This window comes from Achromobacter sp. FW305-C-28 (genome assembly GCF_058783235.1).
Genome location: NZ_JBYSYL010000008.1, coordinates 55,528 through 168,712, shown reverse-complemented (window position 1 = coordinate 168,712; position 113,185 = coordinate 55,528). Strand labels below are relative to the sequence as shown.

Here is a 113,185-nt window from a genome sequence, read left to right as displayed (position 1 = left end):
CACCCGCGGGCCCGGTGGCAACAACGACGCCCACGCCGTCCGAGCCGCCGGCCAAGCGGTATGCGGTAGTGGTCGCGTCGACGCCGATTCCGGCCGGCACGCGTATCGACGGCGCCAAGATGCTCAAGGTGGATGAATGGCAAGTGGCATTGTCGGGCAGCTACAGTTCGCCCACGCCGCTGGAAGGCGCCTATGCGCGCATCGACATCGCGGCTGGCGATCCGGTGCTGCCCAGCATGCTGGCGCAGGGGCTGGGCCGCCAGCTCAAACCGGGCGAACGCGCGGTGGCGATCGCCGTGGATGAAGTCGTGGGCGGCGGCAACCGTATTGTGCCGGGTGACCTGGTGGACGTGTTCTTCATGCTGGAGAAGGGCATCGAGATCCAGGGCGGCCAGGCCCGGCTGCTGCAATCGCAGGTCCGCGTGCTGGCCTACGGCGCCGCGTCGGTGGATGGCCCTGAAGAAAAATCGGCCATGCCCGGTCCGCCCGGGCAGCCGGCCAAGACCGCCGTGCTGGCCGTGCCGGTCGAACAGGTCAGCGAGCTGATGCTGGCCAGCCGCACCGGGCGTTTGCAGCTGGCCCTGCGGCCGGTGGGCGACGACGCCGTGCCCGATACGCAACTGTTCGCGCAGCGCAGCGCCGTACTGCCCGCCCGCACCGACCTGACACCCGAACAGCGCGCACTGCTGCAATCCGGCCCCAACCGTGCCTATGCCGGCGAAAGCCTGGCGCAGCTGGAAGGCACGTCGCCCGCCGCGAAACCCGCGCCGGTCCGTGCGTCCAGCGGCGGTGGTGGCGGTCGTTCCGTCGAAATATTGCGAGGAGACAAATCCGAGCGCGTGCGCTATTGAAACGCGGCTGCGCGTGGCCAGATGCCGCCCGTAGCTGGACCCGACCCGTCAACTTGATCCAGCACAATGAAGAGAACTCAGCGCACCCCTTTGATCTGCGTCCTGTCGGCCGCAGCGGCGATGACCTACGGCGCGATGAGCCTGGCGCAGAACGCTTTGCCCACCGCGTCCAGCCTGAATGCGCCTGCCCGCGATATCGCGGTGGCCGTCAAAGGCCAGCAGACGCTCATGCTGGATGGTGCGCCCGCGCGCATCGCCATCGGCGATCCCGATGTGGCCGACGTGAAGGTGCTGTCCGCCTCGGGCAAGCGCCAGGCGTCGGTGCTGTTGTACGGCAAGAAGGCGGGCACCACCACGCTGCAGATCTGGACGGGCGCCAATGCCGCGCCGCAGCTCTGGACGGTGCGGGTGGCCGGCACGGTGCAGCAGGTATTGGCCGGGCGTGGGGTGGCCGGCGGCGCCAATATCGATGTGGCGGGCGACCGCGCCGTGGTGTCCGGCCAGGCCGAGTCGCCGCAGTCGCACCAGGCCTCGGTGGCCGCCGCAGGCGCCGCCGTTGGCGACAAGAACGTGGTCGATGTGTCCACCGCGGGCACCGGCGGCGTGGTGCAGGTGGAAGTCAAGGTGGTCGAGGTGTCGCGCTCGGTCATGAAGCAGGCGGGCATCAGTTTTGCCGGCCGCAGCGGCCCCTGGGGCGGCACCAATTCCATCACGCCCGACAGCTTCCCCGCGCCGCTGGGCTTCAGCAAGAGCGCGGCGCTGGCGTCCGGGTTTTCGCTGTTCTATGACTCCAACGATTTCAGCGCACGCCTGCGCCTGCTGCAGAACAACGGCATGGCGCGCGTGCTGGCCGAACCCACGCTGGTGGCCCTGACCGGGCAAAGCGCCAGCTTCCTGGCGGGCGGAGAGCTGCCGATCCCCGAGGCGGGCGGCCTGGGCACGACCACGGTGACGTTCAAGCCGTTCGGCATCGGCCTGACGGTGACGCCGACCGTGCTGTCGCGCGACCGCATCGCACTGAAAGTGGCGCCCGAGGCCAGCGAGCTGGACTACAGCAATGCCATCGCGGTATCGAACGGCACCAATTCGACCACGCTGATCCCGGCGCTGCGCACCCGCCGTGCCGACACCACGGTCGAGCTGGGCGATGGCGAGAGCTTCGTGGTCAGCGGCCTGGTATCGCGGCAAACCAAGGCGCTGGTCAATAAAGTGCCGATGCTGGGTGACCTGCCCATCATCGGGTCGTTCTTCCGCAGTGTGGACTACACCCAGGAGGATACCGAGCTGGTCATCGTGGTGACGCCGCGTCTGGTGCGGCCCATTGCACGCGGCGTGACATTGCCGCTGCCCGGGGCCAAGCAGGAAGCGACCGACACCGCGTTCAATGCTTGGGGCTACTACCTGATGGGTCCCATGGGCGGGCAGCAAATGCCGGGCTTTTCACGGTGAGCAATATGAAGACACATGCCAGGGAGTGGGTTGGCTTGCAAAACGGCAACCGGTTTCTGTTTTGTTCAAAGGGCGACGGCGTGGCCGCACAGCTCGGGCAGGCGCTGGGTGACATGGGCATGTTGACCCAGGAAGTGCCCGGCGTCGAAGAGCTGGGCCGACGCTTGACCGAGATCGAGCCCCAGGTGGTGTTCCTGGATTTCACGTTGAGCGAGGACGAGCCGGGCAAGCTGTTCAAGTCAGCCGAATTGGCGCGCCTGCTGGCGCGCATCGCACCGACGATTCCGCGCGTGGCCGTGGGCCTGCTGAGCCAGCCCGAGGGTGCCATTGCCGCCTTGCGTGCGGGCGTCAGCGATTTCGTCGATCCCACCGTGGCCCCGCAGGAGGTCAAGGATGTGGTGCAGCGCCTGCTGGACGTGCCGGCCGGTGGCGCGCGGATGGATGGCTCGCGCCGCAGCGTGCTGCTGCTGGGCGCGCGTCCGGGCGTGGGCACGAGTACCCTGGCCGTGCACTTGGCGGGCATGGTGCAGGACCGCCTGAAGCACATGCACGGGGTGCGGGCGACGGCGTCTGGCGCCAAGGCTGCCAAGCCGGCCGCGGATACCGGCAGCAACCTGCCCCTGAGCAGCCGCGTGGCCTTGATGGACCTGGGCTGGCCGGTGGGCGACTGCCAGCTGTACCTGAACATCGGCAGCGACTTCGATTTTGCCGAGGCCGCGCGCAACCTGCGCCGCCTGGATTCCACCTTGCTCAGTTCGGCCATGGCGCACACCGCCAGCGGCCTGAGCGTGCTGGCCCTGCCGCGCGACCTCGGCCAGATGCGCGACGTATCGCAGTCCGACTCGCTGTTGGTGTTCGAACGCATGCGCCAGCATTTCGGCGTGGTGGTGGCGGACTCCGGCGGCTTTACCAACCCTGAATTCGTCGCGGGCCTGGCGCGCGCCTCGCAACAGAACTGGATCGTCACTGACCAGAGCGTGGGCGCGCTGGTGTCGCTGGCCGGTCTCTTGCAGGAACTGGAACAGCTGCACGTGGATCGTCGCAGCCTGGGCCTGATCGTGAACCGCTACGACGAACGCTACGGCATGACGGCCCAGCAGATCGCCGAACGCTTCCAGCTGGAACTGGTCGGCACGCTGCCGGACCGCACGCTGGCGCTGATGGTGTGCACCAACCAGGGCCATCTGCTGCATGAGGAAGCCGAGCGCGACGTCTACGTCCGCGCGGTCCAGGCGCTGGCCGAGAAGCTGAGCGCGGAAGAAAACACACCGGGCGGCCGGGCAAGCTGGTTGGCCACGTGGCTGCCCGGCGTGCACCGCCGCATGGTGGTCGAATAACGGACGGCGGCGGAATCCGACATGATCATGACAGCGACCATAGAGTTCGGCGGCGATGGCGACAAGGGCTTTGCGTCGTCCAACCGCTTCCAGGAAGTGAAGACGGCGGCCTACGAGCACCTGCTTTCCCGTATCGAAGAACTGGGGGCGGAGTTCGGCAGGTGGGCACGCTCGGCCATCCAGGAGTTCGTGGATATCGAGGTGGCCAGCTTCGTGCGCTTGCGCCGGGTGCCCATCAACGAAGGGGAAATGCGGCAGATCGCCGAGGCCCTGACCAAGGAATTGGCCGGGCTGGGGCCGCTGGAAGACCTGCTGGCCGATCCGGCCGTCGAAGACATCCTGATCAACGGCTACGACAACGTGTTCGTCTCGCGCCGCGGCGTGCTGGCGCGCGAGACCCTGCGCTTTACCGACAACCAGCACGTGCTGCGGATCGTGCGGCGCATTCTGGCGCCCATCGGCCGCCGGCTGGATGAATCCAGCCCCATGGTCGATGCGCGGCTGCCCGACGGCGGCCGCCTGAACGTGGTGATCGAGCCGCTGGCCGTGGACGGACCGATGGTCTCGATCCGCAAATTCCGCCAGGACCCGCTCAAGCCGGCCGACCTCTTGACGCTGGGCACCTTCGACGAAGAGATCTATCGCCTGCTGCACGAAGCGGTGAAGAACCGCTGCAACATCCTGGTGTCGGGCGGCACCAGCTCGGGCAAGACCTCGCTGCTGAATGCGATGGCGTTCTTCATTTCCGAGACCGAACGCGTGGTGACGGTGGAAGACACGGCGGAACTGTCGCTGAACCACCCGCACGTGGTGCGCCTTGAATCGCGCCAGGGCGGCTTTGACGGCAGCGGCGCCGTCAGCATCCGCGAACTGATCCGCAACAGCCTGCGCATGCGGCCGGACCGCGTGGTGGTGGGCGAAGTGCGCGGCGCCGAGGTCATGGACATGCTGCAGGCCATGAACACCGGCCACGAAGGGTCGATGGCCACCATCCACGCCAACTCGCCGCGCGAATGCCTGTACCGGATCGAGATGCTGGCTGGCTTTGCGGGCTTCCAGGGCAGCGAGGACAGCCTGCGGCGCCAGATCGCCAGCGCGCTGGATTTCATCGTGCAGATCGGCCGCCTGTCCAACGGCAAGCGCCGGGTGCTGTCGGTCACCGAAGTCACCGGCATGGGCGACAGCGTGATCTCGACCCAGGAACTGTATCGCCACGAAACCTTCGCCACGCCGGAAGGCGAGGAGAAGGACCGCTGGAATTGGCTGGGCATCCATCCGCACACGCCCAAGCTGGCCAAGATGCGCAATGAGCAGCGGCCCAGCGAGCCGTCGCCGGGTGAGCCGGACGGCGGGGGCGGGGGCTTCTGGAGCAGGAGGCGCTGATGCTGCAAGCGGCCGTCATCGGGGGCTTGGCGCTGCTGTTCGCGTTGGCGGCGGTGCTGCTGTGGCGTCATGCCAATAGCGGCGCGCGCCGGGCGGCCAGTTCCGCCTTCCTGGAAGACCAGCTGCGGCGCAGCCGCGGCGCGCCCGTCACGGGGAAAATGCCGTTCGCACAAGGCGCGCGCGCCTTGCGAAGCGGCTTTTCGCGCTGGGACATGCTGCTGTTGCAAGGCGGGGTGCGCCAGAGCCCGGGCTTCTACGCCAAGCTGATCCTGCCCATCGTGGTGGGGGCGCTCCTGGCCTGGCTGTTCCTGGGCTGGCTGTCGGGCGTGGTGGCGTTGGTGCTGCTGTCGGTGTTCGCGTATTTCCTGCTGTGGCTGCGCGCCGACCGGCGCCAGCGGCGTCGCGTGTCGCAACTGCCGGCCTTCCTGGACAACATCGTGCGCCTGGTCACCATCGGCAACAGCATGGCGTCGGCGTTCCAGACGGCGGCGGCCACGACTGACGAGCCGCTGCGCGAAGTGGTCGAGACCGCGGCCGCCCTGAGCCGTTCGGCCAAGGAGCTGGACGCGGCGCTGGTGCAGGTATCGCGCCAGTACGACATGAAGGAACTCTACATGGTGGCGGCGGTGGTGTCGGTGGCACTGCGCTTTGGCGGCCGCAGCGACCAGGTGCTGGAACGCATGGCCGCGTTCATGCGCGACATCGGCCAGGCGCGCGCCGAGTTGACGGCCAGTTCGGCCGAGATCCGCCTGTCGGCCTGGATCCTGGCGTTGCTGCCCTTGGGCATCGCCGGCTTCATCATGGTGGCCAATAACGATCTGTTCATGGGGTTGTGGGTGGACCCCCTGGGCTTCAAGATGCTGATGACCGCGGTGGGCCTGCAGTTGGCCGGCTCGTACATCCTGTATCGCATGGCCAAGGCCATTTGAGGACGGCGCGGATGCAAGCCCTTCAATCCTGGAATGTCTCGACCGTGCTGGCAGTGGCGCTGATGCTGGTGGCCGCCGCCATGCTGATCCTGGGCCTGAGCATGACGCGGCGCCTGCGCGGTCAGGATCGCAGCCGTCAGGTGGTGGACCAGGCGCTGGCCACGCGTGAAGGCCGCGCCAAGGCGACGGCCGCGGTGGCCGCCGAGGGCGGCCAGGGCCGGCTGGCCGCGGCGACGCGCGCCGCCGATTCGTTCGGCAAGCGCCTGAGCGAAGGCCGCTTCGCCGAAGCCCTGCTGGCCGGCGAGGACCGCAAGCTGGTGGATATGGCGGGTTACGAGAATCCCGCCACGGCCCGGCTGCGTTTCATCGTGGCGCGCTTCACGCTGGCGCTGCTGTTGCCGGCGGCCGCGGTGGGCTGGGACCTGGGACGCAAGGTCAGCGATTCGTCGCTGGGCCTGTTCGTGGCGGCCTTCTTCGGCTTTGCCATCGGCTACATGTTGCCCAAGTGGTTCGTGCGTCGGCGCCTGTCGCGACGCCGCAAGCAGGCTGCCAACGAGCTGCCGCTGCTGATCGACCTGCTGCGGCTGTTGCAGGGCGTGGGCCTGTCGATCGACCAGAGCCTGCAAGTGCTGATCAAGGAGTTCGACCAGGTGATGCCGGTGCTGGCCTACGAATTGCGCCTGGCGTCCGAACTGTATGTGCGCGGGCGCACCCGCGAGCAATCGCTGGCGCGCCTGGCGGGGGGCTTTGACAACGACGACCTGTCGGCCATCTGCCGCCTGATCGCGCAGGTGGACCAGCACGGCGGCGCGGTGCAGGAGCCGCTGAATCGTTTCGGTGAACGGCTGCGCGAGAAGCGGCGGCTGGAATTGAAGGAAAAAGTGGGCAAGACCACCGTCAAGATGACGGCGGTCATGATCGTGACCTTGTTGCCGGCGCTGTTGATCGTGACGGGCGGGGCGGGGTTTGTTGCGGTATTGCGCGGCTTGTCGCGCATGGGGGGCATGTGATGGCAGGCGGTATCGAAAGCGCGGGACGCGCATGGCGCTGGACCCTGGCAGCGGCCGTTGTCGTGGGCGCAGGGGGCCTGGCCGGATGCCAGAGCAACAACGCGGAAACCGCCTGGCAACTGATCCAGCAACAGCAGCAGGAACAGGCCCTGATGCGCCAGCGCGAGGACGAGGCCGAGAACCGGCGCAAACCCGCCGAGCCGGAGATGATGCTGTCCATGATCGCCGAGTCGCAGCGCCAGGAGCGCTATTTCGCGTCATTGGCCTATATCGAGGCGTTCCAGCAGAAATTCGGCAACGATCCGCGCGTGGCGGTCATGCGCGCCGAAGCCTTGCGCCAGACCGGGCAGGCGGCATCCAGCGAACAGGCCTACCGCGCGTTGCTGGGCACCGCGCAGGCCGCCGACGGCTGGCATGGCCTGGGGCTGATTGCCGGGTCGCGCGGCCAGTTCGAGCAGGCGGCCGACGACTTCGCGCGCGCCGCCAAGCTGTCGCCGATGGACCCGCGCATCCTGGGCGACCTGGGTTATGCGCGCTTGCGCGCCGGGGATCCGGCCGGCGCCCGCGTGCCCCTGGGGCAGGCGGCCGAACTGGCGCCCGACAGCGGCAAGGTGCTGGCCAACCTGGCCTTGCTGCTGCTGGTGGAAGGCGAGCCGGTGCGGGCCAAGAACGTGATGGATCGCGCCCAGCTCAGTGACGAGGCGCGCGGCCAGGTGCTGCGCCTGGCGTCCGAGATCCGCAGCCAGACGGCCGCGCCGATGGCCGCCGCGCCGGCAGGCAGCGGCTCTGTCGCGGGGGCCGATACGCAGGCGACCCGGGTGTCCCGTGGCGAAGGCATCGTGATGCCGGTCATGAGCCCCTTGATGGACAGATTGGGCAACGGGCCCATCATGCGTTAACCGACTCCAGGAATCCCAGCCATGTCTCGAACCGTTGCTTTCGCTCCGTTTTCCCTGGCGCTGGTCCTGGCGGCGCTTGTGCCGTCGGCCGGCCACGGGCAATCGAATGCCCCCCTGACCGGCAGCATGACCGGCGGCGGGGTGGCCCAGGCCACGCCCGTGCCCGCTACCCCGCCTGCGGCGGCGCCCGCCGCGCCCGCCGCGCAGATGCCGTCGCGCCCGGTGGTGCAGCAGGTGCAGACCCCGATGTCGCAGCCGCAGCCCACCCCCCAGGCCGCTCCGCAAGCCGCCGAGGCGCCAGAGGCGTTCGGCGACATCACGCGCGGCCTGCTGGCCGCCCAGGCCGACGGCCGCCGCGCGGGCGCGGCGTTGCCCGTGCTGGGGCCGGTGTCGACCGCCGCCTGGAACCGCTACGTGGACAGCTTCACCCGGCCGATCCCCGAGTGGTTCACCAAGCGCGTGCAGACCAACAACACCAATTAGCGTTCTTCCGTCCCGGAGTCGCGATCATGCCAGCCCCTTCTTCTTGTCCTGCGTTTCCCCTGCGGCAGCGTGGCAGCATGACGGTGGCCATCGTGTTCGCGGTCATCGTCGGCCTGGTGCTGCTGGGCGTTGCCCAGCTGGGCTATGCCTATTACATGAAGCGGGAAATGCAGAAGGCCTCGGACCTGGCGGCCCTGTCGGCGGTGCAGGTGCTGGGCATGGGCGCGCCCGCCGATTGCACGCGGGCGCAGGCGGCCGGCCAGACGGCCGTGCTGGCCAACGTGCCCAATATCCTGGATACGTTTTCCGCGGGCGACGTGACGGTGGAGTGCAAAGTGTGGGACAACACCCGCGCCGATCCCTCCGGCATGTACGTGTTCGATCCGGCCAGCGGGCAGGTGCCGAACGCGTTGCGCATCACCATCAACAAGACCCTGACCAGCCTGATCCCCAGTTTCTCGGGCGGCACGTCCGGCGGCACGGCGGTGAAGGTGGTGTCGGTGGCGGCCAGCACGCAGCCGGTGGCGGTCTTCACCGTCGGCTCGCGTCTCTTGCGTTTGCAGAAGGGCGGCCTGCTGTCGCAACTGCTGTCCACCGTGGGCGCGTCGCCCGCACAGCTGGACATCCTGGACGCGGCGGGCCTGGCCACCGTCAACATCACCCCGTCCGGCCTGCTGGAAGCGCTGGGCTTGCCGGTGTCGGTAGCCACCGGCGTGGGCACACCGTCGCAACTGGCGGCGCTGAACAACCTGACGCTGGGCCAGTTGCTGCAAGCCACGCTGACGGTCATGAACAAGGCCGGCAACACCGCCGGCGCCAGCCTGGGGCTGCTGAGCAACGCCATCAACGTGGTGCTGAACGTGATGCCCGTGAATCTGCCGGTCAAGCTGTTCGGCGACGGCGGCGTCCTGGACCTGAACGTGGTGGGCGGCGACGTCAACTCGGCCCTGCAGGCCAACATCAATGCCCTGAACGTGCTGGAGACCGCGCTGGTCATCGCCAACGGCCAGAACCTGGTCAACCTGGGCCTGAACGTGCCGTTGCTGGGGGTGCAGTCGCAAGTACGCATCGTCGAACCGCCGACCATCGGCGTGGGCGGCGTGGGCACGCAGGCCACCAGCGCGGGCATTCGTGTGTACTTGCGCGCCAACACCAGCAACATCCCGCTGCTGGGGCCGCTGCTGGCCAACACGCTGGGCACCAAGGTCGACCTGCCGGTCATCATCGATGTGGCGCAATCCACCGGCACCGTGTCCAAGCTGTGCCAGGCGCCCTTGACCCAGCAGCAGGCCACCATCGATGTCACCTCGTCGGTGGCCAACATCTGCCTGGGCAAGTTCCCGGGCATGTCGTCCGCTGTCGACAACGTGCAGGCCAATTTCCTGTCGATCACCAACAGCTGCCAGCCCAGTTCCTTCGCGGCGATCCAGCGCTACCAGGTGCTGAACGTGCTGGGCATCCTGCCGCTGACCGCCAAGGTGACATTGCCGATCTTCAATTCGACGGCGCCGGTGCCCGTCACGCTGACCCAGCCGCCTTCGCCCAATTCCACGGCCACCGTCAACGCCACGTCCATCAACCTGGGCGCGCTGGCCTCGAACCTGGCCGACGCGCTGATCGGCGGCATCCTGGGCGACCTGGTCGGGACCGGCACGCCGCTGACACCAGACCAACGCACTGGCCTGGCCACCGACCTGGTGGGCGGGGGCGGCAACAACCCCGGCAAGTCGATCTCGCAGGTCGTCAATGACATGCAGTGGTCCACCACCGCGCTGAATCAGCTGAGCCAGCGCCTGTCCACCGGCGGCCTGACCGGCGTGCTGGGCGGCACCTTGCAACTGGTGGGCAACATCCTGAATTCGCTGTTGCTGGCGCCCTTGAGCGACCTGACCTGCTCGCTGGCGATCGTGCCCGATGCCATCCGCCAATGCCGCGTCAACGCGGTGGCCTCGCTGGCGCTCAGCGGCGGCAACCAGATCGGTGGTGTGCTGTCGATCGTGGTGGCATTGCTGCAGCCGCTGCTGGGCATGCTGTCGACCCTGCTGCAGCAACTGCTTGACATGCTTGGCCTGAGCGTCGGCCAAACCGATGTATCGCTGCTGTCCGTGGACTGCGGCAAGCCCCGTCTGGTGTATTGATGATGAAGCCCTTGAACCCTGTCACGCCCTGGCCGGCCCGGTGGTCGCCATGACCCAGAAATTCTCGCGCGAGGAATTCGACGTCTACGTCTGGGAGGGCACGTCCGACATCGCCAGCCGCGCCGAGCGCTGCCTGGTGGGCATGGACGTGTCGCTGGTGCGTGCGGATGCCGGCACGGCGTTTCCGCCGCCGCGAGATCCGACCCGGCCCGCCGTCGCGCTGGTGTCGGTGTCGGTCATGGGCGATAACCGTTTCAGCGGCTATGACTGGCTGTCGGTGCAGGCCATGCCCGTCATCTGGGTGGCCGCCGAGGCCCGCGGCCGCGATCCCCGTTACTACCCGCCCGAATATTCCTACACGCTGCCGCTGGCGTTCACCACCACCGACCTGCGCAAGCTGCTGTTCGAGCTGCTGGGCACGCTGGACCAGGTCAACCGGTCGGCGCCGCGACGCGAGCAGCCGCTGATCGCGGTATCCGAGCCGATGCGGGCGCTGTTGGCCGAGGCCGACATGTTTGCCGACTGCCGCAGCAATGCGCTGATTCACGGCGAGACCGGCGTCGGCAAAGAACGCATCGCACGGCTGCTGCACGACCATGCGGCCTGGTCCGACGGGCCGTTCGTGGCCGTCAATTGCGGCGCCATTCCCGAAGGCCTGTTCGAGGCGCATTTCTTCGGCCACGCCAAGGGCGCCTTCACCGGCGCGGTGGGGGCGCACAAGGGTTACTTCGAACAGGCCAGCGGCGGCACGCTGTTCCTGGATGAGATCGGCGACCTGCCGCTGTACCAGCAGGTCAAGCTGTTGCGGGTGCTTGAGCAGAGCGCCGTGACCCGGTTGGGGTCGACTGTGGAGATTCCGGTCGATTTCCGCCTGGTGGCCGCCACCAACAAGGACCTGCGGGTGCTGGTGGGGCAGGACGAATTCAGGGCCGACCTGTATTACCGGCTGGCCGTCATTGAATTGCGTATTCCCAACCTGGAGCAGCGCGGCCCGGAGGAAAAGGCGGCCATTTTCCGCGGTCTGCTCGAACGCATGGGCTGCGAAGGCGAACCGCCGCCCTGGCTGATCGAACGGGTGGCGCGCACGCGCTATGCGGGCAATGTGCGCGAACTGTCAAACGTCGCCGAGCGCGTGGCGATCGTGCGGCGTCAGTTCAAGGCCTGGGACCAACCGCGTATCGAACGTATTTTCGACCAATTGGCCGAACCGCTGCGGGGCGCGGGGGCGTTGAGCGGGGCGGGCGCCAATACGCAGTGCGAGCCGCCGGTCTTCACCGATGCCGAGCGCGCCGAACGCGCCCGCATCCTGGCCGCGCTGGATGTGAATGGCTGGCGGCGGCAGGACACCGCCAATACCCTGGGCATCAGCCGCAAGGTGCTTTGGGAGAAAATGCGCAAACTGCATTTGGGCGGCGGCCAGGGGGAAACCGCCGACGGCATTATCGAAGCGTCCTGATGGGTATGGGGCGCGCAGTATGCCGGTATTTTCAACGCGGGTTTTTGGGCGGCCATATAACGCGCAATAGGGAATCCCCCTTAGCGCACGACATTATCTGGGCGTGCTATGTAAGTGCGTCTGCTTCAAGCGAAATAAATTGCTATAGTTCCGCAACGATTTTTTTGGGGAAGGCATGAACGTCCACTTTATCCGTGCCGCTGCGCGCATGGCGCTGCTGGGTACGGCCCTGTCCGGCCTGGCCGCATGCGCCAGTGCGCAATCCGAACCCCCGCGGCCTACGGTCCAGCAGGTCGAGGACAAGCAGGCCGCGTCCACGCCGGTCACCCCGCCCGCGCCGGCGCCTGCCGCGCGCCCGTCATCCACGGTGGCCGAGTTGCAGGGGTTGATCCAGAACCGCCAGGTTTCCGAGCTGCGGACGAGCTATAACGGCACGTACGGCGCCAGCCTGCTGTTCAAACCGGACGATCTGACCTATTACGTGGCCCTGTTCCAGCAGAAGGATTTCTGGCGGGTGCTCAAGACCCAATCCGACAAGCAGGCTGAAGCCACGTACCGGGCCTTTGCCGCCCAGTCCGTCGACCTGGCGGAAGTGGACATCAAGCGCATCAAGCTGCAGGCCGAATACACCCACGCCGAAAAGCTCTTGGCCAGCCGCAACGCCGAACTGAGCACGCTGCAGGCTGACCGCACGCTGCGCATGCAGCAGGAAGAGCAGGTTGCCGCCCGCCAGGAACAGTCGCGCCAGGAAGCCACCGCGCTGGCCGACCAGCAAAAGGACGTGCGCCAGCAACTGCGTGACCTGCAACGCCAGATCGACGCCTTGCAAGCCCAGCAGGCGCAGATCGGCCAATCTGCCGCGGCCCCCAAGCGCGGCAAGTAAGCCAGGACACGTCAGCGCCTTGGCGCAGGCGAAAGCGGGCCTACGGGTCCGCTTTTTCTTTGAATCGGCCAAAACCCCGTCGGCGGCATGGCCGTAAGGCCCGCGCCAGGGCTTTCTTGTATTCTGGCTGCCAATCCCCATATTCCATCCATGGCTCTCAAAGTTTTCGACCTCCAGTGCGAGCACGGCCACATTTTCGAAGGCTGGTTCGGTTCGCACGAAGACTATGACGCGCAGCAGGCGCGAGGCCTGGTGTCGTGCCCCGTCTGTGCGTCGGCCACCATTACCAAGCGCCTGTCGGCGCCGCGGCTGAACGTGGCGCACCTGCACGCGCCCGCCACGCCGCCGGCACCGCCGGCCGGGGCGTCGGAGGCCGAAAAGATGTCGGCCTTGCAAGCCGTGGTCATGCGCCAGGTCAGGGCGTTGCTGCGCAACACCGAAAACGTGGGGCCGCGCTTTGCCGAAGAAGCGCGCCGCATGCACGAGGGGGATGCCGATGAGCGTCCGATCCGCGGCACGGCAACGCCCGAAGAGCGCGAGGCGCTGGCCGAAGACGGCATCGACGTGATGGCCGTGCCGGATTTCCTGGACGACGACCGCCTGCAATAAAAGGGTGTGGACCCCCACGCTGCGCGCGTTGCGCTTGCTGCCCCCCGTGGGGGCTGCCCGGCCTTCGGGCGGCAGGGCCTCCGGGCATAAAAAAGCGCCAGACCCGTGAGGGCTGGCGCTTTTTCGTACCTGCTGCCGGCTTAGTTGTTCACGCGGCTGCGGTATTCGTTCGTGCGGGTGTCGATTTCGATCTTGTCGCCGATGGCGCAGAACAGCGGCACGTTCAGTTCGTAGCCGGTGTTGATCTTGGCCGGCTTGGTCACCTTGCCCGACGTGTCGCCGCGGACGGCCGGTTCGGTGTAGGTGATTTCGCGGACGATGGTCGTGGGCAGTTCCACCGAGATGGCGCGACCGTCGTAGAAGACCACTTCCACGGGCATCGCTTCTTCCAGGTAGTTCAGGGCATCGCCCATGCTTTCGGCTTCGATTTCGTACTGGTTGTACTCTTCGTCCATGAAGACGTACATCGGGTCGCCGAAGTAGGAGTAGGTGCACTCCTTGCGATCCAGTTGGACGACTTCGAACTTTTCGTCGGCCTTGTAGACCGATTCGCTGGCCGACGCGGTCAAGAGGTTCTTGAACTTCAGTTTCACAACAGCGGCGTTACGGCCGGACTTGTTGTATTCGGCCTTCTGGACCACGAGGGGGTCCTTGCCGACCATGACCACGTTGCCGACTCGCAATTCCTGAGCGGTTTTCATCGATAAAACTCCGGGGGGATGGGTGCACTCGCCGTGCTAGCAAAAAGCCGCAACGCCCGCCTGCAGGGCCCGCGAGTCAATCACGTTGATAACGTGTCAACGGCTGCCTGACCTGGCCAGCGTTCTCGGCTTCATGCACACCCCGGGAGGCGACATAGTTGAGGCCCGGTAATTCCTGGGCGACTCAGAAAACTCTCTATTCTAACGTTTCTTGGCTAACTCTGCGCAAAAACCGGCCAGATTTTCCGCCAGATCCGGTTGTGCGGCCTGTGCGCTGTCCCAGTCGCGGGCGCTTTGCGTCCAGGCCCGCCAGGCGGCGGGCGCCAGGACGTCGGTCAGGGCGCGCGCCGTGGCTTCAGGGTTGGCGGGCAGATTCCAGGCGCGAATCAGGGCCGCAGCTGTATCCGGGGCCGGATAGCGCGCCAGCCAGGCCTCGAGTTTTTCCAGGTGGATGTTTTCTTCCTGCGGGTAGATCTGCCAGACCAGCGGGCGGGCGGCCCAGGCGGCGCGTACGAAGGAATCTTCGCCGCGCACGAAATTCAGGTCGGCGCACCACAGCACGCGGTCGTAGTCGGGCTGGGCCACGAAGGGCAGCCGCGCCACGGACGGACCGCCGGGCCGCGCGGCGCAGGCGGCTTCCAGGCCTGGCGCCACGCCCTGGGGCGCCAGCAGCAGGGTGGGGACGGGATCGTCGGCCAGGGCCCGGACCAGGCCGTCCAGCGGGGCGCTGGGGTAGCAAAACAGGGACACCGTGCGGGCGCCTGTGCGCCGTGGCGACAGCAGCGCGTCCGACACGCCCAGGTTGCGCAGAAAGGCGTCCTGCGCGTCGGGATCGGCCTGGAAAGCGTTGCGTTCAGCCGACAAGGCCGGCTCGCGCAGCAGGCCGCCGGTGGCGGGCGTGAACCCGGGAAAGAAGAAATGCTTCACCAGGCCGTCGGGCCGCTGCGACGGCAGGCCGTGACAGCTTTCGACCCAGGCCTCGGCGCTGAGGTATTCCAGGTTGATCCAGACCGGATGGGTGCGCCGCATGCTGTCCAGGAACCCGGCCGGGGGATCGCAGGCAAAGGCCTCGATCACCACGTCGCGGGCTGCCAGCGTCGGGTCGGGAGCATCGGACCAATGCACGATGTCGATGCCCTGGCAGGCCTGGCGTGCCAGGGCGGCAGCAATGCCGGGCTGGATGCGGGCAAAGCTGGCCAGGTCGTCGACCCACAGGCGGACGTCCCAGCCGCAGCCGTGCGCCAGGCGGCGCGCCAGCCGCCAGCAGACGCCGATGTCGCCGTAGTTGTCGACGACCCGGCAGAAGATGTCCGCTTGCATGGCCGGCCTTCAGTGGAACTTGGCGGGGGCGGCCTCGGCGTCTTCGGGCAGTTCGGCGTGCACCAGTTCGCCCAGGGGGTTGGGGAAGTAGGGCGCGCCGCAGTCTTCGCAGTATTCCGGCGGCAGCACGCCCGGAATGCGGCGCACGTCGTTCACGCCATATTCCTTGAGCAGGGCCGCGATTTCGTCGACCACGTCGGGCTGGCCTTCGTCGCCGGGCAGGTCTTCTTCGCGGCCGTACAGCGGCCAGACGCAGCCGTAGTAGACGTCGTTGCTGTTGCGCGCCGTGAAGCTGATGCGGTATTCGTCGACCCGGTTTTCACCGCAGCCGGCCACCACCGCGCGCAGTTGCGAGGCTTCGAGGCTGACCGCGCCTTCGAGCCAGCTGATGGCGGCGCGCAGCGACAGCGGCCGTACGCGACGGTCGGCTTCGCGGTTGCTGACGTAGTAGGCATCGGGCAGCAGCGATTCAAAGCCGCAGCCCGGCAGCAAGGCGGCCAGCGTGGGCTGGGCCTGGGCGGCCCATTGTTCCTGGCAGGCGTCGCGGCTGGCGTCGGCCTCGCCGATCTGCTCCTGCCAGCGGAAGACGGGCGCGAATTCCGGCACCGCCACCGCCGCCACGATGTAGCGCGTGTCGGCCAGCATGTTGGCAGTTTCGGCCTCGGTGTTCAGCGTGGGCTTGGTGGTTTCGGCGCCGAGTGCCTGCGAACCCAGGCGTTGCAGCCATTGCCAGGTTTCGGAGAAGGTGCGCGGCATCTGGTCGACGCTGACCAGCCACGGCATCAGCGCCGTGCGGGCCTGGCTGGACAGCACATGGCCGTGCAACTGGGCCAGCAGCGCCTGCTGGGCGCTGGCGGACACGGCGCCGGTGGGAATGGCGTAGCGGGTCCAGGCCACGATGGGCGCGACGATCAGCAGCACGTCGTAGCGCACGCCGTTTTTCTCGATCTTCATCGATTCGGACAGGGTTTCGGCCTGTTCGATCAGGACTTCGTAGGCGCCCACGTCGCTTTGGGCGAGATGGTCCAGGGCGGCCTCCAACGGGGCGTCCTGGCTTGCCTTGAGCAGCTTCGGAATCGCTTCGCCAAGCTGGTTCTCCCAGAACACGTCTTCAACGCGGCTGCCCGAACGGTTGAGCGACTGGGCAAGCGTGACCAGGCGGGTGGCATCGCGGTTCATGCGGGGAGCGGATTGGCTGCGGGATCGGGCCATAACTTCGGAGGCGTCCAGTAAGTGTGTAACGACGTAGTTTAACGCCCGCCACGGTCGCGGGCAGCACGGGCGCGCGGCAAGGCCGGCAGCGCGCGGGGCGGGCACGGCAGCGAGGCGGCTCCCGCCATGGCGGACGGGTCGCGCGGTGCGGCATTGATGCTGAACGGGCAACAGATTATCCCTTTGGCGGGGGTTTATTGCCGAATGGAAACGACCGAAAATGCTTCCATCGACATGATTTCCTGGAGTCACCGCCATGCGCTGGCCTACGCTTTTCGTTTCCCATGGTTCCCCCATGCTGGCCGTGGAGCCCGGTTCGACCGGCCCCGCGCTGGTCGCCTGGAGCCAGGCCCAGGGCCGCAAACCGCGCGGCATCCTGGTGATTTCGCCGCACTGGATGGGCCAGGGCCTGGCCCTGTCCACGCGTGACCAGCAGGTGGCCTGGCACGACTTCGGCGGGTTTCCGCCCGAGCTTTACACGCTGCAATACGCCGCGCCCGGGTCACCGGAGCTGGCCGAGCGGGTGCAAAGCCTGCTGGCCGAATCCGGCATCGCCGCCGACCGCGATCCGCGCAGGCCGCTGGATCACGGCGCCTGGGTGCCGCTGCGCTATCTGTATCCCGAGGTCGACGTGCCGGTGGTGCAGCTGTCGCTGGACATGGGGCGCGACGCGGCGGCGCAGTTCGAGCTGGGCCGTGCCCTGGCGCCGCTGCGCGACGAAGACATCCTGATCATCGGGTCGGGTTCGCTGACGCACAACCTGCGTCACGTGCGCATGCCGCAGGACGCGCCGCCGGTGCCGTATGTGCCGGCATTCCAGGACTGGTACGCCCGCCACCTGGCGGCCCACGACGTGCCGGCGCTGCTGGACTGGCAGGCGCAGGCGCCGGGCGCGACGCAGGCGCATCCGCACGACGACCACCTGATGCCGCTGTACGTGGCGCTGGGGGCGGGCGGTGCGCAGGCCACGCGGCTGACCGACGAGATCTCGTACGGCGCGCTGGCGATGGACGCCTACGCGTTCGACTAGGGTGTAGCGTGCGCCGAGCCGCTGAGTGGCGCAGCGGCTCGGCGCCTCTACGCCTTGTTACGCCCCGCGGGTTGGAAACGGCAGAGCGACTATGCATAATGGCTGCCGCCCGCGCCTCGCGGGCGTTTCCTTGTGTTGGACGCATGCCGGCGCCGCCGGCGGGGAGATCAAGATCGTGAAAGCGCCTATCGTGGCATCCGCATGCCTGGCCATCGCCGCCCTGTGCCTGGGCGCCTTGCAGCCCGCCTGGGCCGAAGACGTGCCCGGGTCGAGCGACCATCCTGCGCTGACGCGTTTCAAGGGCGCCGAGATCCGTGCCTACGAACGCAAGGACTACGACGAAGCCTTCATGCCCAACCAGCCGATCGCCCAGGAATCGGCCGCCAAGGGGTTGCAACTGGAGGGCAAGGTCACGCGCATTTCGTATCGCATCGGCGGCGGCAAGTCGGCGCTCGAGGTGTACCGCAACTACCAGGGCGCGTTGCAGTCGGGCGGCTTCAAGACCGTATTCGAGTGCAAGGGCGACGATCAATGCGGCAGCGACTTCCAGTCGTTCGTCATCAACGGCGGCAAGGTCAGCCCGCCCGGGCAGGGCGATGCTGCGTTCGGTGGCAAGTACTACGTGGTGCTGGCCAGGAAAGAAGCGCCGTCGGGCGACCTGTATGTGTTCCTGGACGTGATGGAAGACAGCGCCAACCAGATCACGCCGGTCTACGTGCAGGTGGTCGAGACCAAACCCATGCAGACCGGGCAGGTCCAGGTGCTGGACATGGCCGCCATGCAGAAGTCGCTGGCCGAATCGGGGCGCGTGGCCGTCTACGGCGTGTACTTCGATACCGACAAGGCCGAGGTCAAGCCGGAATCCAAGGCCGCGCTGGAAGAAATGGGCAAGCTGCTCAAGGCCAACCCCAACCTGAAGGTCTACGTGGTGGGCCATACCGACAACCAGGGCACTCTGGCGCGCAACCTGGATTTGTCGCAAAAGCGCGCGGACGCCGTGGTCAAGGCGCTGGAGGCCGACTACAAGATTCCCGCCGCGCGCCTGTCGCCGCGCGGCGTGGCGTCGCTGGCGCCGGTGGCGGCCAACGATGCCGAGGCGGGTCGCGCCAAGAATCGCCGCGTCGAGCTGGTCAGCCAGTAGTGCGGCGCCTGGCCTGAACCTCGCGCCGGCGGGCGTTCGCAAGCCATGAAAAAAGCCCCTGGAACCTTGCGGTTCCAGGGGCTTTGTCTTGCCTGCGAGGGGCAGGTGCGTGTGTGGGCGCTTAAGCGGCCAGCAACTGGCGCAGCACGAAGGGCAGGATGCCGCCGTGCTGGTAGTAGTCGACTTCGATCGGGGTGTCGATGCGCAGCAGCACGGTGACGTCCTGCTTGGAGCCATCCTTGCGGGTGATGGTCAGCGTCACGTCCTGCATCGGCTTGATGCCGTTTTCCAGGCCGGAGATGTCGTAGGTCTCTTCGCCGGTGATGCCCAGCGACTGCACGCTGTCGCCGCCCTTGAACTGCAGGGGCAGCACGCCCATGCCGACCAGGTTGCTGCGGTGGATGCGTTCGAAGCTGCGGGTGATGACGGCCTTCACGCCCAGCAGCTGGGTGCCCTTGGCCGCCCAGTCGCGCGACGAGCCGGTGCCGTATTCTTCGCCGCCGAACACCACGGTGGGCGTGCCGGCTGCGACATACTTCATGGCCGCGTCGTAGATCGACATCTGTTCGCCGCTGGGCTGGAACAGCGTTTCGCCGCCTTCGAAGCGGCTGCCGTCGGCCGCCGCGGGAATCATGAGGTTCTTGATGCGCACGTTGGCGAAGGTGCCGCGCATCATGATTTCATGGTTGCCCCGGCGCGAGCCGTAGCTGTTGAAATCGGCCTTCATGACGCCGTGTTCCTTGAGCCACTTGCCCGCGGGCGAGGTTTCCTTGATGGAGCCGGCCGGCGAGATGTGGTCGGTGGTGACCGAGTCGCCGAACACGCCCAGTGCGCGGGCGTTCTTGACGGTGGGCATCGCGCCCGGGGTCATGCCGAAGCCATCGAAGAACGGCGGTTCGGCGATGTAGGTGGAATCAGGCCAGTTGTAGGTGTCGCCGTTGACGCCCTTGATGTTTTCCCAGAGTTTGCCCGGGTTGCTCTTGACCTGGCCGTAGTTGGCCTCGAACGCCTTGGGGTCCAGGGCGTACTTGAGCAGCGATTCGACTTCTTCGGTGGTGGGCCAGATGTCGCCCAGCCAGATGTCGCCGTTCTTGCCGCGGCCGACGGGTTCGGTCATCAGGTCGCGCGTGACCGTGCCGGCTAGGGCGTAGGCCACCACCAGCGGGGGCGAGGCCAGGAAGTTGGCCTTGATGTTCGGGTGGATGCGCGCTTCGAAGTTGCGGTTGCCGGACAGCACGGCCGAGCAGACCAGGTCGTTGCTGGTGATGACGTCGTTCAGGTCGGGCGTCAGGTCGCCGGCGTTGCCGATGCAGGTGGTGCAGCCGTAGGCGGCCACGTCGAAGCCCAGCTTTTCCAGGTAGGGCAAGAGGCCCGTCTTGGTCAGGTATTCGGTGACCACGCGCGAGCCAGGGGCCAGCGAGGTCTTGATGTGCTTGGGCACTTTCAGGCCGGCTTCGACGGCCTTCTTGGCCAACAGGCCGGCGGCCAGCAGCACGCTGGGGTTGGATGTGTTGGTGCACGAGGTGATGGCGGCAATGAGGATGTCGCCGTTCTTGACCTTGGTGCCCGTGCTGGTGGTGAAGGTCTGCTGCAGCTTGTCGGCGGGCTGGTTGAAGCCGTTTTCGGCCACCGGCTTGGAGAACAGGTCGATGAAGGTGTTCTTGACGTTGCCGATCTCGATGCGGTCCTGCGGGCGCTTGGGGCCAGCCAGCGACGGGGCGACGGTGGACAGGTCCAGCGTCAGCAGCTTGGTGAAGTTGATGTCCTTGGCGGCGGGCACGCCGAACATGTTCTGGGCCTTGAAGTAGGCTTCGAACGCGGCGATTTCGTCTTCGGTGCGGCCAGTGCCGCGGAAGTAGTCGATGGTGCGGCCATCGACCGGGAAAAAGCCCATCGTGGCGCCGTATTCGGGGGCCATGTTGCCGATGGTGGCGCGTTCGGCCACCGACAGGCTGGCCGTGCCTTCGCCACAGAATTCCACGAACTTGCCGACCACTTTTTCACGGCGCAGCATTTCGGTGATGGTCAGGACCAGGTCGGTGGCGGTGACGCCGCCGCGCAGCTTGCCCTTGAGTTCCACGCCGACCACGTCGGGGGTCAGGAAGTACACCGGCTGGCCCAGCATGCCGGCTTCGGCTTCGATGCCGCCCACGCCCCAGCCGACCACGCCGATGCCGTTGATCATGGTGGTGTGGCTGTCGGTGCCGACGAGCGAGTCGGGGTAGTAGACGTTGTTCTTCTTGTCCTGGTGCACGCCGCGCGCCAGGTATTCCAGGTTCACCTGGTGGACGATGCCGAAGCCCGGGGGCACCACGCCGAAGGTGTCAAAGGCCTGCATGCCCCACTTCATGAACTGGTAGCGCTCCTGGTTGCGCTTGAATTCCAGCTTCATGTTCAGGTCCAGCGCGTTCTTCGTGCCGAAGTAGTCGATCATGACCGAGTGGTCGACCACCAGGTCGACCGGCACCAGGGGTTCGATGCTCTTGGGGCTCTTGCCCATCTTGTCGGCCACCGAGCGCATGGCGGCGATGTCGGCCAGCAGCGGCACGCCGGTGAAGTCCTGCAGCACCACCCGGGCGACCACGAAGGGAATTTCGTCTTCGCGCTTGGCGTTGGCCTGCCAGGCGGCCAGTTGGCGCACGTGTTCTTCCGTGACCTTCTTGCCGTCGCAGTTGCGCAGCACCGATTCCAGCACGATACGAATGGAGACCGGCAAGCGCTGCACGTCGATGCCCAGGGACTTGCCCAGCGCCGGCAGCGAATAGAACTGACAGGACTTGTTGCCGATCTTGAAATTCTTGAGTGTGTCTAGGGTGTTGTGCGGCATGATGGACTCCGTGGTTTCGCCCGCGTAAAGCCGGCATTTTCAGGCGTTTCGACGCGTTTGTCATTGTAGGCGACAGCGGCGCGGTCTGGCTTGTGTCTTATATCTTATATAAGACTTGAAGGGCACGTCAAAGTTCCTTGGCGGCGTCTGGTCCTGGCCATGCCCGGCAATCCGGGTCCGGCCTGGGGCGCCCAAGGATCTGGCGCCTGCCCAGGGCTGCATGCCCAAACCGCTACTTTGGAGCAGGCGCGCCGTCCCTGCAAGTCCCCTTTTTTTAACAAAGAAGTCCTACAAGTGCATGGCGGCCGGTCAGGCCAGGAAATCGCGCAGCAGGGGTTCCAGTTCTGTTTTCAGGAAGTCCACCAGGGCGCGCTGGGCGGTCGATGGATAGGGAGTGGGCGAGGTCAGGATATAGAGGCGCTCGCCCGGCCCTTCGGCCTGGTAGGCCTGCAGCACCGGCACCAGCCGGCCGGCCCGCAGATCGGGCTGCACGATATAGGCGGGCAGCAGCGCCACGCCGGCCCCCTCCCGGGCGGCCTGGGCCAGGAAGGGGAAATACTCGGATTGCAGCCGTGTGGCCAGCTTGACGTCATAGGCCTGGCCCTTGCGGTGCAGCCGCAGGGTCACCTGGGGCCGGGGGGCGGGCGGCGCCAGAAAGTCCAGGCGGGCCAGGTCGCGCGGGTGGCTGGGAGTGCCCATGCGTTCCAGGTAGCCCTTCGCGGCGCAAAGATGCCATTTGATGCGGCCCAGGTCGCGGGCCACGTAGTCTTGCGGCGGGGTCGAGATGACCCGCAGCGCCACGTCGATCTCGGACGAAATGAGGTCGCTCACCCGGTTCGAAAACAGCACTCGCAGGCTTAGACTGGGATGGTCCAGCGCGAAGCGCACCAGCAGCGGGCGCAGGGCTTCCAGTTCGCCCAGGCCGGTGGGCAGGCTCAGGCGTACGTGGCCGGTGGGCTCGGTGCCCAGTTTTTGCAAGGCGTGGCGGGCCGATTCCACCTCGCGCGCCATGCGGGCGCCGTGGTCGTACAGCACGGTGCCTTCATGGGTCAGTTCCAGCCGGCGGGTGGTGCGCCGGATCAATTGGGCGCCAAAGGCGCGTTCCAGCTTCTGCAAGTTGCGGCTTACGTGCGACCGCGTCACGCCCTGGCGCAGCGCGGCTTCGCTCAGCGTGCCGGCTTCCACGATGGTCACGAACAGCTGGATCAGGTTCAGGTCCAGGGCGGCCATGGCTTGCCTCATTGTTGCCTGTGAGGAAACAGAGTTTAGTCATATCAAGGCATTGTCGCGAATCAAGGCCATTGATATTCTCAAACCAAACACAAGGAGACACCCCATGCGGCAAACCATGTTCCGCGCCGACCTGTACCAGGGCCAGCGCATTCTCGTCACCGGCGGCGGCACCGGGCTGGGCTATGCCATGGCCCGGCAGTTGGCGGCGCTGGGCGCCACGGTGCATCTCTGCGGCCGCCGCCTGGCGGTGCTGGAGCAGGCGGCCGAGGCGCTGCGGCGCGATTTCGGCGGCCAGGCCCATGCCCACGCCGTGGATATCCGTGACGCCAGCGCGGTGGACGCCATGGTGGCCGGCATCTGGGCCGACCACGGCGGGCTGGATGCCCTGGTCAACAATGCCGCCGGCAACTTCATCAGCCCCACCGAAAAACTGTCCGAGCGTGGCTTCAACGCCATCGCCGACACGGTCTTTCGCGGCACGTTCTACATGACGCAGGCCGTGGGCAAGCGCTGGATCGCCACGGGCGCGTCGGGTGCGGTGGTGTCCATCGTGGTCACCTGGGTCTGGACCGGCTCGCCGTTCGTGGTGCCGTCGGCCATGTCCAAGGCCGGCATCGACGCCATGACCAAGTCGCTGGCCGTGGAATGGGGCCGCCGCGGCATCCGCCTGAACGCCATTGCGCCCGGGGTCATTCCCACCGAGGGCGCGTCGGCCCGGCTGCGGCCCAACGACACCGGCACCGATGCCCTGGTCAAGCAGAACCCCATGCAGCGCCTGGGCCAGGACCAGGACATCGGCGAACTCGCCGCCTTTTTGCTGGCGCCGGGCAACGACTGGATCAACGGCCAGACCATCGCGCTGGACGGCGGCGACTACCTGGCCAACGGCGCCTACTTCAAGCAGTACTTCGAATGGACCGACGACGACTGGGCCGCGGCCCGCGCCGCCATCGAGGCGCGCAATGCCGAAGACAAGGCGCAGCGTTCGGCGGGCCGGGCATGAGGGCGTCGGATCATCGCGCCACGGCGCCCACCGCATCCTTGGGCGCCGGGCAGATCATCGTCGGCGATTGCGTGCTGGACCGCGCCACGCTGGCGCTGCGCGGCGAACAGGTCGCGGCCGGGCTGGCGGCGATGGGCGTGGGCGAAGGCGACGTGGTGGCGGTGCTGCTGCGCAACGGCATGCCCTACCTGGAAATCATCCAGGCCTGCAAGCGGCTGGGCTGCTATTACTGCCCCATCAACTGGCACTACACGCCTTCCGAGGTGGCCTTTCTGGTGACCGACAGCGGCGCCCGGCTGCTGATCGCCGAAGCCGACCTGTGGCCGGCGGTGCAGGGCGCGTTGCCCGCTGACCTGCCCGCCCTGCGGGTGGGGGCGGCGGGCGCGGCCGACGACTACGCCGGCTGGCGCGACGCGCATGCGCCCTACGACGGCCCCGTGGTGGCCCCGCGTGGCCACATGGCCTATACGTCGGGCACCACCGGGCGGCCCAAGGGCGTCGTGCGCGAACCGTTTCCGCTGGACCAACTGCCGCAGCGCCTGGCGGCCGTCGAAGCCGTGGTCGAACAGGCCTACGGTTTGCGCGCCGGTTGCCGGGCGCTGCTGCCCGCGCCCATCTACCACAGCGCGCCCAGCGTTTTCGCGCAGGTGGCGCTGCGGGTCTGCGACACCCTGGTGGTGACGCCGCGCTTCGATCCCGTCGACGTGCTGCGCCTGATCGAACGGCACCGCATCGACACGATCTACCTGGTGCCCATCATGTATGTGCGCCTCTTGAAACTGGACCCGGCGGTGCGCGCGTCGTTCGACCTGTCGTCGCTGCGCTTCGTGGCATCCACCGGCGCGCCGTGCGCACCGGCGCTCAAGCGCGCCATGATCGATTGGCTGGGGCCCGTCATCCATGAAACCTACGCGTCCAGCGAGGCCGGCATGGTAACCGCCATCGACTCGCAAGAGGCCCTGGTACGGCCCGGCAGCGCCGGCCGGCCCATCGGCGGCGCGCAGGTGCGCATCGTCGGCGACGACGGCGCCGCGTGCGCCCCGGGGCAGGTCGGCCGCATTTTCGTGCGCCAGCCGGCCTATGCCGATTTCACCTACCGCAACCACCCCGAGGCCCGCCGCCGCGTCGAACTCGACGGCCTGATCGGCCTGGGCGACCTGGGCTACGTGGACAACGACGGCTACCTGTTCGTGTGCGACCGGGAATCCGACCTGGTCATTTCGGGCGGCGTGAACATCTACCCCGCCGAAATCGAACACCACCTGATGCAGTATCCCGGCGTGGCCGATTGCGCGGTGTTCGGCGTGCCCGACGACGAGTTCGGCGAACGCCTGCTGGCGCTGGTGCAGCCGGCGGCCGATGCCCACGTGCGGCCCGAAGACGCATTGCAGTGGCTGGCGGGGCGCATCGCGCGGTTCAAGGTGCCGCGCGAACTGCGCCTGCAGGCGGCCTTGCCGCGCGACGACAACGGCAAGATCGCCAAGCGCCGCCTGCGCGATACCTTCTGGGCCGGCCTGGAAAGGAAGGTGTAGCGGGCGATCCACGCATCACCACAAGCGCAAGCCCATATTGCGCATCGAACAATGACACTGGGGAGACAACCATGTCGAGGATGATTCACGCGTTCGGCCGCTGCGCGGCTGCCTTGTTGCTGTGTGCCGCTGGCACGTCGACCGCGTTGGCGGCGTTTCCGGACCACCCGGTCAAGCTGGTGGTGCCGTATACGCCGGGCGGGTCGGCCGACCAGTTGGCGCGGGTGCTGGCCGAAAGGCTCTCGCAGGAACTGGGGCAGCCCGTGGTGGTGGAAAACAAGCCGGGCGCCAACACCATGATCGCCGCCACCCAGGTCGCGCGGGCCCAACCCGACGGCTATACCGTGTTCCTGGCCAGCAACGCCAGCATGGTGCTCAACCCCATGCTCTACCAAAAGATCTCGTATGACGCCGCGCGCGATTTCCGCGTGCTGTCGGTGGTGGCGGAATTGCCGCAGGTGGTGGTGGCCAACAACGACGTGCCGGCCGCCACGCTGGCGCAATTCGTCGATTACGCGCGCGCCCGGCCGGGCAAGCTGAACTACGCATCGGTCGGCATCGGCAACCCCTTGCAACTGGCCACGGAATTGTTGAAGTCGCGCACCGGCATCGACGCCGCGCACATTCCGTACAACGGCAGCGCGCCCGCGCTCAGTTCCCTGATGAGCAACGACACGCAGTTGATGGTCGACGTCATCAGCACGTCGCTGCCGCTGGTGCGCGACAAGAAGATCAAGGCGCTGGCGGTGACCACCAGCGAACGCCTGCCCGTGCTGCCGGACGTGCCCACGGTGGCCGAAAGCGGGTTTCCGGGGTTTCGCGCGGCCACCTGGTTCGGCCTGGCCGTGCCCAAGGCAACGCCGTCGGCCGAAGCCGCGCGCCTGCAAGAGGCCGTGGCGGAGGTGATGCGGCAGCCCGACTTTCGCGACCGTTTCCAGGTGCAGGGGCTGGTGATCCAGGCGCCGCGCGGCCAGGCCGAGATCGATGCCTACGTGGCTGAAGACCGCGAGCGCTGGGGCGCCGTGATCCAGGCCAACCACATCAAGCTGGATTGACGGCGGGCCCGCGTGGCGCTGCGTCAGGCCACCAGCGCTGGCAGTTCCGCCACCGCGAATTCCAGGAAGCGCCGCAGCGCCAGCGGCGCCCCGCGGCGGGCGGGCATGACCGCATAGATGCGGGCCGGCGCCGTCTGCCAGGCGGGCAGGATCTGCACCAGGTCGCCCTTGGCCAGCGCCCCGGCGCACAGGTAATGCGGCAAGAGCGCCACGCCCAGGCCGGCGCGCGCCATTTCGCGCAGCGCCGCCAGGTTGCTGCTCAGGCAGCGCGGCAGGTATTCAACCGATTCGGCTTCGCCTGCCGGGCCGACGAAGTGCCAGCTTTGCGGGCTGTCCTGCGTGGCGTGGGCGAGCAAGGGCAAGGTGTTCAGGTCGCGCGGGTGCCGCGGCGCGGCCAGGGCCACGCCGGGGGCGCACACCAGGATCAACGGCACCGGGGCCAGTTCGCGCGCGACCAGCCGCGAATCCGTCAGCGACGCGCCCTGGGCCCGAAAGGCCAGGTCGTAGCCTTCGCCCACCAAGTCAATGATCTGGTCGCGGGTATCGAGCAGCACCCGCACGCCCGGATGCTTCAGGCAGAAGCGCGCCACCAGGTCGCCCACCAGGGTCACCGCCAACGCCGACGGTGCGGTCATGCGCAGCAGGCCGCTGGGCGTGTCGCCTATCGAGGCGGCCAGGTCGAAGGCGCTGCGGGCCTCGCGCGCCATGGCCAGGGCGTGCACGTAGATCTGTTCGCCCATGGGGGTGAGCGACACCCGGCGGGTGTTGCGCTGGAGCAACCGCATGCCCAGGCGCGCCTCCAGTTCGGCCACGCGCCGGCTCAGTTTCGAGCGCTGCATGTTCAGCACGCGGGCCGCGGCGGAAAAGCCGCCTTTCTCCACCACCTCGCTGAAAAGCAGAAGATCGTCGAGGTGATGAATGTAGGTGTTCATGGGGGTTTACGCGAAGGATTGTCCTACTTAACAGGACAATTATTCCTGAAATCCGACTCTACTGTGCGCAGGGCAGAACCCATAAGCTTGGCGCCAGGTAATAAAACCAGGCAGCACATCCTTGACCCTCCGTCTCAGCCCTCCCGTCACCCCCTCGTTTGAACCCGTGGGTGACGCCTGTTCCATCCGCCAATTCCGCTACACCGATTTCCCGCAGGGTATGTCGCCCCTGGTGCTGGTGGACCACTTCGTCATGACCGGCCCGACATTCGCGCCGCATCCCCATGCCGGCATGTCGGCGGTGACCCTGCTGCTGGAAGACACACGGGGCGCCATGCGCAGCCGCGACAGCGTGCACAACGACCACGAAATTCGTGCCGGCGACCTGCACTGGACGCTGGCCGGCCGCGGCATCGTGCACACGCAGCAGCCGGTGGGCGAGGCACGCCTGAACGGCCTGCAGATGTTCGTGAACCTGCCCGAAAAACTGAAATCACTGGCGCCGGACACCGCGCTGCTGCGCGCCTGGGAAATGCCGGTGATCCAGAACGACGCGGGCCGGGTGCGCGTGGCCTCGGGCAGCTACGGCGGTTGGGACGCGCCGCTGGCCACGCCCGAGCCCTTGCTGGTGCTGGACGGCTGGCTGCGGCCGGGCGCCTCGCGCCTGGTGCCGCTGCCGGCGGGCTGGAATGCCTGGCTGTATGCGGTGCAGGGCGAATTGGGGGTGCGCGCGCGGCACCAGACCACGCCAGTCGCGCCGGGCGCGCCCATGGCGCCTGCCTCGGGCGGGACGTCGGCGCCGTCCGCCACGGTCGGCAAACGGCCGGCGCCTGTCGTCAAGAGCGTGGTCGATCCCGACTTCGCCATCCTGCCCGCGGGGGCGGCCCTGGCCGCCTCGGCGGACAGCGACGGCATGCTGTTGCTGATCGCGGGCAGCGCGCCATCGCATTTCGTGCTGGTGGCGGGGCGGGACATCAATGAGCCGGTGATACAGCGCGGCCCCTTCGTGATGTCGAATTCACGCGCGCTGTCGCAGGCGATGGCCGCCTACGAAGCGGGGGAATTCGGCCAGCTTCGCCAAGAGGCAAGCGTGCGGGGCTGAGCGCGGGCGGGTCTGACAAGGTGCTGAATAGAAAGCGGAAATCCTGTCCGCGGCCGTTGTGCGGCTGCAACAATTAGAGATTTCTATATAAGGGACGCAATGAGAATGATTCCGTTTTATCTAGAATCTAGCTCGCACTTGCGATTCCCTGCTTCTTGCGAAGCGCCCGCTTATTGATATCCCGATATGAAACTACGAACTCTTGCGTGCGTGGTTGCGGCCTTGCCGTACGCCGTCGCCCATGCCCAATCCGCCGCGCCCGCCGCCGACGCCAACAGTCCGGTCGTGTCGATGGAAGCGATCAAGGTGGAGGCCAGCGCCGACGCCTCGGCCGGCGGCCTGGCCCAGCCTTATGCGGGCGGGCAGGTGGCGCGTGGCGGCCGTATCGGCGTGCTGGGCACGCAAGACATCATGAGCACCCCGTTCAGCGTCACCAGCTATACCAATGAACTGATCCAGGACAAGCAGGCGCGCAGCGTCGGCGAAGTGTTGCAGAACGACCCGGGCGTGCGCGTGGCGCGCGGCTTCGGCAACTTCCAGGAATCGTATTTCATCCGCGGCTTCATCCTGAGCTCGGACGACGTGGCCTACAACGGGCTGTACAGCCTGCTGCCGCGCCAGTACATCGCCACCGAACTGTTCGAACGCGTGGAAGTGCTGCGCGGCGCGACCGCCTTCCTGACGGGCGCGGCGCCCAACGGCGGCGGCATCGGCGGCGTGATCAACCTGGTGCCCAAGCGCGCGCCGAACGATCCGCTGACCCGCATCACCACCGGCGTGTCCAGCGGCGGCCAGTTCCAGGTGTCCACCGACATCGCGCGCCGCTTCGGCCCGGACGACAGCACCGGCATCCGCATCAACGCGGCGCAGCGCAGCGGCGACACGGCCATCGACGACGAACACTCCCGCACCAGCCTGGTGTCGCTGGGCCTGGATTGGCGTTCGGCCGATACGCGCCTGTCGGCCGACATCGGCTTTCAGGAAAACAAGCTCAAGCGGGCGCGGCCGAACATCAGCGTGGTGGGCCTGAAGGATCACGTGCCGGCGCCGCCCGATGCCAGCTCGAACTATGCGCAGCCCTGGTCGTATTCCAATGAACGCGACTGGTTCGGCACGGTGCGGGCCGAGCACGACTTCAGCGACAAGCTGACTGGCTGGGCAGCCTTTGGCATGCGCCGCAGCGACGAAGCGAATTCGCTGGGCAACGTCACGTTGACCAACGCGTCCACGGGCGCGGGCAATTTCTACCGCTTCGACAACACCCGCAAGGACAGCGTCAACACGGGTGAAGTCGGGCTGCGCGCCAAGGTGCGCACCGGCCCGGTGGGGCATGAATTCGTGGTGTCGGCGTCTTTCTTCGATCTGAAGAAAAAGAACGCCTACATCATGGACTACGCCAATACCTTCCCGACCAATATCTACGACCCGCAGTCGTATTCGCAGCCGGCGTTCAGCGCCAAGGCGCTGCGCGGCAACGATATCGATGATCCGGCGCTGCAAGGCCGCACGCGCACCAGCAGCTACGCGTTCGGCGACACCCTGTCGTTCCTGGACGACAAGGTGCTGCTGACCCTGGGCATCCGTCATCAGCGCCTGTCCTCGCGCAGCTATGCCTACAACACCGGCAAGGAAAACGGCGCCTACGACCAGAGCCGCAATTCGCCGGCCGCGGGCCTCGTGTTCAAGGTGGCGCCCAGCGTGTCGCTGTATGCCAACTACATCGAGGCGCTGGTGGCCGGCGATACGGCGCCCAGCGTGGCCAACGGCAAGCCCGTGCCCAACCAGGGCGAAAGCCTGGCGCCGTACGTTTCCAAGCAGAAGGAAATCGGCGTCAAGTACGACGGCGACGGCCTGGGCGCGGGCCTGGCGCTGTTCTCGACCGACAAGCCGCGCGCTTCCTACGATGCGTCGAACAAGTTCACGGCCTCCGGCAAAGATCGCCACCAGGGCGTGGAGCTGACCGTGTTCGGCGAACCGATCAAGACCGTGCGCGTGCTGGGCGGCCTGACCTTCCTGGATGCCAAGCAGCGGTCCACCGGCAACACGGCCATCGACGGCAACCGCGTGATCGGCGTGCCGCGCTTCCAGGCCAACCTGGGCGCGGAATGGGACATTCCCGGCGTGCAGGGCCTGGCTGTGGACGGCCGCGTGGTCTACACCGGCGCGTCCTATGCGGATGATGCCAACACGCTCAAGGTGCCCGGCTGGACGCGTTTCGACGCCGGCCTGCGTTACATGATGGACGTGGACGGCCACGTGGTGACGCTGCGCGCCCGGGTCGACAACATCGCCAACCGCAATTACTGGTCGTCGGTGGGCGGCTACCCCGGCAACGGCTACCTGGTGCTGGGCGGCCCGCGCACGTTCTCGCTGAGCGCCAGCATGGACTTCTGATCGGTCCTGGTGTTCACTGGATCGCCGGTCTGTCTGAGGCGGACCGGCAAAAAAGCCCTGCTGGATCATTGAACCCGCGGGGCTTTTGCTTTCTACGTCATTAACCAGCCACCCGCCACATCGAGCACCTGCCCGGTCACGAAGCGCGCCTGGTCGGATGCGAAAAAGAGGCAGGCATCGGCCACTTCTTCCGGCGTGCCCAGGCGGCGCAGGGCGGTGACGTCGGCCACGGCGTCATTGATTTCCTTGGGCACGCTCTTGAGCAGCGGCGTGCTGATGCGCCCCGGGGCCAGGCCGTTGACGGTGACGTCGTACTCGCCCAGTTCCGCGGCCCAGTGGCGCGTCAGGCCCAGCAGCGCCGCCTTGGTGGCGGCATAGTGCGCGGCGACGATGTCGCAGTAAGCCTTGCCGGCCACCGACGACATGTTGATGACGCGCCCCTGGCGCTGCTTGACCATGTGCGGCGCGGCCAGGTGCGTCATGTAGAAGACGCTGTTCAGGTTGACCGCCACCACCTTGTCCCATTCGCCGGGCGTCATCTCCCAGACCTTCAGCGCGCGGCCGTCGGTCTTGGGCGAGATGCCCACGTTGTTGACCAGGATGGTGGCCGGGCCCAGCTCGCGGGTGATGCGGTCATACGCCGCCTGGCACTGGTCGAAATGGGCCACGTCGGCCGGCACGAAGGCCACCGCGTGGCCGCGTTGCTTGAGCGCCTGCTCGCAGGCCTGGCCTGCCTGGGCGTTGAAGTCGATCAGCCCGACCTTCGCGCCTTCGGCCAGGAAGCCTTCGACGATGGCCGAGCCGATGCCGCCCACGGCGCCGGTGACGATGACGACCTGATCGGTGAAGCGCGCGCTCATGCCTGCACCTGCAGCATGATCTTGCCGATGTGTGCGCTGCTCTCCATCAGGGCGTGGGCCTCGTTGGCGCGCGCCAGCGGAAACACGGCGTGGATGCGCGGCAGGCACTGGCCTTGTTCCATCAGCGGCAGCACCTTGTCGGCCAGCGACTGGGCAATGGCGCCCTTGTCCTCGTCCGACCGCGGGCGCAGGGTGGACCCGGTGAACGACAGCCGCTTGGTCATGATGGGCAGGGCGTCGATTTCGGCCTTGCTGCCTTCCAGGAAGGCGATCTGCACCAGGCGGCCATTCACGGCCAGCAGGCGGATGTTCTTGTTGATGTAGCGGCCGCCCACCATGTCCAGGATGACGTCGACGCCGGCGCCTTGCGTCGCTTCGCGAATGTCGGCTTCGAAGTCGGTATCGCGGTAGTTCAGCGCGTGGTGGGCGCCGGCCGCCAGGCAGGCCTGGGCCTTTTCGGCGTTGCCGACGGTGGTCCAGACCTGGGCGCCGAAGGCGCGCGCCAGCTGGATGGCCGTGAGACCGATGCCGCTGGAGCCGCCGTGCACCAGGAATTTCTCGCCGGCCGCAAGGCGGGCGCGATCGAACACGTTGGTCCAGACCGTGAAATAGTTTTCGGGAATGGCGGCGGCCGCCAGCAGGTCCAGGCCGCGCGGCACGGGCAGGCAGTGGCGTTCGTCGGCCAGGCAGTATTGGGCGTAGCCGCCGCCGGGCGTCAGCGCGCAGACCTTGTCACCCACCTTCCAGCGCGTAGCCTGGGGGCCCGCGGCGATGATGGTGCCCGACACTTCCAGGCCCAGGTAGGGTGACGCGCCGGGCGGGGGCGGGTACGAGCCGGAGCGTTGCAGCACGTCGGGGCGGTTGACCCCGGCGTAGGCGACTTCGATCAGCACCTGGCGGCCGGAGGGCGATTCCATGTCGCGTTCGGCCGGGCGCAGGCAGTCGGGCGGGCCGCCCTTGCCGTGGTCGATGAATGTGCAGCGTAAAGACATACAGGACAGGTCCTTGAAGAATCAGTGGCCCAGGTAGGCCTTCTTGACGTGGGGGTCGGCCAGCAGCTCGGCGCCGGTGCCGGTGCGCACGATGGCGCCGTTTTCCAGCACGTAGCCGCGATCGGCCAGGCGCAGGGTGCGGAATACGTTTTGCTCGACCAGCAGCACGGTGACGCCGTGCGCGGTGACGTCGCGGATGATGTCGAACATCTGCTGCACCAGCAGCGGCGACAGGCCTAGTGAGGGCTCGTCGAACACCAGCAGCTTGGGGTCGGCCATCATGCCGCGCGCAATGGCCACCATCTGCTGCTCGCCGCCCGACAGCGAGCCGGCATACTGGCCCAGGCGTTCGCGCACGCGCGGAAAGATCTGCAGCACTTCTTCCAGCTTGCGCTGCACGATGGGGCGGGCGGCGCGCTTGTACGAGCCCATCAGCAGGTTGTCCTTCACGGTGAAGTGCGGAAACAGCTGGCGGCCTTCGGGAATCATGGTGATGCCCGCGTCGACGATGTCGAAGGGCGGGCGGTTGGTCAGGTCCTGGCCTTCGAATTCCACGCGGCCCGTGGTGGCGCCGATGACGCCGCACAGGGTCTTGAGCGTGGTGGTCTTGCCGGCGCCGTTAGCGCCGATCAGCGTGACGATCTCGCCGGCGCGCACCTCGAAGTTCAGGCCGTTGAGCACCTGGCTCTTACCGTAGCCCGACGAAAGATCCGAAACCTTAAGCATCCTGGTACTCCTTGCCCAAATAGGCTTCGATGACGGCGGGGTTCTCGACCACGTCCCTGGGCGCCCCGCTGACCAGCACCGCGCCTTCGTTCAGCACGATGATGCGGTCAGACAGCGCCATGGTGGCCTGCATCATGTGTTCGATCAGCAGCACCGACACGCCCGAGTCGCGGATGCGGCGGATCATCTGGATGGATTTCTCGATGTCGGTGGGGTTCAGGCCCGCCATCACTTCGTCCAGCAGCAGGATGCGCGGCCGGATGGCCAGGGCGCGGGCGATCTCCAGCCGCTTCATGCCGCCCACCGTCAGGCTGCGGGCTTCGGTGTTCAGGGACTTGAGCAGGTCGGTTTCCTCGGCCACCTTCAGGGCGATCTGCTCGGCTTCCTCGCGGTCAGAGGTGCGGATGAAGGCGCCCAGCATGATGTTTTCCAGCACCGTCAGGCCAGTGAAGGGCTTGGCGATCTGGAAGGTGCGGCCCAGCCCCTGGTGCGCGAATTCATCCGGCGTGCTGCAAGCGACCCAGTTGCCCTGCGCATCGCGCATCGACACCGCGCCCTTGTCCGGCGACAGAAAGCCGGACAGCAGGTTGAACACCGTGGTCTTGCCGGCGCCGTTGGGGCCGATCATGCCCAGGATCTCGTGCTGGTTCAGCGTCAGCGACACGTCGTTGGTGGCGCGCAGGCCGCCGAAGCTCTTGAACAGCTTGTCGGCCTTGAGCACGGGCTGGTCGTTGCGCACGGCATCGTGCAGCCGGGCCGGCTCGTTGAGCTTGCGTTGGGTCCGCGGCGTGCCCAGGTAGGGCAGCCGCGCCAGCGCGCGTTCGATGGCGGGGCCGAAGGCGCCCGCCAGACCGCGGGGGATGGTCAGCACCACCGCCACCAGGATCAGGCCGTAGATCAGCCCGTGCATGCCGTTGCCCACGCTGGACAGCCAGCCGCGCGCCAGCTCGGCGATGGGCAGCACCAGGAAGGTGCCGGCGATGGGGCCGGCCACCGTGCCCAGGCCGCCGATCAGGGCGAACATGGCGACCTGGATCGACAGCTCCAGCGAAAACGCGGAGCTGGGGTCTACGAAGGTCAGGTAGGTGATGTGGAAAGTGCCGATCACGCTGGTCAGCATGGCCGAGACCACCGCGGCGATGATCTTCACGCGCACGGTGGGAATGCCCACCGCCAGCGCCGCATCTTCGCGTTCACGGATGGCGATCAGGTAGTGGCCGATGCGCGATTTGCGGATGTACCACGATACCCAGGTCACCACGAGGAACAGGCCGAACGCGATGATCACGTAGTTGATCTTTTCGCGGAACACGATCCAGGCCCAGCCGATGTTCAGCGGCAGGCTGATGCCGCTGGAGCCGCCGGTCCAGCTTTCTTCGTGGATGACCAGCAGCCGCACCACTTCCAGGATGGCGATGGTGGCCAGCGCGAAGAACGGCCCGCGCAGCCGCAGCGTGGGGTAGCTGATCAGGATGGCCACGGCCGCGGAAATGGCCGCGCCCGCCAGCATGCCGAACCAGGGCGAGATGCCGAAGTTCTGCGTCAGCAGCGTGGCGGTGTAGCCGCCGATGCCGTAGAACACCGCGTGGCCCAGCGACAGTTGGCCGGCGTAGCCGCCGACGATGTTCCAGGCCACCGACAGGGCGGAAAAGACGAACAGCAGGACGAACAGGTTGGTCCAGAAGGGCGTGCCCAGAACGACGGGCACGATGAACATGACGATCAGCAGGATAAGGCTGACGTAGGCTTTGGGGCTTCGAAAGTCGGGAAACACGTCTCGCTCCTTGTGGCTCTGATCACTCTGTGCCGACGCCGAACAGGCCGGTCGGTCGCAGGACAAGGATCAAGAGGAAGATCCCGAAATAGACGACCTCTTTCAGGTCGGGGGCGATGTAGTAGCCGGCCAGCGTATCGACGATGCCGATGATCATGGATCCGGCCACCGCGCCGTACAGGCTGCCCAGGCCGCCCAGCACCACGATCACGAAGGCGGTCAGCACGAAGTAGGTGCCCACCGTCGGGAACACGGGGTACTGCGGCGCCAGCAGGCCGGCCGCGATGCCGACGAAGGCGGTGCCCAGGCCGAAGGCGATGGCGTAGACGTTGTTGACGTTCACGCCCATCAACGTGGCGGCGTAGCGGTGCTGCGCCACCGCGCGCAGCGCGCGGCCCAGGTAGGTGCGGTGCATGAACAGGTGCAGCAGCACGGCCAGGCTGATGCCCACCACGAAGGTGATGAGCTGGCCCGTCACCATGGAATAGGCGCCCACGTCGATGGCGTTGGTGCCCAGCTCGACCGGCGCGCGGTAGACGTTGGCGCCGAAGATCACCAGGGCCAGGTTCAGCAGGATGGTGGACACGCCCACCGTGGCAAAGATCTGGATGTGCTGGTCGGCGTTCAGCAGCGGCTGGATGATGCCCTTCTGCGTCAGCGCGCCCAGCGCGAACAGGATGACCGCCACCGGCACCAGGCCGATGTACGGATGCACGCCGAACTGCGCGGCGATCAGATAGACCAGGTACATGCCGATCATCAGGAACTCGCCGTGGGCGAAGTTCACGACGCGCACGACGCCGAAGATCAGCGTCAGCCCCAGGCTGATGATGGTGTATGCGCCGCCCAGCAACAGGCCATTGATGACCAGTTGAATGAAGATATCCATGGTGCAACCTCTTGGAAAGGGGAGCGCCCCGGCCCGGCGGCCGCGCCGGCCGGGCCGGGGCCTGCTGGCCCCGGTGTTACGCCAGGCGCCCCCGAGCGCCTGGTTGCTGGCAAGTTGTCGTGCTTGTTATTTCTTGAAGACAGGCTTGCCCAGCGCGAGGTTGCTCGGCGCGATGGTGACCAGCTTGCCGTCCTGCCACTGCATCACGTAGAACGTGGACGCATTGTTCTGGCCGTCTTCGCCGAAGTCGAAGGCCCAGCCGTTGGCGGTCTGGCCGGCGGGCTTCTTGTAGGCCAGCACGGCGGCGCGGATCTTGTCCTTGTCGGTGGACTTGGCCGCGGCGATGGCTTCGAAGAAGGCCTTGGCGCCGACGTAGTTGGTCAGGCTGTGGCCGGATTGCGGATCGCTCTTGTAGGTGGACGTGTAGGCTTGCAGGAACTTGTCCAGGCCGGGCGCGCCGGCCGGGTTGATGGACGATTGCGGGAAGTCCAGGTCGAACACGCCGTTCATGTCGGCGCCCACGGCCTTGGCGGTGTCGGCCAGCGAATAGCCGCCGCCCGCGCCGATCACGACCTTGGGCTTGAAGCCCGCGGCGCGCGCCTGGCTGAAGAACAGGATGGCGTCGTTCTGGTAGGCGGTCTGCAGCACGACGTCGACCTTGGCGCCCTTCAGGCGCAGGATCAGCGACGACAGGTCGACCGTCTTGGCGGAGTAGGGCAGCACTTCGGCCACGGTGTAGCCCAGTTCCTGGGCGCGCTTTTTCTCGGTGGCGGCCACGTCGGTGCCGTAGGGCCCGTCTTCGTGGATGATGCCGATCTTGATGTCCTTGGGGTTCAGGCCCATGCCGGGCGCGATGGTGTCGTGCAGCGCGTTCACCACCGATACGCCGTACAGCGCGGTGTTGGGGTTGCTGCGGAACAGGTACTTGTAGCCTCGCGTGGTGATCTTGTGGGCGGTGGCGCCCAGTTCGAAGTAGGGCACGCCGGCCAGTTCGGTGACGGGCGAGGCGGCATACGAGACGCCCGAGGCGTAGCTGCCGAACACCCCGACCACGTTGGACGAGATCAGCCGCTTGGTCTCGGACACGGCCTGGGTGGGGTCGACGGCGTCGGCCTTGATGATCTGGATCTTCTCGCCGTTGATCCCGCCGGCGGCATTGATTTCATTGACGGCCAGTTCCAGGCCGCGGTAGCTCTCTTGGCCCAGCAACGCCAGGGCGCCGCTGAACGGGAAGAGGGCGCCTACTTTCATGTCGGCCGCTGCGGTGCCGCTGACCACGACGCCGCACAGGCCCAGCGCGATGGCGAATTTATTGAACTTGAACACTGTCTACGCTCCTTTGTTGGTATGGGATGCGGACTGTCTGCTGCTGCATCCGTCTTTTTTAAATATATGATATATGTGCCGGCGGGGTGTGGGAACCTCGTCCTGGATTCTAGTGCCGGACTTGCAAGGCTGAATCGGGGATTTCCCTCAAGCCGCATGAATAAAGCGTTTGCGGGCAATTGGCTCCTAGGGAGAGGCGTAAATTCCGCCCTTCGGACGAGGCTTATAGGACCATTTCCCGACAATGCCTTCAGCAAGAAATTGGCCGTTTTGATCATATATCCTATATGATCAAAAGGCGTTTCACGAAAAGAATCCAGGAGACATACGCATGTTCGAGGAAGTGGATTTCGCCGGAAAAAGAGTGCTGATCACGGCCGGCGCCGATGGGCTGGGCCTGGAAATGGCGCAGGTGTTCCACCGCGCCGGGGCGTCGGTGCTGGTGTGCGACGTCAACCGCGACCGGCTGGCCGCGCTGTCGGGTGAGTTGCCCGGCGTGCAGGCGGTGTACGCCGACGTGTCGGACGAAGACAGCGTCGCCGCGCTGTTTGCCGCCGTGCGCCAGACGCTGGGCGGGCTGGACATCCTGGTCAACAACGCCGGCGTGGCCGGCCCCACGGGCTTTGTCGAAACCCTGTCCAAGGCCGACTGGGATCGCACCCTGGCGGTCAACATCACGGGTCAATTCCTGTGCGCGCGCCAGGCCATCCCGCTGCTCAAGGAATCGCGGGCGGGCGTGATGATCAATCTGTCGTCGGCCGCGGGGCACCTGGGGTTCGCCGGGCGTTCGGTGTATTCGGCGTCCAAGTGGGCGGTCATCGGCTTCACCAAATCGTTGGCCATCGAGCTGGGCGGCCACGGTATCCGCGTCAACGCGATCCTGCCGGGCGCCGTCGAAGGGCCGCGCATCCGCGCCGTCATCGCCGCCAAGGCCAAGACGCTGGACAAGCCGGTGGACGAGATCGCCGCGCTGTACGAAAACCAGGCCGCGCTGGGCCGCATGGTCACGGCGCGCGATATCGCCAACATGGTGCTGTTCAATGCCAGCGAGGCAGCCCGCAGCGTGACGGGCCAGGCCATCGTGGTGGACGGCTTCACGCAGAAGCTCTACTGATGGCGGCCGCCATCGACCCGCGCGACGGGGCAGATCGTTGCGGTACCGACGCTGAGTTTGCCGGCCGCCGCTGCGCGGCCATCATCGGCACCGGGCTGATCGGCCAGGGCTGGGCCATCGTGTTCGCCCGCAAAGGCTGGGACGTGCGCCTGTACGACGTCAACGCGGCCATGCTGGGCGAGGCCAGCGCCCTGATCCGCCGCCAGCTGGACCAGCTGCAGGCGCACGGGCTGCTGCAGGACGCCGCGGCGGCCGCTGCGCGCATCCATGTCGCCGACAGCCTGCAGGATGCGCTCAAGGGCGCGAGCTACATCCAGGAAAACTCGCCCGAGACGCGCGAGATCAAGCGCAGCCTGTTTCCGCTGCTGGATGCGGCGGCCGAACCCGACGCCATCATTGGCAGTTCCACGTCCAGCATCCCGGCCAGCGAATTCACCGAGGACCTGCCCGGGCGCCACCGCTGCCTGGTGTCGCATCCGGTCAACCCGCCCTACCTGATCCCGGTGGTGGAACTGTGCCCGGCGCCCTGGACCAGCCCGGACACGATGGCGCGCGCCCGCGACATCATGCTGGACATCGGCCAGAAGCCCGTGTCGATGACGCGCGAAATCGAAGGCTTCATCCTGAACCGCCTGCAAGGCGCCTTGCTGCACGAGGCCTTCCGGCTGGCGGCGGCCGGCATCGCCAGCGCCGCGGACATCGACGCCACCGTGAAGGACGGCCTGGGCCTGCGCTGGTCGTTCATGGGGCCGTTTGAAACCATCGACTTGAATGCCCCCGGCGGCATCGCCGACTACTGCGGCCGCTATGGCGGCCTGTACCAATCCATCGGCGCCACCCAGGCCGAAAGCGTGGCCTGGGAGGGCGCGCTGGTCGATGCCCTGTCGGCCGAACGGCGGCGCCTGCTACCCGACGAAGACCTGACGGCGCGCCGCTATTGGCGCGACGAGCAACTGATGCGCCTGATGCGCCACAAACAAAGCAACGGAGACGAAATTGGCTAAACCCAAACAGAAAGTCGTGATCACCTGCGCCGTCACGGGCGCGATCCACACGCCTAGTATGTCGCCGCACCTGCCGGTCACCGCCGACGAAATCGCCGAAGCCGCCATCGGCGCGGCGCGCGCGGGCGCGGCGGTGCTGCATTTGCACGCGCGCGACCCCGAAACCGGCAAGCCGTCGCAAGACCCGGAGTTGTTCAAGCCTTTCCTTGAGCGCATCAAGGCCGAAACTGACGCCATCATCAACATCACCACCGGCGGCAGCCCGCACATGACGGTGCAGGAACGCATGCGCCCGGCCACCACGTTCAAGCCCGAGCTGGCGTCGCTGAACATGGGCTCGATGAATTTCGGCCTGTTCCCGATGCTGGGCCGCTTCCAGGACTTCAAGCACGACTGGGAACGCGAGCACCTTGAGAACAGCCGTTCGCTGATCTTTCGCAACACGTATCAGGACATCGAATCGATTCTTGAACTGGGCAACGCCAACGGCACCCGCTTCGAATTCGAGTGCTACGACATCAGCCACCTGTACAACCTGGCGCACTTCGTGGACCGCGGCCTGGTCAAGTCGCCGCCGTTCATCCAGTCGGTGTTCGGCATCCTGGGCGGCATCGGCCCGCACCCCGAAGACCTGATGCACATGAAGCGCACGGCCGACCGCCTGTTCGGCAATGAATACGAATGGTCGATCCTGGGCGCCGGCCGCAACCAGATGCCGCTTGCCACCATCGGCGCGGCCATGGGGTCGAACGTGCGGGTGGGGCTGGAAGATTCGCTGTGGATCGGGCCGGGCCAGCTGGCCGAGTCGAACCGGGTGCAGGTCGAGCGCATCCGCACCATTCTGGAGGCGCTGAATCTTGAAGTGGCCACGCCGGAGGAAACCCGCGCCAAGCTGGGACTGAAGGGCGGTGACAACGTGGCGTTCTGAAGCGATCACGCCCGGCGTGGGAGAGTCTTCACGCCGGGTGTCTGTGCTAATCGCCGCCCCAAGGCATTGCTCCTTGGGGCTCCCCGCGGGGCCATTTCAGGCGTGGCGGCGCAACGCGTCTGCGAGCGTCTTGATGTCCAGCGTGCGATCGAAATTGGCGGCGTGGCGGGCCTTCAGCGTCAGGTCGGCCGCCAGCGTGAGTTCGGCGTCGGTCGGACTGGCGGCGCCCAGCGCGCGCAGCGTGGTCGGCAGGCCCACCTGGTCGTACCACTGGGTCAGCGTGGCCAGCATGCCGTCCTGGCGGTCTTCCAGGTCCAGTTGCACCAGCAGGCCCACGGCCACTTGCAGGCCGTGCAGCGCGGTGGCGACGCCCGTGATCTTGGGCAGGCCGCGCGTAAGCGCGTGGGCGATGGACAGGCCACCGCTTTCGAAACCCAGGCCGCTCATCAGGATCATGGCTTCCACCACGCGTTCGAACGCCGGCGTGGGGGCGCCGCTGCCGGCGACGGCCAGCGCGTCGGCGCCGTCGGCCAGCAGCGTGCGCAGGCAACCGTCGGCGATCAACTGGGCCGACAGCAGCGGGGCGCCGTCATACATGTTCTTGCCGCCGTTGCGGGCGCATTGCTCGGCTTCGAATTTCTTGGATATGGCATCGCCCAGGCCGGCGCGAAAGAAGTGCGCGGGGGCGGTGGCGATGATGGCGGTGTCCACCAGCACGATGGTGGGGTTGAACAGCATGTGCTCGACCGCCAGGAGGTTGTGATGGGCGTCGTACAGCACGTAGTTCTTGCTGGTGGGCGCGTCGTTCGAGGCCACCGTGGGCACGGTGACCAGGTGGCAGTGCGCGGCCTTGGCCACGGCCTTGCCGGCGTCCAGCGACTTGCCGCCGCCCACCGCGATGACCATGTCGATGCCCGCGGCCGTGGCCTGGGCGCGCAGCGCCGCAATGACCTCGGGCGTCAGGTCGCCTTCCACCAGCAGGGGCGTCAGCGCCACGTGGCGCGCCGCGCACAGCGCTTCGATTCTTGGGCCCAGCACGCCATGGACGTAGCGGTCGATGACCAGGGCGGCATGGCGGCCGAACAGGGTGGCGTAGTCGCCCAGGGTGTCCAGTGCGCCCGCTCCCTGGATATAACGGCCGGGAGCGCCAAAAATCTTCAGCATGGGGTCTTCCTATTTGCGGGGCCCGGGCGGGCGGTAGTCGAGTTCTTTTTCGCGTTCGACCAGCCAGTCGATCATGATTTTTCCGCCCCAGACCAGGTCGGCCTGGATGGCCTTGGCGGCGGCGTCGGAATCACGCGCTTCCAGGGCTTGCAGCACGGCCTCGTGGCGATGCTCGTTTTCGGAATAGTCGAGCCCGGCCGTCTTCACATGGAACACCTTGAGGATGGGGCCGGTGATGACCCAGAACGATTCCACGGTGTTGCGCAGGATGGGCTTGTTGCTGGCTTCGAGGATGCCGAAGTGGAACTTGCGGTTCAGGTAGCTGGCGCGCTTGGGATCGGTGGACGTGCAGGAAATGAAGTCCTTCTGCAGGGCGATCAGGTTGTCCAGCTGCTTGCGGGTGATGTTCTTGGCGGCTTCGGCCGCGCCCATGCCTTCCAGGTGGAAGCGGATCTGCTGGATTTCGCGCAGTTTTTCGGAATTGACGTAGGGCACGTACACCGCGGTGGCGGCCTGCATTTCCAGGCCCTGTTCGCTGATGAGGCGGAAGATGGCCTCGCGCACGGGCGTGATCGAGACGCCCATTTCCTGGGCCAGCTCGCCAATGATCAGACGTTCTCCGGGTTCGTACTGCCCATTGATGAGGGCATTGCGGATTTCGTTGTAGACCTTGACGGAGAGGTTCTCTTTCTTTACCGGTTTAAGGCTGGGCATGACGGTTGGGGCTTGCGGGTTCGAGGGAATGGGCCGGGGCCGGAAAACAGCGCCCGGCTGAATTCTAGCCCGGCCTAGCCAATTCGAGCGCGATGGGTATATTATATATCATATATTCTAACGACGTAAGGGAACGTCATGCGCCAGGACCGGGGAGCCCCAACCGAAGGGGAAATCCGCATGCTGCGGGAAAAGGCCCGCTACATACGGCTGGAGACAATCAGGCTGATCGAAATCGCCAAGGTCGGGCACTACAGCTCGGTCTTTTCGTGCGCCGAGATCTTTGCCGCGCTGTACTACGACGTGATGCGGCTGCGCCCGGGCGAGGCGGCCTGGCCGGACCGCGACCGCTTCCTGATGGGCAAGGGCCACGCGGCGGTAGGGTTGTTTCCCGTGCTGGCCGACCATGGCTTCATTGCCCGCGAACTGCTTGACGGCTATACCCGCCTGGGCAGCCCGCTGGGCGACCACCCCGACATGACCAAGGTGCCGGGCGTGGATTTCAGCTCGGGGTCCATCGGCCACGCGCTGTCCAACGGCGCCGGCATGGCGGTGGGCGGGCGCATGAACGGGCGCGATTACAACGTCTTCGTGATGCTGGGTGATGGCGAGATGCAGGAGGGGCAGGTCTGGGAAGCCGCGCTGTTCGCCGCCCACCAGCGGCTGTCGCGCCTGGTCGCCATCGTCGACCGCAACGGCTATCAGCTGGATGGCAAGGTCGACGACGTGATCGGCGTGGAATCGCTGAAAGACAAGTGGCAGGCCTTTGGCTGGGACGTGCACGAGGTGGACGGCCATGACCTGGCGGCCCTGACCACGCTGCTGCGCCGCCTGCGCGCCGACGAGACGCGCGACAGGCCGGCCTGCGTCATCGCCAAGACGATCAAGGGCAAGGGCGTGGGCTACATGGAAACCGAACCCGGCTGGCATCTGGGCTACCTGGCGCCCCAAGACGCGCAGGCCGCCATCGACGAAATCATGACCCGCGAGATCTGAATGGCACAGGCACAGATAACTTCCCCCGATTCCTGGCAGTACCGCGCGCTGAACGCGGTGAACCCCGGCCTGTCGTATCTTTCCGACGCGCTGATCGACCTGGCGCAGGCCGGGCACCCGGTGGTGGCCGGCTCGGCCGACCTGCAGTATTCCAATGGCCTGAACCGCTTTGCGTCGGCCTATCCCGACCGCTACGTGCAGTTCGGCATTTCCGAACAGAACATGGTGTCGGCGGCGGCCGGGCTGGCCACGACCGGGCTGATGCCCTTCGTGGCCACGTTCGCCTCGTTCCTGGGCCTGCTGTGTTGCGAGCAGATCCGCATGGACGTGGCCTATACCCGGCTGCCCGTGCGTCTGATCGGCCACCACACGGGCATCAGCCTGGGGTTCTACGGCACCTCGCACCACGCCACCGAAGACATTTCCACCATGCGCGCCATTGCCGGCCTGACGGTGGTGTCGCCAGCCGACGGCCCGCAACTGGCCGCCGCCATCAAAGCGTCGGTGGGCTGGCCCGAGCCGATCTACTTCCGCATCGGCCGGGGCCGCGACCCGCAGGTGTACGAAGACGGCACGCCGTTCACGTTCGGCCGCGCCATCACCCATAGCACTGGCACCGACCTGAACATCATCGCCTGCGGCATCACGCTGCATGCGGCGCTGGAGGCCGCCGCGCGGCTGCGCGAAGACGGCCTGTCGGTCGGCGTGATCGACATGCCCACCGTGAAGCCGCTGGACCGCGAGGCCGTGCTGGCCGCCGCCGGCCAGGCGCGCGCGCTGCTGACGGTGGAAGAACACAACGTGATGGGCGGGCTGGGGTCGGCGGTGGCCGAAGTGCTGGCGGACGCCGGCACCGGCACGCGGCTGCGACGCCATGGCATCTACGATGAATACAGCCTGATCGCCCCGCCCACCACCCTGTATGCCCATTACCGGCTGGACGGCGCCGGCATCGAGGCCGTGGCGCGTGAATGCATCCAGCGCTAAGGCATGAAGACAAATACCTGGAGACAGCAATGAAGGAAATCAGCGGCAATACGCGCTTGTTCGGCATCCTGGCCGACCCCATCTACCACGTGAAGACGCCGCAGCGCATGAACGAGCACTTCGCGCGCATCGGCTTTGACGGCGTGTGCGTGCCGTTCCATGCGCGGCCCGACAACCTGGCCGAGGTAGTGGCGGGCCTGCGCCGCCTGGAAAACCTGGGCGGCCTGATCGTCACCATGCCGCACAAGGCGGCGATTCTGGCGCTGGCCGACGAGGCCACCCCGGTGGCGCGCAAGATCGGCGCGGCCAACGTGGTGCGGCGCGAGGCCGATGGCCGCCTGGTGGCCCACATGCTGGACGGCGAAGGTTTCGTGCGCGGCCTGCGCACGGCGGGCGTGTCGCCCGAGGGCAAGAGCGCCTACCTGGCCGGCGCCGGCGGCGCGGCCAACGCCATCGGCTTTGCGCTGGTGCAGGCGGGCGTGTCGCGCCTGACCATCGCCAACCGCACGCCGGCCAAGGCCGAAGACCTGAAAGCCCGCATCCTGTCGCTGCATCCGCAGGCCCGCATCGATGTTGGCACGGCCGACCCGTCGGGCCACGACCTGGTGGTCAACGGCACCTCGCTGGGCATGAAGGATGACGATGCGCTGCCGCTGGACGCGCAGCGCCTGACGCCGGACCAGCTGGTGTGCGAGGTCATCATGCAGCCCAAGGACACGCCGCTGCTGCGGGCCGCGCAGGCGCGCGGCTGCAAAGTGCACTACGGCGCGCCGATGCTGGCCGGGCAGATCGAGCTGATGGCGGAAATGATGGGCGTGGCGCCCGCCGCCCAAGCCTGACCCCGCGGAACCTGACGATGGGCGATTACGACTTCATTATCGCGGGCGGCGGCACCGCCGGCTGCATCCTGGCCAACCGGCTGTCGGCCGACGGCCGCCACCGGGTGCTGATGCTGGAAGCGGGCCATGAAGCCCGCAGCATGTGGATCGGCATTCCGGCGGGCTTTTCCAAGCTGCTGGTCAACCCGGACTACAACTGGCGCTTTGCCACCGAACCCGAAGACAACGTCCAGGGCCGCACCATCGCCGTGCCCCGCGGCAAAGGCGTGGGCGGTTCGACGCTGATCAACGGCATGATCTACGTGCGCGGCCAGCCGGCCGACTACGACGGCTGGGAAGCCGCGGGCGCCACCGGCTGGGGCTACGGCCAGGCCGAGCGGGTATTTCGCAAGATTGAACAGTATGAACCCGGCGACGCCACCCGGGGCAAGAACGGGCCGATGCATCTGGAAGAAGTGGCCGAGCGCTTTCCGGTGTCCGACGCGTTCGTGCGCGCGGCCCAGGAAGACGGCCTGCCGCTGAACCCGGACTACAACGGCGGCAAGCAGGACGGCGTGGGCTATTACCAGGTGCTGCAGCACCGCGGCCGCCGCTGGAGCGTGGTGGACGGCTACCTGAAGCCCGCCGCCGGGCGCAAGAACCTGACGGTGGAATGCGGCGCGCACGTGACCCGGCTGCTGTTCGAGGGCCAGCGCTGCGTGGGCGTGGCCTACCGCCAGCATGGCCGCGAATTCACCGTGCGGGCCCGCCGCGAGACGCTGGTGTGCCTGGGGGCGGTGCAGTCGCCGCAACTGCTGGAATTGTCCGGCATCGGCAACCCGGCGCTGTTGCAGTCCTTTGGCATCCCGCTGGTGCATGCGCAACCGCAGGTGGGCGAAAACTACATCGACCACTTCGCCACCCGCATGAACTGGCGGGTCAGGAATACGGTGACGCTGAACGAGATGTCGCGCGGCTGGCGTCTGGCGCAGCAGGTGGCGCGCTACTACACGCAGCGCAAGGGCATCCTGACGCTGGGCACGGGCCTCGTGCACGGCTTCATCAAGAGCACGCCGGACCTGCCCGCGCCCGACGTGCAGTATTTTTTCGTGCATGCCAGCTACGCCAACGCGGCCGAGCGCATCCTGGACCGGCATCCGGGCATGACGCTGGGCGTGGCGCAGTTGCGGCCCGAATCGGTGGGTACCATCCACATCAAGTCGGCCGATCCGCTGGCGGCGCCGGCCATCCGGCCGAATTTCCTGTCGGCCCAGGTTGACCGCGACAGCCTCGTGGGCGGCATGCGAGTGGCGCGACGCATCGTGCAGCGGCCTGCGTTGCAGCACTATGTCGAGGCTGAACTCAGCCCGGGGCCGGCAGTGGAAACCGACGCGCAGTGGCTGGACTTCGCCCGCCGCAACGGCCAGACCATCTATCACCCCATCGGCACCTGCCGCATGGGGTCGGACGCCGCCGCCGTGACCGACGTGCGGTTGCGGGTCAATGGGGTGTCCGGGTTGCGGGTGGTGGATGCCTCGGTCATGCCGAAGATGGTGTCCGGCAATACCCAGGCGGCGGTGATGATGGTGGCCGAGCGCGGCGCCGAGATGATCCTGGAGGACGCCGCGGCCGCCGGTTAGCCGTGGCGGCTTTGGTGCAGCGTCAGCTTGCCGATGCGGTCCCAGTCCCAGGCGATGCCCAGGCCGGGTTCGTCCGACGGAATGGCGCGGCCATTGTCGATGCGCATGCCGCATTCGGTCACCATGTCCAGCTGCGGGATGTATTCCAGCCAGCGGCTGTTGGGCACGGCGCAGCACAGCGCCACGTGGATTTCCATCAGGAAGTGCGGGCACACCGGCACGTTGTAGGCCTCGGCCATATGCGCCACTTTCAGCCAGGGCGTGATGCCGCCGATGCGGCCCACGTCCACCTGCACGATCGAGCAGGCGTCGCTTTGCAGGTAGTCCTTGAACTGCGACAGGCTGTAGAGCGATTCGCCGACGGCGATCGGCAGGGTGGTGGACGCGCTCAGGCGGCGGTGCGCCTGCACGTCGTCGGCGTGGATGGGTTCTTCGAACCAGGCCAGGTCCAGCGATTCGAAGCAGCGGGCGCGGCGGATGGCTTCGGGCAGGGAAAAGCCCTGGTTGGCGTCCGTCATGATGTCCCAGTCCGGGCCGACGGCGGCGCGCACCGCGGCCAGCCGCGCGACGTCTTCGGCCACGTGGGGCTTGCCGACCTTGAGCTTGGCGCCGCCAAAGCCGGCTTCGCGCGCCTTCAGGGCTTCTTCCACCAGCTGCGTCTCGGTCAGGTGCAGCCAGCCGCCTTCGGTGGAATACAGCGGAATTTCCGCCTTGGCGCCGCCCGCCAGCTGGTGCAGCGGCAGCTTGGCGCGGCGGGCACGCAGGTCCCACAAGGCGGTGTCGATGGCGGCCAGCGCGATGGAGGTCAGCGCGCCGACGGTGGTGGCGTGGACCCGGTACATCAGGTCGCGCCAGAGTTGCTCGATGTGGTCGGCGTCGCGCCCCAGCAGCAGCGGCGCCAGGTGATCGTCCAGCAGGCGCACCACCGAGGAGCCGCCGGTGCCGATGGTGTAGCTGTAGCCGGTGCCGGTGACGCCGTCGGCGTCCGTGATGCGCACGATGGGGGTTTCCTGGCGCTCGAAGCTTTGCACGGCGTCGGTGCGCCTGACCTTGGGCTGCAGATCCACCTGCAGGATATCGACGGAAACGATGCGGGCCATTCTGGATTCTCCTGGGCGAGGTGTCAGCTGCCGGCCTTGGCGACTTCCTGCGGCAGGTCGACGCCATGGAATTGCTTGTAGATGGTGTTGAGTTCGCCGTTCTTCAGGTTGGCGCGCACCCAGTCATCCAGCTTGGCCTTGAGCGCCGGCTCGTTCTTGCGCATGCCGATGGCCAGCATGTTCAGGCGCATCACGAACTTCGATTCCATCTGCTTGGCGGGCGCCTTTTCATTGATGGTGCGCAAGAGGGCGGGGGCGGTGGCGAAGATGTCGGCCTGGCCGCTGACCACGGCCGTGATCGAGGTGGCGTCGTCGTCGAAGCGGATGATCTGCGCGTCCTTGGGGGCGATCTTGGTCAGTTCGGTGTCGTTGGTGGTGCCGCGGGTGGCAATGACCTTCTTGCTGGACAGGTCGGCCGCGCTGGTCAGCGTCATGCTCTTGGGGGCGCCCACCACGGCCAGGATGGCGGCGTAGGGCACCGAGAAGTCGATGACCTTCTGGCGCTCGGGCGTGACGGACATGCTGGAGATGACGATGTCGGCCTTGTTCGTCTGCAGGAAAGGCACGCGGTTGGCGCCGGTGGTGGGCACGATTTCCAGTTCCACGCCGAGGCCCTTGGCCAAGAGGCGTGCGGTTTCCACGTCGGATCCGGTGGAGTTCAGCGCGGCGTCTTTCATGCCGTAGGGCGGCACGCCCAGGTCGATGGCCACGCGCAGCTTCTTGGCCTTCATGATGTCGTCGAGCTGGTCGGCGTGGGCGGCGCCGGTGGCGGCCAGCGCGCCGGTCAACGCCAGGCCGAGGAAGGCGGCGCGCAGGCGCGGGAATACGGGCTTGTTCATGCAGGTGTCTCCAGTGTCTTGGTGTTGTGGTTATTGCTGCGAGAGGGCGGCGGCGTTACAGGCCGCTGCCCAGGAACTGCCGCAGTTCCGGCGTGGCGGGGGCCGACAGCATGCTGGACGGCCCCTGTTCCCAGACCTGCCCCTGGTGCATGAAGATGACCTTGTCGGCCACTTCGCGCGCAAACGCCATCTCGTGCGTGACCAGGATCATGGTCATGCCGTCGGCGGCCAGGTTTTCCATCACCTTCAGCACTTCGCCGGTCAGTTCCGGGTCCAGCGCCGAGGTCACTTCGTCGAACAGCATCACCTTGGGCTGCATCGCCAGCGACCGGGCGATGGCGACGCGCTGCTGCTGCCCGCCCGACAACTGCTCGGGATAGGCGTCGGCCTTGTCGGCCAGGCCGACGTGTTCCAGCGCCTGCATCGCCTGTTCGCGCGCCTGGGCGGGCTTCACGCCCTTGACCGAGCGCGGCGCCAGCGTGATGTTCTGCAAGGCCGTCATGTGCGGGAACAGGTTGTAGCTCTGGAACACGATGCCCACGTCCTTGCGTAGCGCCCGCAGATCCAGCTTGTCGCTGTCGTGCAGCGCATGGCCGCAGACGTGGATGGTGCCGCCGTCGGTGGTTTCCAGGCGGTCCATGCAGCGCAGCGCGGTGCTCTTGCCCGAGCCGCTCTTGCCGATGATGGCCGCGACCTCGCCGCGGTTGACGGAAAACGACACGCCGCGCAGCACGTGGGTGCCGCCAAAGCGTTTGTGGACCTGGTCCAGTTCAACGACGGGTTGCATTCAGTCTCCTTTCCAGGGAACGGCTCCAGCGCGACAGCGGGTAGCACATGAGGAAGTACAGGACGGCCGCACAGCCGAAATACACGAAGGGCTGGAAGGTCGAGTTGTTCAGGATCTTGGCGTTGTAGGCCAGCTCGGCGTAGCCGATCACCAGCGAGGCGATCGAGGTGTTCTTGATGATCTGCACCAGAAAGCCGACGGTGGGCGGCGTGGCAATGCGCAGGGCCTGCGGCAGCACCACTTTGGCCATGCGCTGCAGCCGCGACAGGCCCAGGCATTCGGCCGCTTCCCATTGATTCTTCGGCACGGCCTGGATGCAGCCGCGCCAGATTTCGCCCAGGAAGGCGCTGGCGTACACGGACATGGCCAGCGCGGCGGCGGCCAGCGCCGACAGCTCGCCCAGGCCGAACAGGCCGGGCCCGAAAAAGCACAGGCCCATCAGCACCAATAGCGGCGTGCCCTGGATGACCTGGATATAGCCGGCGGCCGCCAGGCGCAGCAGCTTGCGCGGCGCCACCCGGGCCAGCGCCAGCAGCAGGCCGGCCGCGCCGCCGCCTGCGAAAGTCCAGGCCGACAGCTTGATCGTGCCCCAGGCGCCTTGCAGCAGGTACAGGGCGTGTTCGTCGGGAATGAAGAAAGCCATGGCGCGGGTCCTTACAGCGACGTGCCGAGCTTGCGCCGGCGCGGAAACACGATCTGCGCCAGCAGCCAGAAACCCAGGCGCATCAGCCACGACAGCGTCAGGTACACGCCCCACAGCACGATGAAGACTTCGAAGTTGCGGTAGGTGTCGGACTGGATGCGGTTGGCCACGCCCAGCAGTTCCTCGGCGCCCACCGCCGACATGATGCTGGAGGCCAGCATCAGCAGGACGAACTGGCTGGTCAGCGACGGGTACACGCGTTCGACGGCCGGACGCAGCACCACGTGCCAGAACACCTGCGGGCGCGACAGCGCCAGGCATTCGCCGGCTTCGAGCTGGTCCTTGGGAATGGATTCGATGCCGGCCCGCATGATTTCGCAGGTATAGGCGCCGATGTTGATGACCAGCGCCAGCACCGCGCCGGTCATGATGGACATCGTCAGTCCGGCGCTGGACAGGCCGAAGATAAGGAAATAGGCCTGGATCAGGAGCGGCGTGTTGCGGATCAGCTCGACGTAGCCGCCGGCCAGCGCCCGCAGCCAGCCCAGTCGGCTGTTGCGCGCCAGGGCGCACAAGGTGCCCAGCACGAAGCCCAGCACCGTCGCCAGGAAAGACAGCTTGACCGTGACCCAGGCGCCTTGCGCCAGCAAGGGCCATTGTTCGAGCACGGATGCGAAATCAAACGTGTAGTTCACTACATCACTCCTTGGGCCGGCTGGCTGCGCGGGCCGGTCAGGCCGCGCGGGTCAGCGGCAGGCAGGACGGACCGATGGGCTCGAACGCCTTGTAGGTCAGGATGAATTCGCGGTGCCCCAGGTCTTCGGACTTGCTGGGCGCGCCGTTGGCCACTGCCGCGACCTGGGCGTGGATTTCCTCGGCCACTTCCTGCAGCGTGCCGCGGCCTTCCAGGATGCGGCCGGCGTCCACGTCCATGTCTTCGCCCAGCGCTCGGTAGGTGTCGGGGTTGGCGCAGACCTTGATGACGGGCGACACCGCCGACCCGACCACCGAGCCGCGTCCGGTGGTGAACAGGATCACGTGCGATCCACAGGCGATCAGCTCGACGATTTCGGCGTTGTCGCTGATGTTGGGAAAGCCGAAGCGCGGTTCGCCATCGGGCACCACGTCCAGCAGATACAGGCCGCCAAAGGGCGGCACGTCGCCCGGCTTGATGATGCCGTCGATGGGCGAGGCGCCGCTCTTGGCGTAGGCGCCCAGCGATTTTTCTTCGATGGTGGACAGGCCGCCGTCGGCGTTGCCGGGGGCGAAGCTGCCGTGGCCCATGATGCTGTAGTAGCGCGCGGCCTTGTTGACGCACGCCACGATTTCCTCGCCCAGTTCGGGCGTGGCGGCGCGGCGGCGCATGTGGAATTCGCAGCCGACCAGTTCGCCGGTTTCTTCGAAGATACAGGTGGCGTCCTGGGCGATCAGCATGTCGAAGGCGCGGCCCACCGCCGGATTGGCGGTGATGCCGCTGGTGCCGTCCGAGCCGCCGCAGATGGTGCCCACCACCAGTTCGTTCCAGCCCATCGGCACGCGCGTCTGCTGAGCCAGCTGTTGCGCGGTGGCGCGGACCCAGTCGCGGCCCGCCGCCACGGTGCTGCGGGTGCCGCCGCGCTGCTGGATGGTCAGCGTGTGCACCGGCCGGCCGGAATCGGCAATGGCGGCTTCCAGCTTGCGCTTGTTCATGCTTTCGCAGCCCAGCGACACGAGCAGCGCCGCGCCCACGTTGGGGTGCGTGGCGATGGCCGTCATCATCTGCTCGGCATAGGCATTGGGATAGCAGCCGGGAAAGCCCACCAGGTGCACCTGCACGTCGCCGGTCAGGTCGCGGAAATCCAGCGCGATCTCGCGGGCCACGTGGTGGGCGCATTCCACCAGGTAGGCCACGACGACCACGTTGCGTATGCCTTTGCGGCCGTCGGCGCGCGGGTAGCCCTGCAAGGGCGGGGTCAGATCCGTCATGGGAAAACCTCAGTGCCGGTCGGTGAAGGCGTGGCCTTCTTCCAACGTGTAGGTGGGGGTGTAGTCGCTGTTCAGATTGTGGGTATGGATATGTTCACCGGCGGCGACGGCGGTGGTCAGGCTGCCGATGACGGCGCCGTACTTCAGGATCTTTTCGCCGGCCGGCATGGCGTGGCGCGCCAGCTTGTGGCCCAGGCCCAGCGGCGCAGGGATGACGGCGGTGCCGGCTTCCAGTTGCACATGGGCGCCGGCAGGCAGGGCGCTGCGCACGATCAGGCAGTTGTCTTCGGGGGAAATCAGCAATAGCTGAGGATCCAGGGTGGCTTGTCTCGTCATGATTTTTTAGGAATGATTGTTTTGCATATAAAAGCAATTTTCATATCCTTGGTCAACATTGGTTTTCCCGAATCTTGGATTATTTGAAGGAAATTCGGGTAATTACCGATGGGTTCAGGCTTGCGCAGGCTTGCTGCATGCTAAATTTCCCGTGTATTGTGTTTTACAAATGAAATTTAGTTTTCATTAGATAAATCCGGCGATGGCCCGTTAGGCGACGCCGGGCCGCCTTACCCACCCAAGAGAAGAGACATGACCCTACGTTTGCAAGACAAGCGCGCGCTGGTCACCGCTGCCGGCAACGGCATCGGCCGCGCCAGCGCCCTGGCCCTGGCCCGCGAAGGCGCCCAGGTCTGGGCCACCGACATCAGCGAAGCGGCGCTGGCCGACCTGGCGCGCGAGGCCCGCGAGGGCGGCCTGACCGGCCTGCGCACCCGCGTGCTGAACGTGCGCGACAGCGCGGCGGTGGCCGACTGCGCCCGCGAGACCGGCGCGGTGGACGTGCTGTTCAACTGCGCGGGCTTCGTGCACGCCGGCAGCATCCTGGAATGCGAGGAAGCCGACTGGGACTTCAGCATGGACCTGAACGCCAAGGCCATGTACCGCACCATTCGCGCCTACCTGCCGCTGATGCTCGAGCGCGGTGGCTCGATCATCAACATGGCCTCGGCCGCATCCAGCGTCAAGGGCGTGCCCAACCGCTTCGTCTACGGCGCGTCCAAGGCCGCCGTGATCGGCCTGACCAAGGCGGTGGCCGCCGACTTCGTGGCGCGCGGCATCCGCTGCAACGCCATCTGCCCCGGCACCATCGAATCGCCGTCGCTGCGCGACCGCATCGCGGCGCAGGCCCGCCTGCAAGGCAACGACGAGGCCGCGGTGCGCGCCGCCTTCGTGGCACGCCAGCCCATCGGCCGCGTCGGCCGCGTGGAAGAAGTGGCTGCGCTGGTGGTTTACCTGGGCAGCGACGAATCCGGCTTTACCACCGGTACCATTCAGGTTATCGACGGCGGCTGGTCCAACTGACCCGCCGGCAGCTTTCATTCCATTCCAAGGATTACGCATGAAACTCGTACGCTACGGCCAACCCGGCCAGGAAAAACCCGGCCTGATCGATGCCCAGGGCGCCTTGCGCGACCTGTCCGGCGTGGTCGGCGACATCGATGCGGGCGCCATCGCCCCGGCCTCGCTGGCCAAGCTGGCCAAGCTTGACGCGGCCTCGCTGCCGCGCGTGGACGGCGCGGTGCGCTACGGCTGCCCCGTGAACGGGGTGGGCAAGATCGTCTGCGTGGGCCTGAACTACGCCGACCACGCGGCCGAATCCGGCCTGCCGGTGCCCGCCGAACCGGTGCTGTTCCTCAAACCCAGCTCGTCCATCACCGGGCCCAACGATCCGGTGATCATCCCGCGCAACTCGGTCAAGACCGACTGGGAAGTCGAGCTGGGCATCGTCATCGGCAAAAAGGCGTCCTACGTCGAAGAGAGCGACGCCCTGGACTACGTGGCCGGCTACGCCGTGGTCAACGACGTGTCCGAGCGTGAATACCAGATCGAACGCGGCGGCCAGTGGGACAAGGGCAAGGGCTGCGACACCTTCGCCCCGATCGGCCCCTGGCTGGTCACCCGCGACGAAATCGCCGACCCGCAGAACCTGGACATGTGGCTGGAGGTCAACGGCCACCGCTACCAGAACGGCAGCACCCGCACGATGGTGTTCGGCGTGGCCACGCTGGTCAGCTACATCAGCCAGTTCATGACGCTGCTGCCCGGCGATGTCATCAGCACCGGCACGCCGCCGGGCGTGGGCCTGGGCCAGAAGCCGCCGGTCTACCTGAAGGCAGGCGACGTGATGCGCCTGTCCATCGCGGGCCTGGGCGAGCAGCGCCAGGTTCTGCAGGCCTGGTCCCGGGTCGAATAAAATCCGGTTCCAACCCTGAGCCCGCCATGACCGCAACCAAGAAATCCGCTTCCGCCCGCGCGACCCCCAAGGCCGATTTGCCGGCCGACGTCTCGGCAGACCTGTCGGCCGACCCGTCCGCCGACGCGCCGGGCGCGCAACGCTACGCGGCGCCCGCCCTGGAAAAGGGGCTGGATATCCTGGAAGCGCTGGCGGCCAGCCCGGCCGGCTACACGCTGGCCGAGCTGGCCCAGAAGATCGGCCGCAGCGTCAGCGAGATCTTCCGCATGGCGGTGACGCTGCAGCGGCGCGGTTTCGTGCAGGTCGACGAAAACGACCGCTATTCGCTCACGCTCAAGATGTTCGAGCTGGCGCACCGCCAGCAGCCGCTCAAGTCGCTGGTCAGCGTGGCCCTGCCGCTTTTGCGCGAGCTGGCCAATCGCGCCCGCCAGTCGTGCCACCTGGCCGTCTACCAGGGCGGCAGGGTGGTGGTCATTGCCCAGGTCGACAGCCCCGAGCGCTGGTCGTTCGGCCTGAAGGTGGGCGTGATGATGGGCCTGACGGACACCTCGTCCGGCCACGTCCTGCTGGCGTTTCGCGACGAAGTCGAGCGCACCCGCATGCTGGCCGCGCACATCAAGGTCGAAGGCGAACTGGAGTCCGATCCGGGCGAACTGTTTTCCATCCTGGCCGACGTGCGCAAGGACGGCTGCGCCTGCATGGCCAGCCGCCAGATCCGCGGCATCACCAACGTGGCGTTTCCGGTGATGGGCGTGGGCAACCACGTCATCGCCGCGATCAACGTGCCGCACATCGAACGCATCGACCAGAAGGAATCGCCCAGCATCGCCCAGGTGCAGGACATTGTGGGCAACGTGGCCAAGCGGCTGTCGACGCTGATGGGGTACAGCGGGTATCTGCCGGAACAGGCGTAGGCCCCGGGCGGCCCGGCTACACCGCGTACACCACGCGGTGCGCCTCGGTCGGCAGCGGCAGGTCCCAGCGGTGCAGCATGGCCGTCAAGGTCTTGTTGGGCAGGGACGTGTCGCGCTTCGTATTGCGCCGCAGGAGTTCCGCGCGGGGTTGCTCCAGATACACCAGGTCCACCTCGGCGTGGTAGCTGTACAGCAGATCCAGCGTCTTCTTGCGCATCAGTTCGCTGAGGTTGGTGGCGTTCCACACGAACGGCTGGCGGCGGCGCAGCAGGTCTTTGGCGCGATCCACCGCCAGGTGCGCGACCTTGCCTTCGTTCTTGCCATGGGCCAGGCCCAGGGCTTCGCGGGCGTCGTCGAACGACACCACCGGCAGGTCGGGATGATGCCTGGCCACCCAGCTGTTCTTGCCGCTGGCCGGCAGGCCCGACATCACGATGACCCGTGAACCCGGCTCCTGGAACAAGGCATAGTCCGGGTGCACCTGCGCACCGCGAAAATAGCTGACGGCGGTGTGCGCGTCGGCAAAGCGGCGGGGTTGGCCGAAACAGGCTTCGTCGCGGGCCACCTCGCAGAACAATGCAATGTTGTCCAGCACCTTGCCCTGGTCGGCGCAGACTCGGCCGCGCATGTCGGCTTCGGCCAGCATCGCCAGCAAGCGAATGTCCAGTTGCCACGACAGTTCGCGCACGATGAATTCCGCCGACTTGCCGCGGCGCGATCCGGCCAATGCGTAGAACGGCACCTGGTGCACGCTGATCAGCCGGCAGATCGCTTCGCGCACGGCGAACGGCACGCCCGCGTCCCACAAGGCGATGCGGGCGTCGATGGCGCCCTTGCGCGAATGGCCCGGCTGGCCGATGGCGCCCGTGACCGGGTCTATCACGGTGGTGCTGTGCTTGGCCATGTCGTGCAGCAGCGCGGCCAGGAAGACGATTTCCTGGTCGCCGCGGCTGGCCTCGCGATACTGCGGCAGCGCCAGCAAGGCCTCGACCACCATCTGCGTATGGGTCCATACATCACCTTCGCCGTGGTAACGCGGGTCTTGCGGCGTGGTCTTGGCCAGTTCCAGCGCCGGAAACGCCGCCAGGCAGGCCGCGAAGTCCGGCTGTTGGCCGGGGGCGGGCGCCAGGGCCCGCAGGTGTTCGTAGTTCATGATGCCTCCGACGAGGGTTGGGCGGCCGTGCGCAGGGTGTCCCAGTCGACGGCCGGCTGGCTGGCGTACAGGTCCACGCCCGGTGCGAGCAGGTTGGGCACGTAGGGCTGTTCGGAATGGTGCTTGTCGGATTCCAGGATGGCCTGTACGAAATCCGCGCGCACCCACTTGTAGCGGGCGACGGTTCGGTCGCCGGTCTCCACCTTGATGTACAAGCCTTCGGACAGATCCGACTTGTCGCATTGCTTCCAGGCCATCGGCAGGTCAAGGCCTTCGCGCCGCAGCGTTTCTTCGAAGGCGTCGCGCCACTGCGCGGTCTTGGCCCGCGACGGCCGCAGCAGCGCCTTCAGGTCGGCCAGCCGCTGCGGTGCGACGCCTTCGAACAGCACCGGCACCGACAGCACCGGGCCGCCGGCCAGCAGGTCGCGGCGGGCCCGCGTCGACAGGAATTCACCGGTCTGGCGGTCCAGCACGTCGAATTCGAAGAAGTGATGCGGCAAGGCGTCGTAGAACACCGAGTGTTTCTTGGACATCGTTTCGCCGTACATCACGTAACGGTCTTCCAGGCGGTGCAGCAGCCAGTCGGCATGGGCCTGCGCCCACGCCTTGATGAAATTGAACTGGCGTTCGCGGCCACCGCCCACCAGGTAGTGGCCGCGCGACTGCAGCAGCAGTTCACCGGCCGGGCTGAAGCTGATGCCGGTGTTGGCACCGTCCAGCTTTTCTTCCACCACCAGGAACTGGCCTTGCAGGTGGCGGTAGGGCACGTGGTCGTGGCCCTCGTCGCCGTCCTGCAGGCGCGAGCCTTCCAGGTGCGGAGTGCGGGGGTAGCGATAGAGGTCGAAGGATTGCGCGTGCGCGCGGGGATCGGGCGTCATGGAACTTCTCCAGGCAAATTGGAAAAGCCGACGACGCGGTCTTACGGAGGAGGGGAAGCGAGTGTGTGTTGCGCTTTCCGGAACCGCGCCTGCCGTGCGAGGGGCTCAAGACGTAGTTGTCGAGCCGCGAAGACGGACAGGCAGACCGCGATTACCCGGAAAGGGAAGTCGTCGGCGTTCAGGCGAATTGACGGATGGCAGACACGGTTGCACTCGGAAAGAAAGGGGTTGAACAGCAGGGCGCAATCCTAAGGCTGTGCGGGACCGGGTGTCAATGCCGCGAGACGGCGCTGTTGTCCGCCAGACACGAAGCGGCCAAGGATCATGCATGAGTTCAGACCATCCCGGCTTGCATGCGAAGGTCGATGAGCGGACAGGCCGCCATGCTGGCAGGCACATCGACGCATTTGCCCGCGACAGATGAAATCAAGCTGGATGGCTCGTTGACGTTCACGTTGCAATATCTTTGACCGCCGATGCAGGACGATGCCACGTCGTGACGTGGCATCGTCCTGTCGTCGCGAGCCGTCTAGAACCGGTAGCGTGCCGAGAGCACCGCCGAGCGGCCATCCCCATATTCAATGGCCGACGATCGCGAATCGTTGCCCAGCGTCTGGCGCACCCGTTCGACATAGGCCTTGTTGGTCAGGTTGTCGACGTTCAGCTGCAGCTTGAGATTGCGGTTCACGTCATACGAAGCCATGACGCCATGCACCCAGTAGGGGTCCAGCTTGCCATCGCCCTGCGAGGTGACGTTGCGTGACCCCACGTAGCGCGCGCCGTAGCCGACCGTCCAGCCCGCGGGCAGGGTGTAGCTGGTCCACAGGCTGAACGAATGCCGCGGCGTATTGCCCAGGGCCTGGCCCTCGCGGGCGGGCTGCGAAACCGATGTGCGTGTTTCGCTGTCCAGCAGGGTGTAGTTGGCGAACACATCCCATTGCGGCGTGACCTTGCCCGAGGCGTTCAGCTCCAGGCCTTTGACGCGTTGGGCGCCGGCGAGGACGTAGCTGCCATCGGCCAAGGATTCACGCGCGTTGGTCTTGTCGACCTGGAACAGCGCCCCGCCCAGGGCCAGTCGCTGATCCAGCACTTCCCATTTGGTGCCCAATTCCACGGTGCGATTCTTTTCCGGCGCCAGGCTGCTGGTGGCCTGGTTGAAACCATTGCCGGTCGACACCAGATATTCGGCCGACGGGTTGAAGGACGTGCCATAGGCAAGGTAGATGCGGCCGTGCTGGGTGGGCTTGAAGGTCAGGCCCGCGCGCGTGCTGAGCTTGCGGTCAGTGCTGCTGTTGTCGACGCGGGCCCCATTGACGGGTCGATTCGAGGCTTCGCCGTCGATCCAGTCATACCGCAACCCCACGTTGACATCGAACATCGAGCCCAGCGCGATGGTGTCCATGGCATAGAGTGCGCGGGTTTCCAGGCTGGTCAGGGTTCTGGCCGAGGTCCGCTTGTCGGTGGGGCCGTCCCAATGGCCGGGCGGGTTTGCCAGGGAATAGCCCTTGGCCGGAAAGCGCGACGTGATGTTGTAGGAATAGGTGGTGCGATCGTAGGTTTCGCGGGACAGCTCCAGGCCCGTGACCAGGGTATGGCCCAGCCCGAAGGTATCGAACTTGCTGGTGAGGTTGGTCTGGTTGATCCACATGTCGGTGACCGAATCGCGGCCATACGCCTGCGGCCCGGCCGGTTTGTAGCGGCCAGGGGGCAGGCCGCGCAGGTTCGCGTGCGACGCCGACACGACGGTGTCGCGGTCCAGGCGGGAGTAGCGCGTCAGGTTCTCGATCTTCAGGTTGGACGAGAAGTCGTGTTCCAGCCGGGCGGTGATGGCATCGGATTGGATCTTGTCCTGGTCCAGATTGCGCCAGCCGAAGTAGGCCGAGCGCGAGACGCCGTCCAGCTTCCTGCCGTTGAGCGCCGGCACGCCGTAGTCGGGCAGGTTGTCGTCGGCTTGATGCAGATAGCTCAGGGTCAGCCGGGTCGGTCCGTTCATGCCCAGGGTCAGCGACGGCGCCACGCCCCAGCGCCGCTTGTCGATCCGGTCGCGGCCGGGCACGTCGTTGCCATGGCCCATCAGGTTCAGGCGGAACGCGCCGAACCCTTCGGTGCCCAGGGTCTGGTTCGTATCCAGCGTCAGCCGCTTGTAGCGGTCGGTGCCCAGGGCCGCGTCGACCTGGGTGAAGCTTGAGGCCTGCGGCCGCTTGGTCACCATGTTGATGCTGCCGCCGGTGGTGCCGGCGCCGCCGAAGACGGAATTCGGGCCCTTGATGACTTCGACCGATTCCAGGTTGAACAGGTCGCTGCGGCTGGTCTGGGCGCTGTCGCGCAGGCCATCGAGCTGCATGTTGGCGTTGGCGCTGAAGCCGCGGATATTGATCGAATCGCCGGAGCCGCCGCCGCCTTCGCCGGCGTTGAAGGTGATGCCCGAGACGTTGGACAGCGCCTGGCGCAGGCTCAGCGCGTTCTGTTCGTCCAATACCTGGCGCGGCACCACGGTGATGGTCTGCGGCACGTCCAGCAGCGGTACGGCATATTTGGCCGAACTGGCGTTGTCTGTCTTGGAGCTGTTGATGGCCTGGCCGGTGACGGTGACGGGCGCCAGCTGCACGCTGGGCTGGGCGTCTTCCGCCATGGCCTGCGCGGGCGCGGCGAGCGTGGCGGTGGTTGCCAAGGCGGAGACAAAGCAGAACCGGGGGGCCAGCGTGCTTGTCTTGATGTCAGGCGAACTCATGAAGCGATCCTTTAAATAATAACAATTTGCATTCGCGTTGTTATTAACGGATCAATCAAGTGGGCGGGCAATCAGAACATTCTGATTTTTCTGGAGCGTCGGCAAAAAGTACTCAGTTTGCAGACTGATCCTATGTTCTGTGCCCATGCCGAGGGGGGCGCCCGCTCGTTCCTGAGCGCGGGTTCGGGGCAAGGAGGCAGCGCATTCCGATTCCTGAACGCGGCTGCCGCTTGGGCATGCAGGCAGGCCGCCGCTACAGCCGCGTCACCTGCAACACCGCATCGGCGAACGCCTTGGGCGCTTCCTGCGGCAGGTTGTGGCCGATGCCGCCGGTGATGTCGCGATGCTGGTATTTGCCGGTGAACTGCCTGGCGTACGCCGAGGGGGGCGGATGCGGCGCGCCGTTGGCGTCGCTTTCCAGGGTGATGGTGGGCAGGGTGATCCTGGGCGCCACGGCCAGGCGGCGTTCCAGCTCGTCGTAGCGCGCTTCGCCCTGGGCCAGGCCCAGGCGCCAGCGGTAGTTGTGGATCACGATGGCGACGTGGTCGGGGTTGGCGAAGGCCTTGGCGCTGCGCGCGTAGGTGGCATCGTCGAAATCCCATTTGGGCGAGGCCAGTTTCCAGATCAGCCTGTTGAAGGCGTCCAGGTTGGCGGCGTAGCCGGCCGCGCCGCGTTCGGTGGCGAAGTAGAACTGATACCACCATTGGAATTCGGCTTCGGGCGGCAGGGGTTTGCGGTTGCCTTCCTGGCTGCCGATCAGGTAGCCGCTGACCGACACCAGCGCCTGGCAGCGCTCGGGCCAGAGCGCGGCCATGATGTTGGCGGTGCGCGCGCCCCAGTCGAAGCCGGCGATGACGGCCTTGGGGATCTTCAAGGCGTCCATCAGCGCGATGATGTCGACGGCCACCACGGCCTGTTCGCCGTTGCGGGCGGTGTCGGCCGATACGAAGCGGGTCGAACCGTAGCCGCGCAGGTGCGGCACGATGACGCGATAGCCGGCGGCGGTCAGTTGCGGCACGACATCGATGAAGCTGTGGATGTCGTAGGGCCAGCCGTGCAGCAGGATGGCGACCGGGCCGCCCGCCGGACCGGCATCGACGTAGCCGATGTCCAGGTCGCCGGCGCGGATCTGGCGGATGGCGCTGAACGTGGTTGCGCCCGGGGAACGGGCGCCGTTGTCGGCGGCGGGCTGAGCCACGGCGTCGGCGTTCAGTCCCAGGTTCAACAGGCTGGCGCCGGCCAGCGCCGAGGTGGTGCCGAGCAGGCGGCGGCGTTGGGGGTCGATAAGGTCCGGCATGACGATTCTCCAAGAGGGGGATGGGGTCGGGCTGCAGCCGTGTTGTAGCCAGCCTGGGGCCGGGTTGGGTGTCGCAATGTATGAGCGGAGGGGGCGGATACAAAACGACGTGAATCTCGCGGGATGGGAGGCATCGCCGGGGGCGCGAGCCGCAAAGCGGGACACGCGCGGCCGGGCCGCGAGGCATCCCGGGGTTGGTTTCGGGTTGTGTATTGCGCGCCGGCTTGGCATGATCCGCGCCATGGCAATGGACCTCGCTTCCCGTTCGAATTCTCTGCATGCTCGCGGCCGCGCCGCCGTTCGGCTGGCGCTGGGGCTGGCCGCGCTGGTGGGGGCGGCCTATGCGGCGACCGCCGTGATGAAGATTCCGCCGCCGCCGCAATTGCTGCGGCTGGAGGTGTCGGCGCCGTCGCGCCGCGGCGATCTGTTTCCCGTCCGCGAAGTGACCGCGCCGGTGCAAGCGTCCGCATTGCCGTCCCGCCCGCTGCCCATGCCGGCAACCGTGCCCTGGAAGGGCGGCGAATGGCCGTTCGCCGAGTTCCTGCCAGGCACCGCCACCAACGCGTTCGTGGTGCTGCGCGATGGCGAGGTGGCCTACGAGTGGTACCGGCCGGGCGTGGACGCGTCCACCCGGCTGTCGTCGTGGTCGATGGCCAAGTCTGTTGTGTCGCTGCTGGTGGGACAGGCGGTTGCGCGCGGCGAAATCCGCGAAGACGACCGCCTGACGGCGCTGCTGCCCGAGCTGGCCGGCGCGGGCGACTACGACCGCATCACGCTGGGCCAGTTGCTGGACATGGCCTCGGGGATCAACGTGGCGGAAAACTACCGGCCGTATTGGCCCTTTACCGGTACGGCCCGCATGTACCTGACCCGCGATCTGCCCGGCTACGTGCGCACGCATCGCGAGATGCATTTCGCGCCGGGCAGCCAGGGCGACTACCGCAGCATCGACACGCAATTGCTGGGCATGGTGCTGACCCGGGTGACGGGCCGGCCGCTGGCCGACCTGCTGGCCGAACGCCTGTGGCGACCGATGGGGGCAGAGACGGCCGCGACCTGGAACCTGGATACGCCGGGGGGCACCGAAAAGGCGTTCTGCTGCCTGAATGCCACGGCGCGCGATGTGGCGCGCATCGGCCAGCAGGTGCTGGACGCAGGAAGCGGCCACAGCGTCATTCCCCCTGCGTGGGTGGCGCGCATCGCCCGGCCGCCGACGCATCCGGTGGACGGCTGGGGCTATTCGGCGCAGTGGTGGCAACGCGATCCGCAAGGCAGTCCGGACTTCGCGGCGGTGGGCATCCACGGCCAGTACCTGTACATCGATCCGGCCAGGCGCGTGGTGATCGTGAAGCTGAGCGACTACGGGGAGAATCAGGACGAAAAGGAAACCTACGACGCGCTGCGCGCGATTACAGGATCCCTGCCGTCAACGCCTTGAGCGTGGCGGCCGCTCGGGTCGAGCATTCCAGTTTTCGGAACACGCTTTCCACATGAGTACGCACGGTGCTGGGGCTGATGTTCAGGGCGCGCGCGGCTTCCTTGTTGCTGGCGCCCAGGCTGATCTGGCGCAGCACGTCCAGTTCGCGTTGCGACAGCGACGAGGCCGCGCGGCGCGGGGCGGCGCTGGCGTCGCCGCCGGCCGCGGCGATGGCGGCTTCGGCAACAAGGGTGTCGTAGCGGCCGGCGGCGGCGTCCTGGCGCAGGATGCGGGCGGCATCCGGCAAGGCATGGGCGGGCCGCCACGGGCGGTCTTCCAGCAGGGCCTGCAAGGCCACGGTGGTGGCCAGCACCCGCTGCGGCAGGGTCAGCGCGGCGCCTGATGCGCCCCGGAAATAGCCGCTGCCATCCAGCCGCTCGTAGGCGTAGGACGCCAGGTCGGCGGCCTGGCTCAGCCCCTTGATCTGGCGCGCGGCGCGGGCGGTCCAGTAGGGCATCAGGCGCAGCTGTTCCCATTGGTCGGGCGTGAGCGGGCCGGGCGTGTCCCACAGCCGGTTCGGCAAGGCGGCGCGGCCGATGCCGTGGACCAGGGCGGCGGCCTGCAATTGCGCCTGCGCGTCGCCATCCAGGTCGAGCCGGGCGGCGGTCTGCACGGCCAGCGCGGCGACGCGGCGCGAGTAGCCGGCCAGCCAAGGCAGCTTCAGTTCGGCCACGTCGGCCAGCAGGGTCAGGGATGCCGGGGCGTCGGCGCGGCCGTCGGCCAGGTGCCATTGGGTGGCATCGGGCGGCGCGGCGTCGATGTCGTCCAGCCAGACCGGCCCGTGCTGCACGGCCAGCGCGGCGATGTCGGCGGGGTACTTGGCGCCGGCCTGGCGCCGCAGGAAGTCCAGCGCGCTGTCGCGACCATGCGCGCGGCTGAGAATTTCCAGGTCGCTGGCGGCGTTGACGATGAAGGCCGCGCGCGAGACGTCGGCGCCGTCCAGCGCTTGCGGCATGCCCTTGCCGTCGTAGCGTTCGAAGGCGTGGCGCAGGCCGATCACCACGGCTTGCGGCATGCCCAGGCTGACGGCGACGTCGCCCGAGATTTCGCAGTGGATCAGCGCCAGCGGCACGATCATCGATTGCGTGCGCGCGTCCAGCGGCGGCAGGGTCTGCGCCATCATGGCTTCGCGCGAGGCGATGTCGTCGCCCAGCAGTTCGGCAAAGCCGCCCGCGTTGGCGGTGCAGCCGGACCAGCGCAACAGGGCCACGGCGCGGGCATGGTTCTGGCCGGCGGCATCGGCGCCCAGCGCGGCGGCCAGCAGGCCGGCCAGACAAGCGGTGCGGCGTGAATGGTCGGTGGCGCGGCCCATGCTCAGGTCGCCGACGAACGCCATGGCCAGCACGGCGTCGGTGAGTTCAATGGCGCTAGCGGCGGTCATGGGGCGGGCGATGTGAGGGACGGGCGCATCGGTCAATCAACCGATACCGGGGCGAAGGCGGCAAGACGACACTGGCAGCCAGCTAACGCCGCGTCGGTGTTCGGCACCCAAGCAAAAGGAATTTCCATGAAGCGCCATATTATCGCAGCCTCCCTGTTGGCAGCCGGCCTGTTGGCCGGCGCGGCATCGCAAGCCCAGGCCGCCCAGCCGTCCGTCGTGATCGTGCACGGCGCCTTTGCCGACGGCTCGGACTGGGCCAAGGTGGTGGCCCTGCTGCAAACCAAGGGCGTGCAGGTGCAGGCCGTGCAGAACCCGCTGGAATCGCTGGCTGGCGACGTCGCCGCCGCCAACCGCGCCATCGACAATCAGCCGGGCAAGGTGGTGCTGGTCGGCCACTCGTGGGGCGGCACGGTGATTACCGAAGCCGGCAAGAACGACAAGGTGGCCAGCCTGGTCTACGTGGCGGCCTTTGCGCCCGACGCCGGCCAGTCGGTGGCCACGCTGACCGACGGCACACCCAAGGCGCCGGGGTCGGACAGCATCGCGGCCGACAGCCATGGCTGGCTGAGCCTGTCGCCCAAGGGCCTGGCGCGCGACTTCGCGCAGGACGTGCCGGCCGAGCAGGCGAACGTGATGGCGGCGACGCAGGGGCCGATCAAGGCGTCGGCCTTTGCCGAGCCCGTGTCCGTGGCGGCCTGGAAGACCAAACCGTCGTACTTCGTCGTCAGCCAGCAAGACCGCATGATTCTGCCGGCGCTGCAACGCCAGATGGCCGCCCGCATCAAGGCCAAGGTGACCGAGCTGCCGACCAGCCACGTGCCGCAGCAATCGCGCCCGGCGGATGTGGCCCGGGTGATCCTGGACGCGGTCGCCAGCGTGAAGTGAGCGCGGGCCGCGAAGGCGCCCTAGAAGCCGGACGCGAGCTGCTTGAGTGACTCTATCTTGAGCACGTACAGCTCGCCGCGCCGGTCTGAAATGGTGCCTTCGCGCCGCCACTTGGAAAAGATGCGGCTGAGCGTTTCCGCCCGCATGCCCAGCTTGACCGCGATCTGCGAGTGGCTCAGGGGTAGTACCACCGGCTGATTGGCCTGGGGCTTGCCCGCGCGCAGCACATATTCCGCCAGCCGCTCTTCGGCGGAACTGGACGTGAGCCAGTCGATCTGGTCGGTGTGGTGGCGCACCAGGTTGGCCGCGTGCGACAGGACGCGGCAGGCAAAGCGCGCGTCGTCCAGGCACAGCTGGCGAAAGGCGTCGCCCTGCAACAGGCAGCCAATGCCGGCGGTGCGGGCGCGCACGCTGTGCAGGTGGCGCGGCGCGGCTTCGAACAGCGCCAGCACCGACAGCCAGCCGCCCGGCCCGACGTGGCCGAAGACCTTGTCGCCGCCGTCGGCGGTGTAGCGCAATCCCTGAACCGACCCTTCGCACACCAGCAGGCACGAGGTGGCCGCCTGGCCTTCCGAGAACAGCGTGTCGCCTGGCTCGAACCGCAGCCAGCGGCTGCGTGCGGCCAGCGCGGCCAGGGCGTCGTCGGTCACGCCGCCGAACCAGGGATGCCGGCGCAGGGCGTCGACCAATAGTGACTGGGACGAATTGACAATAGTCATTTGAGGCGGCGGGGCAGGCGCTTAGAATTAAATAAGATTGATTCTTATTTGTAATGGTACCACCACGGCGTCCGGCCAGCCCGGCGCCCGCCCGCACATCGCTTCCTCCCATGGCTATCTCATTTCTGCGCAGGGCCGCATTGGCGGCGCTGTTCCTGTCGCCGGCTGCCGTCCCGGCGGCCCCGGTCGCGTTCGTCGACATGCTGGGCAATCCGGTGTCGCTGGCCGGGCCCGCCCGCCGCGTGGTGACGCTGCCGATGCCGGCCGGTTCATTGATGATTTCATTGGACGGCGGCGTGGCGCATCTGGCGGGCATGCATCCCAACGCCTACGCCCTGATGCAGGGCGGCCTGTTGGCGCGCCTGTTTCCGGCGCTGGCCCAGGTGCGCACCGATATCACCCGGTCAGGCTTCGCGCCGAACGTGGAAACGTTGCTGCAGATGCAGCCGGACCTGGTGTGGCAGTGGGGGCATATGGGCGACGACCTGATCGCGCCCTTGCGCAACGCCGGCCTGCCGGTGGCGGCGCTGGTGTACGGCACCGAGGCGCGCAGCCGTGAATGGATCCGGCTGATGGGCCTGTCGCTGGGGCAAGAGACGCGTGCGGCGGCGCAGCTGGCCTGGCGCGAGCAGGTGCGCGGCGAGATCGCCGCGGTGACCGTCCGGCTGCCGGCGGACCAGCGCCCGGGCGTGCTGTACCTGGCGCGCTATGCGCCGCAACTGCGGGCGTCGGGCGCGGGCACCAGCTTCGACGACGACATCCGCCTGGCCGGCGGGCGCAACGTGGCGGCCGCCATCGGCAGCGGGCAGACCATCAACATCGAGCAGATCATGGCCTGGGCGCCGGACGTGATCCTCTTGAACAATTTCGAGCCGGGCCTGACGCCCGCGATGCTGTACCAGGACCCGCTGTTTGCCGATATCCCGGCCGTGCGGCATCACCGCGTCTACAAGATTCCCGCGGGCGGCTACCTGTGGGACCCGCCCAGCCAGGAATCGCCGCTGTACTGGCAGTGGCTGGCGCTGCTCTTGCACCCGGACCGCTTTGACTGGCCGCTGCGTGAGCACATCGCGCAGGCCTATGGGCAGCTGTACGGCTATCAACCGGACGCGCGCGCCATCGATGCCGTGCTGCACGTCGACCAGAACCACGGAGCCGTCGGCTATGACCGCCTGCGTTGAGTCTTCCCCGGCGCGCCTGGCCGCGCCCAGCCGTCGCCTGGCCTGGCCCTGGCTGCTGATGCTGGCGGCATTGCCGGCGTCGGTGCTGGCGGCGCTGTGCGTGGGCCGCTATCCCTTGCCGCTGTCGCACGTGTCCAGCGTGTTGGCCGGACTGGCGTTGCCCGATGGGCTGACGGACTGGCTGCCGGCGGTCAGCAGCGCCGAACACCGCGTCGTGTTGCAGGTGCGGCTGCCGCGCGTGCTGCTGTCGGTGCTGGCCGGGTCCAGCCTGGCGCTGTGCGGCGCGGCCTTGCAGGGCGCTTTCCGCAATCCACTGGTGGGGCCGCAGATACTGGGCATCTCGTCCGGCGCGGCGTTTGGCGGCTGCGCGGCGATTCTGCTGTTCTCGTCGCTGTGGGCGACGCTGGGGCTGGCCTTCGCGGGCGGCCTGCTGGCGGTGGCCATCGTGTACCTGCTGGGGCGCACGCAGGGCCGTACCACCATCCTGATGCTGGTGCTGGCCGGCGTGGTGACCAGCGCGTTCTTTTCGGCGCTGATCTCGCTGGCCACATATTTTGCCGACCCCAACGACAGCCTGCCGGCCATCGTGTTCTGGCTGATGGGCAGCTTCGCCACCGCGTCCTACGTCAAGCTGGCGGCGGCCGCGCTGCCGATCGCGTTGGGCATGGGGCTGCTGTATGCGCTGCGGTTCCGGATCAACGTGCTGTCGCTGGGCGACGAGCAGGCCAGCGCCATGGGCATCGCCGTCGAGCCGCTGCGCTGGGTGCTGCTGGGCTGCGCCACGCTGGTGGTGTCGGCCAGCGTGGCGGTGTCGGGCACGGTGGGCTGGGTGGGGCTGGTGGTGCCGCACATCGCGCGCATGCTGGTCGGCCCCGATCACCGCGTGCTGCTGCCGGCCAGCGCGCTGCTGGGCGGCACCTACATGGTGTGGGTCGACACGGTGGCGCGCAGCGCCACCAGCGCCGAGATTCCGCTGGGCGTGATCACCGCGCTGATCGGCGCGCCGCTGTTCGCCTGGCTGCTGCGCTGCACGCAGGGCAGGGGGGCGCACCATGCTTGAACTGGAAAGCCTGGCGGTGCAGGCCGGCGGCCGCCGGTTGCTGTCGGACCTGTCGCTGCGCCTGCCCGCCGGGCACATCCTGGCGGTGCTGGGGCCGAACGGCCGCGGCAAGACCACGCTGCTCAAGACCGTGCTGGGATTGCAGCCCGCCGCGGCCGGACGGGTGCGCCTGCAAGGCCACGCGGCCTACGTGCCGCAGCGCACCGATGCGCTGTTTGCCTACGACGTGCTGGCGATGGTGACGATGGGCCGCGCCCGCCACCTGCGCTGGTATGCGTCGCCCGGCCCGCGTGACCGCGAGATCGCCTACGAGTGCCTGCGCGCCGTGCGGCTGGAACACCTGGCCGAGCGGCCGTTCCAGGCCTTGAGCGGCGGCGAACAGCAACTGGCCTGCATTGCGCGCGCCATGGCCAGCGCCAGCCCCGTGATCGTGCTGGACGAACCCAGCGCCGCGCTGGACCTGCACAACCAGGACATCATCCTGTCGCTGTTGCGCCGCCTGGCCCGTGAACAGGGTCTGGCCGTGGTGTTTTCCACCCACCAGCCGCAACACGCGCAGCACATCGCCGACCAGACCCTGCTGATGCACACGGACGCCTGCGAGGTTGGCCCCACGGCGCAGATGTGTACCGACGAGCGCCTGTCCCGCCTGTATCGCCTGCCGGTGCGCGTGGCCACGCTGGCGGGTGAGGGCGGCCAGGTGCGTGGCGTGATTCCCCTTTTTCGCTGAGTGAAGATGCCCCCCATCGTCTACCTGAACCACTGGAGCGGCAACGGCCCCGCCGCGCTGACGGGCGGCGCGGCGCCGCTGGCCGAGGCCCGCCCGCTGTACGAGCTGGCGCAATGGGACCTGACCCGCGTGCGGGCGTTGCTGGTGCCGGCCAATGTCGACCAGCGCTTTCTGCTGACGCAGCGCGACCGGCTGCAAGCGTATCTGCTGGCAGGCGGGGCCATGGTGTTCAACGGCCACGTGGCCTATCCCTTCCTGCGTTGGCTGGCGCCCTTCGTGCCGGGCGCGGCGCGCGGCCTGGACGGCCTGCGGGTGCATCGTGCGGCCGATCATCCGGTGTTCGACGGCGTGCAGGACGAACACCTGACCTTCCGACGCGGCGTGGCCGGCTTCTATGCGCGCGGCGGCCATCCGCCGCCCGAAGGCGCGCAGGTGCTCAATACCTTGGGGCCCGATGCCCTGCCGGTGGACTGGGTGCTGGCGCTGCCCGGCGGCGGCCGCCTGCTGGCGCATGCCGGCAACGACCTGTGGATGTATGCCGGCAGCACGGATACCGCCGGACGCATCGTGCCGCAGTTGTTCGCCTGGTTGCGCGGGGATGCGGCATGACGCGGCGCACGCCTGTGATCGCGGCGCTGGACGCCGGCACCTACTACCACGACCGCACGTTCCAGACGCCGGACCTGGCGCCGTATTTCGGCCGCCGCATCTACCTGCCCGAGCTGGACGACGCCGCGCTGGCCGATTGCGATGCGCTGATCGTGTCGTGCCGCACCCACCCGGACCTGCTGGTGGCGCAGCGCGCGCGCTTTGCCCGCTTCCTGGCCGCGGGAAAGACGCTGGTGGCGATGGGCGAAACCGCGTCGCACCGCTGGCTGGACGGCGTGCAGTGGACCGATTGCGAAGTGAATTTCTGGTGGTGGAAAACGCCGGGCGCGGATTCCGGCCTGCGCGTGGCGCGGCCCGAACATCCGCTGTTTTCCTACCTGACGCTGGCCGATGTCACCTGGCACCAGCACGGCACCTTCACGCCGCCGCCGGGCGCGGTGTCGCTGATCGACAAGGCGGGCGCCGGCTCGGTGCTGTACGAAGACACGCACAGCACGCCGGGCCGGCTGATCGTGACGTCGCTCGACCCGATGTACCACCACGGCAGCTACTTCATGCCCGCCGCCAGCCGTTTCCTGCGCGGCTTTCTGCCCTGGCTGAAAGATTCCACTCCCGCCGCCTGAGGCGGCCCCGTTTCGACCCTTGGTTGTCTTCGTATGCCACGTCCTTTCCCGCTCTCGCCCCTTGCCCGCGCCCTTTTCCTGGCCGCCGCGGCCGCCGGTACGCCGGCCTTTGCCGCCGACACGCCGCAATTGCCCGCCATTCAGGTCACCTCCGACAGTCCGGCCGACGACGGCCGCCTGCATGCCCTGGGCGCCACGCCCGCGCCTGCCACGATCGACCACAGCGTGACGCAGTCCGTCACGGTGATCGATCGGCAGGACATCGACCGCATCAACACGTCCAGCACGCTGGACCTGCTGGGCCGCGTGCCCAACGCCACCGTCAGCCGCAGCGGCGGCATTGCCGGCACCGTCTTCCTGCGCGGCCTGAACACCAACGACATGCGCGTGCCGATGTTCATCGACGGCGACCGCTTCCGCGGCCGCAACACGCTGCAGTTCATGTTGATCAGCCCCACCGAGATCGAGCAGGTCGAGGTGGTGCGCGGCCCGGACTCATCGCGCTTTGGCAGCGACGGCCTGGGCGGCCTGATCAACTTCGTCACCAAGCGCGGCCACGGCAATTTGACCCAGCCGTTCAGCCTGAACGGCGGCGAGGCCTCGGTGACCTACAACAGCAACGGCCACGGCGTGCTGAGCAACGTGGCGGTGGAAGGCGCGGGCGACGGCTTTGACCTGCGCGTCTACGCCACCGGCCGGCGCGCCAGCAACTACGACAGCGCCACCGGCGAAGTGCCCAACAGCGACTACCGCGGCGCCGGCGGCGGCATCGTGCTGGGCTACATGCCCGACGCCAGGCAGCGCATCGAAGCCAGCGCGCGCGTCGCCTACGTGAAAGACGGCGCCGCCGGCACCGTGCCGGCCTACCCGGCCAGCAGCAGCCGGCGCGACCCCAACCGCGTCAAGCAAGGCCGCCTGGCCTATACCGGCCAATTCGACGGCGTCATCCGCGACCTGAAGGCCAGCGTCTACGTCAACGAATTCAACACCGTGCAGGCCACGCACAACCAGACCAACCCGGCGCGGGTGGTCGACAGCCGCACCAATGTGATCGGTCCGGTGGTGTATGGCGGCAGTGTCGCGGCCACCGTGCCATGGGCCCAGACCAACACCACGTTCGGCCTGGACTTCATGCACGAACGCCGGCCGGGGTCGGAAAGCCGCAGCGACACCACCGTGGTCCGGCCCAACGGCACGTCCACCACCACCAGCACCGCCTACACCAAGGGCGGACCGAACCAGTACCAGACCAACGTCGGCGCCTTCGTCACCACGGAATGGAAGCCCGCGCCCAAATGGACGCTGACGGCCGGAGGACGGTTCGATTGGTTCCGCTCTGACGTGGACCTGGACGCGCTGCCGTCGCCCAACCTGCTGCCGGCCTTCAAGGCCGCGCAGAACAACACGCAGACCGCCACTACCGGCAGCCTGGGCCTGTCGTACCGCGCCACCGAAGTGGTCGAGCTGCTGGGCAGCGTGGGCACGTCGTTCCGCATGCCGTGGACGTCGGAAATGTTCAGCGCCGGCTACACCGGCACCAGCTACACCATTCCCAACCCCGCGCTGAAACCCGAACGCGGCACCACCGTCGAAGCGGGCACCCGCCTGCATTTCGACACCGCCACCGTGGGCCTGACGGCGTTTCGCAGCGACTACCGCGACTTCCTGGAGAACGCCACGACGTCGTACCAGGGCCTGCCCGCCACCCAGCGCCGCAACGTCGGCCAGGCGCGCATACAAGGCGTGGAATCGGACTGGCGCTGGCAGCTGACGCGCGCCGTCAACCTGTACGGCAACGCCAGCTACCTGCATGCCACCAACCGCAAGACCGACCGGCCGCTGGCCTCCATTGCGCCGCTGAGCGGCCTGGTGGGCCTGCAGTACGTGGGCGCCAACGAGGCCTATGCCCTGAGCGGCGAGGTGCAGTGGGCCAAGGGCCAGAGCCGCTACGACGCCCGCACCGAGTACCCGGCCGCGGGCTTCGGCGTGGTCAACCTGTATGCGCAATTGCAGCTGGACAAGCTGGGGCTGCCGCAGGCGGGCAACACCCAGGTGGTGGTGGGCGTGAACAACCTGTTCGACCGCGCCTACCGCACCGCCGCCACATCGTCGAACGTGGCCTACGCCATGACGGACCTGAACCCGTTGCTGGAACCGGGCCGCAGCTTCAGCGTGACGCTGCGCACGCGATTCTGACGCCTTGGGCATGCGGGCCTGACGCGCGCTTGATGCCTTTCTGACCTGCTTCATCGATGCGCTTTTGACGCGCTTACCGCCGGCCGCCGCGCGCGGCCGGCATTTTTCCTGCTTTTCTGGAGACAGACTCATGACCATCCCGACCATTCCCGCCGGCAGCGTGCTGCGCGTACAGGGCGAAGAAGGCCCCATCCCGATTCCGTTCGACGCCGTGATGGCCTACCACGGCCATGGTGCGCTGGCCATGCTGGCGCTGGTGTTCCAGGGCCTGCGCGGGGCGCTGGCCCGGCTGGAAGCGGGCGGTGACCCGGTGGCCAGAAGCGAACTGAGCGTGGTCAGCGGCCACCCCGGCCCCGGCGTGCGTGACGCGTTCGAATTCGTGACGCGCGCCGTCACGCGCGGCTGTTACCAGGTGGACTTGTCGTTGCCCGAGGCCCGCTACAGCGCCGCCGCCGACAAGTCTTACAGCTTCTGGCTGCGGCGCGGCGACCGGGCCGTGCAGGCGGTGCTGCGCGAAGGCGTGCTGCCGCCGGAATTCTTTGCCTTGCTGGGCAACCCGGTGCCAGCGGCGCAGCGTGAGCATGCGGCCTTGCGGGCGCGGATCGCCGAGCGGGTGCTGGCGCAGGCGCCGGAGGCGCTGTTCGTGTTTGGGGAAAGGCAGCTGTAACGGCAGGGGGCAGGGGCATCCCAGCCGGTGGACTGCCCCCAGATTACCGATTAGTTATTTCAGGGAACCGTAAGCATTCGGCAAGGTCCATAGCAACGGGCCTGCCGTCGGCCGGCCCGCTTACCGGATCGAGGAAGACCCCCTATGTTTGGATTTGGAATTGCCCTGGCCGTTCTTGGCGCCGTATGCCTGCATGCGGCCTATGGCACGCACCGCGCCGGCTGCGAACGGCGCGACACCTATGCGCTGGCGGGGCTGGGCGCCGTGGCGGCCGGCGGCAGCGCGCTGTTGCTGGTCTAGACAGCGCCGCCACGGCCCGCCGTGGCGGCGGCGTCTGGTCACCAGTAGTACTTCACCGATGCCACCACCGTGCGGCCATTGCCGTACATGCACACGCCGTACGACTGGCAGCCGCTGACGTATTGCTTGTCGAACAGATTCGCCGCATTCAGGGCGAAACGCCAGTTGGGCATCTCGTAGTGCAGTCCGGCGTCGTACACGGTGTAGCTGGGGATCTTCAACGAGTTGTCCGACGCGCCCGCGGCCGAGCTTTGGTAGCGCACGCCCGCGCCCAGCCCGAAGCCTTCCAGCGGCCCGGTGCGCCAGGTCCAGTCGCCCCACAGCGAGGCCATCTGGCGGGGACGGGGAATGTCCACCGGCCACTTGCCTTCGGTGCCGTCGTTGGCCTGGGTGATCTTGACGTTCTGGAACACGTACGCGCCGACGATGGACAGTTCAGGCGTGATCTTGCCCACCGCGCTCAATTCCACGCCCTGCGACCGCACCGCGCCCGTCTGCACATAGGTGCTGCTGGTGGGGTCGGCCGGGTTGGTGGTGACGACGTCGGTCTGCTTGATCTGGTAGACCGCCGCGTTCAAGGTCAGGTTCTTGCCGTCGGGCTGCCAGCGCAAGCCGGCTTCGACCTGCTCGCCCTTGGTGGGCTTGGCCCACGAGCCATCGGCCAGGCGGGTGTTGGATACCGGGTTGAACGACGTGGCGTAGCTGACGTACGGCGACAGGCCGTAGTCGCCCAGGTAGGTCAGGCCCACGCGGCCCGTGAAGGCCTGGTCCAGTTGCGAGGCGCGGGTATCGGCTTCGCGGTCGGTCTGTTCGGTCTTGGCCCAGTCCTTGCGGCCGCCCAGCGTCAGTACCCAGCGGTCCCATTTGATCTGGTCCTGCGCGTACAGGCCCACCGAATTCATGGTGGTGTAGGTGTCGGTGCGCGGATAGGCGTTGTCGCCGTAGAAGATCGACCGGTTGATCGGCGTGTAGACGGGGTGGTACAGGTTGAGCGACGGCGCCAGCGCCAGCCATTCGCTGTCGGTGGTGGACTGGCGGCTGTATTCCAGGCCGGTCAAGAGCGTGTGCTCCAGCGCGCCGGTGCGGAATTTGGCCTCGGCCTGGTTGTCGACGTCGAAGCGGCTGTAGTTGAACTGGAAGATGCCGGCGTAGCGCGTCATCGACTGCATGGTCGGATCGCTTTCGTCCAGGCCGCCGCCATAGACCGAGCGGTCATTCAGTTGCAGGTGCATCAGTCGTGTGTTCTGGCGCAGCGTCCAGACGGAATCGAGCTTGTGCTCGAGCGCGTAGCCGACCGACCACTGCTTCTTGTGGTAGTAGTCGAAGTCCGGTTCGCCGGTGTAGAGATCGCGCGAGATCTTGCCGTTGGGGTTGCTGATGACCGTGCCCTGGGCGGGTAGGAAATTGCTGGACGTGTCGCCCCAGTCTTCCAGGAAAGTGGCCGACAGCGTCAACGTGGTGGCGGCGCTGGGCTGCCAGCGCAGCGACGGGGCGAAGACCACGCGCTGGTCTTTGTTGGGGCCCGACTGCGCATTGCCGTCGCGGCCCACGCCCAGCACGCGGTACGACAGCGTGCCGTTCTCGTCGAGGGTGTCGCCGATGTCGAAGCTGAGCTGCTTGCGCGCATAGTTGCCGACCTGGGCCTCGATTTCGCGGGTGCGTTCGCCGTTGGCCAGTTTGCTCTGCACGTCGACGATGGCGCCAGGGTCGCCCTGGCCGTACAGCACCGAGGTCGGCCCGCGCAGCACGGTGATGCTGTCGATCAGGTAGGGGTCGACCCGCCAGCTGGCCAGGTTGAGCGTGTTGGGCACTTGCAGGCCGTCGACATAGGCGGTGGGCGTGAAGCCGCGCAGCGCCGAATACCAGTCCGAACGGTTGTCCGAGCCGTAGCTGGAAAAGCCGGGCACGTAATGCAGGGCCTGGTTGATGTCGGTGGCGCCTGTCATCTCGACCTGCTGCGCCGTGACCACGTTGATGGTTTGCGGAATCTCATTGAGCGCCGTGTCGGTCTTGGTGCCCGTGCGGCTGCGGCGCGCGACCAGGCCTTCGACGGCTTCGCCGCGCGCATCGCCGTAGACGGACACGGCGGGCAGCGTGGCGGTGTCCGAGCCCGGCTGCTGCACCACGGCGGTATTGCCGTTGATCCTGGCGGCCAGCCCGGTGCCGGCCAACAGCCGGTCCAGCGCCTGTTGCGGCGTCAAGGTGCCGTTGATCGCGGGCGCGCGGCGGTTCTGCACGGCCTCGGGCAGGTAGTAGATCTGCAGGTTGGTCTGGCGGCCCAGCTGCAACAGCGCCTGCGCCAGCGGCTGGGCGGGGATGTTGACCTTGACCGCGCCGGCGGCCTGGGTCCGCGCCTGCGCGTGGGCGGCGGGCGGCGCCACGGCCAGCGCGGCGGCAACGGCCAGGGCAAGGGGGGCGAGGGCGGCGGTCAGGGGGGCAGTGCGGCGTAGGGCGTAAGGCCTGGCGGGGGTCACGGTCACGATGGGCTCATTGGGGGCGGCGGATCGGGGCGATCCGGCCGACGGGTCATGCGGGGCAAACCCCGCTTACTGGCTATGAGCGAATCGGCGGGCAAACCCCGTAATGATTCTCAACTAAAAATTGATACTAGTTGTATCAACGGGCCGCGATGTCGCTGCCGCCATCGGCGCGCGGCACGATGCGCACGGGGATCAGCGCGGGCAGGGCGGCCAGGAAGCCGGCGGTGTTGTCCACGTCGAACACGCCGGCAATGCGGATGCCGCGCAGCGCGGCGGCCACGCGTATCGGCTGGCTGCGGTAGCGGTTGATCTCGTCGACCACCTGCGCCAGCGGCACGTTGTCGAACACCGCCTTGCCCTGGCGCCAGGCGGTCAGCGAGGCGACGTCGACGGATTCGACACGCAGCGCATCGCCGCGATGGGCCACGGTGACGCCTTCGCCGGCGGTCAGTTGCGCCAGCTGGCGGTCCCACCATGAACCGGTCGAGACTTCGACCGAGCCGGATTCGACGGCGACCGTCAGCCGTTCGCGGTCGTAGCGCACGTTGAAGCGCGTGCCGGTGACGCGCACCCGGCCCGCGGCGGTGCCGACGATGAACGGGCGCGCCGTGTCGTGCGAGACCTCGAACATGATTTCGCCTTCCTGCAAGGCCACGTGGCGTTCGTTGCGGGTGTAGCGCACCTCGGCCTGGGTGGCGGTGTTCAGCGTCAGCACCGAATCGTCCTGCAGCGCGATCTGGCGGCGTTCGCCGCGGCCGGTGGCGTAGCGCTGCTCGAACAGGGTTTCGACCGGCCACCAGAGCGGCCAGGCCACACCGGCCGCGGCGGCGGCGCCGGCAGCGGCCAGGCCCCAGGTCAGGCGGCGCCGTTGCGGCGAGACCGCGCGCGGCGGGGAGGGCCTGCGCGTGGCGTAGGCGCGCAGGTCCTGGTCGGGTACGGCCTGGGTCAGGCGCCAGACGTCCAGCATTTCCTGGTAGGCGCGCTCGTGCGCGGCATCGGCGCGGCGCCAGGCCTCGAACTGCCGCCGTTCGCCGGCCGTCATCAGGCCGCCCTGGTCGCGGGCGAACCAATAGGCCGCGGCGTCCAGGGTGTCCCCAGGCAGGTTCGAAACGTCAGAGTGGTCCATGGTGCTCCCGTGCCGGCATCAGCGCATCGCGCCGTGCCCCATGGGATTAGACAATCTGGCGGCGAAAGTCCGTAATCTCATCGCGAATAGGCGTGCAGGCGGGTGTGAAGGTGCCGCATGGTGCGGGTGAGGTGCTTTTCGACGCTGCTGACCGACAGCCCCAGGTGCGCGGCAATCTCGGGCACGGTCCAGCCTTCCAGCCGGTGCCAGGCGAATACCGCGGCGCAGGGTTCGGGCAGCTCATCCAGCGCCTGGCGCAGCGCGTTGGACAACTGGGCCGTGCGTGCGCCGGCTTCGGGGCCGTCCTGGGCGGGGAGTTCGTCTTCGTCCAGGTCTTGCAGCGGGATGGCGGCGGCGCGCTGCTGCTTGTGATGCTGGTTGACCAGCCCGTGGTAGACGCTGCGATGCAGGTAGGCCCGCGGATTGCGGATCGCGGACACATCGCCTTCCAGCAGGTTGGCAATGGCGTCGTGGGTGGTGTCTTCGACGTCGCCCGCCGCGTGTCCCTTGCGCTTCCATGTGCCCAGCAACTCGCGATAGTAGGCGAGCCAACCGTGTTCGGCGGGGCGGGTCCGGCGCATGCGGGGGCAACGGGTAAGGGACGAAACCGCGGATTATTGCAAATAAAAATTATTCTTGTAAAGCCAAGGGCAGGCGGCAGTGACGGCTGCCCTTGGCGGCGGGGCGGAAACGGCGGGCGCTCGCGCGGCGCTCGCGCGGCGCCCGCATCCATCCCCGTCAGTGCGCCCGGCTGTGTTCGGCCGTCAGTCCGCGGCCGCGTTGGCGGGCGGCTTCGCGTTCGGGCGTCGGCAGGTACAGCGCGCACAGGAAGTTGGCGCCCGCGATGAGGGCGAACATCAGCGCCATCGGCTGCCAGGTCAGGCCGAAGGTGTGCGCGACCCACAGGCCCACCAGCGGCGTGGTGCCGCCAAAGATCGCGCCGCACAGCTGGAAGCTGAGCGAGATGCCCGTGTAGCGCATCTCCACCGGGAAGGCCAGCGGCAGGTAGGGGGCCAGCACGGCGTAGTAGGCACCGATCAGGAAGATCGCCGTGAGAATGCCGATAGCGATGTTCTGGATGTCGCCGGTCAGGATCAGCATCATCATCGGCACGGACCAGAGCGTGCACAGCGCGGTGACCCAGATCAGGAAGCGGCGCTCGCCGATGCGGGTGGCGATGTAAGAGGCGATCGGAAAGCTGATCAGCTCGACCACGCCGGCCCAGGTCACCACGTCCAGGATCTGGCTGCGCGTGATCTTCAGGTAGGTGGTGGTGTAGGTGATCATCAGGGTGGTCACGAAGTAGAACCCCGAGATGCCGAGCAGGCACAGGCCGATGCCCAGCAGCAGCGCGCGCTTGCGTTCGCGCAGTACCAGGCGGATGGGCGCGGTGGCTTCCTTTTTCTGCGCCTTCAGGCGGGCTTCGAGTTCCGGGCTTTCGTTGACGCCGCGGCGGATGATGAAGGCCACCAGCACCAGCACGCCGCTGATGATGAACGGCAGGCGCCAGCCCCAGGACAGGAAGTCTTCCTTGGGCAGGTCGGACACCAGGCGGAACACGCCGGTGGCCAGGATCAGGCCGATGGGGCTGCCGTATTGCGGCGCCGACGCCAGGAAGGTGCGCCACTTGGGGGGCGCGTGTTCGGCGGCGATCAGCACCGCGCCGCCCCATTCGCCGCCCACCGCGATGCCCTGCACCAGGCGCAGCGCCACCAGCAGCACCACGGCGGCCAGGCCAATGGAATGATATGAGGGCAGCAGGCCGATCAGCGTGGTGGCCACGCCCATCAGCAGCAGCGTGATGACCAGGCTCTGCTTGCGGCCGAAGCGATCGCCGACGTGGCCGAACAGCACCGCGCCGACGGGCCGCGCAAAGAAGCCGATGGCAAAGGTGCCCAGCGAAGCCAGCGTGCCCATGAAGGGGTCATTGGTCGCGAAGAACACATCGCCGAACACCAGGGCGGCCGCCGTGGCATAGCAGTAAAAGTCGTACCACTCGATCATGGTGCCGAAGAAAGCCGCGGCCGCGGCGCGGACGGGCTGCTTGCGGCCTGTGGAGTCGTTCATGGAAGGAATTCCCCTTGTTTTTTCGCGGCTGCCGAACCGGCGCCGCGGTGTCTGATAACGGCGTTGACGATAGCAACTACTGGCTATATCTTGTATAGCCACAATCCGTTCAGACATAGGTCCACTTCATGAAGGAAGTCCTGCTCGCCGATCTGCTTGCCGGGTCGCTCTCGCGTGAGTCCGACGAGCCGCTGCAAAAGCAGATCTACGACATCGTGCGGCGCGGTGTGCTGGACCACACGCTGGTGGCGGGGCAGCGGCTGCCGTCGTCGCGCGCGCTGGCCACCGACCTGGGCATATCGCGCATCACGGTGACGCTGGCTTACGAAAGGCTGATCGCCGAAAACTACCTCAGTGCGCGCGGCGGCAGCGGCACCTTCGTCGAAAAAACCGTGGACCGGCCGCTGTTGCCGCCCGAAACCCCCGAACACGTGCAACGCCATCGCCCCGGCCTGTCGGCGCGCGGCGAAGTCATTGCGGGCGGCGCGGGCGGCCTGGCGCAGCACACCGGCGCCTTCGTGCCGGGCGTGGCCGATGCCAGCCTGTTTCCGTTTCATATCTGGCGCCGGCTGGTGTCGCGGCATCTGGGCAAGTCCAACCTGGCGCTGTCCGGGTATGCCAAGGACGGTGCGGGCTTCATGCCGCTGCGGCTGGCCATTGCCAATTACCTGCGCCTGGCGCGGTCGGTGGTGTGCGAACCGGAGCAGGTCATCGTCACCGCGGGCACGCATCAGTCGGTGGACCTGTGCGCGCGCCTCTTGACCGAATGGGGCGACAGCGCGCTCGTCGAAAGCCCTTGCCACTGGGCCTTTCCGCCGGTGCTGGGCGCGGCCGGCGTGCGGGCGCATGCGGCGGTGGTGGACGAGCAGGGCCTGGACCTGGCCACCAGCAAGTTGCCGCGCCGCGCACGCCTGCTGATCACCAGCCCGTCGCACCAGTACCCCACCGGCGTGGTGATGCCGCTGGCGCGCCGGCTTGAATTGCTGCAGGCGGCGCGGGCGCGCGGGCTATGGGTCATCGAAGACGACTACGACAGCGAATTCCGCTACGACGGCGCCCCGATTCCGTCGCTGCAAGGGCTGGACGCCGATGGTCGCGTGATCTACATGGGCACGTTCAGCAAGACCATGTTTGCCGGCCTGCGCATGAGCTACATGGTGGTGCCGCCGCAAGTGGCGGCGTCGTTTTCTCAGGCGGCCGCCAGCATCTACCGGCCGGGCCAGCTGCACTTGCAGGCGGCGCTGGCCGACTTCATGGGCGACGGCCATTTCTCGCACAACATCAAGCGCCTGCGTACTGAATACGCCGGCCGACAGGCGGTGCTGCGCGAGGCGCTGGCCACGCGCGTGGGCGATGCGGTGCAACTGTCGCAGGCGCGCGCCGGGCTGCACGTGTATGCCCGATTGCAGCCCAAGGTGCAGGTGGCGCGGCTGGCGGATGCCGCCCGCGAAGAAGGCATCGTGCTGGGGCAGCCGGCCTACCTGCCCGATGCCGCTCGCCATGGCCAGCCGGCCGTGGTGCTGGGGTATGGCGGCGTGCCGTGCGAGCGCATCGATGATGGCGTGATGCGCTTTGCGCGGGCGCTGGCGCGGGCCACGGATATAAAGCCCGCGCGCCGCGGAAAGCGTTGATCGTCTTGTGCCCGTGCCGTCGCACGGTGGCGCGTATCGTGGCGGATTTCTTCCGCCGCGACACGCGCCGTTGCCGCGCCTACAGTTCGCCCAGCACCTGGTCCGCTGCCGCCAGCAACAGGTCGGCATGCTCTGGCCCGAAGGGCAGTTGCGGCCGCAGCTTGAGCACGTTGCCATGCAGGCCGGTGGCGCTGAGCAGCACGCGGCGTTCACGCATCAGGTTGACGAAGCGGTGGGTTTCTTCCTTGGCCGGCGTCTTGATGGCGCGGTCGCGCACCAGTTCCACGCCGATGAAGAGGCCATCGCCGCGCACGTCGCCGATCAGCGGGTGGCGTTCGGCCAGCGCCCGGAAGCCCTCGCGCAGATAGTGCCCGGTGCGCGCGGCGTTGGCCTGCAGGCCTTCTTCCTGGATCACCGCCAGCGTGGCCTGTGCGGCGGCGCAGGCCACCGGATTGCCGCCGAAGGTGTTGAAGTAACGGGCCTCGCGGCCAAAGCGTTCCATGATGTCCGGGCGCGACACCATCGCCGCGATGGGGTGGCCGTTGCCCATGGGCTTGCCCATGGTGACCAGGTCCGGCACCAGCCCATGGCGTTCAAACCCCCACATCTTCGAACCCGTGCGCGCAAAGCCCGCCTGCACCTCGTCGGCAATGAACAGGCCGCCCGCATCGCGGATGGCCTGCACCGCCGGCGCCAGAAAGCCTGCCGGGTCGCTGTAGACGCCGTCGCTGGAAAAAATGGTGTCCACCAGCAGCGCGGCCGGGCGGATGCCATGGCGGCGCATGTCGTCGATGGCGGCCTGCACCTGGGCTGCGAACCAGGCGCCCAATGTGGCCGGGTCCTGCCGGTAGGTGTCGGGGGCGGCCACGGTGCGGGTGTCCAGCCCCAGCGGCACGGCCTGCCCCAGCGACGGCGACACTGCCGCCACCGCCGAGGTCACGCCGTGGTACGCCAGCTGCGTGACGATGACGCCGGTGCCGCCGGTGTGGCTGCGCGCCACGCGCAGCGCCAGGTCGTTGGCCTCGCTGCCGGTGCAGGTGAAGATCACCTGCGACAGTGGCTCGGGAAAGGTCGCCAGCAGCTGTTCGGCGTAATCCAGCACGCCGTCGTGCAGGTAGCGGGTGTGGGTGTTCAGGATGGCGGCCTGCTCGGCAATGGCCCGCACCACGCGCGGATGGCTGTGTCCGACCGAAGCCACGTTGTTGTAGGCATCCAGGTAGCGCTGGCCGTCGGCGCCGATCAGCCACACACCTTCGCCGCGCACGATGTGCAGGGGCTGGTCGTAGAACAGGCGGTAGGACGGGCCCAGCACGCGCTGGCGGCGGGCGATCAGGGCGCGTTCGGCCTCGGGCAGCGCATCGGCGGCCGCGGGGTCGAAGGCATTGAGCATGGCTTTGTCTCGGCTCATGTGAAACTCTCCATCGGGGTCAGGCTGGCGGCCAGCAGGATGTCGCTGGCCTGTTGCCGCGGCATCGTGTCCAGCCGGGCCAGGCCGGTCCAAGCCTGGCCGTTGTTGCGCAGGATGTATTGGCGGTTTTCGGGATGCTGCTCGGCGCGCCAGCCGGTGATCGCTACCGTGATGAGGTGGCGCGCGGCGATCAGGTCGGGCAGCAGGGCGATTTCGGTGTCGGTCAGGGGCAGCGCCTGGTGGTAGCTGGCCACGCAGTGCCGCAGCGCGGGCGATAGCGGATCGGGCGCGTCTTGCAGCAGATAGGCGCCGGCCACGGCCAGGTCCTGCACCAGCGGCGCGCGCACCATGTCGCCAAAATCCAGCAACGCGGCGATGCGTTCGGGGTGAGCCGGTTCGACCATCACGTTGTACGGGTTCAGGTCGTTGTGGATCACCTGGCGGCGCAAGCCTTCAAGCGCCGGCTGGGTGTGGCGGATGAAGCGGTTCAGGTGGCGTTCGGCCAGGGCCCGCCGTTCGGGTTCGGCAATGCGGGGCAAGAGGTCGGCCAGGCGGTCGGCGTGTTGCAGGTCCCATAGCAGTTCGTGGTCGGCCATGGGGTGGCTGAAATTCGCCAGCGCCAGATCGAACTGCGCCAGCGCACGGCCCAGCGCCTGGTGCTGCGCGGGGCTGCGGGCCACCTTGTACAGCGGCACGCCATCGATATAGGTGATCAGCCGGATGGCGCGGCGGGCGCCGTCTTCGCCCTCGTGCCAGTGTACGTAGTCGCCGGCCACGCCGGGAATCAGGCGCGGCACCGGCGGTTCGCCGCCGGCCCGCATCAGGCACAGCTGCGCCTGGGTATGAAAGTCGGTGACGGCGGGATCTTCGGCGGGGTGCGTGGCCTTGAGCACAAAGGCCGCGCCATCCGCGCACTGGATCAGGAAGTTCTGGTCGCGTTCGCTGGAAAGGATGCTGGCGCGGGCGGTCAGCCCGTAGCACGACAAGGCCAGGGCCTCGGCGTCGGCCAGGGTCAGTTTCGGGGGCTCGGCGGCGAACAGCGCCTGGCCGGCGCTGGGGCGGGTGCTGCGATTCATGCCTGGCGCTCTTCCAGTCCGCACCATTCGGCGATGAACAGCGCGATGGTCTGGGTGACCTTGCGCACCGATTCCAGGTTGACCGCTTCGTCGTAGCCGTGCGGCATGCGGCATTCCGGGCCGTAGACGATGGCCGGCGTGTCGGCGTACAGGCCGTAGAAGCGCGCGTCGGTGGCGGCGGACGTGGCGTACTCGCGCAGCGGCTCGCCAAACACCTGCTCGTGGGCGCTGCGCAGCGCGGCTTCGACCTCGTCGGAATCCTTCAGTTCGTAGCCTTCAGCCATGAAGCCGTGGTAGATGACCTTGGGCGGATGCTTGGCCAGGAACGGGTCGCGCGCGGCGGCCTGCGCCACGAAGGCCTCGATCTCGGCGCGCGCCTCTTCCAGGCTCTGGCCGGGATACACCGCCACCCGCATGTCGAAGGTGCACCAGGCCGGCACGCTGGACGGCCAGTCGCCGCCCGCGATCTTGCCCAGATTGAAGCGGATGGGGTGCGGGTGGTCGCAGAAATGGCGGTGGTCGCATTTGCGGTCGTTCCAGCGCGCTTCCAGTTCGTCCAGCGCCTGGATCAGGAAGATGGCCTTCTGGATGGCATTGGCACCCGCGCCGGTGAACGCGGCCGACGCATGCTGGGGGTCGCCTTCGACCTGCACCTGGAACCACATCGGCCCGACCTGCGCACGCATCAGCATCGGCAAGAGCGGTTCGGGAATGAAGGCCGCGTCAGCCCGGTAGCCGCGCGCCAGGCAGGCCAGCGCGCCGTTGCCGGTGCATTCTTCTTCCACCACCGATTGCAGGAACACGTCGCCCGCGGGGGCAAGCCCCAGGCTGGCCAGCGCATCCATGGCCGACAGGCAGGCAACCAGGCCCGACTTCATGTCGCCCGCGCCGCGTCCGTGCATCCAGCCGTCGACGATGGCGGGGTCGTACGGGTCGCGGCTCCATTGCGACAACGGGCCGACCGGCACCACGTCGATGTGGCCATTCAGGATCAGCGAACGGCCTTTCAGGCTACGGGCGCGGTGCGCGCCGACCACGTTGTAGGCATTGTCGTAGGACACCGCCACCGGCGAAAAACCCGGCAGGTGGGCAATGGCGTCGACGTCGATCTTCCAGCGGTCCACGCCGTAGCCGCGTTCGGCATAGCGCGCCGCCATGAAGTCCTGCGCGGTGGCTTCTTCACCGCGCTGCGACGGCAGGCGCACCAATTGCGCGGTCAGTTCGGTCTGGGCCGCAAAGCCCGCGTCCACGGCTTGGATGATGCGCTGCCGGAGCGCCGGGGTCAGTTCTGGCATGGATGTGCTCGAGGTTGACTGGGATGCGAGCCATCGTAAAGAGAATTGGATCGGTCAAAAATAGCCAATCCGGGTTATTTCGTATAGCCACTTGGGGCGGGCTGGCGATGCCACAACGGTCATTGGGCCGCCGGGCGATGAGGGGCGGCCCGGCCGAGCCGCCCGCGCCGGCCTACTGGCGGACAATGCCCGCGTTCGCGATGGCCTCACGCCACTGCGTGTCGCTCGCCTCAACAAAGCGGGTAAATTCGGCCGGGCTGGCAGGGGCGCTGACCTTCACGCCCAGGTCCTGGAACCGCGCCTGCAGATCGACAGCGTGCTGCACGCCAGCGGCATTGCCTTGCCCTGGAGGATCGAGGTCGATCAGCTGGCCACCATGATCGGCCTGGTACAGACGGGGGATTTCGTGGCGGTGATGCCCGGCCTGTTCGACGCGGCGGGATATGGCTTGCAATCGGTGCCGGTGGGAAGCCCGGATATCGTCCGAGATATCTACCTGGTCAGGCGTCACGATGTGAGCCTGTCACCGGCGGGGCAATCGTTGCTGGGGTTGATTCGGGAGCGGTTGGGGGCGGGGTAGGGGGCGCAACGACGTTGGGACGCAAGGGGCCTTGTTCGACAGGAATTCTGCCCTTGGCAAGCAATTTAAATCTATAACATTGTGTCTTAAGTTTGAATCGTGACTTTAAGGGCCAATATTTTGGAATTGATTTTTGCTAGTTCCAATGAGATCGCCAGAGCGCTCTGTGAACGATTGCGCAAAGAACGACTGGCGCAGCAACTGACGCAGGCTGATGTCGCCGCGCGCGCCGGCATTTCGGCGAATACGGTCTCCAATCTGGAAGCAGGTAAGAACGTGGCCTTTGAGAATGTGGTCCGTATCGCTATGCTGCTCGGACGCGCCAACGAACTGGAGGCGCTTTTCAAACCCAAGTTGGATAGTCTCGACGACATCCTTCGATATGAACACAGCGCTGGCCGCAAGCGCATCAGGAAAAAGCTCGACAATGCCTGAACGGGTCGATGTCTACTACGACGGTTGGGGAGAGCACTGGCTGTGGGGTACGTTGGTGTCTTCCACGGCGATTACCGGTCGTCCGCTGATCCGTGGCAAGTCAGTTTTCGGCAATTGCCGAAGAACTGCTTCCAGGGCAGATAACGCGCGAAACGCTCCGGGAAGTCCAGGCTCGGATCAATGACAATATTCGTCGCCGTTGAACCCGGTGCACGATGATGCGTCGAACGACGGCGGGTCGCAGTCCTGGTGGCCGGCAAGTCGTCACGGACGAAAGCCCGCAAGGATCGGCGCGATCCATTCCTGGCCACCGCCGTTGTCCCAGGGGCCGTTCTCTCGGCCACCGTAAAGCTCCTGGCTACCGGTCACCGTCCTGACGCCTTGCGGATGGCGCGCGGCGTCGAGAAAGGCGTTCACCACGTCGCGCAGGCCGGCCTCGTCATGGGGCGGCAGCGAGGCCAGCGCATCGTCAAGCGAATAGCGGATGTCGGCAATGACGCATTCGTAGCGGACGGTCGCCGTTTTTTGTCCGGGCCGCGCCGCATTGGGCTTGATCGTTCTGGACAGGACCTTGCAGCTTGATTGCGAAACGAGTGCCCGCTGTAGACGCAGGGCCTCGATCAACCGTTCCTTCAGCGCCTGTGGCTCGGTGGCATTCAGCAGCGCTTTCACCCGAATTTCCGCCGTGCGTCGGTACGCGCCTTCCCGCATGTTCTCCACGTTGCGCAAGACCTCCACCCGGATAGGCAGCTTGTCTGGATAGAAGCGCTTCGTGTAGGCATCCAGTTGGCGCGCGCTGTTCATGTCGTCGTGGATGACGTAATCGAGGTAGAGCTGCCCGATCTGTTCGGGCGTCAGCGATTGTGCTGCCGCCGGGGCGATGGGCAGTAGCGATACCCAGCCGAGCAATGCAGCGGCGACGGCACGGGGAAAACGCTGAATCAGGCGCATGGCGGGCGAGAGCTGGGCGTTGGGGGACGGGCCGCAGTCGCCCTGTCGATCAAGTGCGCGGCAAGGCGTAGCGATGCCATTATGCCTGCGCGGGGGAGGACAGCGCCGATTGGCGGCTGACCGCTATCACTTGGCGGGCGCGTGAGCGCGGCCGAGGCCTGGCGGTGAGATGCTGCGAAGACGGCGGACCGGCCGGCGCAATGCAGCGTGGCGCGGCCGGCGCCACTCGTTCTCTTACCTGGAATTTGCAGCCATGTTGATTGATGAATCGCGCGCTCCCCTGATGTTTCTCCGGTCCCAGGGGGAATCGGATATTCCCGTCGAGCAGCAGTTGCAGCGCTTGCTCGACCAGGGCCGGCCGTTCGTGCTGGTGATGGATCATTCTCCCGACGACCACCACGATGAAACCGTGGAAGAACGCCGCGAAAAGGCGCTGTTCTTCAAGCGGGTGAAGGATCAGATGCGCAGCCTGTGCCGCGGCATGATCGTGCTGGAGCGCGGCAAACCGACGCCGGCGCCGATGCGCCTGGCGGCGGCGGGGGCCAGCAAGGCGTTCGGCTTCAAGGTGGGGTTCGTGGATGACGAGGAAGCCGCGACCCGACTCGGCAGGGAGTGGATGGGGGGCGCCTAGCCGGGGGCGCCTAGCTGGGGGCGCCTAGCCGGGGGCGCCTATCTCACCAACCGTTCCCGATACACCGCTGGCGTCTCCCCGAACGCGCGGCGGAACAGGTTGATGAAGGCCGTGGGGGTGGAATAGCCCAGTTCCAGCGCGATGGTGGTGACCTGGGCGCCGTCGGCCAGCCGTTCCAGCGCGCGCAGCAGGCGGGCGCGTTGCCGCCAGGTCGAGAAGTTGAAGCCGGTTTCCGTGACGAAGCGCCGGCTGAGCGTGCGCGAACTGACGGCGCCCCAATCGGCCCATTGCTCCAGGTCGCGCGCGTCGGACGGGTCGTCGATCAGCGCGCGGGCGATGCGTTGCAGCCGCGGCTCCTGCGGCATGGGCAGGCCGAAACTTTCAACGGGCAGGTTGCGGATTTCATCGAGGATGACGGCGGCCAGGTGCGCTTGTGCGCTGGTCAGGGGGACCAGGGGCCAGGCGCTGGCGCGCAGCACGGCTTCACGAAGCAAGCCCGAGACGCGCAGGGTGCAGGGCTGGGCCGGCAGGTCGGCGCAGAGGGCTTCGGTGATGAAGGCGCTCCAGCCGTGGAACGGGCCGTGCGAACGGGCCCAGTGGGCCTGGTGTGGCGGCAGCCAGACGGCGTGGATGGCCGGCACGACCCAGACGCCGCTGTCCAGGCCGACGGACAGCAGGCCTTGCAGCGAACCGAACAGCTGGCCGCGGGAGTGCTGGTGGGGATCGGTGGCGAAGTCGGTGTCTTCGCAGCGGCCGGCCACCACGAACAGGGTGGGGCCATCGGACCGGTCGACCAGGGTGCGGTCGATGGTGAGGTCGGCCATGGCGGATCAAAACGATTTGTCGGGGCTGATAGTCTAGCCAAGCCAGCAAGCGGTGTCGATCAGCCCGCCAGCGCGGCTTCCAGTTTGGCCTTGAGCGAGGTCGCGGCGGCGGGCGCGCGGGCCAGGCCGGAATGGATGAAGGCGTGCGCTCGCGCGGTGTCGCCCAGATGCTGGGCGATGCGGGCGTAGACCAGCGTCTTGGCGGGGTGGATGGAATCGGGATCGGTTGCCTGCACCAGCCGTTCGCAGCTGGCCGGATAGCTGTCGTACTGCGCGAAGAACGCATGGCCGACGCGGGTCCATTCGCTGACGATGAATTCGACGTTTTCTTCGGCCTGTGCCTGGTCCGCGCCGTAGGCCCAGCCATAGGCTTCACCCGGCGGCGGGTCGATGCGGTCGCGAAAGACGCAATGCGATTCCTCGATCTCGGCCGGCGGCACGAACGTGCCGCCTTCGCTCGGCAGGAAATCGTAGTGCGCGCCCAGGTTCAGGTAGCAGGCCTTGCCGCCGCTGGCGGCCTGCACGTTGAAGACGTGGACCATCGGGGCGCGCACGCGCCGCAGGGTCTGGCCCGTGCCTTCGAAGCCTTCGGCCTTCAGGACGGGATACAGGTGTTTGGTGAGCAGTTTCAGAAACGCGGTCCGGGTCATGGGCGTCTGGTCAAAAGAGGATTCAGGGAAGCGCCGGGCCATTGAACCGTGTCGCCGCGCCGGGCGTGCGGCATTTCGTGACATTTGAAACGGGAGTTGGCTGCCGGGCGGGCCGAGGGAGCGCGGCGTGTCAGACCCCGGTGGCGCACAGCGCCACGGGGCAGTCGCGCAGCAGCGGCAGCACCGCCAGTTCGCCGGCCGCGCCCACCTGGTGCCGGCGCCCGGACAAGACATCCAGGAACACCCGGCCGGCCTCGCGGGGCAACAGCAGCCGCGTGTCCGTCCAAAAGGTGCTGGCAGTGCTGGCGTCGCCGTGGGCGTAGCCGGCGACCGCCGTGGCGCACAGCCGGGGCACCACCACCAGCAGGTCCTGGCCGTCATGGCGGCGCAGATAGGCCACGACGCGGTCTGCCTGGGGGCCCTGCGCTGCGACGGGGCGGCAGTCGGCGTGGCGCAGCAGCTCGGGAAAGCGGGCGCGCAGCCCCAGTGCACGCCGGATCAGGGCTTGCTTGACAGCGCCGCTGCGCCACGCCGCGGCGCTGCCGTCCAGCTGACGCTCGCCGGGCCCATAGTCGGCGTTGCCGTCCGGCCCATTGGCGAGCAGCGCGGCGCGCAATGCATAGTCGACGGGCCGGCGGTTGTCCGGGTCCACCAGACTGAAGTCCCACAGGTCCGCGCCCTGGTACAGGTCGGGCACGCCGGGCAAGGTATTGCGCAGTAGTGTCTGCGACAGGCTGTTGACCAGGCCTGCCGGGGCCAGGCGCAGCGCATAGGCGGCGATCTCGCGCAGCAGGGCGCGGCCTTCGGCGTCGGCCAGGAAGTGGTCGATGGCGTGGCGCGCCGCCTGCTCGTAGGCAGTGTGGGGGCTGGTCCAGCTGCTTTGCTGCTTGGCCTCGCGCAGGGCTTTCTGCTGCCATTGCGCCAGCCGCTCCAGGAAGGTCGCGACAGCGTCGGGCCGCGTGTCGATGTCGCCGGGCGCCAGGTCCAGCGGCCAGGCGCCGACCAGGCTCTGCAGCAGCTGGTAGCGGTCGGAACGCGACGGCATGCCGTTCTGGGTGGGCAATTGCTCTATCCAATCATCTGCCGTGCGGATCCAGCCTTGCGGATCTTCGGTCAGGGCCGCTAGCCGGCAGCGGCTGTCTTCGCCGCGCTTGTGGTCATGGGTGGCAGTGGCCAGCATGGCATCGGGATGGTCGCGGGCCCGGGCGGCGCACGCGGCGTGAAACGCCTGCGGCTCCAGCGAGAAACGGGCGGGACTTGCGCCGACTTCGTTGCGCGAGAGCAGCGGGGCGTGGCGGTAGAACAGGGTGTCTTCCAGGGCCTTGGCCGCGAGCGGCGGGGTCAGTTGCTGGAAGTGGCGCAGCGCGCGGTCACGGGCGCTTTGCAGTGCGCGGGCGGCGCTGTCTTCTTGCGGCTCGCCGGGCGTACCGTCCAGCCACTGATCCAGCAAGGCCAGCAGGCGGTCGTCGGCGCTGCCGGGGCGCGCACCCAGCAGGCGGCGGGCGTCGGCCAGGGCGGCCTGCAGGCGGGCCTGGTCCGCGCTGCCGCGGCCGCCGTCTTCCGCGTAGCTGCGATAGACGGGAAAGACCGTCAATACGGCGGTCAGCACGCGGTCGATGGCGGGGGCAGCGCAGTCGCGCGTGCGCAGGTCCAGCCGTGCCACGCGGGTCAAGGCCCGCACCAGGGTCTGCCGTTCGGCGACGAAGTGGCGGTCCAGCATGAGGCGGCGCGCGGTCAGCAGTTGTTCGGGCGCGTTGTCGCGCTGCCCGGTCAGGCGCTGCCAGAATTGGTCCAGGCTGTCGCGGGCGGCGGGGGCATGCAGCAGGGCGCCCACCTGGTCCATGAAGTCGTAGCCGGTGGTGCCATCGGCCGCCCAGCGCGGGTCCAGCGTTTCGTCGTCGGCCAGGATCTTTTCCACGATCAGGTAGGGCTCGGTGCAAAGGCCGGCCTGCCGCCGTTCGGGCGTGGCCTGCGCCAGGCGCCCGCGCAAGCGGCGCAGGTAGGCGCCCGGGGCGGCCAGGCCGTCGATATGGTCGATGCGCAATCCATCCAGCACGCCTTCGCGATACAGGCGCAGGGGCAGGGCGTGCACGGCGTCGAAGACGGTGTCGTCTTCCACCCGCACGCCGATCAGCTCGCTGATCTCGAAGAAACGGCGCCAGTTGATCTGGTCGGGCGCCGTCGTCCACCAGGCCAGCCGGTAATGCTGGCGTTCGAGCAGGTGGTGCAACCGCTGCCGGCCCTGCGGCGTGTCGGCCGCGTGGGCGGCGCAGACCTGGGCGGGCGAGACGCCGTCGTCCTGCGGCGCCTGGGCCACCGGATACCGCTGGCCCGCCACGGTGATGGCGTAGCCGCTGCGCACGTCATGCGTCAGCACCATGCCGCCGGATTCCAGGCAGGCGCCATACGGCTCTGGCAGCACCGGCAGCAGTACCTTGCCGCGCAGCGCGGGATCGGGCGCGCGCCAGTCGATATCGAAGTGGCGCGAATACGCGCTGCGCTCGCCATGGCGCAAGACGTCGAACCACCAGCCATTTGAGACGTGGGCGGCCATGTGGTTGGGCACGATGTCGGCGATGAGGCCGAGCCCTTGGGCACGGGCGGCGGCGGCAAGCCGGTGCAACGCGGCCTCGCCGCCCAGATCGCGGTTGACGCGGCCATGGTCGATGACGTCGTAGCCATGCGTGGACCCGGGGCGTGCCTGCGTGATGGGCGACAGGTACAGGTGGCTGACGCCTAGCGCGGCGTAGTACGCGGCGTGGAGGGCAGCGTCATCCAGCGTGAAGCCCGCATGCAGTTGCAGGCGGGCGGTGGCGCGGGGGCGGCGGGCGGCGCGGCTGGGGGGCAGGGCAAGGGTCATGGCTTGCGCCCTCGCAAGGCTCGAAGCGGCGCGAGGCGTGTGCGCACGGCCGGGTCGTCCAGGCAATCGGACGCGGCGAGCGGCTGGCGCTGGCGCCAGTTGGGATGACGCGCGTCGGCGCCCGGCATGTTGGGCTGGTCGAGCATGCCGGTGGCGTCTTCCAGCGGCACCAGCGTCAGCGGACAGGGTGTGGCGGCAACGAAGGCAAGCAGCGCTGCGTCCGGCGCTTGCGGGGGCGCGGCGCTGGCCGGCAGGTGCGCGTGGTCGCACACCGCCTGCCACAGGTGTTCGCGGTCGGCATCGCGCTGGGCCTGCAGGTCGGCGGGAGATTCTTGCGGACCCATCAGCCCGAGCCGTGCGCGCCAGGCCAGATCGTGGCCCTGCCACCACCCCCGCAGCGTGGGCAGATCATGCGTCGTGGTCATGGCGGCGGCGCTGGCCGGCCATGCCGCGGGCGCCTGGAAAGCGGCGGGCGCGCGCGGGCTGGGCGGGCCGCGCATGAACCACAGCACGTTCATGCCCAGCAGGCCGTGGTCACGCAGCGCGTCATCGAAGCCGTCGGGTACCGTGCCCAGGTTTTCACCGATCACCAGGGCCTGGTGGCGCCAGGCTTCCAGCGCCGTCAGCCGCAGCAGCGCGCGCAGCGGGTAGCGCAGATAGGCGCCGTCGGCGGCGCCCGCGCCATCGGGAATCAGCCACAGCCGGGCCAGGCCCAGGATGTGGTCGATGCGCAGGCCGCCGGCCTGCGCCAGGCTGGCGCGCAGCATGGCCAGGAAGGCCGCATAGCCGGCATCGCGCAGGGCGCGCGGCGACAGCGCGGTCAGCGACCACGCCTGGCCCAGGGGATTATGGATATCGGGAGGCGCACCCACGCTGGCATGCCGCAGCAGGTCGGCCTGGCGGCTCCAGGCATGGCTGCCGGCCGGATGCGCGCCGATGGCCAGGTCCGCGATCAGGCCCACGCGCATGCCGGCCTGCCGCGCCGCGGCCTGTGCCTGCGACAGGCTGGTGGCCGCCAGCCATTGCGCGAAACGATGGAAGTCGAGTTCGTCCGCGTGGGTCTGTGCGGCGGCTTGCGCAAGCGCAGAGCGGGGGTCGCGCAGTGCTTGCGGCCACGCTGCCCAGGACGTGGGCGCGCCGGGAAAATCCGCCTGGCGCGCATGCAGGGTTTCAAACAGCGCATGGTCGCGCAGGTCCTGTCCGCCTGCGCGGCAGAACGCCTGGCAGGCCTCTCGCTGGGCTGGCGTGGCGTGTGCCTCGAAACCGCGATGCAGTTCGCGCAGCAGCTGCTGGCGCCAGCGGGCGGCTTGCGGCCAATCGATCAGGGTTTGCGCGTCCAGGGCCTGCAGCGCCTGCCCGGCCGACGGCGGCAGGCGCGCCAGCGCCGCGCGCAGGGGGGCTTCACCCAGTACGGCGGGGTCGGCATACAGGGTGTTCAGGAACAATCGGCTGGAAGGGGAGTAGGGGCTGTACTGGTCGGGGTCTGCCGCAAACAGCGCGTGCACCGGACTGATGGCCAATGCGTCGGCCCCCGCGGCCCCGGCGGCTTTGGCCAGTTCGCGCAGCGCGCCGAAGTCGCCAAAGCCGTGGGTGGAGCGGGCGGCATCCGGGCCGCTGCGGCGCAGGCTGTAGAGCTGCGCGGCCAGGCCCCAGGCGCGCGGGGCGGGGTCGCGCAGCAGGTGTGCCAGCGTCGGCGCGCTGGGCGGCGCGACCGCCAGCGTGGTGGCCCCGGCTGCCAGTTCCAGCCGGTAATAGCCAGGTTGGGCGGGGACGGCCAGCGTGGGCGCGCCGCCCGCGCCCGCGGTCGTGTGTCCGCCCAGGGGCGGGCCGGCTGTGCCCGCCGCCGGCGTCATCGGTCCGGCTGGCGGCTCGGCTTGCAGTGCGTGGATGTCGTAGCGGCCGGCGCAGCCGGCAGGCAGGCTGAGCGTGCCGCCCGCCACCGCGACCAGCATGGCCGGCAGGCGCGCATGGCTGTCGGCCAGGTCTTGGCGGCTGGCGCGGATCTGGCTGTCGTTGTCGGCGGGCAGGTTCATGGCCGCCAGCAAGGCGCGCAGGGTGTCCGGCATGACGGCCTGGGGCTGTCCGCGGGCGTCGGTCCAGTGTTCGGCCAGGCCGGCTTCGGCGGCCAACGTGGCCAGGGCGGTGGGGACGCCGGCCGTCATGGCGCCTCCTGCAACAGATAGACGGCGCTGTCGCCGCACAGGCTGCCGGACACGATCGCGTCGAATGCGCCGGGCAGCGATTCGAACAGCAGGTCGGCAAAGCCGCCGGCGGGCGCCAGGTCGGCGGGCAGCGGTATGCGGGCCTGCCCCAGGTTGGCGTAGAGCGTCAGGACCGCGCCGTCGTTCAAGACCCAGCGCGCCTGCACGGCGTGGTCGCCGAGCCCGCGAGCGCCCAGGCTGCCGGCGCCGCGCAGGCGGGGCGCCAGCAGCCGCTGGCGCAATTGCAGCAGCGCCTCGTAATAGGTGAGCCAGGCTTGGGCGTCGTCCAGGTCTTCATCCGCCCACGGCTGGCTGCGGGTGTAGGTGGCCGGGGCGTTGGGATCCGGCACGGTGTTGGCGTCGCCGAATTCGGCGAAGGACGCGAATTCCCGTTGGCGGCCTTCGCGGACGGCATCGGCCAGTGCCGGGTCCGCATGGCTGGTGAAGTACAGGAATGGCGCCTGGCTGCCGATTTCTTCGCCCATGAAGATCAGCGGCACCTGCGGAGCCAGCAGTTGCAGGGCAACGGCCGTGCGCAGCCGGTCGGGCGATGGCGCCAGCGTCGTCAGCCGGTCGCCCTGGGCGCGGTTGCCGGTCTGGTCGTGGTTTTGCAGGAACAGCACGAAGGCGGTGGGCGGCAGGTGGCCGCAGGGTTCGCCGCGCGGAGCGCCGCCGCGGTGCGGCGATGGCTGGCCCTGGTACAGCCAGCCCTGTTCCAGGCAGCGGGCCAGGGCCTGGGCGGGGCGGAGGGTGTAGTCGGCGTAGTAGCCGTGGGCTTCGCCGGTCAGCAGATGGTGCAGCACGTGGTGGGCGTCGTCGTTCCATTGGGCGTCGTAGCCGGCCTGCAGCAACGAGGCGCGGTTGTCGTCGTTTTCCAGGACCAGATGCACGTGTCGCCCCAGTAGCTGCCCACGCACGTGGCGGGCCAGTTCGGGCAGCCATTCGTGGCCGGCGATGGCGTGCACGGCGTCCAGCCGCAAGCCGTCGAAACGGAATTCGCTTAGCCAGTACAGCGCGTTTTCCTCGAAGAAACGCCGTACGGCGGCCTGGCGGAAATCGATGGCCGCGCCCCATGGGGTGCGGATGTCGTCGCGAAAGAAGGGCGCGGCGTAACGCGGCAGGAAGTTGCCGTCCGGGCCGAAATGGTTGTAGACCACGTCCAGCATCACGCCCATGCCCAGGCCATGGGCGGTATCGATCAGGTCCTTCAGCGCGTCGGGCGTGCCGTAGGCGGTGTCCGGCGCATACGGCAGCGCGCCGTCGTAGCCCCAGTTGCGCGGGCCGGGGAAATCGGCGATGGGCATCAGTTCCAGCAGCGTCACGCCCAGCCGCGCCAAGGCCGGCAGCCGCTGGCGCAGGCCCGCGTAGCCGCCGGCCAGCCCGGGATGCACTTCGTACAGCACGGTGTCTTCCCAGGGGCGTCCCGTCCAGCCGGGGTGGCGCCAGGCGTAGGCGTTGGCGCCAACGACGACGCTGTCGCCGTGGACGTCACCGCTTTGCAGGCGGGAGGCCGGGTCCGGCACCGTCAGGCCGTCGGCCAGCCGATAGCGGTAGCGCGTGCCGGGCGGGCAGTCGACATCGACCTGGGTGAACCCCTGCGCGTCGGGATGCAGCGCAATCGGCGCGCGCCCTTCGACCAGCAACGCCAGGCCTGGCGGGGCTGATGGCGCCCACAGGCGAAAGCGGGTGCGGCCGTCGGGCAGCGGCAGGGCGCCAAAGGAAAAGGGCTCGGGCCAGGCCGTCATGGCGCGTCCCCGGGCATGCGGGCCGCAGTCAGCAGCACCAGGCTTTGGGCCTCGACCGGCACCTGGTCGCCGGTGACCGGCGCGGCGGCCGTGGGCGCCGATGAGTCCAGCTCGCGGATCCAGGCCAGCGAGGGCGCAGGCAAGGTGAAGGCCACGGCTTCCTGACCCGGGTTGAGCAGCAGCAGCGTGACATCGGCGCTGCCGTCTTCACGCAGCGCGGCGCGGCGCAACGCCATGGCCTTGGCGCCGGCATCTTCCCACGAGGCCGCTTCGATGGGCTGGCCGTCGGGGTTGAACCAGCTGACGGCGGCGACGCCGGGGCAGATTTCCGCGGCGGCGTCGCCATAGCGTGCGGCGCGCAGACCCGGGTGGCCGCGCCGCAAGGCCAGCGCGCGCGCCACGAACTGGCTCAACGCGCGGCCCTCGTCGCTTTGCGCCTGGGTCCAGTCCAGCCACGATACGGCGTTGTCCTGGCAATAGGCATTGTTGTTGCCGCCCTGGCTGTTGCCGAATTCGTCGCCCGCCAGCAGCATCGGCGTGCCGTCCGACAGGCACAGGGTGGCCAGCAGCGCACGTTGCACGCGGGCGCGGCGTTGCAGGATGGCATCGTCGGTGGTGGGGCCTTCCTCGCCCCAGTTGTGGCTGTAGTTCTCCGAATGGCCATCGTTGCCGTCTTCGCCGTTGGCTTCGTTGCGGCTGCCGTCGTAGCTGACGATGTCCTGCGTGGTGAAGCCGTCGTGCGAGGCAATGAAATTCACGCTGGCCCACGGGCGGCGGTGGCGCCGGTCGAATACGTCGCGCGACCCCGCCAGGCGGGCGGCCATGTCGCCGCGCTGGCCGTCGTCGCCGCGCCAATAGCGGCGGGCGGTGTCGCGGTAGCGGTCGTTCCATTCGGCGAACCCGGGCGGATGGTTGCCCAATTGGTAGCCGTCCGGACCGATATCCCACGGTTCGGAAATGAGCTTGGCGCGGGCCAGTTGCGGGTCTTGCAGCAAGGCGTCGAAAAAGCCCGAGCCGGGGTCAAAGCCCGTGCCTTCGCGGCCCAGGGTCACGCCCAGGTCGAAGCGAAAGCCGTCTACCCCATAGGACTGCATCCAATACCGCAGCGAGTCGGTCACCATCTGCAGCACCCGCGGATGCGACAGGTTGACGGTGTTGCCGCAGCCGGTGTCGTTGATGTAGTGGCGTGCTTCGCCGGGCACCAGCCGGTAGTAGCTGGCGTTGTCCAGGCCGCGCCAGGACAGGGTGGGGCCAAGCTCGTTGCCTTCGCAGGTGTGGTTGTAGACCACGTCCAGGATGACTTCCAGGCCTGCTGCGTGCAGGCGCCGGATGGCCTGGCGCAGGTCGTTCGGCCCGGTCTGCAGGTAGGCCGGCTCGGGGGCGAAGAACGACAGGGTGTTGTAGCCCCAGTAGTTGCGCAGCCCCCGTTCGATCAGGAAGTGGTCTTGCAGGAACGCATGCACGGGCAGCAGTTCCACGCTGGTGACGCCCAGCCGCTGCAAATGTTCGATGAAGCGGGGATCGGCCAGCGCGGCGCAGGTGCCGCGCAGCGGCTGGCGCAGGTCTTCGCGCTGCATCGATACCCCCCGCACGTGCATTTCATAGATGACCGTGTCCGTCCATGGCGTGTCGGGCGCCTTGCTGCTGCCCCAGTTGAATGGCGCATCGTCGGCGACGATGGCCTTGGGCATGGCGGGCGCGCTGTCGCGCCGGTCCAGGCTGAGATCGGCGCGCGGGTGGTTCATGCGGTAGCCGAACAGGGCGTCGCTCCAGTTGACCGGACCGGTCAGATGGCGCGCGTAGGGGTCCAGCAGCAGCTTGTGCGGGTTGAAGCGGTGGCCGTTGCGCGGGTCGTAGGGGCCGTGTGCGCGCAGGCCATAGACCAGCCCGGGCTGGGCGTCGGGCAGATAGCCATGCCAGATCTCGTCAGTGCATTCGGGCAGGTCGAAACGGCGCAATTCCTTGCGGCCACGGGCATCGAAGACGCACACCTGCACGCGGGTGGCATTGGCCGAGAACACGGCGAAATTCACACCCAGGCCGTCGCTGACGGCACCCAGGGGGTAAGGGCGGCCGGCGGTCATGCGGGTCAACAGGGAGGCATCCATGATCATTCGCCTTGGTGCGTGAAGTACAGGGTGGACAGGCCGGGCAGCGTCAGCGCCAGCGATTGCGCGTGGCCATGCGCCGCCTGGCTGTCGGTGGCGGCCTGGCCCAGGTTGCCGCTGCCGGCGCCGCCGTAGCTGCCCGCATCGGTGTTCAGGACTTCGGCCCAGCGGCCGGGCAGGGGCACGCCGACGCGATAGCCCGGCCGCGTCACCGGCGTGAAATTGCTGACAGCCAGCAGCGTGGTGGCGCCGTCGGTGCGCAGGAACGCCACGACGCTGTTGTCGGCATCGTCCAGCACCACCCAGGCAAAGCCGGCGGGGTCGGCATCGCGCGCATGCAGCGCCGGCAGGTCGCGGTAAAGGCGGTTCAGGTCGCCGACCAGCCGTTGCATGCCCTTGCGGGCGGGGTCGTCCAGCTGGTTCCAGTCGATGGGGCTGTCGTGGTCCCATTCGGCGGCCTGGGCCAGCTCGCTGCCCATGAACAGCAGCTTCTTGCCGGGGTGGGCCCACATGTAGCCCAGGTAGGCGCGCAGGCCGGCGTGGCGCGCCGTGGCGTCGCCCGGCATCTTCTGCAACAGCGAGCCCTTGCCGTGGACCACTTCGTCATGCGACAGCGGCAGCACGTAGCGTTCGGCATAGGCGTAGACCATGCTGAAGGTCAGCTCGGCGTGGTGATACTTGCGATGCACCGGGTCTTCGCTCAGGTAGCGCAGCGTGTCGTGCATCCAGCCCATGTTCCACTTGTAGTGAAAGCCCAGGCCGCCGTCCGCCACGGGCGCGGTGACGCCGGGCCAGGCGGTGGATTCCTCCGCGATCATCAGGGCGTCGGGTACCTCGGCGCGCACCGTGTCGTTCAGCGCCTTCAGGAAGTCGACGGCTTCCAGGTTCTCGCGGCCGCCATGGCGGTTGGGGAGCCATTCGCCGGGTTTGCGGCTGTAGTCGCGATACAGCATCGAAGCCACCGCGTCCACGCGCAGGCCGTCGATGTGAAAGCGTTGCAGCCAGTGCAGGGCGCTGGCGATCATGAAGGCGCGCACCTCGGTGCGGCCCAGGTTGTAGACCTGGGTGTGCCAGTCGGGGTGATAGCCTTCGCGCGGGTCGTCGTATTCGTACAGGGCCGTGCCGTCAAAGCGCACCAGGCCGTGGGCATCATCGGGAAAGTGGGCCGGCACCCAGTCCAGGATGACGCCTACGCCGGCGGCGTGGCAGCGGTCGACGAAATGCGCAAAGGCCGCGGGCGGCCCCAGCCGTGAGCTGGGAGCAAACAGCCCCAGCGGTTGGTAGCCCCACGAACCGCCGAAGGGGTGTTCCATGATCGGCATGAGTTCGACGTGGCTGAAACCCATGGACGCGGCGTAGGCGGGCAGCTTGTCGGCCAGCTGGTCCCACACGCAGGCGCTGCCATCGCGGGCCAGCCACGAGCCGGCATGGACTTCATAGATGCTGATGGGGGCGGTGGGCGCATGGCGCGCGCCGCGCGCCTGCATCCAGGCGTCGTCGGTCCAGGGATAGGCGGCGGGATCGTCCACCACCGACGCGGTGGCGGGCGGCAATTCGCTGCGGCGCGCCATCGGATCGGCCCGCAGGCGGATCGCGCCCGTCGCGTCGGTGACGGCGAATTTGTACAGCGCACCCGGGCCGACATCCGGGATGAACAGGTCCCACACGCCGGCTGGGTCGTGCTTGTGCATGCCGTGGCGGCGGCTGTCCCAGCCATTGAAGTCTCCGACCACGGCGACGCCGCGGGCGTTTGGCGCCCACACCGCGCAGCGCAGACCGGCAACGCCATCGATCGTGTCCGGCCGCGCGCCCAGCCATTGCAACGCCGCGCGCCAGTCCCCCGCGGCCAACGCGTGCAATGCCTCGTCGGGGAGTGGAGACGGCAAGACCTGCGTGTCCACGGTTTGCGCGTCGAAGGCAGGGGCCGGGTCGGCGCGAGCGGGAGCGTTGGGGGAATTCATGATGAGGCGTCCTCGGCGTCGATGGCGGCGTTCTGCACCAGCGCCTGCGCCTGGCTTGCCAGCGCGCACAGCGGAATGGAGATCCAGTCGGGCCGGTGGCCCGCCTCGTAGCCGATTTCATAGGCGGCCTTTTCCAGCTGCGCCAGCGGCAAGAGCGCGGCCGACGCCTGCGATGCCGGCGCGCCGGCCTCTTCGTAGCCTTGCAGGAAGGCTTCGGTGGCGCGCGCGCGAAAGCGCGCCAGCAGCGTGTCGCGCAATTGGGCCGGCGACCCGGTCAGGGCGGCGCCGTCCGTCACGGGCGCGGCATTGGCATCGGTCTGCGCGCCACCCAGCGGATCGCTGCGGGCGATGGCGGCCGCTGCGTAGTCGAACGAGCGCAGCATGCCCGCCACGTCTTTGTAGGGAGACGCCCGCTGGCGGCGTTGCTCCAGCGGGTGGTCGGGCTCGCCCTCGAAATCGATCAGGTAGGCGTCGGTCTGCGCGACCAGCACCTGGCCCAGGTGCAGGTCGCCATGCACCCGGATCAGCGCCGTGCCGGTCAACGCCTGCGCCAGGCGCTGAACCTGCGCCACCAGGCGGTCGCGGTGCGCGTACAGCCATTCGGCGCAGGCGCGCGACGCGTCTTCCAGCGCGTCATGCCGGGCGTGCAGCGCCTGGATGGCGTCATCGACCTGGGCGATGACGCGCTCGGCCAGCGCATCGGCGTCGGCCTGCGAGGCGATGGCGGGCGTGAACGCGGGGTCGTCGCTGGGGCGGGCCAGGGCGTCGTGCAACTGTGCCACGCGCCGGCCGATGGTGGCGGCCATGACGGCATAGCCTTCCAGGCTGGCCTCGAATTCCTGCGGGCTGTCGCCGCCCAGCAGCGCGCTGGCCAGCGTGCGCTTCAGGTAGTCCAGCGTCCAGCGCCAGGCATCGCCCTCGTTGGCGATATAGGCGTGCAACACGGCCAACGTGCAAGGCACACCGTCCGCGTCCACCCGCTGCACCTCGCCCAGCAAGGCGGGAATGTTGGCGTAGCCGGCGCGCGTCAGGTGGCGGGTCATCTCGACCTCGGCCGACAGGCCGGGGTGGGCATTGCGCAGCAGTTTCAGGATGGCCTGGCCGCCCACGATGACTGAACTGTTGGACTGTTCGCCGGTGACCCATTGCAGCGGAGCTTGCGGCCCCAGGTCCAGGGCGGCCAGACCGGGTTCGGCCAGGCCGCGCACCACGCCGGGCTTGTCGCCCGGCTTGCCGCCCTGGCGGCCATCCCATTCGCGGCCCGCCTGCAAGGCCTGCACGATGCCGTGCACGAAGCCGGGTTGCAGGAACGCGTCGGCGAGCATGCCGACTTCGGGGCCGCGGCGCACTCGCGCGATCGGGTACTGCACCTGCGCGGCCTCGTCCCACACCAGCGCAAACGGCACCTGCACTCGCAGGCCGGGGGCGCCATCGGCCGGCTCGGCCTCGGCCCAGTAGTATTCCTCGCCGCCTTCCCTGCCGAACGGCGTGGCGTAGGCCAGGCGTACCCGCGGCAGCACGCGCGCGCCGGGAAACCAGCGCTGGCGCGCCAGGTATTGCGGCAGCACCTCGGTTTCCAGCGCGGCGCGCGACGCGTCGGTCAGCATGGCGTTGGCATGTCCGCGCAGCACCAGCGTCACCAGCTCCGGCATCTGCGCCGGGCCACCGGCGTGCCAGCCCGGCGGTGCGGCGTCGGCGCTCAGGTCCATCCAGTAAAAGCCGTAAGGCGGCAGCGTCAGCAGATAAGGCAGCTCGCCGATGGCGGGAAACGGCGTGCCGCCCAGCATCTCGACCGGCACGCGTTCCTTGAAGTCCTGCAAGGGCAGCTCGACCGGCTGCGCGGCGTTGGACAGGTTGGCCACGCACAGGATGGAGGTGTCGCGCCATTGCCGCAGATAGGCCAGGATCTTGCGGTTGCCGGCCTGGATGAAGCGCAACGTGCCGCGGCCGAAGGCGTGCGTCTGGCGCCGCTGGGCCAGCATGCGGCGAGTCCAGTTCAACAGCGAATGCGGGTCGCGCTGCTGGGCCTCGACGTTGACGGCCTCGTAGCCGTACAGCGGCCCCATCAGCACGGGCAAGGGCAGGCGTTCGGGGTCGGCGCGGGAAAAGCCGCCGTTGCGGTCGGGCGACCATTGCATCGGGGTGCGCACGCCGTCGCGATCACCCAGGTGCACGTTGTCGCCCATGCCCAGTTCGTCGCCGTAGTACAGCACCGGCGTGCCGGGCATCGACAGCAGCAGGCTGTTCATCAGCTCGACGCGGCGCCGGTCGCGTTCGAGCAGCGGCGCCAGGCGGCGGCGGATGCCCAGGTTGATGCGGGCGCGCGGATCGGCGGCGTAGACGCTCCAGAGATAGTCGCGCTCGCGGCTGGTGACCATTTCCAGCGTCAATTCATCGTGGTTGCGCAGGAAAATCGCCCATTGGCAGGTGGCGGGAATGTCCGGCGTCTGGCGGATGATGTCGGTGATGGGGAAGCGGTCTTCCTGCGCAATCGCCATGTACATGCGCGGCATCAGCGGAAAGTGGAACGACATATGGCATTCGTCGCCGGTGCCGAAGTATTCCTGCGCGTCTTCGGGCCATTGGTTGGCTTCGGCCAGCAGCAGGCGGCCCGGGTACTCGGCTTCGATGACGGCGCGGATCTGCTTGAGCACCTGGTGGGTCTCGGGCAGGTTCTCGTTGTTGGTGCCTTCGCGTTCGACCAGGTACGGCACCGCATCCAGCCGCAGGCCGTCCACGCCCATGTCCAGCCAATGCCGCATCACGGACAGCACTTCTTTCAATACCTGCGGATTGTCGTAGTTCAGGTCGGGCTGGTGGGAATAGAAGCGGTGCCAGAAATAGGCGTTGGCGACCGGGTCCCAGGTCCAGTTGGACGTTTCGGTGTCGCAGAAAATGACGCGGGTGCCGGCGTAGGCCTTGTCGCTGTCGGACCAGACATAGAAATTGCGGGCGGCGGATCCCGGACGCGCCGCGCGCGCCCGCTGAAACCACGGGTGCTGGTCGGACGTGTGGTTCACGACCAGTTCGGTGATGATGCGCAGGCCCCGCGCATGCGCCGCGCGGATCAGCCTGCGCACGTCGGCCACGGTGCCGTAGTCCGGGTGCACGCCGCGGTAATCAGCGATGTCGTAGCCGTCGTCGCGGCGCGGCGACGGGTAAAAGGGCAGCAGCCAGATGGTGTCCACACCCAGGTTCGCGATGTAGTCCAGCTTGGAGATCAAGCCGGGCAGGTCCCCCACGCCGTCGTCGTTGGAATCGAAGAACGATTTCACGTGCAGCTGGTAGATGACCGCGTCCTTGTACCAAAGGCCGTCGTCCTGCGGGGTCTGGGTTTCGTGGATCATGGGGGCGGGCTCCCTGGCGGCGTCAGCCATGACGCGACAGCCGCCAGATGCAATAGGGTTGATCGGGCGACAGCGCGACCGGACGGGCGTTGGCGTGCCACGTGTCGCGGGAACCTGCCAGCAGGTCTTCGGCTGCCAGGTGGTCGGGCCAGGGTGCGCCGAACAGGCCGAAGGGCGGCTCCAGCCAGGCGGTCTGGGCATGGAAGGGGTCCAGGCTGATCGCGGCCAGGATCACGTCGCCATTGCCGGGCGTGGCCTTGGCGAAGGCGATCACCCGGTCGTTGCCGCTGGCCGCCAGCGTCAGGCCGTGGTGGCTCTGCAAGGCAGGGTGGGCGCGGCGCAGTTGGTTCAGGCGGGCGATATCGGCGCGGATGTTGCCGGGCTGGCGCCAGTCGCGCTGGCGCAGTTCGTATTTCTCGGAATCCAGGTATTCCTCTTTACCGGGCACGGGCGCGGCCTCGCACAGCTCGAAGCCGCTGTAGATGCCCCACAGGCCCGAGCCCAATGCGGCCAGCGCCGCGCGGATCAGGAAGCCGGGACGTCCCGAGGTCTGCAGGAACAGCGGGTTGATGTCGGGGGTGTTGACGAAGAAATTCGGGCGAAAGAAATCCGCGGCCGGCGGCTGCGAGATTTCCTGCAGGTAGGCTTGCAGCTCGGCCTTGTCGTTGCGCCAGGTGAAGTAGGTGTATGACTGCGTGAAGCCGATCTTGGCCAGGCGATACATCATCTTGGGCCGGGTGAAGGCTTCGGACAGGAACAGCACATCCGGATGACGCGCATGCACTTCGGCGATCAGCCACTGCCAGAAGGGCAGCGGCTTGGTATGGGGGTTGTCCACGCGGAAGATGCGTACGCCGTGCTCGGCCCAGAACAGCAAGATGTCGCGCAGGGCGCGCCACAGGCCCAGCTTGCGGGCGCGCTTGGGCGGACCGCCGTAGAACGCCACGTTGACGATGTCTTCGTATTTCTTGGGCGGGTTTTCGGCGTAGCGCAGCGAGCCGTCGGGCCGCCACGAAAACCAGTCCGGGTGCTGCGCCAGCCAGGGGTGGTCGGGCGAGCACTGGATCGCGAAATCCAGCGCCAGTTCCAGGCCGTGTTCGGCGGCGGCCTCGACCAGCCGCAGAAAGTCTTCCAGGGTGCCCAGCCTGGGTTCGATGGCGTCATGCCCGCCCGCGGCCGAGCCGATCGCATAGGGGCTGCCGACGTCGTCCGGCTCGGCCCGCAGGCGGTTGTTGCGGCCCTTGCGGTTGGCCAGGCCGATGGGATGGATCGGCGGCAGGTACAGCACGTCAAAGCCCATCTCGCGGATGTCGGGCAGGCGCAGGATGACGTCGTCGAAGGTGCCATGCCGCCCGGGCTCGGCGGCCTGCGAGCGGGGAAACAGTTCGTACCAGGCGGCGTGCGTGGCCTGCGGGCGGTCGACCCAGACGGGGTAGACGGCCGACAGGGATTCGAACGGGCGGCTGTCGTGGGCGCGCATGGCCGTGGCCAAGTCGTCGCCGAGCAGCAGGTCGAGCGTGCGTGCATCGGGCTCGGCATTCGCGTCTGCGCTGGCAAGCGTATCGATGGCCAGGACGATGGGGGCGTCGTCGGGCGTGGCGGGCGGCACGTCGCGGCGGGGGCTGCGGGGCAGGCCGCGGCCGGCGCCCGGGGCCGCGTCGCGCAGCAACCGCAAGCCCTCTTGCACCTCCAGCCGCAGCGCCGCGCCGGCCTGGCGCTTGACCTGCAATTCGTGGCGGAAGGTCGCCCAGGCGTCGAACCACGCCGCGATCTGAAACACATGCGGCCCGATCCGTCCGGGGCGGAAGCTGGCCTGCCAGCGGTCGTTGCCGGCGGCCGCAAGCGGCACCCGGCGCCAGGCCGATTCGTCATCGGCGCGCCAACGCAGTTCGGCCGCCAGCCGGTCGTGGCCGTCCATGAAGATGTCGGCCTGTACCGTGATCGCTTCCTGCACGCGGCGCTTGACCGCATAGGCGCCGCCGTCGACGGTGGGCGTGACCTGTTCAATCGCCACGCGCGCCGTCGCGCCGCCATCCGTGCGCACGTTGGCGGCCACGCGGGGCGGGGTGCGCACCGGCATGGCGGGGTAGATGTCGTAGCGGGCGCAGGCGGCGGGCGGCAGCGTGTCGTCCGGCGGCGCATTTTCCTGGGGCAGGATCTCGCCGGGGGGCAGGAGGCCTGTCGCCAGGTCCCAGTCCAGCCGCGCGGGCGTGGCGGCGTCGGGGTTCAGCGCCAGCAACGAGGTGCCGTCCGGTGTGTTGCCGTGGCCATTGGCGCGCACGATCAACGTGGCGCCGCCATCGCGGCCGACGACGATGGCGGGGGAGCCTTCGGCCGGCGTATCGCGCATCCAGGCATTGACGTGATCGGCGCCGACGGCGCGGTCGGCGTCGCCGGCCAGCCAGCCCGCGCCGCTGATCGCGGCGGTCCAGGCGCGGCGCGCATCGGGCGTGGCGGGGGCTGGCGCGCGGCCATCGAGGTCGCACGTGGGGGCAATGACGGGCGCGATGGCGCGCAGGCGTTGCAGTTCATCGGCCAGCCACGATGCCCGGTAGTCCCACCAGGGCAACGATGAAAACACGCCATCGAAGCCGGCGCCGCGCAGGCCGTCCAGCGCCTGCGGCGTCAGGCCCGGCGTCCAGGCCAGGCAGCACAGGTCGCGGCGGGCCTGACGCGACGGCGCGAACAAGGCACGCCAGGTCCGTGGATCGAGAAACGGCGGCGCTTGCACCACGTAGCCGGCCACGCCGGCTTGCGTCCAGCCTAGCAGCCGCGCCGCCCAGGCATCGACGAATGCCGCGGGGGGCGGGTGCTGCAACTGCCGCACGCCATGTTCGGCCAACGGCAGCCGCGGGTCGCGGGCGGGGTCGTCAACCGGCGCGTGATACCAGGCAGGGGGCGCCGTGCTGTCCACCGCGTCCTGCGCGACCCGTTGCAGTTCCAGCCGCAGCAGCAGCGACAAGCCCTGCTCGGCGGCGGCCTGGGCATCGCGCGTCAACCGTTCGGTCAGCGGGTGGACGCCGCCGCCGCAGAGCGGCGCCAGGTCCGCATCCCTTGGCGCCAGGGAATGCGCATGGGGCGCGCGCAACCAGGGCACGGGCACCAACACGGCAGTGAAGCCATCGCGCCGCAGGCCGGCCAGCAACAGGTCCCGCGCGTTGTCGCCCGCCGTCGCTGCGGCCGGCAAGCCGGCGCGCGCATAGAAAATGCGCGGGCCGGCCTGGGCCTGGGACGGGGTGGGCGAGATAGCCATGATGCTTCGCCTCACTGCGGCACGGGCGACGAGGCGCCGGATGCCTGACGCACCTGCCGCTGCCGCCGCACCTCGGTATCCGGCTGGGACACGGCCGTGGCCACGGTCTGCGAACCGGCGGGCGCCAGGGCGCGAAATAGCGCCTGGTACGCGGCAACCGCCGGGCGCCAGCTGAAATCCGTGGTCATCGCGTTGCGCTGCATGGCCCGCCACAGCGTCCCGTGCTGGCGCAGGTGCAGCGCGCGCGAGATTGCCGCGGCCATGTCGGCCGGGGTGGTGCCGTCGAACAGCACGCCGGTCGCCGTGGCCATCGCGGCCAGCGGCAGTTCAGGGCCGGGATCCTCGATCGTATCGACCATGCCGCCCACCCGCGAACCGATGGGCAGGGTGCCGTAGCGCATGGCATACAGCGGCGTCAGGCCGAAGGGCTCGAAGCGGCTGCCGTGCAGCAGGATGTCGCCGCCGGCATGCAGCCGGTGGGCGCCCGCTTCGTCATAGCCGATACGCACGGCGCAGCGCCGTGGATAGCGCGCCGCCAGGTCCTGCAACGCGGCTTCCAGTGGTCGTTCGCCCTGGCCCAGTACCGCCACCTGCAATGCGGGGTGTGCATCCAGCGCCTGGGGCAGGGCCTGCGCGGCGACGTCGGCCATTTTCTGGCCCGTCAGCCGGCTGCACAGGATCATCAGGGCGGCGTCGGGATCTTCGTCCAAGGCGAATTCATGCTGCGCGGCGGCCTTGCACAGCCGCTTGTTGGCCAGGTCGCCCGGCGTGTAGCGCAGCGGGCCCAGATGATGATCGCGGGCCGGGTCCCAGAGCTCGGCATCGATGCCGTTGGGAATGGCCAGCAGGTCGCCCGCGCGGTCGCGTTCGCGCAGCGCGGCTTCCAGACCGCAGCCGAACTGCGGCGTCAGGATTTCGCGGGCATAGCAGTGGCTGACGGTGGTGACACGGTCGGCGTAGCGGATGCCTGCCTTCATGAAATTCAACCGGCCCCAGGCCAGCGCGCCGGACTCGCCGCGATAGGCGGCAGGGATGCCCAGGCGCTCGGCATCGTCGACCGGCATTTGTCCCTGGAAGGCCAGGTTGTGGATGGTCAGCACGCTCTTGACCGCGTGCACGCCCGCGGCCCGCAACAGCATGGGCGTCAGTGCGGCATGCCAGTCGTGGGCATGCACCACGTCGGGGCACGGTATGCCGGGCAGGCCCTGGGCAATGCGCACGGCCGCATGCGCCAGCGCGGCGTAGCGCAGGCCATTGTCCGCGTGTTCATTGCCATGCTCGTCCTGGTAGAGGCCTGCGCGGTCATACAGCGCATCGTTTTCCAGCAACAGGAAGGAAAGGCCGGACTGCGGGCAGTTGCCGGCCAGCAGCCGGGCGTCGCCGCCGGGCAGGCCTGCCAGGGTCGCCACGGGCCGGGCGTGCGCCAGGCGCTGCGCCACGCCGCGATAGGCGGGCAGCAGCAGGGTGGGTGGGGATTGCGCTTGGGTCAGTGCGCGCGCCATGCCGGTGATGGCATCGCCCAGGCCGCCGGTCTTGGCCAAGGGAAACGCCTCGGCCGCCACGATAAGGATCTTTGTTGTCGCCATGCTTGCTCCGGGGGGATGCGGAGCGCCCGGCAATCGGGGTCATGTCCGCAAGACCTGCCTTGACGCAAGAGGCGTGCCCGGGGCCGCTGCACTGCGGCAATGCCGCGGGGGTGGCACGGGCCGGGTGTCGTTGTTGCCGAAGTTTGTAACCGCCGCGCGTCAGGAACCCACGCCTGGCGAGCTGCGCCCCGGCGCGGCGAGCGTCGGGGACGCTTGCGCGGCGTGGCGCTTGCGCCAACCCAGCCGCGCCTCGACCGCGCCGAACGCCAGCACGGCCAGGCAGAGAGGGCCGAAGGCATACAGGGCGCGATAGCTGAGCGCCGCGCCCAGCACGTCGGCGGCAGGCAGCCGGGGCGACAGCACCGCCACGAAGATGGCTTCGGTCGTGCCCAGGCCGCCAGGCACGCGCGTCACCACCGCGGCGAAGCTGGTGCACAGCAAAATGCCCAGTACCGCGGGATAGCTCACTTTGCCCTGCAACAGCACATACATGATGGCGCCCATCAACATCCACGACAGCGCCGCGGTGACGCTTTGCAGCGCGGCCATGCGGCCGCGAGGCAGCGTGACACGCTGGCCCAGCCAGGTGGCGGACCGGCGCGTGGCGCGCGCGCAGATCCAGACGTACGTGGCGGCCGTGGCCAAGAGCGCCATGCCCACCCCGCGCAGCACGCCGCCGCCGATTTCCCAGCCCGGCGGCAAGGTCACCGCGCCGCTGGCGAACACCAGCCCCGCCACCCAGCCATAGCCCACCCAGTTCGATACTGCCGCAAACAACGCCACCCGCGTGGCCACGGCCTTGCGGCATCCCAGGCGGCTGTACAGGCGCAGGCGCGCGCCCAGGCCGCCGACCAGCACACCCAGGTTCAGGTTCAGCGCGTAGCTCAGCATGGCCACGCCCAGCACCTTGGCGCGGGGCAGCGTATGGCCGGTATAGCGCCGTCCCAGCAGGTCCAGGGACGCATAGGTCAGGTAGGCCGGCGCCACCAGGGCCATCGCCAGCAGCACCGTGTCGCGCGGAATGCGCCGTACCGACTGCCAGACCTGCGGCCAGTCGACCGAGCGGGCGAAATACGCCAACAGGCCCAGCGCCAGCGCCAGCACCACCCAGGGCAGGATCTTCTTGATGCGCGGCCAGCGGCGCCGGGCGGCGCGCATCAAAGGCGATCGGAACAGGCGGGAACGGTACAGGCTCATGCGGCCTCGCCTTCGCCGGGGCTGCCGTCGATGATGGTGCGCAGGCGCGGCTTGTGCGCGGGCAGCGCCCCCGCCCAGGCGGGAAAGCGCCGCAGGAAATGAAACACCACGACGCCCACCCACAGCCGGCGCAGCCGCCGCCGCGAGGGCGGGTCCCGTTGCACCGGCCGGCAGTCTTCAGCGATCAGGCGTTCCAGGCTGGCGCGCAAGGCGGCGTTCAGGCCCGTGTCGCGCGCTACCACATTGGCCTCCAGATTCAGCGCCAGGCTCAGGGGATCCAGGTTGCTCGAGCCCACCGTGGACCAGTCGTCGTCCACGCAGGCTACCTTGGCGTGCAAGGGGCGCTTGCAGTATTCGAATATCTGCACGCCCGCGTCGATCAGGTAGTCGTACAGCATGCTGGCCGCCAACTGGGCCACCAGCATGTCCGGTTCGCCCTGCAGCAGCAGCCGCACCCGCACGCCGCGTCGCGCGGCGTTGGCCAGGTCGCGCAGCAGGCGGTAACCGGGAAAAAAGTAGGCATTGGCGATCAGCACGTCCTGCCGCGCCGACCGCAGGCCCGCACGATAGTAGCGCTCGATGTCGGTGGGATGACCCAGGTTGTCGCGCACCACCAGCCGCCCGCCGCCGTCGTCGCCGGGGGTGGGCTCGACGCGCGCCCGGCGCAGGCGGCGCGGCCGCATGGCGTTGAGTGCGGCGCGGGCATAGTCCGCCATGTCGGCGGCCAGCGGGCCTTCCACGCGCAGGGCGTAATCCTGCTTGGCTTCAGGGCCGTAGTCCGGCAGGTGGTCCGCCGAAAAGTTGATGCCGCCGATGAAGGCGCAGGCCCCGTCCACCGCGACGATCTTGCGGTGCATGCGGCGAAACACGTTGGTGCGCACCCCCAGCAGCCGCGGACGCGGGTCGAACAGGTGCACCCGTACGCCGGCGCCGGTCAGCGCGGCCAGGAATGCCGGCGGCAGGCCATCCGACCCATAGCCATCCAGCAGCAGGTCGACGCTGACCCCGCGCGCAGCCGCGGCGATCAAGGTCTGCTGCAGCGCCTGGCCGACCTTGTCGTCGAACAGGATGAAGGTCTCGATCAGCACTTCGCGGTGGGCGGCCTCGACCGCGGCGTGCACGGCCGGAAAATACGCTTCGCCGTTCTCAAGCAGGGTGTAGCGGTTGCCGCTGCGCCAACCCAGGGGCGGGGCCGTCATAGCGAGATCTCCGCGGAAATCGGCACATGGTCCGACAACCTCGACCACACGCGGGGCGCCAGCGGCACCGGCTGCCAATCATGCACGTCGCGCACGTAGATGCGGTCCAGGCGCAGCACCGGCCAACGCGCGGGAAAGGTGCGCGCGGGGCGGCCTGCACGCGAGGTGTACACCTCGCGCGTGCCGCAGCCGCGCATCACGCGGTCGGCGCGCAGGCGCCAGTCGTTGAAATCCCCCGCGATCAGCAGCGGTTCGCCCGCCGGCACCTCGCGATCGACCAGGCGGCACAGGCTGCGCAGTTGCTGTCCGCGATGGCGTTCGAGCAGGCCCAGGTGCACGCAGATGGCATGTACGTCCTGGGCATGGCCGGGCACCTGCAGCACGCAGTGCAGCAACCCGCGGCTTTCGTGCCGGCCCACGCTGACGTCGTGGTTCATGAAACGCGCGATCGGGTAGCGTGACAGCACGGCGTTGCCATGATGGCCCGCCGGGTACACGGCATTGCGCCCATACGCAAAATCGCGCCACAGCGTGTCGGCCAGGAATTCGTACTGCGACGCCGGCGGCCAGTGCTGGGCGTGGCGCGCAGCCATGCCCTGGTGTTCGCCGACCACTTCCTGCAGGAACACCAGGTCCGGCGCGGCCGTGCGCAGCGCATCGCGCAGTTCATGCAGCATGAAGCGCCGATTGAAACTGGTGAAGCCCTTATGGGTATTGACGGTCAGCACCGTCAAGGTCGTTCGAGGCGGATCGGTGGGCAGGGACATGGGGGCTCCGGGGGCAGGACCCGCGCAGACAAGCAATTGCCGTTCCCGCCGGGCAGGACGCCGGGAACGGGATTTGCTGCACGTCGGTGGGGGACGGATACCCCCGCCAACCCGGCGCGACCCGCCACGACGAGCTGGACCGCGACGTTGCCGTGCAGCAAGCGGTACGCAACGTCGCGCAGGCAAGGTTCGCTTGCCTGCCGCGGCTGAGGACGGGCGAGCGGGGCTCGGCGGAGCGCGGCCTGCGCAATGCGCGGCCGAAATAGCCGCAGCCCAGGCAGCCTCGATAGTGGCCTGGCAGTAAGCTATGTGCTGCGCGAGGCAGCACTTCCAACCAGGCAAAGGAGCGGCATCATGGCGACACGAACCATCTGGAAAGGGGCGATTTCGTTCGGGCTGGTGCATATTCCGGTTGGTCTGCACACAGCCACCACCGAATCCGGCGTGGACTTCGACTGGCTGGACAAGCGGTCGATGGACCCGGTCGGCTACAAGCGCATCAACAAGCGCACCGGCAAGGAAATCGACAAGGACAACATCGTCAAGGGCGTGGAGTACGAAGACGGCCAGTATGTCGTGATCTCGCCCGACGAGATCGCGGACGCCTATCCTCGCACGACCCAGACCATCGAGATCCAGCAGTTCGTCGACGCGGCCGACGTGTCGTTCGTGTACCTGGAACGGCCCTACTACGTGGCGCCGATCAACAAGGGGCAGAAGGTGTATGCCTTGCTGCGCGACACCTTGGCCAAGTCGGGCAAGATCGGCATCGCCAAGGTGGTCATCCAGACCAAGCAGCACCTGGCCGCGCTGATTCCGCTGGGCGATGCGCTGGTGCTGAACCTGATGCGCTGGGGCGACGACGTCAAGTCCACCGACGAGCTGGACCTGCCCAAGGTCGGCGCCAAGACCACCACGCCCAACGCCAGCGAATTGAAGATGGCACGGATGCTGGTGGACGACATGTCCGGCGTCTGGGACCCCGAGCAGTACAAGGACGAGTTCAAGTCCGCGGTGATGGGGCTGGTGGCCAAGAAGGTGAAGGCCGGCAAGACGGAAACCGTGATCGAGCCGCAGGAAGAATCGCCAGCCTATGCGGATAACGTGATCGACCTGACGGAGCTGCTGCAGCGCAGCCTGAAGGGGAAGTCGGGCGGCAAGTCGACGCAGGACGCACCGGCAAAATCGGCCCGGAAGGCGGCGCCCAAGTCCGCGAAGACCGCGACGCGTAAAACGGCGGCCAAGACCGCATCCAAGCCCACCGCCAAGCCGGCCGCCAAGACGGCGACGAAGTCCGCCGCGAAATCCGCGTCCAGGACGCGCAAGGCGGCTTGACGATGGCGGGCACCGACACCCTGGCCAAGTACCGCGCCAAGCGCAATTTCGACGTCACCGCGGAACCCGCGGAAGGCGGCGAGGCGAACGAGGCGGCGCGCACCTTTGTCATCCAGAAGCACTGGGCCAGCCACCTGCACTACGATTTTCGGCTGGAACTGGATGGCGCCATGAAAAGCTGGGCCGTGCCCAAGGGCCCCAGCTTTGACCCTGCCGTCAAGCGCATGGCGGTGCAGGTCGAAGACCACCCCATCGCCTACAACCAGTTCGAAGGCCAGATTCCCAAGGGCCAGTACGGCGCGGGCAAGGTCATCATCTGGGACGAGGGCACCTGGGCGCCGGTAGGCGACCCGGCAGATGGCTACCGGCGCGGGCATCTCAAGTTCGATCTGCACGGCGTGAAGCTGCGCGGGCGCTGGGCCTTGATCCGCATGAAGGGCAAGGGCTCGGACAAGCAGCCGCCGTGGCTGCTGGTGAAAGACCGGGATGACTATGCGCGCGATGCCGACGCGTTCAGCGTCGTGGACGAACAGCCCGACAGCGTGGTGCCGCTGCGCAAGGCGCAGGGAAAAACCGGGTCGAAGTCCAAGCCTGGGTCGGCGTCAAAATCAACGCCGAAGTCCAAGCCTGCGTCGACGTCGACAGCAACGCCACGGTCCGGGCCTGCATCGAAGCGCGCATCAGCCACCGTGCCCCGCCTGCCTGGCGAGGCGGCCGATTGCCCCAAGACGCTCAAGCCCCAGCTGGCCACCTTGGTCGAAGGCGTGCCGGACGCAGCCCCCGACTGGTTGTACGAAATGAAGTTCGACGGCTACCGGCTGCTGGCCCGCGTCGACGATGGCGACGTCAAGCTGTACACCCGCAATGGCCACGACTGGGGCCCCAGGCTGCCGCACCTGGTGCAGGCCTTCGGCCGGCTGCCCGTGCAGAACGCCTGGATAGACGGCGAAATCGTGATGCTGGCCGATAACGACGCGCCCAGCTTCCAGGCGCTGCAAAATGCCTTCGACGGCGAACGCACCGGCGGTATCGTGTTCTACGCGTTCGACCTGCCGTACGTGGCAGGCCGCGACCTGCGCCAGGAGCCGCTGCGCGTGCGCCGCGGCTTGCTGGCGCAAGTGATGGACGCGGTCGATGACGATGCCTTGCGCTTCAGCGTAGCGTTCGATGCCGCGCCGGCGGACCTGGTGGCATCGGCCTGCAAGATGGGCCTGGAAGGCATCATCGCCAAGCGCCTGTCATCGA

General features: G+C 67.9%; 94 protein-coding genes (2 of these 94 running past the window's edge). 45 read left to right on the top strand and 49 right to left on the bottom strand.

Translation table 11 applies throughout. The features are described 5' to 3' along the window. From cpaB to AC3WMR_RS20025, 12 genes are all read left to right on the top strand, one after another. Positions 1 to 851: the 3' portion of a Flp pilus assembly protein CpaB gene (cpaB, locus tag AC3WMR_RS20080; protein WP_492264626.1), read on the top strand. 106 nt of this gene lie to the left of the window's left edge; only the last 851 of its 957 coding nucleotides appear in the window; its start codon lies off the left edge, out of view; the stop codon is at positions 849 to 851. 66 nt (positions 852 to 917) lie between these two features. Further along, complete coding sequence (locus AC3WMR_RS20075; RefSeq protein ID WP_492264627.1) at positions 918 to 2,300, top strand: type II and III secretion system protein family protein; 1,383 nt, start codon at positions 918 to 920, stop codon at positions 2,298 to 2,300. Next, positions 2,297 to 3,637: a P-loop NTPase family protein gene (locus AC3WMR_RS20070; protein WP_492264628.1), complete on the top strand. Its 1,341-nt coding sequence runs from the start codon at positions 2,297 to 2,299 to the stop codon at positions 3,635 to 3,637. Before AC3WMR_RS20075 ends, AC3WMR_RS20070 begins: the two co-directional genes overlap by 4 nt. 21 nt (positions 3,638 to 3,658) lie before the next feature. Then, on the top strand, positions 3,659 to 5,020 hold the full coding sequence (locus AC3WMR_RS20065; protein WP_492264629.1) for a TadA family conjugal transfer-associated ATPase: 1,362 nt from the start codon (positions 3,659 to 3,661) through the stop codon (positions 5,018 to 5,020). Further along, on the top strand, positions 5,020 to 5,949 hold the full coding sequence (locus AC3WMR_RS20060; protein WP_492264630.1) for a type II secretion system F family protein: 930 nt from the start codon (positions 5,020 to 5,022) through the stop codon (positions 5,947 to 5,949). The genes AC3WMR_RS20065 and AC3WMR_RS20060 overlap by 1 nt, the downstream gene beginning before the upstream one ends. 11 nt (positions 5,950 to 5,960) lie before the next feature. Then, positions 5,961 to 6,959: a type II secretion system F family protein gene (locus AC3WMR_RS20055; protein WP_492264631.1), complete on the top strand. Its 999-nt coding sequence runs from the start codon at positions 5,961 to 5,963 to the stop codon at positions 6,957 to 6,959. Continuing rightward, positions 6,959 to 7,858 (top strand): tetratricopeptide repeat protein, encoded by a 900-nt coding sequence (locus tag AC3WMR_RS20050; protein ID WP_492264632.1) that lies wholly within the window; start codon positions 6,959 to 6,961, stop codon positions 7,856 to 7,858. The genes AC3WMR_RS20055 and AC3WMR_RS20050 overlap by 1 nt, the downstream gene beginning before the upstream one ends. Before the next feature lie 21 nt (positions 7,859 to 7,879). After that, a complete protein-coding gene (locus AC3WMR_RS20045) occupies positions 7,880 to 8,341 on the top strand; it encodes a DUF3613 domain-containing protein (protein ID WP_492264633.1) in 462 nt (153 codons plus the stop codon). A gap of 26 nt (positions 8,342 to 8,367) precedes the next feature. After that, complete coding sequence (locus tag AC3WMR_RS20040) at positions 8,368 to 10,479, top strand: pilus assembly protein TadG-related protein (RefSeq protein WP_492264634.1); 2,112 nt, start codon at positions 8,368 to 8,370, stop codon at positions 10,477 to 10,479. Between the two features lie 49 nt (positions 10,480 to 10,528). Continuing rightward, the gene (locus tag AC3WMR_RS20035; protein WP_492264635.1) at positions 10,529 to 11,935 is read left to right on the top strand and encodes a sigma 54-interacting transcriptional regulator; all 1,407 of its coding nucleotides are present in this window, start codon (positions 10,529 to 10,531) and stop codon (positions 11,933 to 11,935) included. Positions 11,936 to 12,110: 175 nt separating this feature from the next. After that, complete coding sequence (locus AC3WMR_RS20030; protein WP_492264636.1) at positions 12,111 to 12,818, top strand: DUF2968 domain-containing protein; 708 nt, start codon at positions 12,111 to 12,113, stop codon at positions 12,816 to 12,818. Between the two features lie 150 nt (positions 12,819 to 12,968). Further along, the gene (locus AC3WMR_RS20025; protein WP_492264637.1) at positions 12,969 to 13,427 is read left to right on the top strand and encodes a DUF1178 family protein; all 459 of its coding nucleotides are present in this window, start codon (positions 12,969 to 12,971) and stop codon (positions 13,425 to 13,427) included. 140 nt (positions 13,428 to 13,567) lie between these two features. On the opposite strand, the gene efp is transcribed toward AC3WMR_RS20025, so the two are convergent. The 3 genes from efp to AC3WMR_RS20010 all read right to left on the bottom strand — a co-directional run bounded on the left by efp (position 13,568) and on the right by AC3WMR_RS20010 (position 16,660). Further along, entirely contained in the window at positions 13,568 to 14,128 is a 561-nt protein-coding gene (efp, locus tag AC3WMR_RS20020; RefSeq protein WP_006220534.1) for an elongation factor P, read from the bottom strand. A 201-nt stretch (positions 14,129 to 14,329) separates the two neighbouring features. Beyond that, positions 14,330 to 15,448 (bottom strand): elongation factor P maturation arginine rhamnosyltransferase EarP, encoded by a 1,119-nt coding sequence (earP, locus tag AC3WMR_RS20015; protein WP_492264638.1) that lies wholly within the window; start codon positions 15,446 to 15,448, stop codon positions 14,330 to 14,332. Positions 15,449 to 15,457: 9 nt separating this feature from the next. Continuing rightward, positions 15,458 to 16,660 carry a DUF2863 family protein gene (locus tag AC3WMR_RS20010; protein WP_492264639.1) on the bottom strand — a complete coding sequence of 401 codons (1,203 nt, stop codon included), beginning with the start codon at positions 16,658 to 16,660 and terminating at the stop codon, positions 15,458 to 15,460. Between the two features lie 256 nt (positions 16,661 to 16,916). On the opposite strand from AC3WMR_RS20010, the gene AC3WMR_RS20005 reads away from it, so the two are divergent. Both AC3WMR_RS20005 and AC3WMR_RS20000 read left to right on the top strand, forming a co-directional pair. After that, positions 16,917 to 17,690, top strand: a complete 774-nt coding sequence (locus AC3WMR_RS20005) for a DODA-type extradiol aromatic ring-opening family dioxygenase (RefSeq protein WP_492264640.1) — start codon at positions 16,917 to 16,919, stop codon at positions 17,688 to 17,690. A 175-nt stretch (positions 17,691 to 17,865) separates the two neighbouring features. Beyond that, the gene (locus tag AC3WMR_RS20000) at positions 17,866 to 18,831 is read left to right on the top strand and encodes an OmpA family protein (RefSeq protein WP_492264641.1); all 966 of its coding nucleotides are present in this window, start codon (positions 17,866 to 17,868) and stop codon (positions 18,829 to 18,831) included. 121 nt (positions 18,832 to 18,952) lie between these two features. Here AC3WMR_RS20000 and acnA read toward each other — a convergent pair whose 3' ends face one another. Both acnA and AC3WMR_RS19990 read right to left on the bottom strand, forming a co-directional pair. Continuing rightward, on the bottom strand, positions 18,953 to 21,658 hold the full coding sequence (gene acnA / locus AC3WMR_RS19995) for an aconitate hydratase AcnA (RefSeq protein WP_492264642.1): 2,706 nt from the start codon (positions 21,656 to 21,658) through the stop codon (positions 18,953 to 18,955). 309 nt (positions 21,659 to 21,967) lie between these two features. Further along, complete coding sequence (locus AC3WMR_RS19990; RefSeq protein ID WP_492264643.1) at positions 21,968 to 22,888, bottom strand: LysR family transcriptional regulator; 921 nt, start codon at positions 22,886 to 22,888, stop codon at positions 21,968 to 21,970. A 118-nt stretch (positions 22,889 to 23,006) separates the two neighbouring features. On the opposite strand from AC3WMR_RS19990, the gene AC3WMR_RS19985 reads away from it, so the two are divergent. The 3 genes from AC3WMR_RS19985 to AC3WMR_RS19975 all read left to right on the top strand — a co-directional run bounded on the left by AC3WMR_RS19985 (position 23,007) and on the right by AC3WMR_RS19975 (position 26,481). Beyond that, positions 23,007 to 23,894, top strand: a complete 888-nt coding sequence (locus AC3WMR_RS19985; RefSeq protein WP_025140539.1) for an SDR family oxidoreductase — start codon at positions 23,007 to 23,009, stop codon at positions 23,892 to 23,894. Then, positions 23,891 to 25,426 carry an AMP-binding protein gene (locus tag AC3WMR_RS19980; protein ID WP_492264644.1) on the top strand — a complete coding sequence of 512 codons (1,536 nt, stop codon included), beginning with the start codon at positions 23,891 to 23,893 and terminating at the stop codon, positions 25,424 to 25,426. The genes AC3WMR_RS19985 and AC3WMR_RS19980 overlap by 4 nt, the downstream gene beginning before the upstream one ends. Positions 25,427 to 25,497: 71 nt before the next feature. After that, positions 25,498 to 26,481: a Bug family tripartite tricarboxylate transporter substrate binding protein gene (locus AC3WMR_RS19975; protein WP_492264645.1), complete on the top strand. Its 984-nt coding sequence runs from the start codon at positions 25,498 to 25,500 to the stop codon at positions 26,479 to 26,481. Between the two features lie 23 nt (positions 26,482 to 26,504). On the opposite strand, the gene AC3WMR_RS19970 is transcribed toward AC3WMR_RS19975, so the two are convergent. Beyond that, a complete protein-coding gene (locus AC3WMR_RS19970; protein WP_492264646.1) occupies positions 26,505 to 27,413 on the bottom strand; it encodes a LysR substrate-binding domain-containing protein in 909 nt (302 codons plus the stop codon). 121 nt (positions 27,414 to 27,534) lie between these two features. Here AC3WMR_RS19970 and AC3WMR_RS19965 point away from each other — a divergent pair, with 121 nt between their 5' ends. Continuing rightward, positions 27,535 to 28,515: a pirin family protein gene (locus AC3WMR_RS19965; RefSeq protein WP_492264647.1), complete on the top strand. Its 981-nt coding sequence runs from the start codon at positions 27,535 to 27,537 to the stop codon at positions 28,513 to 28,515. Positions 28,516 to 28,701: 186 nt separating this feature from the next. Continuing rightward, positions 28,702 to 30,909 (top strand): TonB-dependent receptor, encoded by a 2,208-nt coding sequence (locus tag AC3WMR_RS19960; RefSeq protein WP_492264648.1) that lies wholly within the window; start codon positions 28,702 to 28,704, stop codon positions 30,907 to 30,909. A gap of 92 nt (positions 30,910 to 31,001) precedes the next feature. Here AC3WMR_RS19960 and AC3WMR_RS19955 read toward each other — a convergent pair whose 3' ends face one another. From AC3WMR_RS19955 to AC3WMR_RS19930, 6 genes are all read right to left on the bottom strand, one after another. Next, complete coding sequence (locus AC3WMR_RS19955) at positions 31,002 to 31,769, bottom strand: SDR family oxidoreductase (protein WP_492264649.1); 768 nt, start codon at positions 31,767 to 31,769, stop codon at positions 31,002 to 31,004. Then, positions 31,766 to 32,761, bottom strand: coding sequence for an NAD(P)H-quinone oxidoreductase (locus AC3WMR_RS19950; protein ID WP_492264650.1), 996 nt, complete (start codon positions 32,759 to 32,761; stop codon positions 31,766 to 31,768). Before AC3WMR_RS19950 ends, AC3WMR_RS19955 begins: the two co-directional genes overlap by 4 nt. Positions 32,762 to 32,782: 21 nt before the next feature. Beyond that, positions 32,783 to 33,487, bottom strand: coding sequence for an ABC transporter ATP-binding protein (locus AC3WMR_RS19945; RefSeq protein ID WP_025140547.1), 705 nt, complete (start codon positions 33,485 to 33,487; stop codon positions 32,783 to 32,785). Next, positions 33,480 to 35,261 carry a branched-chain amino acid ABC transporter ATP-binding protein/permease gene (locus tag AC3WMR_RS19940; RefSeq protein ID WP_492264651.1) on the bottom strand — a complete coding sequence of 594 codons (1,782 nt, stop codon included), beginning with the start codon at positions 35,259 to 35,261 and terminating at the stop codon, positions 33,480 to 33,482. The genes AC3WMR_RS19945 and AC3WMR_RS19940 overlap by 8 nt, the downstream gene beginning before the upstream one ends. Positions 35,262 to 35,283: 22 nt before the next feature. After that, positions 35,284 to 36,150, bottom strand: coding sequence for a branched-chain amino acid ABC transporter permease (locus AC3WMR_RS19935; protein ID WP_175193098.1), 867 nt, complete (start codon positions 36,148 to 36,150; stop codon positions 35,284 to 35,286). Positions 36,151 to 36,276: 126 nt separating this feature from the next. Further along, positions 36,277 to 37,476 carry an ABC transporter substrate-binding protein gene (locus tag AC3WMR_RS19930; protein ID WP_492264652.1) on the bottom strand — a complete coding sequence of 400 codons (1,200 nt, stop codon included), beginning with the start codon at positions 37,474 to 37,476 and terminating at the stop codon, positions 36,277 to 36,279. Between the two features lie 331 nt (positions 37,477 to 37,807). Between AC3WMR_RS19930 and AC3WMR_RS19925 the strand changes: the two genes are divergently transcribed. From AC3WMR_RS19925 to kce, 3 genes are read left to right on the top strand one after another with little or no spacing between them, the layout of a single operon-like run. Next, entirely contained in the window at positions 37,808 to 38,590 is a 783-nt protein-coding gene (locus tag AC3WMR_RS19925; protein WP_492264653.1) for an SDR family oxidoreductase, read from the top strand. Next, a complete protein-coding gene (locus AC3WMR_RS19920) occupies positions 38,590 to 39,594 on the top strand; it encodes a 3-hydroxyacyl-CoA dehydrogenase (RefSeq protein ID WP_492264654.1) in 1,005 nt (334 codons plus the stop codon). The genes AC3WMR_RS19925 and AC3WMR_RS19920 overlap by 1 nt, the downstream gene beginning before the upstream one ends. Then, positions 39,587 to 40,522 carry a 3,5-dioxohexanoate:acetyl-CoA acetone transferase gene (kce, locus tag AC3WMR_RS19915; protein ID WP_175193102.1) on the top strand — a complete coding sequence of 312 codons (936 nt, stop codon included), beginning with the start codon at positions 39,587 to 39,589 and terminating at the stop codon, positions 40,520 to 40,522. Before AC3WMR_RS19920 ends, kce begins: the two co-directional genes overlap by 8 nt. 96 nt (positions 40,523 to 40,618) lie before the next feature. Here the strand turns inward: kce and AC3WMR_RS19910 are convergent, their stop codons facing one another. Then, complete coding sequence (locus AC3WMR_RS19910) at positions 40,619 to 41,686, bottom strand: glycerol dehydrogenase (RefSeq protein ID WP_492264655.1); 1,068 nt, start codon at positions 41,684 to 41,686, stop codon at positions 40,619 to 40,621. 9 nt (positions 41,687 to 41,695) lie between these two features. Continuing rightward, the gene (locus tag AC3WMR_RS19905; protein ID WP_492264656.1) at positions 41,696 to 42,400 is read right to left on the bottom strand and encodes a GntR family transcriptional regulator; all 705 of its coding nucleotides are present in this window, start codon (positions 42,398 to 42,400) and stop codon (positions 41,696 to 41,698) included. A 180-nt stretch (positions 42,401 to 42,580) separates the two neighbouring features. Between AC3WMR_RS19905 and AC3WMR_RS19900 the strand changes: the two genes are divergently transcribed. From AC3WMR_RS19900 to AC3WMR_RS19885, 4 genes are read left to right on the top strand one after another with little or no spacing between them, the layout of a single operon-like run. After that, positions 42,581 to 43,396, top strand: coding sequence for a transketolase (locus AC3WMR_RS19900; RefSeq protein WP_492264657.1), 816 nt, complete (start codon positions 42,581 to 42,583; stop codon positions 43,394 to 43,396). After that, a complete protein-coding gene (locus AC3WMR_RS19895) occupies positions 43,397 to 44,383 on the top strand; it encodes a transketolase family protein (RefSeq protein WP_492264658.1) in 987 nt (328 codons plus the stop codon). Positions 44,384 to 44,412: 29 nt separating this feature from the next. Then, positions 44,413 to 45,222: a shikimate dehydrogenase family protein gene (locus AC3WMR_RS19890; protein ID WP_492264659.1), complete on the top strand. Its 810-nt coding sequence runs from the start codon at positions 44,413 to 44,415 to the stop codon at positions 45,220 to 45,222. 17 nt (positions 45,223 to 45,239) lie between these two features. Further along, positions 45,240 to 46,841 carry a GMC family oxidoreductase gene (locus AC3WMR_RS19885; RefSeq protein ID WP_492264660.1) on the top strand — a complete coding sequence of 534 codons (1,602 nt, stop codon included), beginning with the start codon at positions 45,240 to 45,242 and terminating at the stop codon, positions 46,839 to 46,841. Here the strand turns inward: AC3WMR_RS19885 and AC3WMR_RS19880 are convergent. The 7 genes from AC3WMR_RS19880 to AC3WMR_RS19850 are packed head-to-tail and all read right to left on the bottom strand — an operon-like array spanning position 46,838 to position 52,511. Continuing rightward, complete coding sequence (locus AC3WMR_RS19880; RefSeq protein ID WP_492264661.1) at positions 46,838 to 47,941, bottom strand: mandelate racemase/muconate lactonizing enzyme family protein; 1,104 nt, start codon at positions 47,939 to 47,941, stop codon at positions 46,838 to 46,840. The two genes, AC3WMR_RS19885 and AC3WMR_RS19880, sit on opposite strands and share 4 nt — an antisense overlap. A gap of 23 nt (positions 47,942 to 47,964) precedes the next feature. Continuing rightward, a complete protein-coding gene (locus tag AC3WMR_RS19875) occupies positions 47,965 to 48,780 on the bottom strand; it encodes a transporter substrate-binding domain-containing protein (RefSeq protein WP_492264662.1) in 816 nt (271 codons plus the stop codon). A 55-nt stretch (positions 48,781 to 48,835) separates the two neighbouring features. Continuing rightward, positions 48,836 to 49,567 (bottom strand): amino acid ABC transporter ATP-binding protein, encoded by a 732-nt coding sequence (locus tag AC3WMR_RS19870; RefSeq protein ID WP_025140562.1) that lies wholly within the window; start codon positions 49,565 to 49,567, stop codon positions 48,836 to 48,838. Next, the gene (locus AC3WMR_RS19865) at positions 49,551 to 50,210 is read right to left on the bottom strand and encodes an amino acid ABC transporter permease (protein WP_492264663.1); all 660 of its coding nucleotides are present in this window, start codon (positions 50,208 to 50,210) and stop codon (positions 49,551 to 49,553) included. Before AC3WMR_RS19865 ends, AC3WMR_RS19870 begins: the two co-directional genes overlap by 17 nt. Before the next feature lie 11 nt (positions 50,211 to 50,221). Further along, complete coding sequence (locus tag AC3WMR_RS19860; protein ID WP_492264664.1) at positions 50,222 to 50,905, bottom strand: amino acid ABC transporter permease; 684 nt, start codon at positions 50,903 to 50,905, stop codon at positions 50,222 to 50,224. 37 nt (positions 50,906 to 50,942) lie between these two features. Beyond that, positions 50,943 to 52,175, bottom strand: a complete 1,233-nt coding sequence (locus tag AC3WMR_RS19855) for a UxaA family hydrolase (protein WP_175217788.1) — start codon at positions 52,173 to 52,175, stop codon at positions 50,943 to 50,945. Between the two features lie 9 nt (positions 52,176 to 52,184). Continuing rightward, positions 52,185 to 52,511 (bottom strand): UxaA family hydrolase, encoded by a 327-nt coding sequence (locus AC3WMR_RS19850; RefSeq protein ID WP_492264665.1) that lies wholly within the window; start codon positions 52,509 to 52,511, stop codon positions 52,185 to 52,187. Between the two features lie 252 nt (positions 52,512 to 52,763). Here AC3WMR_RS19850 and AC3WMR_RS19845 point away from each other — a divergent pair, with 252 nt between their 5' ends. From AC3WMR_RS19845 to AC3WMR_RS19835, 3 genes are read left to right on the top strand one after another with little or no spacing between them, the layout of a single operon-like run. Further along, the gene (locus AC3WMR_RS19845) at positions 52,764 to 53,534 is read left to right on the top strand and encodes an SDR family oxidoreductase (protein ID WP_492264666.1); all 771 of its coding nucleotides are present in this window, start codon (positions 52,764 to 52,766) and stop codon (positions 53,532 to 53,534) included. Between the two features lie 37 nt (positions 53,535 to 53,571). Continuing rightward, positions 53,572 to 54,426, top strand: coding sequence for a fumarylacetoacetate hydrolase family protein (locus AC3WMR_RS19840; RefSeq protein ID WP_492264667.1), 855 nt, complete (start codon positions 53,572 to 53,574; stop codon positions 54,424 to 54,426). Between the two features lie 26 nt (positions 54,427 to 54,452). Beyond that, complete coding sequence (locus AC3WMR_RS19835) at positions 54,453 to 55,340, top strand: IclR family transcriptional regulator (RefSeq protein ID WP_492264668.1); 888 nt, start codon at positions 54,453 to 54,455, stop codon at positions 55,338 to 55,340. A gap of 16 nt (positions 55,341 to 55,356) precedes the next feature. On the opposite strand, the gene AC3WMR_RS19830 is transcribed toward AC3WMR_RS19835, so the two are convergent. The 4 genes from AC3WMR_RS19830 to AC3WMR_RS19815 all read right to left on the bottom strand — a co-directional run bounded on the left by AC3WMR_RS19830 (position 55,357) and on the right by AC3WMR_RS19815 (position 61,399). Next, a complete protein-coding gene (locus AC3WMR_RS19830; RefSeq protein WP_492264669.1) occupies positions 55,357 to 56,493 on the bottom strand; it encodes an AAA family ATPase in 1,137 nt (378 codons plus the stop codon). Then, entirely contained in the window at positions 56,490 to 57,371 is an 882-nt protein-coding gene (locus AC3WMR_RS19825) for an RNA ligase family protein (RefSeq protein ID WP_492264670.1), read from the bottom strand. Before AC3WMR_RS19825 ends, AC3WMR_RS19830 begins: the two co-directional genes overlap by 4 nt. A 529-nt stretch (positions 57,372 to 57,900) precedes the next feature. Then, positions 57,901 to 60,102 (bottom strand): TonB-dependent receptor, encoded by a 2,202-nt coding sequence (locus tag AC3WMR_RS19820; RefSeq protein WP_492264671.1) that lies wholly within the window; start codon positions 60,100 to 60,102, stop codon positions 57,901 to 57,903. Positions 60,103 to 60,355: 253 nt separating this feature from the next. After that, entirely contained in the window at positions 60,356 to 61,399 is a 1,044-nt protein-coding gene (locus AC3WMR_RS19815) for an alpha/beta fold hydrolase (protein ID WP_492264672.1), read from the bottom strand. Positions 61,400 to 61,640: 241 nt separating this feature from the next. On the opposite strand from AC3WMR_RS19815, the gene AC3WMR_RS19810 reads away from it, so the two are divergent. Beyond that, positions 61,641 to 62,837: a serine hydrolase domain-containing protein gene (locus tag AC3WMR_RS19810; protein WP_492264673.1), complete on the top strand. Its 1,197-nt coding sequence runs from the start codon at positions 61,641 to 61,643 to the stop codon at positions 62,835 to 62,837. On the opposite strand, the gene AC3WMR_RS19805 is transcribed toward AC3WMR_RS19810, so the two are convergent. Beyond that, positions 62,809 to 64,257, bottom strand: coding sequence for an HD domain-containing phosphohydrolase (locus AC3WMR_RS19805; protein ID WP_492264674.1), 1,449 nt, complete (start codon positions 64,255 to 64,257; stop codon positions 62,809 to 62,811). The two genes, AC3WMR_RS19810 and AC3WMR_RS19805, sit on opposite strands and share 29 nt — an antisense overlap. 126 nt (positions 64,258 to 64,383) lie before the next feature. Between AC3WMR_RS19805 and AC3WMR_RS19800 the strand changes: the two genes are divergently transcribed. After that, entirely contained in the window at positions 64,384 to 65,142 is a 759-nt protein-coding gene (locus AC3WMR_RS19800) for an alpha/beta fold hydrolase (protein ID WP_492264675.1), read from the top strand. 20 nt (positions 65,143 to 65,162) lie between these two features. Here the strand turns inward: AC3WMR_RS19800 and AC3WMR_RS19795 are convergent, their stop codons facing one another. After that, entirely contained in the window at positions 65,163 to 65,861 is a 699-nt protein-coding gene (locus AC3WMR_RS19795; RefSeq protein WP_492264676.1) for a Crp/Fnr family transcriptional regulator, read from the bottom strand. Between the two features lie 110 nt (positions 65,862 to 65,971). Here AC3WMR_RS19795 and AC3WMR_RS19790 point away from each other — a divergent pair, with 110 nt between their 5' ends. From AC3WMR_RS19790 to AC3WMR_RS19755, 8 genes are all read left to right on the top strand, one after another. Next, positions 65,972 to 67,042 (top strand): ABC transporter substrate-binding protein, encoded by a 1,071-nt coding sequence (locus tag AC3WMR_RS19790; RefSeq protein WP_492264677.1) that lies wholly within the window; start codon positions 65,972 to 65,974, stop codon positions 67,040 to 67,042. Continuing rightward, on the top strand, positions 67,026 to 68,102 hold the full coding sequence (locus AC3WMR_RS19785) for a FecCD family ABC transporter permease (protein WP_492264678.1): 1,077 nt from the start codon (positions 67,026 to 67,028) through the stop codon (positions 68,100 to 68,102). Before AC3WMR_RS19790 ends, AC3WMR_RS19785 begins: the two co-directional genes overlap by 17 nt. Beyond that, complete coding sequence (locus AC3WMR_RS19780; protein ID WP_492264679.1) at positions 68,095 to 68,832, top strand: ABC transporter ATP-binding protein; 738 nt, start codon at positions 68,095 to 68,097, stop codon at positions 68,830 to 68,832. The genes AC3WMR_RS19785 and AC3WMR_RS19780 overlap by 8 nt, the downstream gene beginning before the upstream one ends. Before the next feature lie 6 nt (positions 68,833 to 68,838). Next, positions 68,839 to 69,441 (top strand): hypothetical protein, encoded by a 603-nt coding sequence (locus AC3WMR_RS19775; protein ID WP_492264680.1) that lies wholly within the window; start codon positions 68,839 to 68,841, stop codon positions 69,439 to 69,441. Then, on the top strand, positions 69,438 to 70,064 hold the full coding sequence (locus AC3WMR_RS19770; RefSeq protein ID WP_492264681.1) for a hypothetical protein: 627 nt from the start codon (positions 69,438 to 69,440) through the stop codon (positions 70,062 to 70,064). The genes AC3WMR_RS19775 and AC3WMR_RS19770 overlap by 4 nt, the downstream gene beginning before the upstream one ends. Positions 70,065 to 70,097: 33 nt before the next feature. Continuing rightward, positions 70,098 to 72,260 (top strand): TonB-dependent receptor, encoded by a 2,163-nt coding sequence (locus AC3WMR_RS19765; protein ID WP_492264682.1) that lies wholly within the window; start codon positions 70,098 to 70,100, stop codon positions 72,258 to 72,260. A 130-nt stretch (positions 72,261 to 72,390) separates the two neighbouring features. Next, on the top strand, positions 72,391 to 72,927 hold the full coding sequence (locus tag AC3WMR_RS19760) for a hypothetical protein (protein ID WP_492264683.1): 537 nt from the start codon (positions 72,391 to 72,393) through the stop codon (positions 72,925 to 72,927). 144 nt (positions 72,928 to 73,071) lie between these two features. Further along, a complete protein-coding gene (locus tag AC3WMR_RS19755) occupies positions 73,072 to 73,227 on the top strand; it encodes a hypothetical protein (RefSeq protein WP_492264684.1) in 156 nt (51 codons plus the stop codon). 38 nt (positions 73,228 to 73,265) lie between these two features. On the opposite strand, the gene AC3WMR_RS19750 is transcribed toward AC3WMR_RS19755, so the two are convergent. The 4 genes from AC3WMR_RS19750 to AC3WMR_RS19735 form a co-directional block, all read right to left on the bottom strand. Next, the gene (locus AC3WMR_RS19750) at positions 73,266 to 75,464 is read right to left on the bottom strand and encodes a TonB-dependent siderophore receptor (protein WP_492264760.1); all 2,199 of its coding nucleotides are present in this window, start codon (positions 75,462 to 75,464) and stop codon (positions 73,266 to 73,268) included. A 379-nt stretch (positions 75,465 to 75,843) separates the two neighbouring features. Next, entirely contained in the window at positions 75,844 to 76,833 is a 990-nt protein-coding gene (locus tag AC3WMR_RS19745) for a FecR family protein (RefSeq protein ID WP_492264685.1), read from the bottom strand. A gap of 77 nt (positions 76,834 to 76,910) precedes the next feature. After that, the gene (locus AC3WMR_RS19740; protein WP_175217802.1) at positions 76,911 to 77,414 is read right to left on the bottom strand and encodes an RNA polymerase sigma factor; all 504 of its coding nucleotides are present in this window, start codon (positions 77,412 to 77,414) and stop codon (positions 76,911 to 76,913) included. A 157-nt stretch (positions 77,415 to 77,571) separates the two neighbouring features. Then, entirely contained in the window at positions 77,572 to 78,900 is a 1,329-nt protein-coding gene (locus AC3WMR_RS19735) for an MFS transporter (protein ID WP_492264686.1), read from the bottom strand. Positions 78,901 to 79,028: 128 nt separating this feature from the next. On the opposite strand from AC3WMR_RS19735, the gene pdxR reads away from it, so the two are divergent. Continuing rightward, the gene (gene pdxR, locus AC3WMR_RS19730) at positions 79,029 to 80,531 is read left to right on the top strand and encodes a MocR-like pyridoxine biosynthesis transcription factor PdxR (protein ID WP_492264687.1); all 1,503 of its coding nucleotides are present in this window, start codon (positions 79,029 to 79,031) and stop codon (positions 80,529 to 80,531) included. A gap of 79 nt (positions 80,532 to 80,610) precedes the next feature. Here pdxR and AC3WMR_RS19725 read toward each other — a convergent pair whose 3' ends face one another. From AC3WMR_RS19725 to AC3WMR_RS19710, 4 genes are all read right to left on the bottom strand, one after another. Further along, complete coding sequence (locus AC3WMR_RS19725; RefSeq protein WP_492264688.1) at positions 80,611 to 81,939, bottom strand: aspartate aminotransferase family protein; 1,329 nt, start codon at positions 81,937 to 81,939, stop codon at positions 80,611 to 80,613. Continuing rightward, positions 81,936 to 83,015, bottom strand: a complete 1,080-nt coding sequence (locus tag AC3WMR_RS19720) for a phosphotransferase (RefSeq protein ID WP_492264689.1) — start codon at positions 83,013 to 83,015, stop codon at positions 81,936 to 81,938. The genes AC3WMR_RS19725 and AC3WMR_RS19720 overlap by 4 nt, the downstream gene beginning before the upstream one ends. After that, entirely contained in the window at positions 83,012 to 84,310 is a 1,299-nt protein-coding gene (locus AC3WMR_RS19715) for an ArgE/DapE family deacylase (RefSeq protein WP_492264690.1), read from the bottom strand. The genes AC3WMR_RS19720 and AC3WMR_RS19715 overlap by 4 nt, the downstream gene beginning before the upstream one ends. Positions 84,311 to 84,482: 172 nt before the next feature. Continuing rightward, a complete protein-coding gene (locus tag AC3WMR_RS19710; protein ID WP_492264691.1) occupies positions 84,483 to 84,635 on the bottom strand; it encodes a hypothetical protein in 153 nt (50 codons plus the stop codon). Here AC3WMR_RS19710 and AC3WMR_RS19705 point away from each other — a divergent pair. Beyond that, complete coding sequence (locus AC3WMR_RS19705) at positions 84,627 to 84,890, top strand: LysR substrate-binding domain-containing protein (RefSeq protein WP_492264692.1); 264 nt, start codon at positions 84,627 to 84,629, stop codon at positions 84,888 to 84,890. The two genes, AC3WMR_RS19710 and AC3WMR_RS19705, sit on opposite strands and share 9 nt — an antisense overlap. 117 nt (positions 84,891 to 85,007) lie before the next feature. After that, a complete protein-coding gene (locus tag AC3WMR_RS19700) occupies positions 85,008 to 85,325 on the top strand; it encodes a helix-turn-helix domain-containing protein (protein WP_492264761.1) in 318 nt (105 codons plus the stop codon). A gap of 264 nt (positions 85,326 to 85,589) precedes the next feature. Here AC3WMR_RS19700 and AC3WMR_RS19695 read toward each other — a convergent pair whose 3' ends face one another. Next, complete coding sequence (locus AC3WMR_RS19695) at positions 85,590 to 86,276, bottom strand: hypothetical protein (RefSeq protein WP_492264693.1); 687 nt, start codon at positions 86,274 to 86,276, stop codon at positions 85,590 to 85,592. 253 nt (positions 86,277 to 86,529) lie between these two features. Between AC3WMR_RS19695 and AC3WMR_RS19690 the strand changes: the two genes are divergently transcribed. Continuing rightward, on the top strand, positions 86,530 to 86,907 hold the full coding sequence (locus tag AC3WMR_RS19690; protein ID WP_492264694.1) for a hypothetical protein: 378 nt from the start codon (positions 86,530 to 86,532) through the stop codon (positions 86,905 to 86,907). A gap of 38 nt (positions 86,908 to 86,945) precedes the next feature. Here the strand turns inward: AC3WMR_RS19690 and AC3WMR_RS19685 are convergent, their stop codons facing one another. From AC3WMR_RS19685 to AC3WMR_RS19625, 13 genes are all read right to left on the bottom strand, one after another. Beyond that, the gene (locus AC3WMR_RS19685; RefSeq protein WP_492264695.1) at positions 86,946 to 87,731 is read right to left on the bottom strand and encodes an AraC family transcriptional regulator; all 786 of its coding nucleotides are present in this window, start codon (positions 87,729 to 87,731) and stop codon (positions 86,946 to 86,948) included. A 59-nt stretch (positions 87,732 to 87,790) separates the two neighbouring features. Then, positions 87,791 to 88,381 carry a DUF4304 domain-containing protein gene (locus tag AC3WMR_RS19680; RefSeq protein ID WP_492264696.1) on the bottom strand — a complete coding sequence of 197 codons (591 nt, stop codon included), beginning with the start codon at positions 88,379 to 88,381 and terminating at the stop codon, positions 87,791 to 87,793. A 130-nt stretch (positions 88,382 to 88,511) separates the two neighbouring features. Then, positions 88,512 to 91,241 (bottom strand): malto-oligosyltrehalose synthase, encoded by a 2,730-nt coding sequence (gene treY / locus AC3WMR_RS19675; RefSeq protein WP_492264697.1) that lies wholly within the window; start codon positions 91,239 to 91,241, stop codon positions 88,512 to 88,514. Continuing rightward, the gene (malQ, locus tag AC3WMR_RS19670) at positions 91,238 to 93,403 is read right to left on the bottom strand and encodes a 4-alpha-glucanotransferase (protein ID WP_492264698.1); all 2,166 of its coding nucleotides are present in this window, start codon (positions 93,401 to 93,403) and stop codon (positions 91,238 to 91,240) included. The genes treY and malQ overlap by 4 nt, the downstream gene beginning before the upstream one ends. Then, positions 93,400 to 95,187, bottom strand: coding sequence for a malto-oligosyltrehalose trehalohydrolase (treZ, locus tag AC3WMR_RS19665; protein WP_492264699.1), 1,788 nt, complete (start codon positions 95,185 to 95,187; stop codon positions 93,400 to 93,402). Before treZ ends, malQ begins: the two co-directional genes overlap by 4 nt. Further along, positions 95,184 to 97,295, bottom strand: a complete 2,112-nt coding sequence (glgX, locus tag AC3WMR_RS19660; RefSeq protein WP_492264700.1) for a glycogen debranching protein GlgX — start codon at positions 97,293 to 97,295, stop codon at positions 95,184 to 95,186. The genes treZ and glgX overlap by 4 nt, the downstream gene beginning before the upstream one ends. A 2-nt stretch (positions 97,296 to 97,297) precedes the next feature. Continuing rightward, positions 97,298 to 99,256 (bottom strand): 1,4-alpha-glucan branching protein GlgB, encoded by a 1,959-nt coding sequence (gene glgB, locus AC3WMR_RS19655; RefSeq protein ID WP_492264701.1) that lies wholly within the window; start codon positions 99,254 to 99,256, stop codon positions 97,298 to 97,300. Further along, on the bottom strand, positions 99,253 to 102,633 hold the full coding sequence (gene treS, locus AC3WMR_RS19650; protein ID WP_492264702.1) for a maltose alpha-D-glucosyltransferase: 3,381 nt from the start codon (positions 102,631 to 102,633) through the stop codon (positions 99,253 to 99,255). Before treS ends, glgB begins: the two co-directional genes overlap by 4 nt. Continuing rightward, positions 102,626 to 105,856: an alpha-1,4-glucan--maltose-1-phosphate maltosyltransferase gene (locus AC3WMR_RS19645; RefSeq protein ID WP_492264703.1), complete on the bottom strand. Its 3,231-nt coding sequence runs from the start codon at positions 105,854 to 105,856 to the stop codon at positions 102,626 to 102,628. Before AC3WMR_RS19645 ends, treS begins: the two co-directional genes overlap by 8 nt. Positions 105,857 to 105,867: 11 nt before the next feature. Further along, entirely contained in the window at positions 105,868 to 107,442 is a 1,575-nt protein-coding gene (glgA, locus tag AC3WMR_RS19640; protein WP_492264704.1) for a glycogen synthase GlgA, read from the bottom strand. A gap of 159 nt (positions 107,443 to 107,601) precedes the next feature. Next, positions 107,602 to 108,639, bottom strand: coding sequence for a lysylphosphatidylglycerol synthase domain-containing protein (locus tag AC3WMR_RS19635; RefSeq protein WP_492264705.1), 1,038 nt, complete (start codon positions 108,637 to 108,639; stop codon positions 107,602 to 107,604). Beyond that, complete coding sequence (gene clsB / locus AC3WMR_RS19630; protein ID WP_492264706.1) at positions 108,636 to 109,838, bottom strand: cardiolipin synthase ClsB; 1,203 nt, start codon at positions 109,836 to 109,838, stop codon at positions 108,636 to 108,638. Before clsB ends, AC3WMR_RS19635 begins: the two co-directional genes overlap by 4 nt. After that, positions 109,835 to 110,605 carry an endonuclease/exonuclease/phosphatase family protein gene (locus AC3WMR_RS19625; RefSeq protein WP_492264707.1) on the bottom strand — a complete coding sequence of 257 codons (771 nt, stop codon included), beginning with the start codon at positions 110,603 to 110,605 and terminating at the stop codon, positions 109,835 to 109,837. Before AC3WMR_RS19625 ends, clsB begins: the two co-directional genes overlap by 4 nt. A 354-nt stretch (positions 110,606 to 110,959) precedes the next feature. Between AC3WMR_RS19625 and ku the strand changes: the two genes are divergently transcribed. Beyond that, entirely contained in the window at positions 110,960 to 111,940 is a 981-nt protein-coding gene (gene ku / locus AC3WMR_RS19620; protein ID WP_492264708.1) for a non-homologous end joining protein Ku, read from the top strand. 2 nt (positions 111,941 to 111,942) lie between these two features. Continuing rightward, positions 111,943 to 113,185, top strand: partial view of a DNA ligase D gene (gene ligD, locus AC3WMR_RS19615; RefSeq protein ID WP_492264709.1) — the 5' portion only. It continues 1,313 nt past the right edge of the window; only the first 1,243 of its 2,556 coding nucleotides appear in the window; the start codon lies at positions 111,943 to 111,945; the stop codon falls past the right edge of the window.

Excerpts from the sequence above, each read along its gene's own strand:
- AC3WMR_RS20050 (WP_492264632.1), top strand. The coding sequence starts at position 6,959 with ATGGCAGGCGGTATCGAAAGCGCGGGACGCGCATGGCGCTGGACCCTG.
- AC3WMR_RS20045 (WP_492264633.1), top strand. The coding sequence starts at position 7,880 with ATGTCTCGAACCGTTGCTTTCGCTCCGTTTTCCCTGGCGCTGGTCCTG.
- AC3WMR_RS19890 (WP_492264659.1), top strand. The coding sequence starts at position 44,413 with ATGAAGGAAATCAGCGGCAATACGCGCTTGTTCGGCATCCTGGCCGAC.
- AC3WMR_RS19865 (WP_492264663.1), bottom strand. The coding sequence starts at position 50,210 with ATGGCTTTCTTCATTCCCGACGAACACGCCCTGTACCTGCTGCAAGGC.
- AC3WMR_RS19745 (WP_492264685.1), bottom strand. The coding sequence starts at position 76,833 with ATGGACCACTCTGACGTTTCGAACCTGCCTGGGGACACCCTGGACGCC.
- AC3WMR_RS19740 (WP_175217802.1), bottom strand. The coding sequence starts at position 77,414 with ATGCGCCGGACCCGCCCCGCCGAACACGGTTGGCTCGCCTACTATCGC.
- AC3WMR_RS19810 (WP_492264673.1), top strand. The coding sequence starts at position 61,641 with ATGGCAATGGACCTCGCTTCCCGTTCGAATTCTCTGCATGCTCGCGGC.
- AC3WMR_RS19755 (WP_492264684.1), top strand. The coding sequence starts at position 73,072 with ATGTTTGGATTTGGAATTGCCCTGGCCGTTCTTGGCGCCGTATGCCTG.
- AC3WMR_RS20035 (WP_492264635.1), top strand. The coding sequence starts at position 10,529 with ATGACCCAGAAATTCTCGCGCGAGGAATTCGACGTCTACGTCTGGGAG.
- AC3WMR_RS19960 (WP_492264648.1), top strand. The coding sequence starts at position 28,702 with ATGAAACTACGAACTCTTGCGTGCGTGGTTGCGGCCTTGCCGTACGCC.
- malQ (WP_492264698.1), bottom strand. The coding sequence starts at position 93,403 with ATGACGGCCGGCGTCCCCACCGCCCTGGCCACGTTGGCCGCCGAAGCC.
- AC3WMR_RS19785 (WP_492264678.1), top strand. The coding sequence starts at position 67,026 with ATGACCGCCTGCGTTGAGTCTTCCCCGGCGCGCCTGGCCGCGCCCAGC.
- AC3WMR_RS19635 (WP_492264705.1), bottom strand. The coding sequence starts at position 108,639 with ATGAGCCTGTACCGTTCCCGCCTGTTCCGATCGCCTTTGATGCGCGCC.
- AC3WMR_RS19795 (WP_492264676.1), bottom strand. The coding sequence starts at position 65,861 with ATGACTATTGTCAATTCGTCCCAGTCACTATTGGTCGACGCCCTGCGC.
- AC3WMR_RS20005 (WP_492264640.1), top strand. The coding sequence starts at position 16,917 with ATGCGCTGGCCTACGCTTTTCGTTTCCCATGGTTCCCCCATGCTGGCC.
- AC3WMR_RS19800 (WP_492264675.1), top strand. The coding sequence starts at position 64,384 with ATGAAGCGCCATATTATCGCAGCCTCCCTGTTGGCAGCCGGCCTGTTG.
- treZ (WP_492264699.1), bottom strand. The coding sequence starts at position 95,187 with ATGACGGCCTGGCCCGAGCCCTTTTCCTTTGGCGCCCTGCCGCTGCCC.
- AC3WMR_RS19790 (WP_492264677.1), top strand. The coding sequence starts at position 65,972 with ATGGCTATCTCATTTCTGCGCAGGGCCGCATTGGCGGCGCTGTTCCTG.
- AC3WMR_RS19925 (WP_492264653.1), top strand. The coding sequence starts at position 37,808 with ATGTTCGAGGAAGTGGATTTCGCCGGAAAAAGAGTGCTGATCACGGCC.
- AC3WMR_RS19975 (WP_492264645.1), top strand. The coding sequence starts at position 25,498 with ATGTCGAGGATGATTCACGCGTTCGGCCGCTGCGCGGCTGCCTTGTTG.
- AC3WMR_RS19845 (WP_492264666.1), top strand. The coding sequence starts at position 52,764 with ATGACCCTACGTTTGCAAGACAAGCGCGCGCTGGTCACCGCTGCCGGC.
- AC3WMR_RS19950 (WP_492264650.1), bottom strand. The coding sequence starts at position 32,761 with ATGTCTTTACGCTGCACATTCATCGACCACGGCAAGGGCGGCCCGCCC.
- AC3WMR_RS19625 (WP_492264707.1), bottom strand. The coding sequence starts at position 110,605 with ATGTCCCTGCCCACCGATCCGCCTCGAACGACCTTGACGGTGCTGACC.
- AC3WMR_RS19645 (WP_492264703.1), bottom strand. The coding sequence starts at position 105,856 with ATGGCTATCTCGCCCACCCCGTCCCAGGCCCAGGCCGGCCCGCGCATT.
- AC3WMR_RS19825 (WP_492264670.1), bottom strand. The coding sequence starts at position 57,371 with ATGACGCCCGATCCCCGCGCGCACGCGCAATCCTTCGACCTCTATCGC.
- earP (WP_492264638.1), bottom strand. The coding sequence starts at position 15,448 with ATGCAAGCGGACATCTTCTGCCGGGTCGTCGACAACTACGGCGACATC.
- AC3WMR_RS20010 (WP_492264639.1), bottom strand. The coding sequence starts at position 16,660 with ATGGCCCGATCCCGCAGCCAATCCGCTCCCCGCATGAACCGCGATGCC.
- AC3WMR_RS19835 (WP_492264668.1), top strand. The coding sequence starts at position 54,453 with ATGACCGCAACCAAGAAATCCGCTTCCGCCCGCGCGACCCCCAAGGCC.
- AC3WMR_RS20075 (WP_492264627.1), top strand. The coding sequence starts at position 918 with ATGAAGAGAACTCAGCGCACCCCTTTGATCTGCGTCCTGTCGGCCGCA.
- AC3WMR_RS19935 (WP_175193098.1), bottom strand. The coding sequence starts at position 36,150 with ATGGATATCTTCATTCAACTGGTCATCAATGGCCTGTTGCTGGGCGGC.
- clsB (WP_492264706.1), bottom strand. The coding sequence starts at position 109,838 with ATGACGGCCCCGCCCCTGGGTTGGCGCAGCGGCAACCGCTACACCCTG.
- AC3WMR_RS19735 (WP_492264686.1), bottom strand. The coding sequence starts at position 78,900 with ATGAACGACTCCACAGGCCGCAAGCAGCCCGTCCGCGCCGCGGCCGCG.
- AC3WMR_RS19840 (WP_492264667.1), top strand. The coding sequence starts at position 53,572 with ATGAAACTCGTACGCTACGGCCAACCCGGCCAGGAAAAACCCGGCCTG.
- AC3WMR_RS19955 (WP_492264649.1), bottom strand. The coding sequence starts at position 31,769 with ATGAGCGCGCGCTTCACCGATCAGGTCGTCATCGTCACCGGCGCCGTG.
- AC3WMR_RS19815 (WP_492264672.1), bottom strand. The coding sequence starts at position 61,399 with ATGCCGGACCTTATCGACCCCCAACGCCGCCGCCTGCTCGGCACCACC.
- AC3WMR_RS20060 (WP_492264630.1), top strand. The coding sequence starts at position 5,020 with ATGCTGCAAGCGGCCGTCATCGGGGGCTTGGCGCTGCTGTTCGCGTTG.
- AC3WMR_RS19990 (WP_492264643.1), bottom strand. The coding sequence starts at position 22,888 with ATGGCCGCCCTGGACCTGAACCTGATCCAGCTGTTCGTGACCATCGTG.
- AC3WMR_RS19905 (WP_492264656.1), bottom strand. The coding sequence starts at position 42,400 with ATGCCCAGCCTTAAACCGGTAAAGAAAGAGAACCTCTCCGTCAAGGTC.
- AC3WMR_RS19945 (WP_025140547.1), bottom strand. The coding sequence starts at position 33,487 with ATGCTTAAGGTTTCGGATCTTTCGTCGGGCTACGGTAAGAGCCAGGTG.
- AC3WMR_RS19760 (WP_492264683.1), top strand. The coding sequence starts at position 72,391 with ATGACCATCCCGACCATTCCCGCCGGCAGCGTGCTGCGCGTACAGGGC.
- efp (WP_006220534.1), bottom strand. The coding sequence starts at position 14,128 with ATGAAAACCGCTCAGGAATTGCGAGTCGGCAACGTGGTCATGGTCGGC.
- AC3WMR_RS19885 (WP_492264660.1), top strand. The coding sequence starts at position 45,240 with ATGGGCGATTACGACTTCATTATCGCGGGCGGCGGCACCGCCGGCTGC.
- AC3WMR_RS19820 (WP_492264671.1), bottom strand. The coding sequence starts at position 60,102 with ATGAGTTCGCCTGACATCAAGACAAGCACGCTGGCCCCCCGGTTCTGC.
- AC3WMR_RS19695 (WP_492264693.1), bottom strand. The coding sequence starts at position 86,276 with ATGCGCCTGATTCAGCGTTTTCCCCGTGCCGTCGCCGCTGCATTGCTC.
- treS (WP_492264702.1), bottom strand. The coding sequence starts at position 102,633 with ATGGCTGACGCCGCCAGGGAGCCCGCCCCCATGATCCACGAAACCCAG.
- AC3WMR_RS19985 (WP_025140539.1), top strand. The coding sequence starts at position 23,007 with ATGTTCCGCGCCGACCTGTACCAGGGCCAGCGCATTCTCGTCACCGGC.
- AC3WMR_RS19880 (WP_492264661.1), bottom strand. The coding sequence starts at position 47,941 with ATGGCCCGCATCGTTTCCGTCGATATCCTGCAGGTGGATCTGCAGCCC.
- treY (WP_492264697.1), bottom strand. The coding sequence starts at position 91,241 with ATGACCCTTGCCCTGCCCCCCAGCCGCGCCGCCCGCCGCCCCCGCGCC.
- AC3WMR_RS19780 (WP_492264679.1), top strand. The coding sequence starts at position 68,095 with ATGCTTGAACTGGAAAGCCTGGCGGTGCAGGCCGGCGGCCGCCGGTTG.
- AC3WMR_RS19980 (WP_492264644.1), top strand. The coding sequence starts at position 23,891 with ATGAGGGCGTCGGATCATCGCGCCACGGCGCCCACCGCATCCTTGGGC.
- AC3WMR_RS20040 (WP_492264634.1), top strand. The coding sequence starts at position 8,368 with ATGCCAGCCCCTTCTTCTTGTCCTGCGTTTCCCCTGCGGCAGCGTGGC.
- AC3WMR_RS19870 (WP_025140562.1), bottom strand. The coding sequence starts at position 49,567 with ATGCAACCCGTCGTTGAACTGGACCAGGTCCACAAACGCTTTGGCGGC.
- AC3WMR_RS19910 (WP_492264655.1), bottom strand. The coding sequence starts at position 41,686 with ATGCTGAAGATTTTTGGCGCTCCCGGCCGTTATATCCAGGGAGCGGGC.
- AC3WMR_RS20065 (WP_492264629.1), top strand. The coding sequence starts at position 3,659 with ATGATCATGACAGCGACCATAGAGTTCGGCGGCGATGGCGACAAGGGC.
- AC3WMR_RS19685 (WP_492264695.1), bottom strand. The coding sequence starts at position 87,731 with ATGGCCGACCTCACCATCGACCGCACCCTGGTCGACCGGTCCGATGGC.
- AC3WMR_RS19690 (WP_492264694.1), top strand. The coding sequence starts at position 86,530 with ATGTTGATTGATGAATCGCGCGCTCCCCTGATGTTTCTCCGGTCCCAG.
- AC3WMR_RS19715 (WP_492264690.1), bottom strand. The coding sequence starts at position 84,310 with ATGCCAGAACTGACCCCGGCGCTCCGGCAGCGCATCATCCAAGCCGTG.
- AC3WMR_RS19850 (WP_492264665.1), bottom strand. The coding sequence starts at position 52,511 with ATGACGAGACAAGCCACCCTGGATCCTCAGCTATTGCTGATTTCCCCC.
- AC3WMR_RS19805 (WP_492264674.1), bottom strand. The coding sequence starts at position 64,257 with ATGACCGCCGCTAGCGCCATTGAACTCACCGACGCCGTGCTGGCCATG.
- AC3WMR_RS20025 (WP_492264637.1), top strand. The coding sequence starts at position 12,969 with ATGGCTCTCAAAGTTTTCGACCTCCAGTGCGAGCACGGCCACATTTTC.
- AC3WMR_RS19830 (WP_492264669.1), bottom strand. The coding sequence starts at position 56,493 with ATGAACTACGAACACCTGCGGGCCCTGGCGCCCGCCCCCGGCCAACAG.
- glgA (WP_492264704.1), bottom strand. The coding sequence starts at position 107,442 with ATGGCGACAACAAAGATCCTTATCGTGGCGGCCGAGGCGTTTCCCTTG.
- AC3WMR_RS19900 (WP_492264657.1), top strand. The coding sequence starts at position 42,581 with ATGCTGCGGGAAAAGGCCCGCTACATACGGCTGGAGACAATCAGGCTG.
- pdxR (WP_492264687.1), top strand. The coding sequence starts at position 79,029 with ATGAAGGAAGTCCTGCTCGCCGATCTGCTTGCCGGGTCGCTCTCGCGT.
- glgB (WP_492264701.1), bottom strand. The coding sequence starts at position 99,256 with ATGAATTCCCCCAACGCTCCCGCTCGCGCCGACCCGGCCCCTGCCTTC.
- AC3WMR_RS20030 (WP_492264636.1), top strand. The coding sequence starts at position 12,111 with ATGAACGTCCACTTTATCCGTGCCGCTGCGCGCATGGCGCTGCTGGGT.
- AC3WMR_RS19895 (WP_492264658.1), top strand. The coding sequence starts at position 43,397 with ATGGCACAGGCACAGATAACTTCCCCCGATTCCTGGCAGTACCGCGCG.
- AC3WMR_RS19855 (WP_175217788.1), bottom strand. The coding sequence starts at position 52,175 with ATGACGGATCTGACCCCGCCCTTGCAGGGCTACCCGCGCGCCGACGGC.
- AC3WMR_RS20055 (WP_492264631.1), top strand. The coding sequence starts at position 5,961 with ATGCAAGCCCTTCAATCCTGGAATGTCTCGACCGTGCTGGCAGTGGCG.
- AC3WMR_RS19875 (WP_492264662.1), bottom strand. The coding sequence starts at position 48,780 with ATGAACAAGCCCGTATTCCCGCGCCTGCGCGCCGCCTTCCTCGGCCTG.
- AC3WMR_RS19770 (WP_492264681.1), top strand. The coding sequence starts at position 69,438 with ATGACGCGGCGCACGCCTGTGATCGCGGCGCTGGACGCCGGCACCTAC.
- AC3WMR_RS19720 (WP_492264689.1), bottom strand. The coding sequence starts at position 83,015 with ATGAATCGCAGCACCCGCCCCAGCGCCGGCCAGGCGCTGTTCGCCGCC.
- AC3WMR_RS19970 (WP_492264646.1), bottom strand. The coding sequence starts at position 27,413 with ATGAACACCTACATTCATCACCTCGACGATCTTCTGCTTTTCAGCGAG.
- AC3WMR_RS19920 (WP_492264654.1), top strand. The coding sequence starts at position 38,590 with ATGGCGGCCGCCATCGACCCGCGCGACGGGGCAGATCGTTGCGGTACC.
- AC3WMR_RS19725 (WP_492264688.1), bottom strand. The coding sequence starts at position 81,939 with ATGAGCCGAGACAAAGCCATGCTCAATGCCTTCGACCCCGCGGCCGCC.
- AC3WMR_RS19765 (WP_492264682.1), top strand. The coding sequence starts at position 70,098 with ATGCCACGTCCTTTCCCGCTCTCGCCCCTTGCCCGCGCCCTTTTCCTG.
- AC3WMR_RS19775 (WP_492264680.1), top strand. The coding sequence starts at position 68,839 with ATGCCCCCCATCGTCTACCTGAACCACTGGAGCGGCAACGGCCCCGCC.
- ku (WP_492264708.1), top strand. The coding sequence starts at position 110,960 with ATGGCGACACGAACCATCTGGAAAGGGGCGATTTCGTTCGGGCTGGTG.
- acnA (WP_492264642.1), bottom strand. The coding sequence starts at position 21,658 with ATGCCGCACAACACCCTAGACACACTCAAGAATTTCAAGATCGGCAAC.
- glgX (WP_492264700.1), bottom strand. The coding sequence starts at position 97,295 with ATGGATGCCTCCCTGTTGACCCGCATGACCGCCGGCCGCCCTTACCCC.
- AC3WMR_RS19680 (WP_492264696.1), bottom strand. The coding sequence starts at position 88,381 with ATGACCCGGACCGCGTTTCTGAAACTGCTCACCAAACACCTGTATCCC.